Source organism: Actinomyces lilanjuaniae (genome assembly GCF_003606385.1).
Classification (GTDB): Bacteria; Actinomycetota; Actinomycetes; order Actinomycetales; family Actinomycetaceae; genus Actinomyces; species Actinomyces lilanjuaniae.
On record NZ_CP032514.1, the window covers coordinates 1,610,005 to 1,725,347 of the forward strand.

General features: G+C 67.8%; 76 protein-coding genes, 6 tRNA genes, 10 pseudogenes and 3 CRISPR repeat arrays (1 of these 95 running past the window's edge). Of the genes and pseudogenes, 31 read left to right on the plus strand and 61 right to left on the minus strand.

Annotated elements, in window-relative coordinates:
• Positions 1–69: 69 nt before the first annotated feature.
• The 3 genes from D5R93_RS06890 to D5R93_RS06900 form a co-directional block, all read right to left on the minus strand.
• Positions 70–144: transfer RNA gene (locus tag D5R93_RS06890), tRNA-Val, on the minus strand.
• Between the two features lies 1 nt (position 145).
• Positions 146–216, minus strand: a tRNA-Cys gene (locus D5R93_RS06895).
• Positions 217–253: 37 nt separating this feature from the next.
• A tRNA-Gly gene (locus D5R93_RS06900) sits at positions 254–326 on the minus strand.
• A 202-nt stretch (positions 327–528) separates the two neighbouring features.
• Between D5R93_RS06900 and D5R93_RS06905 the strand changes: the two genes are divergently transcribed.
• From D5R93_RS06905 to cas2e, 10 genes are all read left to right on the plus strand, one after another.
• Positions 529–604 (plus strand) — tRNA-Val (locus tag D5R93_RS06905).
• Between the two features lie 152 nt (positions 605–756).
• Entirely contained in the window at positions 757–2,907 is a 2,151-nt protein-coding gene (gene cas3 / locus D5R93_RS06910) for a CRISPR-associated helicase Cas3' (protein WP_162933866.1), read from the plus strand.
• A gap of 357 nt (positions 2,908–3,264) precedes the next feature.
• Positions 3,265–3,642, plus strand: coding sequence for a M23 family metallopeptidase (locus tag D5R93_RS06915; RefSeq protein WP_120204494.1), 378 nt, complete (start codon positions 3,265–3,267; stop codon positions 3,640–3,642).
• A gap of 73 nt (positions 3,643–3,715) precedes the next feature.
• Entirely contained in the window at positions 3,716–5,386 is a 1,671-nt protein-coding gene (gene casA, locus D5R93_RS06920) for a type I-E CRISPR-associated protein Cse1/CasA (RefSeq protein WP_205570014.1), read from the plus strand.
• A complete protein-coding gene (casB, locus tag D5R93_RS06925) occupies positions 5,379–6,080 on the plus strand; it encodes a type I-E CRISPR-associated protein Cse2/CasB (RefSeq protein WP_120204496.1) in 702 nt (233 codons plus the stop codon). The genes casA and casB overlap by 8 nt, the downstream gene beginning before the upstream one ends.
• A gap of 30 nt (positions 6,081–6,110) precedes the next feature.
• Positions 6,111–7,247, plus strand: coding sequence for a type I-E CRISPR-associated protein Cas7/Cse4/CasC (cas7e, locus tag D5R93_RS06930; RefSeq protein ID WP_120204498.1), 1,137 nt, complete (start codon positions 6,111–6,113; stop codon positions 7,245–7,247).
• Positions 7,244–7,957, plus strand: a complete 714-nt coding sequence (gene cas5e / locus D5R93_RS06935) for a type I-E CRISPR-associated protein Cas5/CasD (RefSeq protein WP_120204500.1) — start codon at positions 7,244–7,246, stop codon at positions 7,955–7,957. The genes cas7e and cas5e overlap by 4 nt, the downstream gene beginning before the upstream one ends.
• The gene (gene cas6e, locus D5R93_RS06940; protein WP_120204502.1) at positions 7,954–8,658 is read left to right on the plus strand and encodes a type I-E CRISPR-associated protein Cas6/Cse3/CasE; all 705 of its coding nucleotides are present in this window, start codon (positions 7,954–7,956) and stop codon (positions 8,656–8,658) included. Before cas5e ends, cas6e begins: the two co-directional genes overlap by 4 nt.
• Before the next feature lie 4 nt (positions 8,659–8,662).
• Entirely contained in the window at positions 8,663–9,610 is a 948-nt protein-coding gene (gene cas1e, locus D5R93_RS06945) for a type I-E CRISPR-associated endonuclease Cas1e (protein WP_120204504.1), read from the plus strand.
• Entirely contained in the window at positions 9,610–10,008 is a 399-nt protein-coding gene (gene cas2e, locus D5R93_RS06950; RefSeq protein ID WP_243107053.1) for a type I-E CRISPR-associated endoribonuclease Cas2e, read from the plus strand. Before cas1e ends, cas2e begins: the two co-directional genes overlap by 1 nt.
• An 18-nt stretch (positions 10,009–10,026) precedes the next feature.
• Positions 10,027–12,862: a CRISPR direct-repeat array (repeat unit 28 nt; unit sequence GTGTTCCCCGCATACGCGGGGATGAGCC).
• Positions 12,863–13,075: 213 nt separating this feature from the next.
• A CRISPR array of direct repeats spans positions 13,076–13,653; the repeat unit is 28 nt; unit sequence GTGTTCCCCGCATACGCGGGGATGAGCC.
• Positions 13,654–13,745: 92 nt separating this feature from the next.
• A CRISPR array of direct repeats spans positions 13,746–16,642; the repeat unit is 28 nt; unit sequence GTGTTCCCCGCATACGCGGGGATGAGCC.
• 197 nt (positions 16,643–16,839) lie between these two features.
• Here cas2e and D5R93_RS06955 read toward each other — a convergent pair.
• Positions 16,840–18,215, minus strand: a pseudogene (locus D5R93_RS06955) (UTP--glucose-1-phosphate uridylyltransferase).
• A gap of 102 nt (positions 18,216–18,317) precedes the next feature.
• Entirely contained in the window at positions 18,318–21,164 is a 2,847-nt protein-coding gene (gene uvrA, locus D5R93_RS06960) for an excinuclease ABC subunit UvrA (protein ID WP_120204506.1), read from the minus strand.
• A gap of 106 nt (positions 21,165–21,270) precedes the next feature.
• Here uvrA and D5R93_RS06965 point away from each other — a divergent pair, with 106 nt between their 5' ends.
• Positions 21,271–21,564: a YciI family protein gene (locus D5R93_RS06965; RefSeq protein ID WP_119835106.1), complete on the plus strand. Its 294-nt coding sequence runs from the start codon at positions 21,271–21,273 to the stop codon at positions 21,562–21,564.
• 79 nt (positions 21,565–21,643) lie between these two features.
• Here D5R93_RS06965 and D5R93_RS06970 read toward each other — a convergent pair whose 3' ends face one another.
• From D5R93_RS06970 to polA, 8 genes are all read right to left on the minus strand, one after another.
• Complete coding sequence (locus D5R93_RS06970; RefSeq protein ID WP_119835253.1) at positions 21,644–24,169, minus strand: HAD-IC family P-type ATPase; 2,526 nt, start codon at positions 24,167–24,169, stop codon at positions 21,644–21,646.
• An 89-nt stretch (positions 24,170–24,258) separates the two neighbouring features.
• The gene (locus D5R93_RS06975) at positions 24,259–25,377 is read right to left on the minus strand and encodes a TerC family protein (RefSeq protein WP_120204508.1); all 1,119 of its coding nucleotides are present in this window, start codon (positions 25,375–25,377) and stop codon (positions 24,259–24,261) included.
• Positions 25,378–25,722: 345 nt separating this feature from the next.
• Complete coding sequence (locus D5R93_RS06980; protein ID WP_119835108.1) at positions 25,723–26,976, minus strand: arginine deiminase; 1,254 nt, start codon at positions 26,974–26,976, stop codon at positions 25,723–25,725.
• 203 nt (positions 26,977–27,179) lie between these two features.
• Positions 27,180–28,637: an arginine-ornithine antiporter gene (gene arcD, locus D5R93_RS06985; protein WP_119835109.1), complete on the minus strand. Its 1,458-nt coding sequence runs from the start codon at positions 28,635–28,637 to the stop codon at positions 27,180–27,182.
• A gap of 211 nt (positions 28,638–28,848) precedes the next feature.
• Complete coding sequence (uvrB, locus tag D5R93_RS06990; protein ID WP_120204510.1) at positions 28,849–30,945, minus strand: excinuclease ABC subunit UvrB; 2,097 nt, start codon at positions 30,943–30,945, stop codon at positions 28,849–28,851.
• A gap of 34 nt (positions 30,946–30,979) precedes the next feature.
• Entirely contained in the window at positions 30,980–31,606 is a 627-nt protein-coding gene (gene coaE, locus D5R93_RS06995; protein ID WP_120204513.1) for a dephospho-CoA kinase, read from the minus strand.
• Positions 31,607–31,764: 158 nt separating this feature from the next.
• Entirely contained in the window at positions 31,765–33,216 is a 1,452-nt protein-coding gene (gene rpsA / locus D5R93_RS07000; protein WP_119835112.1) for a 30S ribosomal protein S1, read from the minus strand.
• A 328-nt stretch (positions 33,217–33,544) separates the two neighbouring features.
• The gene (gene polA, locus D5R93_RS07005) at positions 33,545–36,469 is read right to left on the minus strand and encodes a DNA polymerase I (protein WP_120204515.1); all 2,925 of its coding nucleotides are present in this window, start codon (positions 36,467–36,469) and stop codon (positions 33,545–33,547) included.
• Between the two features lie 17 nt (positions 36,470–36,486).
• Here polA and D5R93_RS07010 point away from each other — a divergent pair, with 17 nt between their 5' ends.
• Positions 36,487–37,104, plus strand: a complete 618-nt coding sequence (locus D5R93_RS07010) for a PaaI family thioesterase (RefSeq protein ID WP_119835114.1) — start codon at positions 36,487–36,489, stop codon at positions 37,102–37,104.
• A gap of 16 nt (positions 37,105–37,120) precedes the next feature.
• On the opposite strand, the gene D5R93_RS07015 is transcribed toward D5R93_RS07010, so the two are convergent.
• On the minus strand, positions 37,121–37,738 hold the full coding sequence (locus D5R93_RS07015) for an ANTAR domain-containing response regulator (protein ID WP_119835115.1): 618 nt from the start codon (positions 37,736–37,738) through the stop codon (positions 37,121–37,123).
• Positions 37,739–37,792: 54 nt separating this feature from the next.
• On the opposite strand from D5R93_RS07015, the gene D5R93_RS07020 reads away from it, so the two are divergent.
• Positions 37,793–37,866, plus strand: a tRNA-Leu gene (locus D5R93_RS07020).
• A gap of 88 nt (positions 37,867–37,954) precedes the next feature.
• Here D5R93_RS07020 and D5R93_RS07025 read toward each other — a convergent pair.
• On the minus strand, positions 37,955–39,262 hold the full coding sequence (locus D5R93_RS07025) for a hypothetical protein (RefSeq protein ID WP_120204517.1): 1,308 nt from the start codon (positions 39,260–39,262) through the stop codon (positions 37,955–37,957).
• A gap of 282 nt (positions 39,263–39,544) precedes the next feature.
• On the opposite strand from D5R93_RS07025, the gene D5R93_RS07030 reads away from it, so the two are divergent.
• Together D5R93_RS07030 and D5R93_RS13230 are read left to right on the plus strand one after the other, a co-directional pair.
• The gene (locus D5R93_RS07030) at positions 39,545–41,254 is read left to right on the plus strand and encodes an amidohydrolase (protein ID WP_120204519.1); all 1,710 of its coding nucleotides are present in this window, start codon (positions 39,545–39,547) and stop codon (positions 41,252–41,254) included.
• 30 nt (positions 41,255–41,284) lie between these two features.
• Positions 41,285–41,440, plus strand: a complete 156-nt coding sequence (locus D5R93_RS13230) for a hypothetical protein (RefSeq protein ID WP_162933867.1) — start codon at positions 41,285–41,287, stop codon at positions 41,438–41,440.
• Between the two features lie 282 nt (positions 41,441–41,722).
• Here D5R93_RS13230 and pyk read toward each other — a convergent pair whose 3' ends face one another.
• The 13 genes and pseudogenes from pyk to D5R93_RS07105 all read right to left on the minus strand — a co-directional run bounded on the left by pyk (position 41,723) and on the right by D5R93_RS07105 (position 58,810).
• Positions 41,723–43,153 (minus strand): pyruvate kinase, encoded by a 1,431-nt coding sequence (gene pyk, locus D5R93_RS07040; RefSeq protein WP_119835118.1) that lies wholly within the window; start codon positions 43,151–43,153, stop codon positions 41,723–41,725.
• 39 nt (positions 43,154–43,192) lie between these two features.
• The gene (gene lgt / locus D5R93_RS07045) at positions 43,193–44,158 is read right to left on the minus strand and encodes a prolipoprotein diacylglyceryl transferase (RefSeq protein ID WP_396027214.1); all 966 of its coding nucleotides are present in this window, start codon (positions 44,156–44,158) and stop codon (positions 43,193–43,195) included.
• Between the two features lie 9 nt (positions 44,159–44,167).
• Positions 44,168–44,995, minus strand: coding sequence for an indole-3-glycerol phosphate synthase TrpC (locus D5R93_RS07050; RefSeq protein WP_119835119.1), 828 nt, complete (start codon positions 44,993–44,995; stop codon positions 44,168–44,170).
• 298 nt (positions 44,996–45,293) lie between these two features.
• Entirely contained in the window at positions 45,294–45,716 is a 423-nt protein-coding gene (hisI, locus tag D5R93_RS07055; RefSeq protein WP_120204523.1) for a phosphoribosyl-AMP cyclohydrolase, read from the minus strand.
• 17 nt (positions 45,717–45,733) lie between these two features.
• Positions 45,734–46,291, minus strand: a complete 558-nt coding sequence (locus D5R93_RS14040) for a DUF2752 domain-containing protein (RefSeq protein ID WP_243106649.1) — start codon at positions 46,289–46,291, stop codon at positions 45,734–45,736.
• Between the two features lie 677 nt (positions 46,292–46,968).
• Positions 46,969–47,739 carry an imidazole glycerol phosphate synthase subunit HisF gene (gene hisF / locus D5R93_RS07070; protein WP_119835122.1) on the minus strand — a complete coding sequence of 257 codons (771 nt, stop codon included), beginning with the start codon at positions 47,737–47,739 and terminating at the stop codon, positions 46,969–46,971.
• A 27-nt stretch (positions 47,740–47,766) separates the two neighbouring features.
• A complete protein-coding gene (locus D5R93_RS13530; protein ID WP_205570015.1) occupies positions 47,767–49,482 on the minus strand; it encodes a hypothetical protein in 1,716 nt (571 codons plus the stop codon).
• A gap of 22 nt (positions 49,483–49,504) precedes the next feature.
• Positions 49,505–51,130 (minus strand): Pup--protein ligase, encoded by a 1,626-nt coding sequence (pafA, locus tag D5R93_RS07080; RefSeq protein WP_162933868.1) that lies wholly within the window; start codon positions 51,128–51,130, stop codon positions 49,505–49,507.
• Positions 51,127–52,986 (minus strand): proteasome accessory factor PafA2 family protein, encoded by a 1,860-nt coding sequence (locus D5R93_RS07085; RefSeq protein WP_205570126.1) that lies wholly within the window; start codon positions 52,984–52,986, stop codon positions 51,127–51,129. Before D5R93_RS07085 ends, pafA begins: the two co-directional genes overlap by 4 nt.
• A 162-nt stretch (positions 52,987–53,148) precedes the next feature.
• Positions 53,149–54,973, minus strand: a pseudogene (gene arc / locus D5R93_RS07090) (proteasome ATPase).
• Positions 54,970–56,280: a tRNA (adenine-N1)-methyltransferase gene (locus D5R93_RS07095; RefSeq protein ID WP_243106650.1), complete on the minus strand. Its 1,311-nt coding sequence runs from the start codon at positions 56,278–56,280 to the stop codon at positions 54,970–54,972. The pseudogene arc and the gene D5R93_RS07095 overlap by 4 nt, the downstream one beginning before the upstream one ends.
• 101 nt (positions 56,281–56,381) lie before the next feature.
• Positions 56,382–57,605: a multidrug effflux MFS transporter gene (locus tag D5R93_RS07100; RefSeq protein ID WP_120204527.1), complete on the minus strand. Its 1,224-nt coding sequence runs from the start codon at positions 57,603–57,605 to the stop codon at positions 56,382–56,384.
• A 53-nt stretch (positions 57,606–57,658) separates the two neighbouring features.
• Entirely contained in the window at positions 57,659–58,810 is a 1,152-nt protein-coding gene (locus D5R93_RS07105; protein ID WP_120204529.1) for a site-2 protease family protein, read from the minus strand.
• Between the two features lie 350 nt (positions 58,811–59,160).
• Between D5R93_RS07105 and D5R93_RS07110 the strand changes: the two genes are divergently transcribed.
• The 4 genes and pseudogenes from D5R93_RS07110 to D5R93_RS07125 all read left to right on the plus strand — a co-directional run bounded on the left by D5R93_RS07110 (position 59,161) and on the right by D5R93_RS07125 (position 63,241).
• On the plus strand, positions 59,161–59,931 hold the full coding sequence (locus D5R93_RS07110) for a RecB family exonuclease (RefSeq protein ID WP_243107054.1): 771 nt from the start codon (positions 59,161–59,163) through the stop codon (positions 59,929–59,931).
• Positions 59,932–60,592: 661 nt separating this feature from the next.
• Positions 60,593–61,686: pseudogene (locus D5R93_RS07115) on the plus strand (YeeE/YedE family protein).
• Between the two features lie 187 nt (positions 61,687–61,873).
• Positions 61,874–62,095, plus strand: coding sequence for a sulfurtransferase TusA family protein (locus D5R93_RS07120; RefSeq protein WP_119835129.1), 222 nt, complete (start codon positions 61,874–61,876; stop codon positions 62,093–62,095).
• A gap of 167 nt (positions 62,096–62,262) precedes the next feature.
• Positions 62,263–63,241, plus strand: a pseudogene (locus D5R93_RS07125) (aldo/keto reductase).
• 66 nt (positions 63,242–63,307) lie between these two features.
• Here D5R93_RS07125 and D5R93_RS07130 read toward each other — a convergent pair.
• The 5 genes and pseudogenes from D5R93_RS07130 to D5R93_RS07150 all read right to left on the minus strand — a co-directional run bounded on the left by D5R93_RS07130 (position 63,308) and on the right by D5R93_RS07150 (position 68,507).
• Complete coding sequence (locus D5R93_RS07130; protein ID WP_120204531.1) at positions 63,308–63,661, minus strand: DNA primase; 354 nt, start codon at positions 63,659–63,661, stop codon at positions 63,308–63,310.
• Between the two features lie 60 nt (positions 63,662–63,721).
• A pseudogene (locus D5R93_RS07135) lies at positions 63,722–64,815 on the minus strand (NAD(P)/FAD-dependent oxidoreductase).
• A gap of 219 nt (positions 64,816–65,034) precedes the next feature.
• Positions 65,035–65,568 (minus strand): TetR/AcrR family transcriptional regulator, encoded by a 534-nt coding sequence (locus D5R93_RS07140; protein WP_119835133.1) that lies wholly within the window; start codon positions 65,566–65,568, stop codon positions 65,035–65,037.
• Positions 65,569–65,606: 38 nt separating this feature from the next.
• Positions 65,607–67,164 (minus strand): annotated as a pseudogene (locus tag D5R93_RS07145) (MFS transporter).
• Between the two features lie 119 nt (positions 67,165–67,283).
• Complete coding sequence (locus tag D5R93_RS07150; RefSeq protein WP_120205901.1) at positions 67,284–68,507, minus strand: GNAT family N-acetyltransferase; 1,224 nt, start codon at positions 68,505–68,507, stop codon at positions 67,284–67,286.
• 178 nt (positions 68,508–68,685) lie between these two features.
• Between D5R93_RS07150 and D5R93_RS07155 the strand changes: the two genes are divergently transcribed.
• Complete coding sequence (locus D5R93_RS07155) at positions 68,686–69,279, plus strand: DUF805 domain-containing protein (RefSeq protein WP_120204534.1); 594 nt, start codon at positions 68,686–68,688, stop codon at positions 69,277–69,279.
• A gap of 149 nt (positions 69,280–69,428) precedes the next feature.
• Here D5R93_RS07155 and D5R93_RS07160 read toward each other — a convergent pair.
• Both D5R93_RS07160 and D5R93_RS07165 read right to left on the minus strand, forming a co-directional pair.
• Positions 69,429–69,517 (minus strand) — tRNA-Leu (locus D5R93_RS07160).
• Positions 69,518–69,655: 138 nt separating this feature from the next.
• Positions 69,656–70,669, minus strand: a complete 1,014-nt coding sequence (locus D5R93_RS07165; protein ID WP_120204535.1) for a D-hexose-6-phosphate mutarotase — start codon at positions 70,667–70,669, stop codon at positions 69,656–69,658.
• Between the two features lie 84 nt (positions 70,670–70,753).
• On the opposite strand from D5R93_RS07165, the gene D5R93_RS07170 reads away from it, so the two are divergent.
• Complete coding sequence (locus D5R93_RS07170) at positions 70,754–72,316, plus strand: AI-2E family transporter (protein WP_120204537.1); 1,563 nt, start codon at positions 70,754–70,756, stop codon at positions 72,314–72,316.
• A gap of 148 nt (positions 72,317–72,464) precedes the next feature.
• On the opposite strand, the gene dnaE is transcribed toward D5R93_RS07170, so the two are convergent.
• The 5 genes from dnaE to D5R93_RS13240 form a co-directional block, all read right to left on the minus strand.
• On the minus strand, positions 72,465–76,052 hold the full coding sequence (gene dnaE, locus D5R93_RS07175) for a DNA polymerase III subunit alpha (RefSeq protein WP_120204539.1): 3,588 nt from the start codon (positions 76,050–76,052) through the stop codon (positions 72,465–72,467).
• A 178-nt stretch (positions 76,053–76,230) separates the two neighbouring features.
• The gene (locus D5R93_RS07180; protein WP_119835139.1) at positions 76,231–76,878 is read right to left on the minus strand and encodes a thymidine kinase; all 648 of its coding nucleotides are present in this window, start codon (positions 76,876–76,878) and stop codon (positions 76,231–76,233) included.
• A 271-nt stretch (positions 76,879–77,149) separates the two neighbouring features.
• Positions 77,150–78,910 (minus strand): DNA polymerase Y family protein, encoded by a 1,761-nt coding sequence (locus tag D5R93_RS07185; RefSeq protein ID WP_119835140.1) that lies wholly within the window; start codon positions 78,908–78,910, stop codon positions 77,150–77,152.
• The gene (locus D5R93_RS13235; RefSeq protein WP_162933869.1) at positions 78,907–79,218 is read right to left on the minus strand and encodes a hypothetical protein; all 312 of its coding nucleotides are present in this window, start codon (positions 79,216–79,218) and stop codon (positions 78,907–78,909) included. The genes D5R93_RS07185 and D5R93_RS13235 overlap by 4 nt, the downstream gene beginning before the upstream one ends.
• Before the next feature lie 193 nt (positions 79,219–79,411).
• The gene (locus D5R93_RS13240; protein WP_162933870.1) at positions 79,412–79,852 is read right to left on the minus strand and encodes a hypothetical protein; all 441 of its coding nucleotides are present in this window, start codon (positions 79,850–79,852) and stop codon (positions 79,412–79,414) included.
• 259 nt (positions 79,853–80,111) lie between these two features.
• On the opposite strand from D5R93_RS13240, the gene D5R93_RS07195 reads away from it, so the two are divergent.
• From D5R93_RS07195 to D5R93_RS07210, 3 genes are all read left to right on the plus strand, one after another.
• Positions 80,112–80,699, plus strand: a complete 588-nt coding sequence (locus D5R93_RS07195) for a YbhB/YbcL family Raf kinase inhibitor-like protein (protein ID WP_120205903.1) — start codon at positions 80,112–80,114, stop codon at positions 80,697–80,699.
• Positions 80,696–81,547: an SDR family oxidoreductase gene (locus D5R93_RS07200; RefSeq protein WP_120204543.1), complete on the plus strand. Its 852-nt coding sequence runs from the start codon at positions 80,696–80,698 to the stop codon at positions 81,545–81,547. The genes D5R93_RS07195 and D5R93_RS07200 overlap by 4 nt, the downstream gene beginning before the upstream one ends.
• 1,264 nt (positions 81,548–82,811) lie before the next feature.
• Positions 82,812–83,999 (plus strand): MFS transporter, encoded by a 1,188-nt coding sequence (locus D5R93_RS07210; RefSeq protein ID WP_120204546.1) that lies wholly within the window; start codon positions 82,812–82,814, stop codon positions 83,997–83,999.
• Positions 84,000–84,146: 147 nt separating this feature from the next.
• Here the strand turns inward: D5R93_RS07210 and D5R93_RS13245 are convergent, their stop codons facing one another.
• The 6 genes and pseudogenes from D5R93_RS13245 to D5R93_RS07230 all read right to left on the minus strand — a co-directional run bounded on the left by D5R93_RS13245 (position 84,147) and on the right by D5R93_RS07230 (position 89,613).
• A complete protein-coding gene (locus D5R93_RS13245) occupies positions 84,147–84,923 on the minus strand; it encodes a DUF5944 family protein (protein ID WP_162933871.1) in 777 nt (258 codons plus the stop codon).
• Positions 84,924–84,940: 17 nt separating this feature from the next.
• Complete coding sequence (locus D5R93_RS14045; protein ID WP_120205906.1) at positions 84,941–86,098, minus strand: YcaO-like family protein; 1,158 nt, start codon at positions 86,096–86,098, stop codon at positions 84,941–84,943.
• Positions 86,099–86,257: 159 nt separating this feature from the next.
• Positions 86,258–86,773 (minus strand): annotated as a pseudogene (locus tag D5R93_RS14995) (TOMM precursor leader peptide-binding protein); the annotation flags it as partial.
• Between the two features lie 327 nt (positions 86,774–87,100).
• Complete coding sequence (locus tag D5R93_RS15000; RefSeq protein WP_120204548.1) at positions 87,101–87,502, minus strand: SagB/ThcOx family dehydrogenase; 402 nt, start codon at positions 87,500–87,502, stop codon at positions 87,101–87,103.
• Position 87,503: 1 nt separating this feature from the next.
• Positions 87,504–88,766, minus strand: coding sequence for a hypothetical protein (locus D5R93_RS13255; RefSeq protein WP_162933873.1), 1,263 nt, complete (start codon positions 88,764–88,766; stop codon positions 87,504–87,506).
• Positions 88,750–89,613 (minus strand): TOMM precursor leader peptide-binding protein, encoded by an 864-nt coding sequence (locus tag D5R93_RS07230; protein WP_162933874.1) that lies wholly within the window; start codon positions 89,611–89,613, stop codon positions 88,750–88,752. The genes D5R93_RS13255 and D5R93_RS07230 overlap by 17 nt, the downstream gene beginning before the upstream one ends.
• Positions 89,614–90,357: 744 nt before the next feature.
• Between D5R93_RS07230 and D5R93_RS15005 the strand changes: the two genes are divergently transcribed.
• A complete protein-coding gene (locus tag D5R93_RS15005) occupies positions 90,358–90,537 on the plus strand; it encodes a hypothetical protein (protein WP_423243292.1) in 180 nt (59 codons plus the stop codon).
• Positions 90,474–91,352: pseudogene (locus D5R93_RS07235) on the plus strand (transposase). The gene D5R93_RS15005 and the pseudogene D5R93_RS07235 overlap by 64 nt, the downstream one beginning before the upstream one ends.
• A 156-nt stretch (positions 91,353–91,508) precedes the next feature.
• Here the strand turns inward: D5R93_RS07235 and D5R93_RS13260 are convergent.
• The 4 genes from D5R93_RS13260 to D5R93_RS07255 form a co-directional block, all read right to left on the minus strand.
• Positions 91,509–91,661, minus strand: a complete 153-nt coding sequence (locus tag D5R93_RS13260) for a hypothetical protein (RefSeq protein WP_162933875.1) — start codon at positions 91,659–91,661, stop codon at positions 91,509–91,511.
• Between the two features lie 628 nt (positions 91,662–92,289).
• A complete protein-coding gene (locus D5R93_RS15010; RefSeq protein WP_120204554.1) occupies positions 92,290–92,529 on the minus strand; it encodes an integrase core domain-containing protein in 240 nt (79 codons plus the stop codon).
• 879 nt (positions 92,530–93,408) lie between these two features.
• Entirely contained in the window at positions 93,409–93,930 is a 522-nt protein-coding gene (locus D5R93_RS07250; RefSeq protein WP_120205909.1) for a tRNA (cytidine(34)-2'-O)-methyltransferase, read from the minus strand.
• A gap of 18 nt (positions 93,931–93,948) precedes the next feature.
• Entirely contained in the window at positions 93,949–95,493 is a 1,545-nt protein-coding gene (locus tag D5R93_RS07255) for a dihydrolipoyl dehydrogenase family protein (RefSeq protein ID WP_120204556.1), read from the minus strand.
• A 316-nt stretch (positions 95,494–95,809) separates the two neighbouring features.
• Between D5R93_RS07255 and D5R93_RS07260 the strand changes: the two genes are divergently transcribed.
• Positions 95,810–96,424 carry a YbaK/EbsC family protein gene (locus D5R93_RS07260; protein WP_120205911.1) on the plus strand — a complete coding sequence of 205 codons (615 nt, stop codon included), beginning with the start codon at positions 95,810–95,812 and terminating at the stop codon, positions 96,422–96,424.
• 654 nt (positions 96,425–97,078) lie between these two features.
• Here D5R93_RS07260 and D5R93_RS13265 read toward each other — a convergent pair.
• The 4 genes and pseudogenes from D5R93_RS13265 to D5R93_RS07280 form a co-directional block, all read right to left on the minus strand.
• A complete protein-coding gene (locus D5R93_RS13265; RefSeq protein WP_162933876.1) occupies positions 97,079–97,387 on the minus strand; it encodes a helix-turn-helix domain-containing protein in 309 nt (102 codons plus the stop codon).
• 538 nt (positions 97,388–97,925) lie between these two features.
• A pseudogene (gene acnA, locus D5R93_RS07270) lies at positions 97,926–100,596 on the minus strand (aconitate hydratase AcnA).
• A gap of 391 nt (positions 100,597–100,987) precedes the next feature.
• Positions 100,988–102,457: a class I SAM-dependent RNA methyltransferase gene (locus D5R93_RS07275; protein WP_120205914.1), complete on the minus strand. Its 1,470-nt coding sequence runs from the start codon at positions 102,455–102,457 to the stop codon at positions 100,988–100,990.
• Positions 102,458–102,620: 163 nt separating this feature from the next.
• The gene (locus D5R93_RS07280; protein ID WP_162933877.1) at positions 102,621–104,765 is read right to left on the minus strand and encodes a DNA-binding protein; all 2,145 of its coding nucleotides are present in this window, start codon (positions 104,763–104,765) and stop codon (positions 102,621–102,623) included.
• A 48-nt stretch (positions 104,766–104,813) separates the two neighbouring features.
• On the opposite strand from D5R93_RS07280, the pseudogene D5R93_RS07290 reads away from it, so the two are divergent.
• Together D5R93_RS07290 and D5R93_RS07295 are read left to right on the plus strand one after the other, a co-directional pair.
• Positions 104,814–105,463, plus strand: a pseudogene (locus D5R93_RS07290) (potassium channel family protein); the annotation flags it as partial.
• Between the two features lie 19 nt (positions 105,464–105,482).
• On the plus strand, positions 105,483–106,199 hold the full coding sequence (locus D5R93_RS07295) for a potassium channel family protein (RefSeq protein WP_119835152.1): 717 nt from the start codon (positions 105,483–105,485) through the stop codon (positions 106,197–106,199).
• Between the two features lie 32 nt (positions 106,200–106,231).
• Here the strand turns inward: D5R93_RS07295 and D5R93_RS07300 are convergent, their stop codons facing one another.
• The 5 genes from D5R93_RS07300 to D5R93_RS07320 form a co-directional block, all read right to left on the minus strand.
• On the minus strand, positions 106,232–107,005 hold the full coding sequence (locus tag D5R93_RS07300) for a DUF3159 domain-containing protein (RefSeq protein WP_120204562.1): 774 nt from the start codon (positions 107,003–107,005) through the stop codon (positions 106,232–106,234).
• A 78-nt stretch (positions 107,006–107,083) separates the two neighbouring features.
• Positions 107,084–107,512, minus strand: a complete 429-nt coding sequence (locus D5R93_RS07305) for a single stranded DNA-binding domain-containing protein (RefSeq protein WP_119835154.1) — start codon at positions 107,510–107,512, stop codon at positions 107,084–107,086.
• Positions 107,513–107,525: 13 nt separating this feature from the next.
• Positions 107,526–108,302, minus strand: a complete 777-nt coding sequence (locus D5R93_RS07310; protein ID WP_119835155.1) for a DUF3710 domain-containing protein — start codon at positions 108,300–108,302, stop codon at positions 107,526–107,528.
• 270 nt (positions 108,303–108,572) lie between these two features.
• On the minus strand, positions 108,573–109,169 hold the full coding sequence (locus D5R93_RS07315; RefSeq protein WP_162933878.1) for a hypothetical protein: 597 nt from the start codon (positions 109,167–109,169) through the stop codon (positions 108,573–108,575).
• 19 nt (positions 109,170–109,188) lie between these two features.
• Positions 109,189–109,494: a DUF4193 domain-containing protein gene (locus tag D5R93_RS07320; RefSeq protein ID WP_119835157.1), complete on the minus strand. Its 306-nt coding sequence runs from the start codon at positions 109,492–109,494 to the stop codon at positions 109,189–109,191.
• Between the two features lie 388 nt (positions 109,495–109,882).
• Between D5R93_RS07320 and sepH the strand changes: the two genes are divergently transcribed.
• Entirely contained in the window at positions 109,883–111,211 is a 1,329-nt protein-coding gene (gene sepH, locus D5R93_RS07325; protein ID WP_120204566.1) for a septation protein SepH, read from the plus strand.
• Positions 111,212–111,264: 53 nt separating this feature from the next.
• Here the strand turns inward: sepH and D5R93_RS07330 are convergent, their stop codons facing one another.
• Both D5R93_RS07330 and D5R93_RS07335 read right to left on the minus strand, forming a co-directional pair.
• Positions 111,265–112,542 carry an alkaline phosphatase family protein gene (locus tag D5R93_RS07330; protein WP_205570129.1) on the minus strand — a complete coding sequence of 426 codons (1,278 nt, stop codon included), beginning with the start codon at positions 112,540–112,542 and terminating at the stop codon, positions 111,265–111,267.
• A 92-nt stretch (positions 112,543–112,634) separates the two neighbouring features.
• Positions 112,635–113,234: a DUF5998 family protein gene (locus D5R93_RS07335; protein WP_120204568.1), complete on the minus strand. Its 600-nt coding sequence runs from the start codon at positions 113,232–113,234 to the stop codon at positions 112,635–112,637.
• A gap of 99 nt (positions 113,235–113,333) precedes the next feature.
• Here D5R93_RS07335 and D5R93_RS07340 point away from each other — a divergent pair, with 99 nt between their 5' ends.
• Positions 113,334–115,343, plus strand: the 5' portion of a protein-coding gene (locus tag D5R93_RS07340; protein ID WP_119835160.1) for a DNA gyrase/topoisomerase IV subunit A. Its footprint extends 522 nt past the window's final position; the window shows 2,010 of its 2,532 coding nt (coding positions 1–2,010); its start codon is at positions 113,334–113,336; its stop codon lies off the right edge, out of view.

The following is a 115,343-nucleotide window of genomic DNA, read 5'->3' on the forward strand; positions in this document are numbered from 1 at the left end:
CCCACCAGCGGTAGGCGCGCCGTTGAATCGGCCGACCGTTCTTGGTTGTACCTTCCGGCCCGCCGAGTCTGGTGGGCGATACTGGGTTCGAACCAGTGACCTCTTCCGTGTCAGGGAAGCGCGCTACCGCTGCGCCAATCGCCCGAGGTGGGTACCGGATTCGAACCGGTGTCAACGGCTTTGCAGGCCGGTGCCTAACCTCTCGGCCAACCCACCGTGAGAGGCAGGGTGCTGGCCGCTCCCGGCTCCTCCGAGCGGATGACGGGACTCGAACCCGCGACCCTCACCTTGGCAAGGTGATGCTCTACCAACTGAGCCACATCCGCAGTTCCACCACCAGCGCGACAGACCTCCCCACTACATCTGCTGTGGGACATCCGATGCCCGCCACACCACTGGCTGCGGTGAAACCATAGCACCCGGGGTGTGGGCCGCAGCAAACCAGCAGCCGGTGATTCACCTCACCGAGACTGTGGGGGCACCGAGCTTGCCCTGGCGCCCCCGGCTGGCTATGGTTGTCGCCGCGCAGGGCGATTGGCTCAGGGGTTAGAGCGCCTCGTTCACACCGAGGAGGTCACTGGTTCGAATCCAGTATCGCCCACCAACGGAGCAGGATCCTTCCGTCAGTAGCCTGGGTACTGACAGGCCTTATTAATGTGTCGGGGCCACGGCTCGCTGACCCGGCCAGTCAGGGAATGGCTATTCATGTCAGTGGGTCGTGGAAGACTCCTCGGTGCCATCAACCGAAGGACTTCCATGTCTACTTCCCCAGCCAGCCACCCTGGTTCCCCTGCTACCACGTCCCCTCTGAGGACGTTGTCCCCCAGCGCCCGCTCCCTGTGGGCCAAGTCCGGGGACGAGACCGGGTGGCTCTGCCTGCCCCAGCACATGCTCGACTCGGCAGGCGTGGCCACCCGCCTGTGGGACCGCTGGGTCTCCTCCGCCCTACAAGACTCCTGCGCCCGGGCCTGTGGCCTGAGCACCAGGGACGCAGGCACCCTGATCTCCTGGCTCGCTGGCGCCCACGACATCGGCAAGGCGTGCAGAAAGTTCCAGAACCAGCTGGACAGCAGCCCGGAATATGCTGCCTTCGCCCAGCGGGTCCGTGAGGCGGGTCTGGATCCGCAGCCCTCTACTCTGGAGGAGTCCTCTCCGCTACCCCACTCCGTGGCCAGCCAGGTCATCCTTGACGGGTGGCTTGCTACACGGGGGCTGAACAAGAGAGTGGCACGGTCACTGTCCGCAGTGGCGGGGTGCCACCACGGGGTACCGCCGGGCTCCCACCTGGAGAAGACGGCCAGCGCGGTGCTCGACTCCTACGGCGAGTCCTGGCGCCAGGTGTGGGACGAGCTGCTGGCCTTCATCACCGAGTACACGCAGGCGGGGCCGGTCCTGGAGCGCCTGAACCGGCCCGTACCGGTTGCGGGACAGATGCTGGCGACCGGACTGGTCATCATGAGCGACTGGATCGCCTCCGACGCGGAGAACTTCCCTATGGAGGTCATCCCTGACCAGGAGTTGCGTGTGGAGCAAGGCTGTGCGGCAGTGGACCTCACCGCACCCTGGGAGCCGGAGCCACCAGACCTGAGCGACCTGGACGCCTTCCTGCGGCACCGATTCTCCTGGCCCGAGGACGCCTCGGCCCGTCCGTGCCAGCGGGTGGTCGCTCAGGCCTGCCAGGAGGCCGAGGGTCCGACACTGCTGATCCTGGAGGCGCCCACCGGCGAGGGCAAGACGGAGGCTGCGCTACTGGCCGCAGAGGTCCTGGGGTCCTCAGGCGCCCCGACTGGCGGCGTGCTGCTGGCCGCCCCGACCATGTCCACCTCGGACTCCCTGTTCCGCCGCACCCGGGAGTGGGCAGCCAGCTCCTCAGAGGACCTGGGGGAGGTGCTGTCCATGTTCCTGGGCCACTCCAGGAACGCGCTCAACGAGGACTACCAGCGCCTGCGCGCCGCCCAGGTCTACGACGAGACCGCCGACCACCATGAGGATACCGACCGCGGCCAGGTGGTGGCATCACAGTGGATGTCGGGACGCAAGAAGGGAGTCCTGTCCACAGTGGTGGTCTCCACCGTGGACCAGGTCCTGTTCATGGCCCTGCAGGCCAAGCACGCGATGCTGCGCCACCTGGGCCTGGCAGGAAAGGTTGTGGTCATCGACGAGGTGCACGCCTACGACGCCTACATGAACGTCTACCTGGCACGGGCCATCGAGTGGCTGGCAGAGTACGGCACCTCGGTGGTCCTGCTCTCCGCGACCCTGCCGGTGCAGATCAAGCGGACCCTGATGGAGGCCTACGCGCGCGGCCTGCACGCCCAGCGGCCGCTGGGGGAGCTCTCCAGCGCCTACCCACTGGTGACGGCGCTCAGTCGGCAGGGCTCACGGGAGCTGGAAGTACCGCCACGGCCTGCGGACATCGACGCTGCCGTGTCCACCATCGCCGACGACGTAGCCACCCTGGTGAGCAGGGTCCTGGAGAGCACTGAGAAGGGCGGATGCGTCCTGGTGCTGTGCAACACGGTAGCCCGTGCGCAGGACGCCTACACAGCCCTGCGCACGGAGATGGGCGAGGACGTCAGGCTGCTGCACGCACGCTTCGTCGCCGGGGACAGAGTGAGCCTGGAGAAGGAGCTGGTGGCTGAGATGGGACCTCGCGCCCACCATGGCTCAGGCCGACCAGCCCGCCGGGTGGTGGTAGCAACCCAGGTTGCCGAGCAGTCCTTGGATATCGACGTCGACCTGCTCATCACCGATATCGCGCCGATGGACCTCATCCTTCAGCGCCTGGGGCGCCTGCACCGGCATGCACGCCCTGAGGGGACAGGCCAGAGGGGCTGCGCCACCCCGGATGATCCTGCGGGGCCTGGTGGGAGCCGACCCGCAGACCGACGCTGCCACGCCGCTTAGCGGCTCCGAGGAACTCTTCGACCCTCATCGACAGCTGTCTACGACGAGGCGCTTCTCCTGGCCACCTACGCCACTCTGCTGGAGGGCCCCTGGGCGGCGGTGTCCTGACCCGCCCTGACGACGTCCCCCACCTGGTGCAGACCACCTACTCCCCCGCTCCCCCGATCCCTGCCGCGTGGGAGAAGGTATGGCAGGAGGCCGTGGTGGCGCGGGGCGGGACCGAGACCGTTCCGAGTCCCGAGCCTCCACCTTTGTCTTCCCCCGGCAGGCAGCGCGAGGCGACTCAGTGACCTCTTTACCGCCCAGGACCGGGACATCGCGGACTCAGCCCGCTCGGAGGCCTCGGGACTGGCCCAGGTGCGCGACTCCGACCCGACGATCGAGGCCGTCGTCATCGTTGACCGCCCGGGAGGCTACACGCCCCTACCGTGGCTGGTACGCGGTGGTGCGACGCGGACCCTGGTTGACGACCAGGATCCAGGGTGGACCACGGCTCGTGTGCTGGCGCGCTCAACGGTTCGCCTGCCCAGGTCACTGTGCCTGGGGCGAACTTTTGACACCACGATCGACGCCCTGGAGCGAGCCACACCCATCGGCTGGGCTGCTAACGGTCTGCTGCGCGGGCTGGTGGCGCTGCGGCTCGACAGCGAGCTGACCTGTGAGGTCTCGGAGCGCCGCCTGCGCTATGAGCGCGAGCTCGGCCTCCAGGAGACCCAAGAGCAAAGAGGAACTTGAGCAGGGACACATGTCACTGGTGCATGTTACGCTCGACACTCAGTGACTACATCTTTCACATCCAGGAGACGCTGTGTCCTCCTCTTCCTTCTTCTCACTCCTGTCCCAGCCCTGGATCCGCTGCGACATGCCCGACGGCTCTTCCCAGGAGCTGTCCCTGCGAGAACTGTTCGACGGCGAGCACCCCGCCCTGCGCGTGCGCGGGGACTCCCCCACCCAGGACTACGCGGTCCTGCGCCTGGTCTTGGCGATCACCTGGCGCGCCCACCGCACGGACGAGGTCCTGGCCGACGTTCACGACCCCTACCGCTTCGACGACTGGTGGGAGGAGACCTTCGCCCAGGCGCGCTCGGGAGCCAGGGACGAGGTGGTGCTGGAGTACCTGGAGCAGCACGCCGAGCGCTTCGACCTGCTCCACCCGCAGACCCCTTTCCTCCAGGTGCCAGACCTGGACACGGCCAAGAGCACTCGGCTTCCAGTGCGTAGGATCGTCCCGGAGGCCGAGCAGGACTACTTCACCACGCGCGCCGGGCACGAGCTGGACAGCCTCACACTGGCTGAGGCGGCTCGCTGGTCGGTACACCTGCAGGCCTATGACTACTCGGGCATCAAGTCCGGAGCGCTGGGTGACCCGAGGGTCAAGGGAGGCAAGGGCTATCCCATTGGCCAGGGCTGGACGGGACTGACCGGCGGGGTGGTCGTCCACGGACGCAGCCTGCGTGAGACGCTCGTCCTCAACACCCCAGCACGGCTGGTGATGTCCACTGACACAGCGGCTGATCTCCCCGCGTGGGAGCGCCAGCCCGATGACGCCACCGAGCGTCCCAGCACGGCGCCCACCGGCCCTTGTGACCTGCTGACCTGGCAGTCGCGTCGGCTCCGGCTGTTCGTGGAGGATGGCCGCGTCACCTCCGTCCTGGTCAGCAACGGGGACAAGATCCCGGAGGCTGGAGCCAACATCCTGGCTGACCCCATGACGCCCTACCGGTACTCAGCCAACAAGTCCAAGAAAGGCTCCCCTGTCTTCTACCCCCGGCCCCACGACGCCGAGCAGACCGTGTGGCGCAGCCTGGAGCCCCTGCTGGTCCGTGAGGGTGTCATCGTCGACCTGCCGGGCGGCGGACGGGCCAAGGGGGCTCAGCCCCCCAAGGCCCCGGCTACCATCACCGCCCTGACCGAGCTGAGGAACGAGGGCCTCCTCACCGAGGAGCCCCTGACCGTCGAGCTCGTCTCCGTGCACTACGGGCCCCAGGCAGCCTCAGTGTCCCACGTTGTGAGCACCCTCCTGGAACTGCCCCGCTCCGTCCTGACCTCACGCAGTCCCCAGCTCACGGAGGTTCTCCTCTCCGCTGGCCGGGGGGCACGGGAGGCGTCTGTGCGCTACGGCCGTTACGTCGGCAACCTCCTGACAGCCGCAGGCGGGGACTACGTCTACCAGGCCGAGGCCGCCGCAGGCGTGCTTGATACCCTGGAACCTGCCTTCCGCTCATGGCTGGTCACTGTTGACACCCGGGATCCCGACGGCTCCCTCGCCACCTGGTTCCGGCTGGTCGAGCACCAGGTCCTGGACATGGCAGCCACGCGTCTAAGTGGCGCGGGCCCCAAGGCACTGGCAGGCCGGGTGGTGGACCAGGGTGGCTCCTCGCGCATCATCTCCGCAGGTACCGCTTTCCAGCGCCTCCAGCACGACCTGCACGCGCTTCTTCCCCAACCAGTCCTGAACAAGGAGAAGGCACATGACTGAGGCACCCGTCCTTGCTGACAGCACTACCCCACCACAGGCACCTCCTCAACGACCCAGAGGAACCAGAGGAAAGGGAGAACGGCTTGCGTCGGCCGTCGCGGCAGCAGCCTCAGGCCTCCAGGATGCCTACCTGGGCCGTCGCACCCAGCAGAAGCAGGCCGAGGCCCGGCGGATTCTGGCCACGCTCCGTCGCCGGGCAGGTATGACGGCTGACAACGACCCCTTAGCGTGGCAGGCGGCGCTGGAGGAACTCCTGCCCAACCTGGATGAGGATCTTCTCGGAGGCGATGAGGTCAGCCCTTATGAGAGTGCCGCTTTTGCGGCACTGTGCCTGTTCGCCCTGCACATGCAGTCCCAGACCGCACCCATGCATGTGACCGGTCAGAGCCTGGCCCGGGCTGTCGGGCACCTTGACACCCGTCGGGAGTCGAGCTCCATCAAGCCCCGTTTCGACGCCGTCCTGCTCTGCCGCAACCCGGTGACGCGCCTGCACCACCTGCGGAACCTGGTCACCTTGCTGCGCACCGAGCACATCGGAGCCGATTACGGGCGCCTGGCCGTGGACCTGCGCCTGCTGGAGCTTCCCGACCGCAACCGGGTGCTGCTGCGCTGGGGGCGGGACTTTTCCTCCGGCCACTACACGACACCGTCGCAGACCAGCACTGCCGACACCACCACAGCCGACAACCGCTGAGCACCCTCCCCACGAAAGGATACTTCTACCATGGCCCTGACCATCGATATCCACGCTCTGCAGTCCCTGCCGCCCAGCAACATCAACCGTGATGACACCGGCGCTCCGAAGTCCGCAGTCTTTGGCGGGGCGGTGCGGCAGCGTGTGTCCTCCCAGGCCTGGAAGCGGGCCATCCGCAAGGACTTCGACTCCTACCTCAGCAAGGCGGACCTGGGAACCCGCTCCAAGCGTGTGGTGGACCTGGTAGCCAAGCGCGTGTGCCTGCTGGATGAGAGCTACAGCCGCGAGACGGCCTTAAAGGCCGCTGAGGCCGTCTTCAAGGCCGCTGGGATCAAGACGGTGGAACCCAAGGTGCGTGAGGATGAGGAGCCTCGCGCACCAGAGACCGGCTACCTCCTGTTCCTGTCCGACAGGCAGGTGGAGCAGGCCGCCCGCTTCATCCTGGACAACGGGGGCAAGGCCCCGTCCAAGAAGCAGGCCAAGGATATCCTCGACCAGGGTCACAGCATCGACGTGGCCATGTTCGGCCGGATGGTGGCTGACGCGCCGGACTACAACGTGGATGCCGCCGTCCAGGTCGCTCACGCCATCGGCGTGCACGAGTCCGAGCCCGAGTTCGACTACTTCACCGCAGTGGACGATGAGGTACAGCGGGGTGGGGAGGAGACCGGCGCGGGGATGATCGGGACGATCCAGATGATGTCCTCCACGCTCTACCGCTTCGCCACCATTGACGTGCTGTCCCTGCGGGAGAACCTCGGGGGTGACTCGGAGGCGACGCTGACGGCCGCGAGCAGCTTCCTGCGCAGCTTTATCCGCTCCCTGCCCACAGGCAAGATCACCACCTTCGCTAACAATACCCTTCCCGAGCTGGTGTACGTCACCGTACGTGACGACCGCCCCGTGTCCCTGGTCAATGCCTTCGAGAATCCGGTACGCGGGGACGAGGGCACGAGCCGACGGCGCGCAGCAGCCCGGGCACTGGCCGAGGAGGCCCGTTCCGTCAGCGAGGTCTATGAGATGCTACCTCTGGCCTCGTTCATCGTGTCCCTGAGTGACCTGGGAGAGGAGATGGATGGCCTGGGTGAGAGGGTGAGGCTTTCAGAGCTCTTGGACCGGGTGACATCAGTTGTACGTCAGAGGCTCAGCGAGGGATCACAGGCATGACCCACTCACTGCTGCTACTGCTGCGGGGACCGCTGCAGTCCTGGGGAGATGACAGCCGCTACACGATACGGCAGACGCGCTCCTATCCGGGCAAGTCGGGGGTGCTGGGTCTGCTGGCAGCCGCTCAGGGACGCCGACGTACCGACCCGGTAGAGGATCTGGCGCGCCTGTCCTTCGGGGTGCGCGTGGACCAGCCAGGGCGCGTCCTCAAAGACTTTCAGACCTCAACGGCCTGGCAGAAAGGCGAGTCTACTCCGCTGGCGCTGGTGAGTCGCTACTACCTCACCGATGCGGTTTTTGTGGCCGCCGTGGGTGGGGAGAAGCCTCTCCTCAAGGCACTGGAGGACGCCCTGAAGCGTCCTCGGTTCCCTCTGTTCCTGGGGCGGCGCTCCTGCCCGGCGGGCACGGATCTGCCCATCGGCGTGCGTGAGGGCGACGTCGATACCGTGCTGCGGGCCGAGCCCTGGCATGCCTCACAGAACTACCGCCGCAGCGTGCCTCAGCGGATGAGTCTGTCAATCTTCCGGGACAGGTTGCCCGGTGAGCAGGAGGCGGCCTACGCGCGCCGTCGCGACGTCCCCCTGAGCTTCGACCCGGCACGCAGGGACTACGGATGGCGCGACGTCATCGCCGCAGATCCCGTTGACGTCAGTAACCCCGAGGGATCGGCAGTGCCGGACCCGTTCTTCTCCGCGGTGGTGTCCGCATGACAATATTCACGCGAGTTCTGCTCAATCCTGGTAAGAGGCGAGGACGGGAGCTCCTGCTCGACCCGCAGGCAATGCATGCAACGGTCAGAGCACTCTTCCCGCCAGATCTCCGCACTGATGAGGGCCGGGTGCTGTGGCGGCTCGACTCGTCCACGGAGCACACGCACCTGCTGTACATCGTGTCACCAGAGGCACCAGATGCCACCGACCTGGTAGAGCGTGCGGGGTGGGTCACGCGCCCAGCACAGTCAGTGGACTACCAGCCGATGCTGGACAGGCTGCGCACGGGTCAGGAGTGGGAGTTCCGGCTGCGCGCCAACCCGGTACACAGCGAGCCTCATACTCAGGGCCCGCGAGGCAAGGTGCTGCCTCATGTCACTGTTGCCCAGCAGACACGGTGGCTGGTGGGCAAGAGTGCCCAGCATGGTTTCGAGGTGCTGTCTCACAGCGAGTTCTCCCCCGAGGGGGATGATGAAGTAGTCGTGCACCAAGTAGCCGTTACGGAACGTAGGGACCTGCGCTTCCGTCGCTATGACTCGAAGCATGGCAGGCACGGCCACGTCACGCTCCGCCAGGCACAGTTCGACGGCGTGCTGCGGGTGACGGACGCGGGACTACTGCGCGCAGCACTCGTCAACGGCATCGGGCGGGGTAAGGCCTACGGCTGCGGACTACTAACCCTGGCACATTCAAAGGTGTGACCCCGTGGCTGCACCCAAGGGCGCTCCGCCCCCGGAGCGCAAAGAGCTGGTCAGGGTAGAGGATCGGTTGTCCTTCCTGTACGCGGAGCACTGCACGGTACACCGCGACGACAACGCGCTGACTCTCACGGATCAGCAGGGCGTGGTGCACGCCCCAGCGGCGACGCTCGGTGCGCTGCTGCTGGGGCCGGGCACCCGAGTCACCCACGGCGCAATACGCCTGCTCGGCGACGCCGGTGTGACAACTGTGTGGACCGGGGAGATGGGCGTGCGCTACTACGCCCACGGCAGGCCCTTAGCGAAGTCTTCCCAGATGGCGATGACTCAGGCACGACTGGTAACCAACCAGCGTTCCCGCCTAGAGGTTGCGCGCGCCATGTACCGCATGAGGTTCGAGGGCGAGGACGTCAGCAGGCTGACCATGTCCCAGCTGCGGGGCCGGGAAGGGGCGAGGATGAAAAAAGTGTACCGGGACCTGTCCCGGCGCACCGGCGTGGAGTGGGACCGTCGTAGTTACCAGGTAGAGGACTTCGAGGCCAGCAACCCGATCAATAAGGCGTTGACATCTGCTAACGCCTGCCTGTACGGGGTGACACATGCCGTCGTGGTGTCCTTGGGCTGCATCCCCTCCCTCGGTTTCGTCCACCAGGGTACGGATAGAGCCTTCGTCTACGATGTCGCCGACCTCTACAAGGCCGAGGTCGCGATTCCTGCCGCCTTCGAATCCGTTGCAGCCAGTGCAGCCGGTGGAGACGACCCGGAGACGGCTGCCCGTCGTCGGGTCCGTGACGCGGTGGTGAGCGAGCGACTCCTGCCACGGATGGTGAGAGACGTCTGCGACCTGCTGCAGGTGGATGACCTGGAGGCACCGGACATAGGTGACCTGGTGCTGTGGTCCGAGCTGGGCACGGTAAGCAGTGGCGTCAACTACGCGGAGGCCGAGCAGGAATGATGACCTTAGTCCTTAGTGCCTGCCCGGCAGGACTTCGAGGCGACTTGACCAAGTGGCTGCTGGAGATCAGTCCGGGTGTGTTCGTCGGGCAGGTGAGTGCTCGCGTGCGTGACCTGCTGTGGGAAAGGACTGTGGCGCTGTGCAAGGACGGTCGGGCTCTGCTGATCTTCAGCGCGGCCACGGAACAGGGGTTTGCCTACCGGACCCACAACCACGAGTGGGAACCGGTGGACTGCGATGGGGTGCTGTTGCTTCGCAGGCCGCTCCAGCCGAAGAGGCAGGTAAGACGCACGGGCTGGAGTACTGCCCGAGCCCAGCAGCGCTCTCGGCGCCCGCGGTGGGCAGCACCACGTCCCGACGCAACCAAGTCGTACCAGAACGAGCCGGATCCAGGGTAAACTCGCAGGTCAGGAAGTGTGTTCCCCGCATACGCGGGGATGAGCCACCAGCGCTCCTCCCGCTTCTCGCCCTGCGTACGTGTTCCCCGCATACGCGGGGATGAGCCCCGTGCCGCTGCACGCGGCCGCGCCCTCCCCCTGTGTTCCCCGCATACGCGGGGATGAGCCGCATTGTACCGGGTGCGGGCCTCAGCCTCGGGGGTGTTCCCCGCATACGCGGGGATGAGCCGCCGTCCCCATCGTGTTCACGACACTGGAGACCGTGTTCCCCGCATACGCGGGGATGAGCCGTGACCCTTCCCCGGGATCTCCATGAACGCGGGGTGTTCCCCGCATACGCGGGGATGAGCCCAACGGCATCGTCGTGCACGTCACAGTGGACTAGTGTTCCCCGCATACGCGGGGATGAGCCGATTCGCGGCAATAACCGTACCGAGACCAACCAGTGTTCCCCGCATACGCGGGGATGAGCCAGTGGGAGACCGTGGCGAGGCGGGCGCGCATGAGTGTTCCCCGCATACGCGGGGATGAGCCGATCCTGCTGGATGCTCCCGCGCTCCTGCGGTGGTGTTCCCCGCATACGCGGGGATGAGCCGGTGTACACCCCTGAGCCCGAGGTCGACACCCTGTGTTCCCCGCATACGCGGGGATGAGCCCCAGGCCGGTCCCAGCGAGGACCAGGACAGCCGGTGTTCCCCGCATACGCGGGGATGAGCCGAGCTTTTTGCCATCGCGGAAGTCCTCGGCACCGTGTTCCCCGCATACGCGGGGATGAGCCGAAGTGCGTGTACTGCGGACACAACACTTTTATGTGTTCCCCGCATACGCGGGGATGAGCCCCAACAGGGGTAGCCCATCACAACGATAAGGAAGTGTTCCCCGCATACGCGGGGATGAGCCGAAGTAGTTGGTGGACAGAGAGGCGGGGTTCCAGTGTTCCCCGCATACGCGGGGATGAGCCGCAGGATATAGTCGGCAGTGATATTCAGCGTGTGTGTTCCCCGCATACGCGGGGATGAGCCCTGAATTCGTGGCTTTGTGATGAGCAGGTTCGGGTGTTCCCCGCATACGCGGGGATGAGCCTAGGCACCATACTTCTGGGCATACCAACGGCCGGTGTTCCCCGCATACGCGGGGATGAGCCCGTGCCGCCCAGCAGATGACAGTGGACTCCCTGGTGTTCCCCGCATACGCGGGGATGAGCCTGATATTGCGGACCTGGATATCGAGGACAGGCTGTGTTCCCCGCATACGCGGGGATGAGCCCACGGCTCGCCTCTGTTCTCATACGCCCGATCAGTGTTCCCCGCATACGCGGGGATGAGCCCGAAAAGTCCGTACGCAGGATGTGGTGTCCTAGGTGTTCCCCGCATACGCGGGGATGAGCCGGCGGCTGAGCAGCAGCATGCGGACTGTGAGAAGTGTTCCCCGCATACGCGGGGATGAGCCCTTTCAAGCCGGGCCTCGTTCTCGTTAGCGATAGTGTTCCCCGCATACGCGGGGATGAGCCCGCCCGATGGGGCCTCAACGTCTGGTGCTCTTGGTGTTCCCCGCATACGCGGGGATGAGCCCCCATGCGTTGGCGGGGTCGTTGCAGTCAATCTGTGTTCCCCGCATACGCGGGGATGAGCCCGTGCGCCTCAGCCACAACAAGGCCACTGCTGGGTGTTCCCCGCATACGCGGGGATGAGCCCACTGTCCGAATCTGTGGGAGAGGGCGTGGCGGGTGTTCCCCGCATACGCGGGGATGAGCCCAACGGATGTGAATCACCAACCTTCGTCCCATAGTGTTCCCCGCATACGCGGGGATGAGCCGGAGAAGAAGCTGGAGGAGTGGTTTAAGAAGCGGTGTTCCCCGCATACGCGGGGATGAGCCCCACGTCACGGTATGCGGCATCCCACCTCACACGTGTTCCCCGCATACGCGGGGATGAGCCTTAGAGATAGGTTCCTTGAGGTCTACCGGAGGGGTGTTCCCCGCATACGCGGGGATGAGCCGCGCGGACTGTTCCAGCCTGTGTGCTCACTGTTGTGTTCCCCGCATACGCGGGGATGAGCCGCAGTATGCTGAGCTCCAGCCTGATGGTACACTGTGTTCCCCGCATACGCGGGGATGAGCCACAGCAAGCACTATGGCGCGGATCCTGACCTCGGTGTTCCCCGCATACGCGGGGATGAGCCGTCCACCCGCCACGGTACGCGTTACGCACCTCAGTGTTCCCCGCATACGCGGGGATGAGCCCTCCTCGAAGTGATGCCGCGCCTGGTGGACCGGGTGTTCCCCGCATACGCGGGGATGAGCCGGTTACTGGGCTTTATGCTGATCTCCCCTCCGAGTGTTCCCCGCATACGCGGGGATGAGCCGCATAAAAGGAGCACAAAGAATGCCTAGAACGCGTGTTCCCCGCATACGCGGGGATGAGCCCGGACCGCCGCGCACCACCGCAGCCCCGCAGGCGTGTTCCCCGCATACGCGGGGATGAGCCGACTCCGGACCTAGCTGCCTTTTCATCCGCAGGAGTGTTCCCCGCATACGCGGGGATGAGCCGTACACAGCACTACACGTGAAGAACGTTCAGAGGTGTTCCCCGCATACGCGGGGATGAGCCCGTGCCGCCCAGCAGATGACAGTGGACTCCCTGGTGTTCCCCGCATACGCGGGGATGAGCCGCACGGGTCACAGAACGCAGTCGGTCACCCCACGTGTTCCCCGCATACGCGGGGATGAGCCTCGCCTTCAGACCACTGTCGTGCCGCGCGGGACGTGTTCCCCGCATACGCGGGGATGAGCCCTCGGGGTCGACGGCGGCGGGAGGCGAGCCACGGTGTTCCCCGCATACGCGGGGATGAGCCGGAAGATCTCGTGGTGGAGGCTCAGAACGTCACGTGTTCCCCGCATACGCGGGATGAGCCGGTTCATGATCACCGCTGCTGATGACGACAGTGGTGTTCCCCGCATACGCGGGGATGAGCCGGAGATCGCGAAAGCTATCCCCGGTAAAATCATGTGTTCCCCGCATACGCGGGATGAGCCATGTCCCCAGACACACCGCAGCGACGTTCCAGTGTGTTCCCCGCATACGCGGGGATGAGCCCGCGGCCGCCGAGGAGATGGCCGCCCGCGCCGGGGTGTTCCCGCATACGCGGGGATGAGCCGGAACCGGAATGTCCGTGATTAATCAAAATGTCGTGTTCCCCGCATACGCGGGGATGAGCCCCACTATCTGAGCCCACCTGTCGCGCTGTCCCAGTGTTCCCCGCATACGCGGGGATGAGCCTCACCAGAGGGTTCGGCGACGTGTTCACCGCAGGTGTTCCCCGCATACGCGGGGATGAGCCGTCCCGCCAGCCCGACCGAAAATTCCCGTGATAGTGTTCCCCGCATACGCGGGGATGAGCCCCAGCGCCTTAACACGTTCAAGGTGTTTCTTGAGTGTTCCCCGCATACGCGGGGATGAGCCGCGCACGAGTAGGTGAGCGCGGAGTCCACAAGTGTGTTCCCCGCATACGCGGGGATGAGCCTTAGGTGACGGACCGTATATCACGGTCTACGTGGTGTTCCCCGCATACGCGGGGATGAGCCGCGCACGAGTAGGTGAGCGCGGAGTCCACAAGTGTGTTCCCCGCATACGCGGGGATGAGCCAGCCGCCGGTGGCCGATGGTGGGGACGACGTGCGTGTTCCCCGCATACGCGGGATGAGCCGCACAGGAGTAGGTGAGCGCGGAGTCCACAAGTGTGTTCCCCGCATACGCGGGGATGAGCCCGAGTCCCGACGAGACCAGGGGGTGAGTCGTGGGTGTTCCCCGCATACGCGGGGATGAGCCGCTGGGGTAGGGGCTGTCCGGGTCGGCGGCCTGGTGTTCCCCGCATACGCGGGGATGAGCCTGACGGACACCACTAACGTCGCTCCTGCCGCCGGTGTTCCCCGCATACGCGGGGATGAGCCCCGCTCCCGGTTAGCCATCTTGGTGGCCGTTTTTGTGTTCCCCGCATACGCGGGGATGAGCCCGAATCCGGACCGAGCTGCCTCTTCATGCGCAGGTGTTCCCCGCATACGCGGGGATGAGCCCACCTCCAACCATGAGGCCCAGAGCCAGGAGGAGTGTTCCCCGCATACGCGGGGATGAGCCGCCACGCAGGGCCACAGTGGCACCCGTGGCCGCGTGTTCCCCGCATACGCGGGGATGAGCCGGAGGATCTGGTGGTGGAGGCGCAGAACGTCACGTGTTCCCCGCATACGCGGGGATGAGCCGGCATTGTACCGGGTGCGGGCCTCCGCCTCGGGGTGTTCCCCGCATACGCGGGGATGAGCCGGCATTGTACCGGGTGCGGGCCTCCGCCTCGGGGTGTTCCCCGCATACGCGGGGATGAGCCGGTCGAAGACATCCGGGTGCTCGCCTCGGCACAGTGTTCCCCGCATACGCGGGGATGAGCCCCAGAGAAAAGGAGACGGCCGAAAACACGCACCGTGTTCCCCGCATACGCGGGGATGAGCCGTCGGAGGCGGAGAAGCAGGCGGAGGCTTTCGCGTGTTCCCCGCATACGCGGGGATGAGCCGGAGCGCCGCCACCCACCGGCTGGCGTCCTGCTGTGTTCCCCGCATACGCGGGGATGAGCCTGATCCATCGCGCTCGCAGCAACGGACTCGACAGTGTTCCCCGCATACGCGGGGATGAGCCGCAGTCGCTCTACCCATGAGTGGAGCACTGTGGGTGTTCCCCGCATACGCGGGGATGAGCCCTCAGTGGTTTCCCCGGTGGCGAGCAGCCATGCGTGTTCCCCGCATACGCGGGGATGAGCCCAATATGAGGATTCCCGACTCTGTGTACATTTCGTGTTCCCCGCATACGCGGGGATGAGCCGCCTTCTCACCCGGCCACCGGTCATAGTCGCCAGTGTTCCCCGCATACGCGGGGATGAGCCCAAGGCCGGTCGGGTTGACTACGTGGGCACTCTGTGTTCCCCGCATACGCGGGGATGAGCCGTGTCAGGCGGTCACAATCAGCACAAGCCAGGCGTGTTCCCCGCATACGCGGGGATGAGCCCCTCCGCACACAGCATCAGCACCAGCTCACCCAGTGTTCCCCGCATACGCGGGGATGAGCCGGGCGGACCATCCTCCCTTGACCAGTGCCGTCGGTGTTCCCCGCATACGCGGGGATGAGCCCCGGGGCGCGTGCCAGGGTGTCCCGGTGATGGGGTGTTCCCCGCATACGCGGGGATGAGCCCTCCTGGAGGTGCTGCCTCGCCTGGTGGACCGGGTGTTCCCCGCATACGCGGGGATGAGCCCGACGTTCTCGACCTCATGCAGATGGTCTGGGAGTGTTCCCCGCATACGCGGGGATGAGCCCTGCTCCTACTCGCTGTCGCAGCAGAGCTAGGCGTGTTCCCCGCATACGCGGGGATGAGCCCCGCGCCCAGGGAGGGGAGTCATAGGTCAGCCAGTGTTCCCCGCATACGCGGGGATGAGCCCCGGCATCAATGCCACCCTCGCAGCCGAGATCCGTGTTCCCCGCATACGCGGGGATGAGCCGCGCCTGTCTGTCTATATCGACCCGGCGCTGCGGTGTTCCCCGCATACGCGGGGATGAGCCGATCGTCGCAGCGCTGAACGCCCACCACGGCCCGTGTTCCCCGCATACGCGGGGATGAGCCCCACCCCGTGGCAATTCCCAGACTAACCCCCACGTGTTCCCCGCATACGCGGGGATGAGCCGTCGAACTCAGGCCGGGGAGGCTCCGGATTCTCGTGTTCCCCGCATACGCGGGGATGAGCCGCCTGCCATCCTCGCGGGCAGGTGCATTTCCGGGTGTTCCCCGCATACGCGGGGATGAGCCGATCACGTTCGCCCTGATGGCCGCTGCCACTCTGTGTTCCCCGCATACGCGGGGATGAGCCTCAGGCCCCTCGTCTTCCTCGGGGTCTGATTGTCGTGTTCCCCGCATACGCGGGGATGAGCCCAGGTCTCGTGAGTCGGGTCCGGCGGCGTCACCGTGTTCCCCGCATACGCGGGGATGAGCCGAGGTACCTGGCCAGCCTGTGCGCCTGCCAGATGTGTTCCCCGCATACGCGGGGATGAGCCAGGTCGGTTGACTGTGGTGGTGAGCTGATGCAGGTGTTCCCCGCATACGCGGGGATGAGCCTATCCTCAGCCGCCCTATCCAAGTCATCACCCAGTGTTCCCCGCATACGCGGGGATGAGCCGTCCCTGAACGCCTCCGACGGGTCCACAGGACGGTGTTCCCCGCATACGCGGGGATGAGCCGTCCCTGAACGCCTCCGACGGGTCCACAGGACGGTGTTCCCCGCATACGCGGGGATGAGCCTTCCCTGAACGCCTCCGACGGGTCCACAGGACGGTGTTCCCCGCATACGCGGGGATGAGCCGATGCCGACGGAGTCGTGGTCGGAGCCGGTGCCGTGTTCCCCGCATACGCGGGGATGAGCCCGTATCGGTGAGCCGCTCAGAAATGTGCGTGTGTGTTCCCCGCATACGCGGGGATAAGCCGGCCATCGTGATGGCCGCCCTGTCTGATGCTCTCGTGTTCCCCGCATACGCGGGGATGAGCCCGCGGCACATGGGGGATACTCTCCACGGGGCCAGTGTTCCCCGCATACGCGGGGAAATGAACCAAGCGCCCATATGGTGGGTGGGAACAACGGCCTCCGAGCATCTACGCGCACCCGTCGGCTACGAGCATCCACCCACTACCAGGCGATTGGCAGACTGCGCGGCCACATAGGCCATGCGCTGCATAACTCTCCGAAGCAGTACCCTTAACAGCAGCTCACGGGTCACGACACAGAACGCTGTAAAAAATGCCTCGCTCAGATCCGGGTGCCAGAAGGAACAATCCCCGGCGACCCCTCCTCCCTCACCACGGCGTCCCCGGTCGCTACCACGTCAGCACCGAACGTCCAGTCGCCCTCCACGGTCAGCGAACTCGCCCCGCGCACAGAGGGGACACCCTCAGGGAAGCGTGCCTCGAAGTCCCGGATGGTCTTGTAGTAACGAGGGTCCAGCACCACCGTGCAGGCCTCCTGCGGCACCTGCACCAGCAGGCCGTCCTCGTCAACCTCGTAGACGTCAGAGCGCAGCAGGAACAGGTCGTTGGTAGTCTTGACTGGGAGGAACCTGCTGCGAGACACCTCTACAGCCGTTGCCTTCTCGAAGGCCTCCACGGCCGCACCCATGGCCGTCTCCATCTGGATGACCGGGGTGGAGGCGGGGTCGGAAGGATCAACCGTCTTGGTGTTCCTGATCAGCGGCAGCCCGAGGATCCCCTGGCGCTGGCTCAGCGTGTCCCGCAGCACCTCCAGGTCGAACCAGAGGTTGTTGGTGTGAAAGAAGGGATGGCGGAACTGGTCGGTGAAGTAGTGCATCTGGTCGGCAGGCGTCTGGGCGGTGTCGCGCAGGATGATCCGCCCGTCACTGCGGCGCACCGCCAGGTGCCCCCCTTGACGTCGGCGGGCGTGCGACGGCACATCTCCGGGGCGTAGGCGGCTCCCGAGGCAGCGAACCACCCGGCGATGCGGGCCGAGGGGGCAGCCCCCAGGTTGTCCGAGTTCGAGGTCATGGCGTAGCGGTAGCCCCGCTCCAGCAGGGCGTCCAGGACTCCGGAGGCGGTTAGGGCCGTGTAGATGTCCCCGTGCCCGGGCGGGCACCACTCCAGCTCCGGGTCGGCCTCCCAGGTCACTGGGGTCAGGTCGTCGGCGCGCAGCTTGGGCTCGCGGTTCTGCAGGAAGTCCAGGGGGATCCCCTCCACCCCGATCGGCGGGCAGGACTCCAAGGCCTCGAAGGTGTCCTCACGGGTGCGGAAGGAGTTCATGAAGACCAGCGGCAAGGTCACGTCATAGCGTCTGCGGGCGGCCAGGACCTGGTCCACGATGAGCTCCAGGAAGGTCTTTCCGCCCCGGACGGGGAGCAAGGACTTCGCCCGGTCCAGCCCCATCGAGGTCCCCAGACCCCCGTTAAGCTTGATCATGACGGTACGGCTCAGGGCGTCCCTGGCCTGCTCGGGGCTGACCTCCACGTCGCTGATCGAGCTGATGTCCGTCAGAGGCTCAATGCTCTCCTCCGGTACCAGCCCGGTCGCTCCCTCCTCAAGAGTCCTGTAGTAGTAGCTGAAGACGTCGATGGCCTGCTGGGCGACGCCGGCGTCGCGCATCTTGGCCTGGGCCAGGGTGAGTCCGTTCTCGCTCATGGCAGGAGGGTATCCCGCCCTCGGCGGAGTCACGCGGCAGCCACGGCGTGCCCGCTGCTACCCGCCGTTCCACCCACTGCCACGGTCCCGTCGGCGTCTCGCCTAGGCCCGCTGCCCCTGGAGGACCTCGCTGAGGAACTGTCCCGTGTGGGATGAGGTGTTCGCGGCCACCTGCTCCGGGGTGCCGGTGGCCACCACCGTGCCACCGCCCTTGCCGCCCTCGGGTCCCATGTCGATGATCCAGTCGGCATGAGCGATGACGTCCAGGTTGTGCTCGATGACGACCACGGTGTTGCCCTTGTCCACCAGGCCCTGGAGCACACCCAGAAGCTTACGGATGTCCTCCAGGTGCAGACCGGTGGTGGGCTCGTCCAGGACGTAGACGGTCCGCCCGGTAGAGCGACGCTGGAGCTCGGTAGCCAGCTTGACGCGCTGTGCCTCGCCACCGGACAGGGTCGTGGCCGCCTGGCCCAGGCGCACGTAGCCCAGGCCCACCTCCACCAGAGTGCCCAGGTGGCGGGAGATGACGCCGGAGGCTGAGAAGAAGTCCGCCGCCTGGTGGATGGTCATATCCAGCACGTCGGCCACCGTCTTGTCCTTGTACCGGATCTCCAGGGTCTCGCGATTGTAGCGGGCACCGTGGCAGACCTCGCAGGGCACGTAGACGTCCGGCAGGAAGTTCATCTCGATCTTCAGGGTGCCGTCCCCCTTGCAGGACTCGCAGCGCCCGCCCTTGACGTTGAAGGAGAAGCGGCCAGGGCCGTAACCACGCACCTTGGACTCCGGTACCGAGGCGAAGATCTTGCGGATGTGGTCCCACACACCGGTGTAGGTCGCGGGGTTAGAGCGCGGCGTGCGCCCGATGGGCGACTGGTCGACGTGGACCACCTTGTCCAGGTTGTCCACCCCCCGCACGGTCCGGTGCCGCCCGGGCACACCCCGGGACCGGTTAAGACGGTTGGCCAGGACCTGGTAGAGAATAGAGTTAACCAGGGAAGACTTGCCCGACCCGGACACCCCGGTAACGGCAGTAAGCAGCCCCAGGGGGAAGGTGACGGTGACATCCTTAAGGTTGTTCTCCCGGGCACCGACCACAGTAACCTCCCGGCCTTTGCGACGGGGGCGACGTGACCGGGGGACCTCAATGCGGCGGCGACGTGCCAGGTAGTCACCGGTCACCGAGCCCTCCGCCTCCACCAGGGCGCTCAGCGGCCCGGAGTGGACGACCTGCCCACCGTTCTCCCCCGCCCCGGGTCCAATGTCCACGATCCAGTCCGCGGCACGGATGGTGTCCTCGTCATGCTCCACGACAATGAGCGTGTTGCCCAGGTCCCGCAGCTTCTGGAGGGTGGTGATGAGCCGGGCGTTGTCCCTCTGGTGCAGCCCGATGCTGGGCTCGTCCAGCACGTAGAGGACACCCACCAGGCCCGAGCCGATCTGGGTGGCCAGGCGGATCCTCTGTGCCTCGCCCCCGGACAGGGTGGCTGCACCCCGGGACAGGCTGAGGTAGTCCAGGCCGACGTCAACCAGGAACCCCAGGCGCGCGGCGATCTCGCTCAGCACGCTGCCCGCGATCTGACGGGCCTGGCCGGACAGGTCCAGGTGGGCCAGGAAGTCCCGGGTCTCGCTGATAGGCAGGTCGCACAGCTCGGCGATGGACAGCCCGCCCACGCGCACCGCCAGCACCTCGGCCTTGAGTCGGGTGCCGTGGCAGGCCGGACAGGGGACCTCCCGCATGTAGCCCTGGTAGCGCTCCCGGGACCAGTCGGACTCGGTCTCCTGGTGCTTGCGCATGACGTAGTCCATGACGCCCTCGAAGCCGGTGGCGTAGACCCGCTCCCGGCCCCAACGGTTGCGGTAGCGCACCTTGACCTCGTAGTCCTTGCCCCGCAGGATCGCCTCCCTGGCCCGCTGCGGCAGCGCCCGCCACGGAGTGTCGACGTCGAAGCCCAGGTCCTCCCCCAGGGCGGCCAGCTGGCGGGTGAAGTACTTCTGGTGGCTGGACCAGGGGGCGACGGCTCCCTGCGCCAGGGTCAGCTCCTCGTCGGGCACGACGAGCTCGGGGTCGACCTCCAGGTGGGTGCCGATACCCGTGCACTCCGGGCAGGCCCCGTAGGGGGCGTTGAAGGAGAAGGTCCGCGGCTCCATCTCGTCGAGCTGGAGAGGGTGCTCGTTGGGGCAGGCCCGTTTCTCAGAGTAGCGCTGCTCGCGGGCGGGGTCCTCCGCCTCGGCGTCTACCCGCTCGATAATCACCAGGCCCTCGGCCAGAGCCAGGGCGGTCTCCACCGAGTCGGTCAGGCGCTGGCGGATGCCCTCACGCACCACCAGGCGGTCCACGATGACCTCAATGTCGTGCTTGAGGCGCTTGTTGAGAGCTGGCGGGGAGTCCAGGCGCTGCGTGGCCCCATCCACCCGGACCCGGTTGAAGCCGCGCCCGCGCAGCTCCTCGAACAGCTCGGTGTACTCCCCCTTGCGCCCGCGCACCACTGGGGCCAGTACCTGGAAGCGGGTGCCCTCCGGCAGGGAGCGGACCTGGTCGACGATCTGCTGAGGGGTCTGGGAGGAGATGACGGCGTCACAGACGGGGCAGTGCTGGGTGCCTGCCCGGGCGTAGAGCAGACGCAGGTAGTCGTAGACCTCGGTGACCGTGCCCACCGTGGAGCGGGGATTGCGGGAGGTGGACTTCTGGTCGATGGACACCGCCGGGCTCAGGCCCTCAATGAGCTCGACGTCAGGCTTGTCCATCTGACCCAGGAACTGGCGGGCGTAGGAGGACAGGGACTCCACGTAGCGACGCTGCCCCTCGGCGAAGATCGTGTCGAAGGCCAGGGACGACTTACCCGACCCGGACAGCCCGGTGAAGACGATCATCTGGTCCCGAGGCAGGTCGAGGTCCACGCCCCTGAGATTGTGCGCCCGGGCTCCACGGATGATGAGAGAGTCGTTCACGGGACGGCAGTCTAGGAGGGCAGACACGGTCTTCAAACACGCGTTCGAGCACGGCGTGGGAGGTCTTGGCCACGTGCCGGCGGTACCGCTGGTCTAGCCTGGTGCCATGAGCAGGATCTTCACCGTTGAGTACCACTACGTCACCGACCAGGACGAGGCCATGGGCGAGCTGCGCCCCTCCCACCGCGCCTTCAACGCCGAGCTGGCGAGCCAGGACCGGCTCCTTGCCGCAGGCCCCTACGTGGGTACCCACGAGGCCCTCATCATTGTGCGCGCCCAGGACGAGGCGGACGCGCTGGCCCTCCTGGAGGACGACCCCTTCTACCAGGCGGGCTTTATCGCCGAGCGCGTCGCGCGCCAGTGGAACCCGGTCATCGGGGTGCTCTCCCCCACCAGCTAGCGCCTGGACCCAGTTGCCGGGACAGACGTGGCTCCCGGAGCAGGCTTCATCCTGGGGCCAGGCTGAGCGCACCAGCCGCTCACACCGCGCGAGCCACCCGCTGACGCACCAGGTACACCGCCTCGATACCGCCCACGGCAAGCGCCGCCATGGCTGCGGTCACCCACCACACGCCCGGCTGGGGCCAGCTCAGGAGGAAGAAGGCACGTACCGCAGGCAGGACCACCCCCAGGACCGCCGCCACGCCCATGAGGAGCACCAGACCCAGCCGCCACCCCAGCAGCGGGCGGGCCGTCAGCGTCAGCAGCCACAGCCCGGAGGCAACCAGCACCAGCGTGACCCCGGTGGTCACCTGCGCCTCAGGAGCACCGGTCAGCGTCAACCAGGTCCAGGTCAGCAGCGTCACGGTGCCCGCCACCAGCCCCGCCGGAACCGCCAGAGTGAGGACCCGCCCCAGGAAGCCCGGCCGGTAACGCTGGTGGCTGGGTGCCAGGGCCAGGACAAAGGCAGGGACCCCGATCGTCAGTGAGGAGACGATCGTCAGCTGGCGCGGGGCAAAGGGGTAGGAGATCGCCAGCGCTGAGACCACCACCGCTATGAGCGAGGCGTAGACGGTCTTGGCCAGGAACAAGGAGGCGATGCGCTCAGTGTTGGCCATGACGCGCCGCCCCTGGGCCACGACTCCCGGAAGCGCGGAGAACTCCCCGGACAGCAGCACCAGGCGGGCCACCGCCCTGGTCGCTGGTGCCCCGTTGCCCATGGCGATGCCCAGGTCGGCCTCCTTCAGCGCCAGGGCGTCGTTGACACCGTCACCGGTCATGGCCACGACGTGCCCGCGCGACCTCAGCGCCCGCACCAGGGAGCGCTTCTGCTCCGGAGTCACCCGTCCCAAGACGGTGACCGGCTCCACCAGCTGCGCCAGGTGACCCAGGTCCTCCGCAGAGTCCTGGCCGTCCTGGGCACCCGGGTCCTGGCCGGCACCCGTTACCTCCGGCAGGTCCCGGGCGTCCACGGCGACCAGCTCTTCTCCGCCTGGTCCCCTCACCCCGGCTCTACGGGCCACCGCAGCCACCGTGGCCGGGCTGTCACCAGAGATGACCTTGACCTCCACGCCCTGATCCCGGAAGTACTCCAAGGTCTGGGCGGCATCAGGGCGGACCTCCTCCGACAGGACGACCAGCGCGCGCGGGCACAGGCCCGCAGGCAGCGCCGGCTCCTGACCGGGCACGCCGGGCTGATCACCCCACAGGTGAGGGCTGGAGGCCAGGGCCAGCACACGGGCCCCGGTCGTCGCTGCCTGGCGGACCTGCTGACGCACCTGCTCCACCAGTGGTCCCGGGGAGTCCACCTGGGCTGCGTCCAGGAGGATCTCCGGAGCACCCAGGACCCAGGTCGTCCCCTCCTCCCGCAGAGCCGACCACTTCCGTCGTGAGGAGAAGGGCACCTGGGCCTGGGGACGGGCAGCCCGTGCGACCTCCAGACCCCGGGGTCCCAGCAGCTCGGGCCTGCTGAGGCCTTCGCTGATGGCGGTGGCGCTGGCGTTGGGGTCCTCTCCCCCGCTGAGCCGGGCCAGGACCGCCAGAACCTCGGCAGCGGGCTCGTGCACCTCAGACCTGGGGGCGCCAAGGTCGTGGAGGTCGCAGACCTGCTCCAGGCGGATCCGCCCGGTCGTGATGGTGCCAGTCTTGTCCAGGCACAGGGTGTCGACCCGGGCCAGGACCTCCACCGCTGGCAGCTCTTGAACCAGGACGCTGCGGCGGGCCAGGGCCAGGGCAGCGGTGGCAAAGTTCACCGAGGTCAGCAGCACCAGGCCCTGAGGCACCATACCGACTACTCCCGCGACCGCAGGAACCACTGCCGCGCTCCAGGATCCGGAGGAAAGGGCATGGGCGAGACCTCCCTCCTCCCCGCGCAGCTGGGACCACGCCAGCAGCAGGGCCACAGGCACGATCACCCAGGAGATCCATCCCAGTACCCGGTTGGTGCCCGCCTGGAGCTCGCTGACAGCCACGGAGTACCGGCGTGCCTCACGGGCCAGACGGTGGGCGTAGGCGTCGGCCCCCACCGCCGTGGCCCGGAACAGGCCGGTCCCGGCAGTCACCGTGGTTCCCGACATGACCCGGTCCCCGGTGGCCGGGCGCACCGCAGCGGACTCACCGGTAAGGATGGACTCGTCGATCTCCAGACCCTCGCAGGACAGCACGGTGCCGTCGGCAGGGACCTGCTCTCCCGACCGCAGCCGCACGACGTCGTCGAGGACGACCTGCGCGACGGGCACCTCCTGCTGCTCGCCATCGCGCACCACCGTGGTGTGGGGAGTCTCCAGCACGGCAAGCCGGTCCAGCGCGCGCTTGGCCCGGATCTCCGCGACGGTCCCGGTGCTCGTGTTGAGCAGGAGCACGATCCCGAACAGGGCGTCTGCCCAGTGGCCGAAGACGAGGACCAGGACCAGTGCCACCCCCAGGATCGCGTTGAAGACGGTGAAGAGGTTGGCGCGCAGGATCTGGGCCACGCTGCGGGAGGTCTTCTCCTCGTAGGCGTTGGTCAGGCCGCGACGGACCCTGTCGGAGACCTCAGCGGCGCTCAGTCCCTGTGCGCCCGTCATGGTGGAGGCGCCGGCACCCACACCGGGGCCCGCAGCCGCATTGTCGCGCGCCGTGGTGGCGGAGGGTCCTGGCCCGGCCGCCCTGGAAGTCACTGCGCGCTCCTGGCGCTCTGGGCGCGACTGGTCGCCTCCGCTGGGGCGGCTGGGTCGGCGGTGCGCGAGGCCTGCCGGTGGTCCAGGTTGTCCTGCTGGGTCGGGGAAGTCGTGGCCTGGACCTGCCTGGAGTCGGTACGAGACCGGACGGCGGAGGCGACCACGGTGACCAGGACGGCGACGACGATGACCCCCAGGGACACCTGGATGCTGGGCTCGGGCACGACGTCCACCTCCCGTCCGCCGTTGATGAAGGGCACCTCGTTTGTGTGCAGCGCGTGCACGATCAGCTTGAGGCCGATGAAGCCCAGGATGGCGGCCAGGCCGTAGTGGAGGTAGGCCAGGCGGTCCAGGAGGCCGTCGATGAGGAAGTAGAGCTGGCGCAGACCCAGGAGCGAGAAGGCGTTGGCGGCGAAGACCAGGTAGGGCTGCCTGGTCAGGGAGTAGATAGCGGGGATCGAGTCCACCGCGAACATGACGTCAGCGGTCCCGATAGCGATGATGCACAGCATCATGGGGGTGATCATGGTGCGTCCGGCGTGACGGTGGACTACCTTACCGCCCACAAAGCCGTCGGTCATGGGTACCACCCGGGCCACGGCCCGCACGAACCCGCTGGGCCGGTACTCCTCAGTGGCCGAGGAGTCCTCCGGGTCCTCCACGCCCTCGCGGGCCTGGGAGACAGCCGTCCACAGGAGCCAGGCGCCGAAGAAGTAGAAGACCCAGGAGAAGTTCTCGATGAGCGCGGCCCCGGCCAGGATGAACACCAGTCGCAGTACCAGGGCGATGACGATACCTGCCAGGAGTACCTCCTGCTGGTACCTGCGGGGGACCCGGAAGGAGGAGATCATGATGACAAAGACGAAGAGGTTGTCGATACTGAGCGCCTTCTCGGTGATGTAGCCCGCGAAGTACTCCGTGCCGTAGTCACCTCCCCATACGGCCCACACCACCAGGCCGAAGACCAGGGCCATGGCGATGTAGGCCACTGACCACCGGGCAGCCTCCCCTATCGTGGGCTCGTGAGGGGTACGCACGTGACCGACGATGTCGATCGCGATCATGACGAGAATGACGGCTCCCAGAGCCAGCCACCCAAGAGCGTGGACATCCACAGAATGCACCTCCGGTACGGATCGGGTACCAGAGGTCTCCTCCCGCCTCACTAGGGACAGCGTGCCCCCGGGGAGGCCTGCGACGCCGGGGCCGGGACCTGATCCGATCGCCCGTGGTGACGACGTCGCCGTTAGTGGGAGTACTCCCCTCCGCATGGTTTTGCCGTAGTCTAGCCGCCGTCTCCTCGATGTACCCGCCACCGTGGGGACAGGGAGTGTGGGGTGAACGACGCCGAGGTGTCCTGTGCCGCACGCGCGGGCACCTCACGCGAGGCCCACAGGCAGTGAGGCCGGGATGAGGCCGGGATGAAGCCGGGAGACCGCAGCCAGCCCCACGCATGCCGCTCAGTAGACCGGGTCGCGGTCGATAGGGCAGGTCATGCAGTGGCTGCCACCACGTCCACGACCGAGCTCGGAGGAAGGGACCTCCAGGACCTCGATACCGGCGGCTCGCAAGTTGGCGTTGACAGAGTAGTTGCGGTCATAGGCCACCACCACGCCCGGGGAGAGGGCCACGACATTGTTGCCGTCGTTCCACTGCTCGCACTCTGCGCCGTAGCGGCCTGCAGTAGAGGTGACCGGCTGCAGGTGGACGCCCAGCGCCTGGGAGACTGTACCCACGAAGTCCCCGCCGTCGTGGGTGACCCGGATGCCGCCGCGCTGGGAGTCGTCGGGACGCAGGGAGAAGACCTCCATCTCCCTGACCACGGGCTCGTAGATGTTGACCACCTCCTCCGAGCACAGCGTGAACACGGTGTCCAGGTGCATGGCGGCGCGCTCCTTGGGCATGCGGGCGGCGATGACGCGCTGCGCCGAGCCGGCCTGGAACAGCGAGCTGGCGATCCGACTGACCGCCTGGAAGGTGGAGCGCTCTCCCATTCCGACCAGGACAACCCCCTTGCCGACCGGCATGATGTCTCCGCCCTCGATAAAGGTGTAGCCCGTGTCCTCGTCCAGCGTGTTCAGCCAGGTGCGGTAGGTGTAGTCGAACAGCGGGTGGAACCTGTAGACCGCGGCCAGCAGGAGCACCTCGCGCTGGCGGGCCTCCCAGAACATGGAAGACAGCTCCACGCCGTCATAGATCCACGCCGAGTTGTCCCGCGTGAACAGGGTGTTGGGCAAGGGAGCGATCAGCAGCTCAGGGTCGTCGCTGTTGACGTGGTAGGGGTCGATGCACGTACCGAACACGTCGGAGGGAACCTGGTCGGACACCAGCCCGCCGATGAGCAGGTCGGCGAGCTGGTCGGAGGGCATCTCCTCCATCCAGGCCCGCAGGTCCTCGGCCACCCCGACCCCCATAGCAGCGTGGTTGACCCTACGGTCCAGTACGAAGGCCCGTCCCTCGGGGATGTCCAGGACGTCGGAAAGCAGGTCGTGCAGCTCCAGGACCTCCACGCCCCGCTCACGCATGAGGCTGACGAACAGGTCGTGGTCGCGCTGGGCCCTGGGCACGTCCAGGACGTCGTCGAAGAGCAGGTCGTGGCAGTTGGTCGGGGTCAGGTGCTCATGGGCACGGCCCGGCCGACACACCATGACGCGTCTGAGCGTGCCGACTTCGGACCAGACTCCGTGGCTGACGGTAGTTGCAGCAGTCGCCATGATTCTCCCTCTCGGTTCTTGTCTGTTGGCTAGCAGCGGTCAGCGTCTGTGTCTGTCTGTGTCTGTCTGTGTCTGTCTGTGGCGTCTTCGTGCACTCCCGGGACCGTGACTCGGCAACCGTGGCTCAGCGGCCCCCGCACCTGCGCGTCCTCTCCCGGTACCCCGGCACCAGGGTCGGCTCCCCCGCACAACTCACAGGCACCTCACAAGGACAGGGTCCCGCGAGCCAGGCCGTAGACCGCGTAGGCCGACGCCGCCACCAGGACGGCCACCAGGACCTGTTCCGCCCGGGTCAGGACAGGTGCCCCGCGCTCACGACGCGCCACGACGAAGAAGGGCAGGCCGACAACGTAGAAGATCGCGGTGTACAACAGGTAGACCGGGCCGGCGGCGTAGAGGAGCCACACCCCGTACAGGGTTCCGCCCAGCCCGACGAGCAGGTCCCTCCAGGCCCCGTTCCCGGCCCGCCTCGCCCGCAACGCCACCATGACCTGGTACAAGGCGGAGAGCAGGTAGGGCAGCAGGATGAGCGAGGAGGCCAGAAGAATAAGGGTGGTGTAGGTGGAGGCGTTGAAGTAGGTCCACACCAGGAAGAGCTGGACCAGCCCCATGGTCAGCCACAGGGCTGCAGCAGGCACGCCCTTGCTGCTCTCCCGGCCGAAGATCCTGGGCATGAGGCCCTCCTGGGCCGGGACTCGGACGATCTCGGCGCACATGAGGAACCAGGACAGCAGCGCCCCGACCAGGGAGACGACCAGGCCCAGGGCGATGAGCCGTGCGCCCCAGGGACCGACAGCCGCCTCCAGCACCCCGGCCAGGGAGGGATCGCCCAGGGCGGCCAGCTCAGTACGTGGCATGATCCCGTAGGACAGGATGTTGATGGCCAGCAGAAGCGCCAGCACGGAGACGAAGCCGAGGATGGTAGCCCGCCCCACGTCGGTGCGGGAGCGGGCGCGCTCAGAAAAGACAGAGGCCCCCTCCACGCCGATGAACACCCACACGGTGACCAGCATCATGCCCCGGACCTGGCTCAGCACTGAGCCCAGAGAGGGGTCGGCGGCACCCCAGAAGTCCTGGGTGAAGACGTCAAGCCGGAAGGCAAACACACCGATGACGACAAAGACGACCAGGGGCAAGACCTTGCCGACCGTCACGACCGCGTTCACGATCGATGCCTCACGTATTCCCCGCAGAATGAGCACGTGGAACAACCACATAACGACAGAGGCAATAATAATGGCCTGCGCCGTGTTTCCGTCCCCGAAACCTGGAAAAAAGACACCGAGGGACGCCATGAGCAGGACCAGATAGCCGACGTTTCCGATCCACGCCGAGACCCAGTACCCCCACGCCGAGGAGAACCCCACCAGGTTGCCGAATCCGGCCCTGGCGTACCCGTAGATCCCGGCGTCAATGTCCGGCCTGCTCAGCGCCAGGCGCTGGAAGACGAAGGCCAGCATGAGCATGCCGACCCCGGTGACGACCCAGCCCATGACAAGGGGTCCCGGGGCGGCCGCACTGGCCATCTGCTGGGGCAGGCCAAAGATCCCGCCCCCGATCATCGACCCGACGACCAGCGCCGTCAGCGCCGTCAAAGGAACCTTCTGGGCGGGGGAACGGCTCTCCGCGGCAGAAGACTCCTGCGTACTGTGTGGGCTCATGCGCGCTTCCGCTCCTCTACCAGTCTCGACCTCGACCCGGCAACCGTGTGGCAGAAATCATTGTAGGGAGAGAACCACGGAAAAGCAACGCAACACAATCATGAATATAGAACCACGACAACGAATACTATGATGAATAGTTCCGGGATACTACATTTATTTCTAGTGCTGCCGGACCGCGCCGCAATCGCCCGACGCCTTCTGGTACGCGCTACTGCGCCGCGCGCATGGATCGCAGCTCCTTCTTGAGGTCTTGCACCTCGTCGCGCAACCGTGCCGCCAGCTCAAAGTGGAGGTCCTGGGCAGCAGCGTGCATCTGCTCGGTCAGCTCAGCGATCAGGGCCTCCAGGTCCTGCTGGGCGCTGCCAGCCAGCCGCTCGCGCACAGTCGCCTCCGCCGCCTTCTTACGACGGGTACGCACCTGAGCCTCCTCGTGACCGCGGTACCCCCCGGCGAGGAGCTCGGCGGTGTCGACGTCCTCACGCGCCAGCATGTCGGTCACGTCGGCAATCCGCTTGCGCAGGGGCTGGGGGTCAATCCCGTGCTCGGTGTTGTAGGCCAGCTGCTTGGCCCGCCGCCTCTCCGTCTCCTCGATAGCCTCAGCCATAGAGGGGGTGATGTGGTCGGCGTACATGTGGACCTCACCGGAGACGTTGCGGGCAGCGCGCCCGATAGTCTGGATGAGGGAGCGGGTCGAGCGCAGGAATCCTTCCTTGTCAGCGTCCAGGATGGAGACCAGGGAGACCTCCGGCAGGTCCAGACCCTCACGCAGCAGGTTGATGCCTACTAGGACGTCAAAACTGCCCAGCCGCAGCTCGCGCAGCAGCTCGACACGGCGCAGGGTGTCCACGTCAGAGTGGAGGTACTCCACCCGCACACCCCGCTCCGCCAGGTAGGTGGTCAGGTCTTCTGCCATCCGCTTGGTCAGGGTGGTGACCAGGACCCGCTGGTCCTGCTCGGTACGCTGACGCACCTGCTCCAGCAGGTCGTCGATCTGGCCCTGGGTGGGCCTGACCACCACCTTGGGGTCCACCAGGCCAGTCGGTCGGATGATCTGCTCGACGACACCGTCGGACAGGTCCATCTCATAGTCTCCAGGAGTTGCCGACAGGTAGACGGTCTGACCGATGCGCTCACTGAACTCGTCAAAGGTGAGAGGCCTGTTGTCCAGTGCGGAGGGTAGGCGGAAGCCGTGGTCAACCAGCGTGCGCTTGCGGGAGGCATCGCCCTCGAACATGCCGCCGATCTGGGGGACGGTCACGTGGGACTCGTCGATGACGAGCAGGAAGTCCTCAGGAAAGTAGTCCAGCAGCGTGTTGGGCGGGGTACCCACCTCGCGCCCGTCGATGTGCAGGGAGTAGTTCTCCACCCCCGAGCAGGTCCCGATCTGCTGAAGCATCTCCAGGTCGTAGGTAGTGCGCATCCGCAGGCGCTGGGCCTCCAGGAGGCGCCCGTCACGCTCCAGCTCGGCCAGACGCTGGGCCAGCTCGGCCTCAATACCCTGGATCGCCTGCTCCATGCGCTCCGGCCCGGCGACGTAGTGAGAGGCGGGGAAGACGAAGACCTGGTCGGCGGTGTCGATGACATCACCGGTGACCGGGTGCAGGGTGGCCAGGGCCTCGATCTCGTCACCAAAGAGCTCGATACGGATAGCCAGTTCCTCGTACATGGGGATGATCTCCACCGTGTCGCCCCGGACCCTGAAGGTGCCACGGGTGAAGTCCGTGTCGTTGCGGGTGTACTGCATGGACACGAAGCGGCGCAGCAGGTCGTCACGGTCCACCCGGTCCCCCACGGCCAGGGGGGTCATGCGGTCCACGTACTCCTGGGGCGTACCCAGGCCGTAGATGCACGACACCGAGGAGACCACGACGACATCACGGCGGGTGAGCAGGGAGTTGGTGGCGGAGTGGCGCAGGCGCTCCACCTCGTCGTTGATGGAGGAGTCCTTTTCGATGAAGGTGTCCGTCTGGGGGACATAGGCTTCCGGCTGGTAGTAGTCGTAGTAGGAGACGAAGTACTCCACCGCGTTGCCCGGCAGCAGCTCACGGAACTCTGCGGCCATCTGGGCGGCCAGGGTCTTGTTGGGCTCCAGCACGAGCGTGGGGCGCTGGACCTTCTCCACCAGCCAGGCCGCCGTCGCGGACTTGCCAGTACCGGTGGCCCCCAGCAGCACGATGTCCTTCTCGCCGGCCTCCAGGCGCCGAGCCAGCTCAGCGATGGCGGTGGGCTGGTCGCCGCTGGGTGTGTAGGGGCTGACGACCTCGAAGGGCTTGACGGCACGGTGCAGGTCAGTGACAGGACGCATGCTCCCAAGGCTACGCGAGTGCCGCGACAGCAGGTCAGGGGGCCAGCTGCTCCTCCCACAGGGAGTCAACCTCAACGACCAGGTCCTCCAGCGTGGCGGAGTTGAGCAGGACCACGTCGGCCACGGCCCGCCGCTCAGCATCGGTCGCCTGGGAAGCGATGCGGGCCATCGCCTGCTCGGCCCCCAGTCCACGCTCGGCCAGCCGCTCCAGGCGCGTGTCCAGGTCAGCCTCCACCACGACGACGAGGTCAAACATGTCCTGCATCTGACCCTCGACAAGCAGGGGCACATCATAGACGGCCACCTGTCCCGCAGGTACCCCCTCCAGACGTGCCCAGGCCTCGGCAGCGATGAGCGGCAGCAGGATCTCCTCCAGCCTCGCACGTCGCAGCTCGTCAGCAAAGACCACCTCACCCAGCGCCGAACGGTCTAGCGTCCCGTCCGCGGTCAGTACATCTGGGCCGAACTCCGCAACCACCTCCTCCAGGCCGTGTGTTCCCGGCTCCACTACGTCACGGGCGATGTCATCGGCCCTGACCACTGTGGCACCGTGCCCGGCCAGGAGATCGGCCACCGTGGACTTACCGGTGCCGATCCCCCCGGTCAGGCCGACACGCAGCGCTCTTCCCGGCGGGTGAGGAGGACGGGTACCACGAGCCATAGACCCATGATGCCCTCCACCAGGCTCCCGGTCAGCTACGGACCAAGATAAGCCGCAACCAGGCAGTACGAAACGTGTGGGTCCCACCTGGTCGGGTGGGACCCACACGCCTTTCACCAGCGGCCGAGAACGTCGGTGAGAACCTCGCAGCGCTAGTGTCAGTTACCGGTCAGCTTCTCCCTCAGGGCAGCAAGGGCCTCGTCAGAGGCGAGAGTGCCCGAGGCCTCGGACGGTGTCGAAGAATAGGAGGTGCTGGCGGCCGCTGCGGTCGCGGCCGAGTCCTGCTCCTCCTCCATCGCCCTGGCAACCTGTGCCTTGTGAGCCTCCCAGCGAGCCAGGGCAGCGGCGTACTCCGCCTCCCAGGCCTCGCGCTGGGCCTCGTAGCCCTCAAGCCACTCGTTGGTCTCCGGGTCAAAGCCCTCTGGGTACTTGTAGTTGCCGTCCTCGTCGTACTCGGCCGCCATGCCGTACAGGGACGGGTCGAAGTCCTCCGAGACAGGGTCCACGCCCTCGTTCGCCTGCTTGAGCGACAGCGAGATGCGGCGACGCTCCAGGTCGATGTCGATGACCTTGACGAAGACCTCGTCACCGACCTTGGCGACCTGCTCCGGCACCTCAACGTGGCGCTGTGCCAGCTCAGAGATGTGGACCAGGCCCTCGATACCGTCCTCGACACGGACGAAGGCGCCAAAGGGAACCAGCTTGGTGACCTTCCCGGGCACGACCTGGCCGATAGCGTGGGTACGGGCGAAGGCCTGCCACGGGTCCTCCTGGGTGGCCTTGAGGGACAAGGAGACGCGCTCCCGGTCGAAGTCCACGTCCAGAACCTCCACGGTGACCTCGGTGCCCACCTCGACGACCTCGGAGGGGTGGTCGATGTGCTTCCAGGACAGCTCGGAGACGTGGACCAGGCCGTCCACGCCCCCCAGGTCCACGAAGGCGCCGAAGTTGACGATGGAGGACACCACGCCGGAGCGGACCTGGCCCTTCTGAAGGGTCTGGAGGAAGTTGGTGCGGACCTCCGACTGGGTCTGCTCCAGCCAGGCTCGGCGGGAGAGGACCACGTTGTTGCGGTTCTTGTCCAACTCGATGATCTTGGCCTCGAGCGAACGACCCACGTAGGGCTGGAGGTCACGGACGCGCCGCATCTCGACCAGGGAGGCAGGCAGGAATCCGCGCAGGCCGATGTCCAGGATCAGGCCGCCCTTGACGACCTCGATCACGGTACCGGTGACAACGCCGTCCTCCTCCTTGATGCGCTCGATCGTACCCCAGGCGCGCTCGTACTGAGCCCGCTTCTTGCTCAGGAGCAGACGCCCTTCCTTGTCCTCCTTCTGCAGGACCAGAGCCTCGATCTGGTCGCCGACGGCGACGATCTCGTCAGGATCGACGTCATGCTTGATGGACAGCTCGCGGGCCAGGATGACGCCCTCGGTCTTGTAGCCGATGTCGAGGAGGACCTCGTCGCGGTCGACCTTGACGACAGTGCCCTCGACGATGTCACCGTCGTCGAAGTACTTGATGGTCTCGTCGACGGCGGCGAGGATCTCCTCGGTCGCACCGATGTCGTTGACTGCGACCGGGGTGGGGCTGGGCGGAGTGGTGGTCATTGAGTGGTTGCTCCGAATACGGATAGGTGGTTCGGGTTGACAGGGACCGTGCGTCCCCCGCGCCCTGCGCCGGCCCGGACCGGCTCACGACGCGGCTGGGACCGGAGTAAAGAAGATGCCCAGGAACGCACGAAAGTACCCTATCAGCACGTGACGGAGCCGTGACTGGACTGTTCCCGTCTACGCTCCTCCGAACACGTGCAATCGCTCACATTCACGTCTACTGGCCTGCTCGGCCAGGAACAGCGCGAGGAAGACAGCAGAAGCGACACGGAGACGTAGCTGGCAGCCCGCCAGTCACGCCAGTATGTATCGGTAGAAGCACGTGTCAGTGGCTGGCAGCCCGCCAGCTGAGCCCGCTGCCGGTGGCGACGTCCAGCGGTACCGACAACTCGGCGGCCTGGCTCATCCGCTCCTGGAGCAGCTCCTTGACGGTGTCAGCCTCCCCGGCAGCCACCTCCACCACCAGCTCGTCGTGGATCTGGAGCAGCAGGCGGCTTGCGAGCCCCCCCTCAGCCAGCGCCTGGTCCACGTCGATCATGGCCTTCTTGACGATGTCGGCCGCGCTGCCCTGGATCGGGGCGTTGAGGGCCGCCCGCTCCGCCATCTCACGGCGCTGACGGCTGTCGCTGGTGAGGTCGGGCAGATAGCGGCGGCGGCCGAACATGGTCTGCGTGTAGCCGTCCCTGCGGGCCTGCTCGACCACGGACTCCAGGTAGTCGCGCACCTGTCCGAAGCGGGCGAAGTAGGCGTCCCTCAGGGCAGCGGCCTCGGCGTTGCCGATCCCGAGCTGACGGGCCAGGCCGAAGGTAGACAGCCCATAGGCCAGCCCGTAGCTCATGGCCTTGATATGGCTGCGCTGCTGGGAGGAGACCTCGGCGACCGTGGTGCCGTGCACCAGGGCAGCCACGTAGCGGTGCAGGTCCTCGCCGCTGCGGAAGGCCTCGATCAGCGCCTCGTCCCCCGACAGGTGCGCCATGATCCGCATCTCGATCTGGGAGTAGTCCGCGGTCATCAGGCACTCGTAGCCCTCCCCCACGGTGAAGGCCTCCCGGATACTCAGCCCCTCCTCGGTGCGCGCCGGGATGTTCTGCAGGTTCGGGTCCTTCGACGACAGGCGTCCGGTGGCGGCGATCGTCTGCTGGAAGGTGGTATGGATACGACCGTCAGGCTGGACCGCCTTGCGCAGACCCTCCACGGTCTGACGGAGCTTGATGGCGTCACGGTGCTCCAGGAGGTGCTCCAGGAAGGGGTGCCCCGTCCGGGCGTACAGGGCGGCCAGGGCCTCGGCATCTGTGGTGTAGCCGGTCTTGGTCCGCCTCGTACGGGGCATGTTGAGCTCGTCGAACAGCACCGTCTGGAGCTGCTTGGGACTGGAGAGGTTGAGCTCGTGGCCAGCCGCGGCGAAGGCGGCCTCGGCAGCATGGGTGACCCGGGCCTCCAGCTCGATCTCCCGGCGGGCCAAGACGGCGTCGTCCACGGCGATGCCGGTGTGCTCCATCATCGTAAGAGTTGCAGCCACAGGCATCTCCAGCCCGGTAAAGAGACCCGTGCTCTCACGCTGGGCCATCTGGGCCTCCAGGACCTCCTGGAGGCGTGGCAGGAGCCCCGCCCGGCGGGCGCTGGCCAGAGCCTCCTCAGGGAGGTGGCCGTCATCAAAGGGGCTGTCCAGGCAGCCTAGGTCCAGGGCGGTCTGGTCAGGCTGCTGCGAGCGCCCCGAGCCCGCAGGCTGGGGCAGGGGATCCGGGGAGTCCAGGGAGGAGTCCAGGTCGATGCCCAGCCAGCGCTGGGCCAGGTCCTTGACCGCGTAGGAGCGCTGCTCAGGACGGCACAGGTAGGCCGCCAGGGACGGGTCGGCCACCACACCGTCCAGACGCAGTCCGCGGGCCTCCAGCGCGTGCCAGGACCCCTTAGCGTCAGCCACGACCTTGGGTCGTGACGAATCGGCGAGCAGCCGGGCCAGGGCAGCCTCATCCTCCGGCGTGACCAGGGACGGGTCCACCACCACGGCCCTGCGGCCGTCGCTGAACGACAGCAGGGTGGTCTCCCCCAGCGTCGGCTGCAGACTGCCCACGACGTCCAGTCCCACGACCCCCGAGCCCCCCACGAGACCATCCCGGGGCTGCTCGTCACTGTCGCTACTGCCGTCACTGCTATCACTATCATCAGCACCCGCACCCAGGTGCTGACGCAGCCACTGCCCCAGCGACCCCGCAGGCAGGTCGTGGCCCAGGACCGAGACCTCCAGCGCCCTGAGCGCCTCCAACGGGTCCTGCCTCCCGGTTCCCGGGCCGACACCCTCAGCACCGTCAGCACGGTCGTGGTCGTCGTCAGCCAGCGGAAGCGTACGCAGGGCGCGCTGGTGCAGCGTGCGGAACTCGAGCGCCTCGAAGACCCGAGCGAGGTCACCACGACGACTGCCGGACAGGCGAAGGTCCCTGCTCGGGCTCACGCCCAGGTCAAGGTCGGTCAGCAGCCGGTTGAGGCGGCGGTTGCGCAGCACGTCGTCCAGGTGGTCGCGCAGCGACTGCCCCGCCTTGCCCCTGATCTGGTCGGCGCTGGCGATGACACCGTCGAGGCCGTCGTATGCGGTCAGCCACTTGGCGGCGGTCTTGGGCCCCACGCCGGGAACCCCCGGCAGGTTGTCGCTGGGCTCACCCACCAGGGCCGCCAGGTGCGGGTAGCGCTGGGGCGGTACACCGTAGCGGGCCTCGACCTCCTCAGGCGTCATCCGGCGCAGCGTGGAGACCCCCTTGACCGGGTAGAGCACGGTGCAGTGCTGCGTCACCGTCTGGAAGGAGTCCCGGTCGCCCGAGCAGATGAGGACCTCCATACCCTCCCGCTGGGCGGCGGTCGCCAGGGTGGCCAGGATGTCGTCGGCCTCGTAACCCGGCGCGGTCAAGGTGGGCACCCTCATGGCGCCCAGCAGCTCCTGGATCAGCTCGACCTGACCGGTCAGGGCCTGCGGGGTCTCCTCCCGGGTCCCCTTGTAGTCAGCGTACTCGCGGGTGCGGAAGGTTCCCCCGGGCAGGTCAAAGGCGACGGCGACATGGGAGGGCCTCTCGCTGTCAAGCAGAGACAGGAACATTGAGGTGAAGCCGTGGACGGCGTTGGTGACCTGGCCCGTCGAGGTAGTAAACCCGTCAGCCGGAAGGGCGTAAAAGGCCCGGAAGGCCATGGAGTGGCCGTCAACGAGCAGGAGGCGGCCGACATGGTCAGGACTATGGTCAGGACTGGTGGCGGTGGTGCTCACCGTGCCAGCCTAGGCCTATGACTGAGCATCATGACGACACCCCGGCCCGCGGCACGCCCCCGCGAGGCACCCAGGGCACCGCTGCGGCAGCCTCACCCGCCGTCGTCGGCCCCAGCGGACCGGTAGGCCAGGACACCGGGGCCTGCCTGGCCGAGGTGAGCGCGGCACCGGTCGCCTTCCCGACAGCCTCTCCCCGCCCCTACCCGGACCCGCGCCCGGCGGGCTCGGCAGTCTCCGCAGCCAGTGCCCAGCAGCCGCTCCCGGAGGAGTCGCAGGACGGGACGCTCATGGACACCCTGGCCATGGAGGTCCTGGTCCGCGGTGCCGAGCACACGGTGGTCCGCATGCCCGTGGACGGGGCGCGCCAGGTAGCCGGGTTCCTCCACGGAGGTGCCAGTGCCGCCCTGGTTGAGACCGCCGCCTCCGTGGCTGCGCGGGCGGGGGCGCCCCAGGGCAGGCTCCCGGTGGGAGCCGAACTGACGGTTAGCCATCTGCGCCCAGTCAAGGAGGGGTGGGTCACGGCACAGGCGGTCCCTGTCCACCGAGGGCGGCACACCGTGGTCTACGAGGTGAGCATCAGCGACGACCAGGGGCGGCAGGTGGCGCGCGGCAGCCTGCGCAGCCTGTTCACCTGAGCAGGAGCCGGGCGGATCAGGACTCCTTGGCTGAACCCACCTGCTCCACGACGGCGTCGGCCACCTCACGCATGGTGAGACGACGGTTCATCGAGGTCTTCTGCAGCCAACGGAACGCCTCCGGCTCGCTCAGGCCCATACGCTCCATGAGGAGGCCCTTGGCACGATCCACGCGCTTGCGCGTCTCGAAGCGCTCGGTGAGGTCGCTGATCTCGTTCTCCAGCGACACGATCTCCTCGTGGCGAGAGAAGGCCACCTCGATGGCTGGGACGAGGTCGGCCGGGGTAAAAGGCTTGACCACGTATGCCATGGCGCCTGCGGCACCAGCGCGCTCGACCAGGTCGGTCTGGGAGAAGGCGGTCAGCATGACAACGGCGCAGGAGTGCTTGTCAAGAATGCGCTCAGCAGCGGTGATGCCGTCCATGACGGGCATCTTGACGTCCATGACGCACAGGTCCGGCCTGTTCTCCTCCGCCAGGCGGACAGCCTCCTCCCCGTCAGAGGCCTCCGCCACGACCTCATAGCCTGCGTCAGTGAGCGTCTCGACAATGTCAAGGCGGATAATGGCCTCGTCCTCGGCGACGAGGACCCGGCGGGACCTGGAGAGTTCTGTGGGTTCTGGCTCGTTGCTCACAGCCGCAATCCTAGTATGATCCTGCTGATCACCTCGCAGCTGAGCGGACGGCGCGCCTCCGTAGCCCAATTGGCAGAGGCATCCGACTCAAAATCGGAGCAGTGTGGGTTCGAGTCCCACCGGAGGCACTGGGCACCGGCCACAGGGCGGTGACCTTTTTCGTTGGAACTACGCGCTCGCCCCTGGCAGACACAGGTGACTGCCCGTCCCAGGCGGTCAGCCCCACCCCAGCCCTCCAGGCTGGGACATGAGGTACTCCAGGCGCCTGGCGGTGGCAACCCGCCGAAACTGGGTCTCCTCCCTGGGGTCGATGTCGTAGCCGTCGTCCTCAACGGTGACCCCGCGGGAAGTGCCCCATACCCAGATGGTCTCTGCCGCCTGCAGCGCCGCCCGTAGCACCGCCCGCTCGTCCTTGGCACGCCACCTCAGGCCAGGGACACGCAACCCGCCGCCGTCCGCACCAATGACGTGAACGGTCGCCACCGTCCGCGCCTGCGCCCTTAGCGCCGTGACAAAGATGGAGGAACGATACCTCGGCCACTCCAGCCGCTTGGACCACAAGCCGTTGAAGTAGGTGAGGCCCTCACGAGAGGCCACCAGACGGGCGCGCGCCCTGCTCCAGGCCCCCACCAGGAGCCCAAGGGCAGCAAGCAGGCAGGCGGCCCCGAAGGCCTGCGTCAGCGCGCCGTGTCCCATGAAGATCCTGCCGCGGCCAAAGGACTGTTCGTAGGGGTGAGTGACCAGGTAGGCTCCGTAGCCCCCGAACAGGAGGCTGAGAAGGAGGCGCCCTGTGACATCCGCGCACTCCCTGGGCCATGCCCTGAAGACCAACGAGTCCTGTCTCAGCAGGTCGTAGTCGACAGGCACGGAGTCGCTCTGGCGGCCCTCCCGGTCGGGCTCGCCCTGAAGCTGTAAGACGGTCTCTCGGGCGTACCCGCGCGCCAGCGCCCACGCCCAGAGGTCGTCAACCTCAGCCTCACCCCGCACCAGGGCCTCCTGCACGCTGTCAGCACTCACCCGCGGGGCCACCAGCCGGATACTCCCCCTCCTACCGGGCACCTCCATGGTGGCCACCCACGAGCTGCGTCCGCTGCGCGACACGTTGACCGTGAAAGCGGCTCGCGAGTCAGGCCAGGCGGTATCAGCGTGGCTGAAGAAGGTGGAGGAGTGGATCCCGTCAGCGTCGAAGACGGTGCGTCGCCCCCAGGGCACCACGCCGAGGGCCAGGAAAGGAAGGCCTAGAGAGACGAGGATGGCCCCTCCGACCAGGTCTCGGTAGGTGATCAAGGTAAAACCACGACCCTCAAGCGCCACCCCCACGAGGAGGAGCAGGCTGGCGCCAAGGAGGGAGAGCGGGCTGGAGCGACGCACCAGGGAGGCGGGCAGGTCGGCAGACGCGCCACCCGGGACAGGCGGGACCACGCCGACGTCGGTCGGCCCAGCCGGGTCGCCACCGCCGAAGACCCTCAGATGGCCGGCAGGCTGGTCTGAGCCGTAGGGGGTGTCGTAGGAGGGTGCGGACACGTCGGCTCCTTCAGCAGGCACTTGCGTCACTAGTACTATCAGTGCAGCCTCGCTCCCGCAGCCGTTCCGGTCCACACAGCGAGCACCCTGCAGGCTCGGCAACCTCCATAGCCACTACCTCGGTGCGGGCCAGTCGGTCGGGGCGAGGAGGCCACCGCCCGGTTGTTGCGGTGCCCGCCCAGCAAAACAGGTCACGGCAGTGCACCAGGGCAGTGAAGGCGCCCAACTGTGCTACCCACCGGTCCGCTACGGCCCTTCGTGGCAGGCGAGTTACAGTGATGCATGCCCGACCTGCTGATCCGCAATGCGCGCATCGTCGCCTTCCGCTCCCGTCCCGTGCTCGCCGCCCTGCGTGCACGGGCTCCGCGCCCCTTCCACTCCCCGGCTGCGGAACCCCGACCCGGCCCTCCGCAGCCCCCAGGCGCCACTGGTGCGGCCAGCGCACAGACCCGCCCGGACAAGGGCACACCGGTCACCGACATCCGTGTCACTGCGGGGCGCGTCACCCAGGTAGGCCCCGGCCTGCCCTATCACGGCGAGCAGGTCCTGGACGTGCAGGGGGCATACGTCATCCCGGGACTGTGGGACGCCCACGTCCACCTGGACCTGGAGGCGGCCAGGAGAGCACGCATCGACACCTCCGCCACCACCTGCGCCCAGGACGCGCTCGCCCTGGTGGCCCAGGCGCTTCGGAAGCACCCCCGTGAGCACCCGCCTGCCAGCGTGCAGGGCTTCGGCCACCGACTCTCCCTGTGGCCTCGGGTACCTACCGTCGCCGAGCTCGACGCCGTGTGCGGCGACGTCCCAGTCGTTCTGGTCTCCGGCGACGCCCACTCCGGGTGGCTGAGCTCGGCGGCCCTGCGCCACCTCGGACTGCCCGGAGCCACCACCAGCGACCCGGGCTCCCCGCTGACTGAGGACGCCTGGTTCTCCGTCATGGACCGCCTGGACCTCATCCCCGCAACCCGACAGCTGCGCGAGTCCGGATACCGTCAGGTGCTGGACAACCTGCTGCGCCAGGGCGTCACCGGGGTGGTGGACATGAGCTGGGCACCCAGTCCGCAGGACTGGCCGCTGCGCCTGGCTGCCATGGCTGAGGTCGGCGCCACCACGACGCTTGGGGACGGGACGTCTGCGCTTGTACCGCGTATCCGCACCGCCGTCTACCGCGACAGGCTGGACCAGTGGATCGCCGCAGGCCTGCGTACCGGGCAGGGGCTGGAGGGCTCTCCCGTGGGTGAGGACGGAGCGCCGCTACTTACCCAGGGACCGCTCAAGGTCATCGCCGACGGCTCGATGGGCACCGCCAGCGCCCACGTGCACGACCCCTACCCCGAGTCCCTGGGGCTGAGCCACACCCACGGCGTGGTCAACATTGACCGCGAGGAGCTGAGCGCCCTGATGACCCGTGCCGCACGGGCAGGGTTCGACATGGCGGTGCACGCCATCGGGGACGCCGCCGTGGACGAGGTCGCCGCCGCCTTTGCCGCCTCCGGTGCACGGGGTCGGCTGGAACACGCCCAGCTGCTGCCGCGCGACGCTGCCCAGGCTGGGACCGGGGCACTGGCCAGCCTGGTCGCGTGCGGGGTCGAGCTCTCCGTTCAGCCCGCTCACCTCCTGGACGACTGGCAGGCCGTGGAACGGGTCTGGCCCGGACGCAGGCAGCGAGTCTACGCCTTTGCCGACATGGTGGGGGCTGGCGCCCTGCTCCACCTGGGCTCGGACGCCCCAGTGGCCCCGCTGGACCCGTGGCTGGCCATGTCGGTCGCGGTCGGTAGAAGCACCCCAGACCACCAGGTGTGGTCGCCCGACCAGCGGCTTACCACCGAGGAGGCCCTGGCGGCCTCCGTGGACGGGCAGGGGCCGGTGCGCCCTGGCTCCCGCGCGGACCTGGTCGTCCTGGAGAAGGATCCGCTGAGGCTGGGTGCCGACGCGCTGGCCGCCGTGCGACCGCTGTCCACCGTGGTCGCGGGCCGGGTGCTGGCCCTGTAGGAGTGGTCCCTGGCAGTATCCAGCAGGACCGTGGCCCACTCCGACGTCATCCCCGATGTCGAGCAGATCACCAGCATCAATCCCGACGTGGTCATCCGGTGGGCTGACCAGGGTGACGCCGCCACCTACATCGAGCCTATCGAGGCCGCGGGGTACCCCGTCATCGGCCTGACGCACGGAACCTAGGAGATGCTGGAGGAGTGGATAGTGGATCCAGATGTTTGCCACCCTGCTGAGGCAGGAGGAGCGTGGCGAGCAGACTCTGGATCGGATGTACCAGACGATCTCGTCCCTGGAGGTCTTTGCCACCGAGCAGGACGCTCCCCACGGTGCTCGTCCTGCGCTCGGCGGGAGACGAGGGCTACAACGCGGGCATGGGCTCAACCAAGGGTTACATGAACACCTGGATGACACTGTGCGGCGCAACCAACATCGGGGCCGACTCCGGTACCAGGCCTCCTGCCACCGTCAGACCGTGTAGTCCGCCTTCTCTCCCACCGTGTGGACGCGGATGGAGTTGGTGGAGCCAGGCGTGCCCGGAGGCATGCCAGCCACGATGACGACGACGTCGCCCGGGTTGGCCAGGTGCTTCTCCTGAAGGATCTCGTCTACCTGGGCGACCATCTCGTCAGTGTGGCGCACCTCAGGGACACGGTAGGTGGTCACGCCCCACGTGACCGACAGCTGGTTGCGGGTGGAGTCCAGGGGGGTAAAGGCCAGCAACGGGATCGGGGAGCGCAGCCGGGACAGGCGCCGTGCCGTGTCACCGGAGTGGGTGAAGGTCACCATGCAGGACACGTCGAGCTGCTCGCTCATCTCGGCGGCGGCACGGGTGAGAGCACCGCCACGTGTCTGCGGGTAGGAGCCGAGCTCAGCGATACGCTCCCCGCCGTTCTCCTCGACGTTCTCGATGATGCTGGCCATCGTGCGCACCGCCTCAATGGGGTAGGCGCCCACAGAGGTCTCTCCGGAGAGCATGACCGCATCGGCACCGTCGAGGATCGCGTTGGCGCAGTCAGAGGCCTCGGCCCGGGTGGGACGCGGGTTCTGGATCATGGACTCCAGCACCTGCGTCGCTACGATCACCGGCTTGGCCTGGCGCCTCGCGAGCTCGATGGCGCGCTTCTGGACCAACGGCACCGCCTCCAGGGGCATCTCCACACCCAGGTCGCCGCGGGCCACCATGATGCCGTCAAAAGCGGAGACGATCTCGAAGAGGTTCTCCACCGCCTGAGGCTTCTCGATCTTGGCGATGACGGGGATGCGCACGCCAACCTCGTCCATGATCTCGTGGACGTCCTCGATGTCGGCCGCGTTGCGCACGAAGGACAGGGCGATGAGATCGGCACCGATCCCCAGCGCCCAGCGCAGGTCGTCGCGGTCCTTCTCGCTCAGTGCGGGCACGGATACCGCCACGCCAGGCAGGTTAATGCCCTTGTTGTTGGACACGTAGCCGGGGACCTCGACCTTGGTGACCACGTCGGTGTCCGTCACGGACACGACGCGCACGGCGACGTTCCCGTCGTCTATGAGGAGTCGGTCGCCGGGGCGGCAGTCCCCGGGCAGACCCTTGAAGGTGGTGGAGCACCGCTTGACCGTACCGAGTACCTCCTCGGTGGTGATGGTGAACTCGTCCCCCTTGTTGAGCATGACCTTCTGGTCGTTGACGAACTTGCCCAGACGAATCTTGGGCCCCTGGAGGTCCACCAGGATCGCCACGGCCCGCCCCGAGGCCCGCGCGGCGTCACGCACACGGTCAATGACCTCCTCCTGGTCCTCCGCCCGACCGTGGGAGCGGTTGATACGTGCCACGTTCATGCCGGCGTCCACGAGCGCCTGCACCTGTTCGGGAGAGTCCGTGGCGGGGCCGAGGGTACATACGGTCTTGGCTCTGCGCATGGGCCAATCCTACCGGGACGCCACCGGGACGGCACCGTCTTAGGACGCGCTGCTGACGTCGCTGTCCCCTGGTGCCGGTTCTCCCTCACCCGCGGCCCGCCCGGAGTCCTCCCGGGGCACGGCCTGAGGCACGGCGTAGACCGCGTCACTCGGCGTCCTGCGCGAGGTCAGGACGAGTCCCGCTGCGCCCAGGACGAAGACCACCAGGCAGGTCCACACGTTGAGCCGCAGGCCCAGGACCGTCTGGGCCTCGTCGATACGCAGCATCTCGATCCACACCCGGCCCGAGGTGTAGACCATGAGGTAGGCCCACATGAGCCGCCCCCCAGCAGCAGTCCCACGAGCCGCCAGCCGGTGGCCCAGCCACACCAGGAGCACCGCCCCGGCAAGGTTCCACAGGGCCTCGTAGAGGAAGGTCGGGTGAAAAAGGGTACCGGAGGGGTAGCCGGGGGGAAGGTGGGCGTCGTCGATCTCCAGGCCCCACGGCAGGGTGGTGGGAGAGCCGAAGAGCTCCTGGTTGAACCAGTTGCCCAGCCGTCCGACAGCCTGGGCCACCAGCAGGGCCGGGGCGAGCGCGTCAGCGAAGGGAGCCAGGCGCAGGCCCCGTCGGCGCACCATCCAGGCAGCCGCCGCCGCACCCGCCGCGACACCGCCCCAGATGCCCAGGCCACCCTGCCAGACCTGCGGGATGAGCCGGAGGTCCCCGCCAGGGCCAAAGTAGGCCTGCGGGGAGGACACAACGTGGTACAGGCGGGCGCCCAGCACGCCTGCCGGGACAGCGAGGACAGCGACGTCCAGCACGACCTCCCCGGGGCCGCCCCGTGCCCGGTAGCGCCGGTCCCCCCACCACACAGCGATGACGACGCCGACCAGGATGCACAGAGCGTAGGCGCGCAGGGGCAGCGGTCCCAGGTGCCACACGCTGGAAGAAGGGCTGGGGATGGAGGCCGGGGCCGCTACGACAGGGTCGCGGGGCACAGGGACGTGGGCCAGGCCGGGGATCAGAAGGTGCACTCAGGGAGCCTCTCGGTGGACGGCGTGAAGGAGGGAGGGATGAGCGCCAGCGGCCACCAGCTCGGCCACCAGCTGCTGAGGATCAGTCGCCTGCATGACCGCCTCGCCGAGCACAACCACGTCCGCCCCGCTGCGAGCACAGTCCATGACGTCGTGGGGCGTACGCACGCCCCCGCAGGCGATCCGGATGACCTCGGGAGACAGGACCTCGGCGACCTGCTCGAAGCGGGTGCGGTCAGTAGCCAGGGTCTGCAGGTCGAGGGCGTCCACGGCGACCACCAGGCTCCCCAGCTCCATGGCGGTCAGTGCCTCGCGCCGGGTACGGACCTTGATGACGGCGGTCATCCCCAGCGAATGGGTACGCTCCACCAGGGCCTCCAGGACCAGGGGGCTGAGACGGGCGTCAAGCGCCACCAGGTCCGCCCCGTGGGCACGGGCCTCGTGTACCTGGTAGGGAGTGACGATGATGTCGTTGACCAGGACAGGCAGATCGACTGCGGCACGGACGTCGTCAAGGTCGCGCAGGGACCCGTAGGAGGCGGTGGGCCCGGTGACCACGCAGATGCAGGCGGCGCCACCAGCGGCATAGAACCGGGCCAGGACACCCGGGTCCCCGGTACCGGAGAGGTCGGCAAAGGTGGCCGTGGAGCGCCTGACCTCGGCAATGACCGTCACGGCGCGGCCAGCCACCCGCATCGCGGTGCGGGCGTCAATCGCCCCGGGAACGGTGCGGGAGAGCTCCTTGACGGCCTCCAGCGGGACCTGGCGCTCCCGCTCCTCCACGGCCCGGCGCGCCTCGACCGCACGCTGCTCGAAGTGACCGAACACTGCCTCCGTACACCTCCTTTACAGCACTCACGATCCAGGGCAGGACCTCACAGGACTCCTAGGTCGCCTGCATCATCGTCCCCGGGAGCGCGCCCGAGAGCAAATCCTCATCGAATCTTCCCAGGGCCTGGACACCGCTGGCCGGTGGGAGGCGGCGTCGGCACGAGTACCAGGGGCAGCATCCGGGTAGCAGCAGACACCTGGGGCTGCGTCCTGCTGAGGTGTGGACACGTCAGGACCTGCTGCCTGTCACGACGCCGCCACGACCATGTCGCAGGGTCGTCGTGGGGCCAGCACCTCAGCCCTGGTCAGCCCCAGACCGGCCCTCCCCCGGCGATCCGGGCTCCTCATGGACGCCAGGGTGCAGGGCGGCGCCGACGACCGCACCCAGGTCGCCGCCAGCCATGAAGCAGCTACGACGCCCGGTGTGGCAGGCGGCGCCCACCTGGTCCACCGTGACCAGCAGCGCGTCCCCGTCGCAGTCCAGGGCCACCGACCTCACGTACTGGACGTGGCCGGAGGTGTCCCCCTTGCGCCAGTACTCCTGGCGGGATCGTGACCAGAAGGTGACGCGCCCCTGCCTCAGGGTGCGGTCCAGGGCCTCGTCGTCCATCCAGCCGACCATGAGAACCTCCCCGGTGTCGTGCTGCTGGACTACGGCGCACACGAGCCCGGCAGGGTCTCGCCTGAGCCGGGAGGCAATGTCAGGACGCAGAGTCACTGTCGTATCCTCTCACCTCAGCCCAGCACCCCCGGCCCCAGGCTCGGTCCCAGGTAGGCCCACAGCCCGGGCAGGTTACGCACCACCGCGAACAGGACCGCAGCGAGGCTGTAGGCCAGCATCTCGCCCGAGGAGGCCAGGAGGCGGCTCCTGCCCGAGCACCTGGCCACGAGCCAACGCACGAGGGCCAGGACGACGAGGACCTCGGTGGCCACGGCGAAGGGGTTGTAGGACAGGGCTCCGGAGAGGTCTGCGGACAGCAGCTCGCGCGTGGCCCGGGTCCCCCCGCACAGGGGGCACCACAGGCCGGTGGTGCGGTGGAGCATACACAGGTCCGGCCCGTCCATCTCCTCGGCAGGCCTGCCCAACGAGGTCATGAGGACAATGACGGAGGGCAGCGCGGGCACTGCCGCCAGCACGCCCAGGACAACCAGACCGGGTCCGCGCCACGGCCCGGCCCCACGAGCCGGGGCAGCGGCGCCGGAGGCGGCCGTCTCAGCCAGAGCGGACCGCCCCCAGGCGTCTGGAGCGCCGCTACGGGCGCGGCGGCGCACAAGGACCGGCAGAGGACTCACGTCACTGCAGGCTGTCGAGCATCTCCGCATACCCTCCTGACAGGACGTAAATAGTGCTGCCGATAAGGTAGATCACCGAGATGACGAGGCCGGCGATGGACATCCCCTGTTAGTCGCCCGGCCCTGGTTGGCCGCAACGATACCGAGGATACCAAAGACGATAGACACTATGGCCGTGATCCCGCAGCAGAACGAGGCGAGCCCCAGGCCGAGCGACCAGCCCCCATCCAGTTGCTCTCCGTCGGGTTCGGCCGCGCCCCGTACGCTCCGTAGCCTGCTGGGTACGCCCCGGGCTGCTGGCCGGGGTAGCCGCCGGGCTGGGCAGGGTAGCCCCCCGGCTGCTGACCAGCAGGGTAGCCGCCGGGCTGGTTCGGGTCATAGGTGCTCACGATGACAGACTCCTCAGGTCACTCGTCACTGCTGCCGGATAGAGCCACCAGGCACTCCCAGCCAGCGCCCGCCACGTGGCAGGGCGGTGCGAGGCTACACGACCCGTAACTGCCTCGCAGCGCTTCGGTAACCGAAGCTCAGTTTGAGCTGCTTCCTCGGACCACCTCGTCAGGCTAGTTTCCTCGGGCACTTCATCAGGCCTCACCCGGCTCTGTCAGGCCTCTTCGTCGCAGCGCTCTCCTCGGATCGTCCCACCGCCCCGCAGCCGACTGTGCGACTGTGCCCCGTCAGCGCACCGGGTGCCCTGCCTCGCGCAGCGCCTCCTTGGCCTGAGCCACAGTCATGGCCCCGTAATGGAAGACAGAAGCGGCCAGGACGGCATCCGCGCCGTGGTCGGCCGCCTCGGCGAAGTCCTCGGGCTTGCCCGCGCCTCCCGAGGCGATCAGCGGAACCGTGATCTCACGGCGCACGGCGTCGATCATCTCCGTGTCGAATCCGTCAGCGACACCATCAGCATCCATCGAGTTCAGGAGGACCTCCCCCACACCTAGCCCGACTGCGCGCACCGCCCAGGCCACGGCGTCGATACCGGTGGAGCGGGTCCCTCCGTGAGTGGTCACCTCGTAGCCGGAGTCGGTAGACGCGCCCTGCGGGCAGCGGCGCGCGTCGAGAGAGAGCACCAGGACCTGGCTGCCGAAGCGCTGAGCCACCTCGGCCAGCAGCTCGCTGCGCGCCACGGCCGCCGTACTGACGCTGATCTTGTCCGCTCCTGCCCGCAGCAGCCGGTCCACGTCCTCGACACTACGCACCCCGCCCCCGACGGTGAGCGGGACAAACACCTGCTCAGCCGTGCGCGAGACTACCTCCACCATCGTGGCTCGCCCCTCCGCAGAGGCCGAGACGTCCAGGAAGGTGATCTCGTCAGCGCCCTGGAGGTCGTAGCGCGAGGCCAGCTCCACGGGGTCACCCGCATCGCGCAGGCCCTGGAAGTTGACCCCCTTGACCACGCGTCCGTCCTTGACGTCGAGACAGGGAATGACTCGAACGGCAACACACATGGCTCTCTCCTCCGTAGCCCGTCCCGCCTAGCCCTGTCGGGCCGAGGCGGAGGACGGGGAACCTGCTGTGGCAGCTGGTGCTGCGCCTGACGCCGCCGTCGGTGCGGCGGCTGGTGTGGCGGCCGGTGACGGCGTTGGCACGGCACTGGCTCCCGCCCCGCCAGGGGCCTCCTGGCCGGAGGCTGCGCTGTCCTTGATCGCCAGGACGTCAATAACGGCGACGACGGCGTCCTCCCCCCGGGCCAGCTCGGGGGGCAGTGCCATGACCACGCGCGAGCCGACCGTGACGTCGGCCAGCAGCTGGGAGATCCCCGCCATGGTGTCCGTCATATCGATCACGCGGGGGAGGACGGCGTCACCGTAGGTCGACTCCGTGACGTCCTTACCGGTGGACCAGCTCACGATGGAGTACCTGGCCACGACGCGGTCCGTCGGCCCCACCTGCCGTCCCCCGCCCCGGACCAGGGTGGAGGCTGCCGCGCTCGTAGGGGCGGGGAGGTCATCGACCGAGACGGACACGGTACCGTTGTCCTCCACCGTGACAGCGGGCATGTTATCGGCTGCCGTCTGCTCCTCCCCCGTGGCAGTGGTGGGCAGGATGTCCACGACGGTGATCTCCGTGGTCCTGGTGCCGTCCTCCTCCTGCGCGGGCGCGCGCAGGACGACGCGCGAGCCCTCTGTCCTGCCGCGGAGGGCGGCGTCCATGTCCTGGCCCACCTCCTCGGTGAGCCTGCCCGTGTACAGGTAGGTCCCTGAGTCCGTCCCGGTGGTGTTGGAGCCGTCGATCCCGGAGAAGGTGGACACCGAGAGCATGACCGGCTCGTCCTCAGCGACAGCGCGGCCCGTCCCCTCCACCAGGACGTCAGTCACCAGGGAGGAGGGAGCGGCCAGGACCCCCTTGACCGACACCACCGGCACGGTCCCCTGCCTTCCCGCGATCTCCGCCACCGTGCTCAGCTCGGCGTCGCCAGGCAGGACCGTCTCCACGGCACCGGCGGAGCTGGAGGCCCCCTGCCCGCCCAGGCCCAGGTGGGTCACCGCCAGCGGGATCAGAACCATGGCGGCCACCACCAGACCTCCCAGGGCCAGGGCAGCCAGCCCCCGGGGACGCCGCCCCAGTGCCGCACCCAGCACCCGCTGGGGGCCGGTGGCCGGGGCAGGCTCGGCCGCTACCGCGTTCTCAGAGTTCTCAGAGTCCTCTAGGTCAGCAGCGCTTCCGGGCTCGGCGCCGCGATCGCGCACGCCCGGCTCCGCAGGGTGAACAGCGGCTGCCGGAGCCAGAGGAGCAGAGTCGGCGCCGGGAGGAGTGGCGGCCGCAGGGGCAGGTGTGGACAGCGCGACCGAGGTTCCTCCCCGTCGAGGTGTCCCCGCCCTCCGACGAGCGTCCAGGGAGCGCCTGGCCCCCTGAGCGGGGGAACCCCCCTGGCTGGGAGAAGCAGACCGCTCCGGAGGGGCCGATCGAGGAGCAGCAGGGACCGACCCGGTGACGACCTGGTCAAAGGAGGTGGTCTGAGCAGCCCACCGATCCGTGGAGGCCCGGGGCGGCGACACAGGCGCTGCGGGAGCCGTCACAGAAGCAGGTCGGTTGGGAGCTGAGTCAGCTCGGTCGGGGAGGGAGCCGGTCCCGGGTGCCTGCCCCGACTGCCGCGCACGCTCCGCCTCCTGGGCGCGCTCACGCTCACGACGCTGACGGCGGGTCAGCGTCGTGCCGCCCCCAGGGCGCGGCGTGCTCGGTGTGCTCATAGGTTCTCCTGGTTATGACGGCTCAGACTCCGGCGGAGAGCCTGCCGGAACGAGACTCCATCTCCGCCATAAGGGCATCCACCCGCTCGTCAGCCGAGGCAAAGGGATCACGTAACGAGATCACCGGCAGGCTACCGTCGTCAAGTCTGAGACTGACCCAGTCTACGGTGAGATCCTGTCGTGTGTCCTCAGCCAGCGCCACCGCCCGGCCCCTTAGGTGCGCCCGCGTAGTCGCCGGAGGCGTGTCCACTGCCGCCTGGCAGGCCTCCCGGTCCACGTAGCACCGGAGTGCCCCGGAGGCCTCCAGCCGGTCACGAAGCCCCGCGGTGGCAGAGACGTCGTGGTAGGCCAGGGCCAGGCGAGCCGCACGCGGGTCACTCAGGTCGGTGCCCAGGCGCTCGGTGAGACGCGTGAGCAGCCTGAGCTTGGCAGCCCAGTCCAGCTCATCAGCCACAAGGTCAGGGTCCCCGGCGGCGACAGCCTGCAGCCCCCGTTCCCACAGGTCCAGGGCGGCTGCCTGCAGTCCGGTGAGGTCACGGTGGTACTGCACGTGGGAGCGCACACGGCGAAGGTGCTCCTCCTGCACCTCGCGCGCCGTGATGGTGCCTCCCATGTCCCGCTCCAGCAGTGCTCCCCCAGTCAGGTCCCGGCAGGTGTCGCGCACGGCCCTCACCGGGTCTGCCAGGGCCAGGTCGGACAGGTCCCCCCCGGATTCCAGGTAGTCCAGAAGGAGGTCCACGGAGGCGACCTTGAGCAGCGTGGAGCCCTGCGCGATGTTGGAGTCCCCCACGATCACGTGCACGCGACGGTAGTCCTCGGCGCGCGCCAGGGGCTCGTCCCGGGTGTTCACCATGGGGCGGGCGCGGGTGGTGGCAGACGACACCGTCTCCCACACCTGGTCAGCCCGCTGGGAGAGGACGTAGCGTGCTGGGGCACCGCCAGCAGCAGGCAGGATGTGCCCGGAGCCCACCAGCAGCTGCCGGGTCACCAGGTGCGGGACCAGGGCGCGAACCTCGTCAAGAAAGCTGGACCGACGGTGCACCAGGTAGTTCTCGTGGCAGCCGAACCCGTTGCCCTGGGTGTCACTGTTGGTCTTCAGCAGGTGGACACGCCCGTCAACGCCGGCCCGGCTCAGGCGCGAGGTGGCCTGGTCCGCCAGGTCGGCCATGACCAGCTCGCCGGCACGGTCCTGGGCCAGCAGGTCCTCCAGCCGATCGCACTCCGCGGTGGCGTACTCGGGATGGGAGCCCACGTCAAGGTAGAGACGCCCCCCGGAGCGGGTAAACACGTTGGAGGAGCGCCCGCGCTGGACCACCGGCTCAAAGAGCTCGCGGGCAGCCTGGTCGGCGTCCAGGGGAGGCGGGCCCCCGCGGGTGGAGGCGCAGGTGACGCCGAACTCGGTCTCGATCCCGAAGACGCGACGGGCCGGGGGCGGGCGCCCCTCATCCCTACTGGCCCCTTTCTGCACAAAGCCCTGGACAAAGGCGGCCGCGTTGGTCTCGATGACGGAGTCGATCTCGTCCAGGATCTCATCGACACCGATGACCTGGGCCTGGGTACCGACGGTACGCGGACCTGCCTGCGCCTGCGGGTCCCCTAGGACCTCGGCTGTCCCGACCTGCTGGTGGACGGTGTGCGACGGTGTCATGTGCCTGTCTCCTCCCCGTGACGGATGCGGCCCCTGCCTGGAGGAGGCTCCTCCTCCAGGCAGCGGGCGCCTGCCTGCTCCCAGTCTCCCCCAGGAGCCACCTCCTCTCCAACGGCCTGGAGAATGGCAAGGGTCTCACCGTCGTCGGCGCGCACGCCGCCGGGAAGGTCCAGCCGAAGAAGGTCCTCGCGTCCCGGCAGGTCCAGGACCAGGCACGTCCAGGACGCTGCCACCACCTGCGGGTAGCGGGCGACAGCCAGCCCACGGGCCTGTGCCCTGGTCCCTCGGGGCGGAGCGTCCGCCGCCGCCGCCACCTCCTCGGCGGAGGCCAGCCTGTGCACGCGGCCGGCAGCGTCCAGCCGGTCCACCACGGAGCGGCCCTGGCGCAGGTCCGCCCACTGGATGTCCAGTGCAGCCAGCCGCGGGTCCTCCCAGCCGCAGCCGTGGCGCCGACGCAGCGCCTGACACAGCTCCAGCTTGGCGACCCACTCCACCAGGGACGCCGCACTACCGCTGCGGTCGCGTGCCCACCGGCGCAGGGCCGCCAGGACCTCCGCCCACATGTCGAGCGCCTCCACGGTCTGTCGGCCGACGGACCCGGCGTCACAGCCCCCGAGATCCTCAGTCAGGGCCTGCCTGACAGCATCCAGGTAGTTTCCCTGGATGTCCAGCGCGGTCATGAGTCCACCTCGCGTGCGCAGCCTGTGGGTCAGCGAGGTGTCGTGGGAGAAGGCCCAGTGCTCCTCCACAGGGTCTCCGACCAGCTGGAGGTCGGCCAGGCGGCCCAGGCCCTGGCCGAGCCGGGTCTGTCGCTCCAGCAGCCACAGCACCAGGCTGGTGGTCGCCACCTTGAGGTAGACGGGTACGTCAAAGCGGTTGGCGTCCCCGTTGATGACGTGCAGACGGCGGAAGCGCTGCGCGTCGGCGTGGGGCTCGTCGCGGGTGTTGACGATGGGGCGGCTGAAGGTAGTCTGCAGGCCGTGGACAGACTCCACGTAGTCGGCACGCTGGCTGACCTGGAACCCCGGCACCTCGCTGCGCTGGCCGATTCCCACGCGCCCGGCGCCTGCGTAGACAGGGCGGGTGACGAGAAAGGGGACGAGGGCTGCCGCCAGGTCTGCGAACGGAACCTCACGGGAGACCAGGTAGCTCTCATGCGAGCCGTAGGAGGCGCCTTTCCCGTCCACGTTGTTCTTGTACAGGACGACCTCCCCGCCTGCCTGCCTGGTCTTTGCCGACAGCACCGTAGCCTGCCCAGGTGCCCCGGAGGGTCCGGGCGGCTCCGGACCTGTCCGGACCAGCGTCTCCATGGCACGCTGGGCGACGACCTCCCCGGCACGATCCCATACCACAGCCTGGCGGGGGGTCAGGACCTCCGGGGAAGAGTACTCGGGGTGGGCGTGGTCGACGTAGAAGCGGGCGCCGTTGGACAGGACCAGGTTCGTCGCCGCTGGCAGCGTGGCCATCTGGGCGCTGGGCCGGGGTCGGCTGCTCCAGGTTCCACGCACAGGCTGCCCCTGGCCCTCCTCTCCCCTGGTCCGAGCACCTCCGGGCTCTCCTACAGGGGCCGGGCCACGCTCTCCCGACGGCGCGGGATGAGACGGGTCGTCAGTCAGCTGGCTGGGGTACGCCCAAGCCCGGTCCAGGCGCCCTCCCCGCAGGTCGGCCAGAGGGTCCTCCCCCTCGTAGTCCCAGCGCACAGGCGGGGCGGCGGCCCCGTCAGCACCGACCAGGCCGCGACGGGACGAGGCGGCGTAGGCCTGGACCACCCTAGTTGCCACCGCGACAGGGTGGGTCCGTGGAGCGCCGGGGCACAGAGCACCGTACTCCGTCTCCAGGCCGACCGGACGCTCCACCGGCTCCGGCGCCCCGTCCTGGTCCTCCCGGTCCTGCGGCTGCGGCGCCCCAGGCGCAGGGTCAGTCGCTGACGCTGGTCTCACAACCAGCCTCCGTCCTGGTCCCCGGCACCCGGTCCTGGTAGTCCTGGAGTCTCTGGCCGTCCAGACGGCCCCCCGACGTCACGGCCGCTGCCAGTGAGCCCCTGGCCAGGCCTGTGCACGGGTCCTGACCCCCGCCCCGAGACCACCGGGGGCGGGGGCAGAGGGTATCAGCCTACGCACGTGACGGACTCCCCGTCCGTCACGGTCCACGAGGCGCTCCCACTCCTGCGGGCTGGTCGCCGCACCGGTCGTCTCCTCACTGTGACGTGCCTGCAGCGAGACAGCCTCCAACAGGCGTTGCGTGCTCAACCCCCCTTGGCCGCCAGCAAGCTCGTCCTTGACGGCTGCCGTCTTGGCGCCAGCCACGACGGCAGCCAGCATGGCCCCGCTGGCAAGGTCTGCCAGGTGGAGGGTGCGGGTGGTGGCGTCAGCGTAGGTGACTTCCAGGACCGCAGTTGCCGGGGTGCGCGCGTAGAGGGCGGCGACGGTGGCACGGCGCATCGCGGCAGCCGCCGCCTCCCTGTCACCGCCGTGCGCAGCCACCTCTGCCGGGGCCAGGGGCAGGTCACTGGTCAGGTGCCGGGCCAGGATGTCCTGAGCACCTGCGGCGTCAGGACGGTCGATACGGACCCGCACGTCAAGACGACCGGGCCGCAGCACCGCAGGGTCGATCAGGTCCTCCCGGTTGGTGGCACCGATAACCACCACGTTGCCCAGCGGCTCCACGCCGTCGATCTCCGCCAGAACCTGGGGGACGACAGTAGACTCCACGTCGCTGGACACGCCCGTGCCCCGAGTGCGCAGAAGCGCCTCCACCTCGTCAAAGAAGACCACCACGGGCCGGTCCTCGGCGGCCACACGACGGGCCTGCTCAAAGATAGCCCGGACCTGGCGCTCGGTCTCCCCACGAACTTGGTGAGCAGCTCCGGCCCCTTGACACTGAGGAAGGCGGCCCCGGCCTGCCCGCCCCTACCGGAACGGGAGCCGACCAAGGAGGTGGCGACCGCCTTGGCGAGGAGGGTCTTGCCGCACCCGGGCGGCCCGTACAGGAGCACCCCCCGGGGGCGCGCAGTCCGTAGGCGCGGTAGAGGCCGGGACTGGTGAAAGGAAGCTCCAGAGCATCGCGGACCTGCTCGATCTGGGGACCTAGACCGCCGATATCCTCCCACGAGACGTCCGGGACCTCGGACACGACGAGCTGCGCGACGCCGGTGCGCTCCACTACGGCGGTGGCCACCTCGGCACGAGGGTCGGCTGCCAGGGTGTCCCCGGTGCGCAGGCGCTCAGTATCCAGGTGGTCAGCCAGGGCCAGGACGCGGCTGGCCCCGCTGCCAGTCGTCACCAGGACCCGGGTGGCGTCAAGCACCTCGTCGAGGGTGACGGCCTCGCCGGTGGTGGGTGCTGGGAGGGTACCCACCACGAGCATCTGGTCGTTGACAGCCGCCAGGCGGCCTACCTGGAGCTCCTCAGGGGCGAGCCCGGGGTGGGCGGCCAGCCCCATGGGTCTGCCCCCCAGGTAGACCAGGACCTGCCGGGAGGGGGTCTGGGTGCCCTCATCCGCTGACGCCCCCGCCGGTGCCTGCTCGTGCGCCGCCCAGGGCACGGGGGCCGCTGGTGGGAAGACCTCGACGACAAGCCCCAGTGTCACCGCAGGGCGTGTGACCGCGTCCAGCTGGGCGCCCAGCTCGGTGATGCGCTCACGGGCTGCGGCCAGCGCCGCGACGAGCCTGTCGTTCTTGGCTGCCAGGCTCACGGCCTCGGCCCGCGCCTCGCGCAGCTGGTGGCTGGTGAAGTCGGGGACGCCAGGCTGGTCCTGGGCCTGGGGACTGTTGGAACTGACCACGGACCCTCCCTCCGCCTGCTGGGAACCCGGGCGCTCAGCAGCGGGGCCGCTCCTGCTCATGCGCCTGCTCCGTGCGGGTCCGGCACCGGCCGCGAGGACAGGCAGTGCCGCGAGGGTGGCTCAGCACCGTGCACGTCGTCGTCCCCGGCAGCGCCGGGCTGGACCGGGGTGGCGTCTAGGGGCTGCCTGGCTCGGGCGTCACGCAGGACGCGGCGGACCTTCTTGTCCGTACTCGTACGCTCCCCTATGTCCTGGGCCACCCAGTACCCGCCCTCGTCATAGGCGCCACGCGCTGGCGGCCGCTTGCGGGTGAGGGGACGGCTGCCCGCAGCCAGACGCCTCGCTGACACCAGGAAGCCGGTGTGGGCCACCATACGGTGGTCGGGCCGTACCGCCAGGCCGTCCACGTTCCAGGTACGCACCATCGACTCCCAGGAGACCGGCTCGGTGAAAAGCCCGCTGTGGCGCAGGGCCTCGACGGTGCGGGAGAGCTGGGTGACAGTGGCGACGTAGGTCACAAGGACCCCCCCTGGGACCAGGGCCGTGGCTACCGCCTCGGTGTTCTCCCAGGGAGCGAGCATGTCGAGGACCACCCGGTCGGCGGTGGCCGGGGTCACGTGGGCGGCGACGACGTCGGCGAAGTCGCCGGTGCGCAGCTCCCAGGCAGGGTGGTGCCCACCAAACCAGGAGTCGACGTTGGAGGCGGCGATAGCCGCAAAGTCCTCCCGGCGCTCGACGGACAGCACGTGCCCCTGGGGGCCGACGGCACGTAGCAGGCTCATGGTCAGCGCGCCCGAGCCCACTCCGGCCTCCAGCACGCGGGCCCCGGGGAAGATGTCGCCCAGAGCGACGACCTGGGCGGCGTCCTTGGCGTAGACCACCTGCGCCCCCCGCGGCATGGACAGGACGTAGTCGGCTAGCAGGGGCCGCAGCAGGAGCAGCTCGTGCCCGGTAGCGGTGACGATGACAGAGCCCTCCTCCAGACCGACCACCTCCCGGTGGTGAAAGGACCCGCGCACGGACTGGAAGTAGCCGCGGGGGTCCAGGACGAAGGTGTGCTGACGACCCTTGGAGTCGGTGACCTGCACCCGGTCACCGTAGTGGAAGGGTCCTCGCCGTCCGGCCTGGTCCAGCACCTCCTGGGTCGGGTGACGTGGCAGGGAGGCGCTGGCGGCGGCTGCCGGGGGCGTCAGGGGCTGCGAAGAGGGGGCCTGCGGGCCTCCCTCAGCCTGGTCGGTCCCGGGACGACGCTCGCGGGACCGATCCTTTCGGAGCCGTGGTGAGGGGGCACAGCGGCTTGCCGGGGCACCCGGAGCAGGGTCGCCCGGGGACCCGGGACCACGGAGGCTGGGGCTGCTGTCTGTCATCACCAGGAAGTCTATGACCTCCGCCCCGGTGCACCCGACGACGACGGGACGGGTGGTGGCACGTGGGGGACAACGCGTCACCGTGCTCGCGCCTACACCGCTCAGGCCTCCGGCAGATGTCTCTTCTGGGTGGTACGCCCTACGACCGTGTAGGCAGCCCAGGCTCCTGTGACACCCACAACCATGACTACCACCATCGGCACAGCCGTGTCGCTGCCGCCTGAGCTGGCAAGCGGGGCGGCGGTCGCGTTGGCCACGGCCTGCGCCAGGCCCAGCAGGGCGTTGGCAGCCCCCGCGACATGGCGCACCTCCCCCAGCGCCAGGGCGCTGGAGTTGCCGAAGACGAAGGCCTGGGCGGACATCACCATCAGAAACCCTGCGCACAACGGGACCAGTGCCACGTCAAGAAGGACGACGCTGACCGCCACGACTATGACTCCCACCGCCGAGACGGACAGCCCCAGGGCGACGAGCCGGTGGGGCCTGACCCGGGTGACAAGGTTGGCGTTGACCACCGACAGGAGCATCTGGCTGCCCGCGGTGCTGGCGAAGAAGAGGGAGAAGGCCATGGGGCTGAGCCCTGTGATCCCCTGGAGGATGAAGGACGAGGAGGAGATGTAGGCGAACATGGCAAAGCCGGAGAAGGCAGAGGTGAGCATGTACCCGACGAACCGTCGCCGGGCCACCAGCACACGCACCCCGGAGACCAGGCGCCTGGTTCCTCCGGACTGGCGCCTGTGCGGGGGCAGGGTCTCAGGCACCAGGAGCGCTGCCGTCGCGGTCATGAGCAGGCCGAAGCCCATCAGGCACCAGAAGACGGCACGCCACGTGCCCACGGTCAGTACCGCGCCCCCGGCCACGGGAGCCACCATGGGTGCCAGGGCGCTGACAGCCATGAGGATCGACATGAAGCGGGCGAGCATGTCCCCGTGGGCGACGTCGACGAGGACCGACCGTCCCACCACTGCGGCGGCACCGCCACCAAGCCCCTGGAGCAGGCGCCCCAGGACGAGCACAGTGATGTTCGGCGCCAGGGCGCACACGACGGCGCCGACGGTGCACACAAGCCCGCCAGCCACCATGGGCAGGCGACGTCCCCGCTGGTCGGACACCGGCCCGCCGATAAGCTGACCCAGGGCCATACCGACAAAGAAGGCGGTCAGCGTCAGGCCCACGCTGGTCGCCGACGTGTGCAGGTCTGCTGTGACCTCCGGGAAGGCGGGACTGTACATGTCCGTCGCGAAGGGGGGCACAGCGTTCTGGACCGCCAGGGCCAGGAGGAGACCCGTTGAGGCGGCAGCGGGTCTGGAGGACAGCGAGGTCACACCTGATCCTTCCACGTCGATGTCACCGGGCCTTCACCAGGTGTGCCGGGCTGTCACCGAGCCCCGGTCGGGACCGCGCCGCTGATGGCGTCCGACTCCACCAGCACGAGCCACCGGGACACGGATCGGGCCGCCTGCATCGCCTCGGCAGCCTGCTGACCCGTCACGGCGGTGGTGAGGCAGGCAGGCGGCAGGACCGTACACACCTGGTCGGCGACGGCCTCCGCCCCACTCCCCTCGGCCTGCAGGCCGACCTGGGCCAGCGTAGCGGTGTCGATGCCGCCCACCAGCCGCGGCCCGTCGGCGACGATTACCAGGTCCACCCGCTCCAGCAGGGACCTGACCTGCGGTACCGGGGTGTCACGGCCCGTGACGGCCACCGGGCGGGCCAGGGTCCGCAGGTCGAGGGAGGCCGCCGCACGCGAGCCACGGCCGAGCCCCAGAACCCGCCAGCTGGTGGCGCCGACGGACCAGCCCACCAGCGCCACCAGGACCAGGGTGGTAGCACCGGGACGCAGGCCGTAGACAACTAGTGGCCGCAGGACCCACCACCACGCCGCTGCCGCGACGACGAGCAGACCTCCCCAGGCGGCGGTCCTGCGCCCCAGGTCCTGGTTGCCGGTCAGCTGGGCGAGGAGGGCCGCCAGGGCGTGGCCGCCGTCCAGGGGCAGGCCCGGGAGCGCGTTGAAGACCGCCAGGGCGAGGTTGACCCACGTCAGGGCCCAGGCGGTCGCATAGACCGGGAGCGCCCACTGCCCATCCGCCTCCCAGACAAGCCGCTGGACCTGGGTCCCTCCTGCCCACAGGAGCAGGTTGGCAGCAGGACCGGACAGAGAGGTTAACGCGTCCTTCCACGGCGCCCAGGCACTGGCGGCCCGCCCGAAGCTGGTACGTCCTCCCCACAGGTAGAGCTCGTAGCGCACGGGTCTGCAGCCCAGCAGCGTCCCGGTCAGGCCGTGGGCGAGCTCATGGAGGAGGACGCTGAGGGCCACGCCTACGACGGTGGCGGCAACCACACCGACCACGACCGACGTGCCCAGGGCTCCCAGGGCACGGGAGACTGAGGGGTACCAGCCGACGGCGGCCAGGAGCCCCAGCAGCAGGGAGCTGGCAGACACAACCACCGGCGCCCCGCCGACGCGCCCCAGGACCCACTCGCCGGACCGTCCCGACCGTGCCGGGGGCAAGGTGGAGGAGAAAGGCATGCGCCAGAGCCTACGTCAGCCTGTGTCGGCTCTGCGTGGCACCACCCGCAGGGGCCGCCCACTGCAGCCGGCCGTCAGGGACACTGTCCACAGGCCCGTGCACCCAAGCGGCTATCACCCGCTGACAGCGGTAGCGTCACCCCATGACCCAGCTGCCCCAGCCGGCCCAGCCGCAACAGCCACGCAACCAGCCGGAGGGTAGGTCGCGCCCGCCACATCCCGCCACGTCACCGGGAGAGACCGTCCGCGCCCCTTCGCAGACGCAGCGGGCAGGGCAGGCCCACGGCTGGGATCGCAGACGGGCCGCTCTGTCTCCGTCCCGGGCCAAGGACTTCCTCCAGTGCCCGCTCCTGTTCCGGCTTCGTACGGTAGACCGCTTGCCTGAGCCCGGGTCGCTGGCGACCCACAAGGGAACCGTGGTGCACAGCGTGCTGGAGCGTCTCTATGACCTTCCTGCCACCGAGCGCACCGCGCAGGCGGCGGTGGCGATGCTTCCCGGCCAGTGGGAGGCCCACCGGGAGAAGAACCCGGCCGTCATGGAGCTGTTCACTGATGCCACACAGGTGGAGAAGTGGCTGGAGGAGGTCCAGGACCTGGTCCGCGCCTACTTCTCCCTGGAGGACCCCACCCGTCTAGAGCCTGCCGAGCGCGAGCTCCTGGTCCAGGTCGAGACCTCCGACGGCCTGCTCCTGCGTGGCTTCGTGGACCGTCTCGACGTCGCCCCCGACGGCGCCATGCGGGTGGTGGACTACAAGACCGGCCGCAGCCCGCACCCCCGCTACATAGAGGACGCCCTGTTCCAGATGCGCTTCTACGGGCTGGTGCTGTGGCGGCTGCGGGGCCGGGTCCCGGCCCGCCTTCAGCTCGTCTACCTCAGGGACGGGCGCACCCTTACCCACGACCCCCGCCCAGGCGAGCTAGAGTCTGCAGAGATCAGGCTCACACAGATGTGGCATGAGATCGAGGACTGCGCCCGGGCAGGAGAGTTCAGGCCGCGCCGCTCGCGTCTGTGCGACTGGTGCTCCTTTCAGCCCCAGTGCCCCCTTTTCGGGGGCACCACTCCCTCAATCCCGGACGACGGCCTGGCCCGCCTCCTTACCGCGCGCCGACCTGCCAGCTGAGGGCGGACCCCCGCCTGCCAGTCGCAGCAGCCCCGTCAGCCCCCTACGGCCGTCCCACAATCCGGACAATCTACACGTCCCCGACCCAGACCTTGCCAGAGTCTCGCCGTGACCGCTAGTGTTCCTGGCAAGCGGCCTCTTCCGGCCGCGTCCCCGTCTCGTAAAGCTAGCCAGTAGGACTAGCAGGACCGGAGCAGCCCATGAACGCCAGCCAGGCCCCCACCTGCCGTACCGCACCGCGCGGGACCCGGCTGTGTATGTCCCTGGCCTGGACGCGCTGAGGCAGGCTGCTCGCGGCAACGTTCCCTCATCTCAGCAGCCTTTCCCTTGAGGGCCACCCGTCCCGTAGCGGTACAGGTGCCCCACGTCCCGGCCAGGACACGTACAGGGCCTCGTCGCCCGTTCCCACTCCTTCCCGCCTCCATCTGCGGGCCTGGCAGTGGCGTGCCTCCATCGCCTTGGGGCGCCACTGAATAGGACTCGCCCCTCACCAACCCCGACCCGCGCACCTTTGAGCGCCATCACGGTGGTGCGGGCCGGTCTCGCCTCCCCTGCCCACGGCTGCTGCACGAGTACGGCCCACCTGCGGATCGCCCCACAGCCCGCAGCCGCACACAGACACATCGATAGACATACCAAGACATACGCTTAAGGACACTCCATGATTATCACCGGACTTGCCGTGGGCGCTGCCCTCGGCTTCATCCTCCAGCGCGGCCGGTTCTGCATCACCGGCGCGTTCAGGGACCTGTGGGTCTCCCGCTCCTGGCGCTGGTTCACTGCCTTCCTCCTGGCCGTAGCCGTCCAGTCCGTCGGCGTGGCCGCTCTGACCGGCCTGGGAGCTATCAACCCGGAGGTCCCCCGGCTCTCCGTCGTGGCCACCGTGGCCGGGTCCTTTATCTTCGGCACCGGGATCGTCCTGGCCGGGGGCTGCGCCACCGGGACCTACTACCGGGCCGGGGAGGGACTGGTCGGCTCCTGGTTCGCGCTGGTCGCCTACGCGGTGACCGCAGCCGCCTCCAAGAACGGCATCCTGGCCGGAACCACAGAGTGGGTCAAGGGCCTGTGGGTCACCGAGCTGACGACGCTGCCCGCCACCATCGGCGTCCCCGACTGGGCAGGAGTAGTCATCCTGGTTGGCCTCACTGCCGTCCTGGTGCACCGCAGGGTCGTCGCCTCTCGGGGCCTGGGACCACAGGTCGGGCTGCCCGCCCAGCGCCGGGGCCTGGCCCACCTCCTCCTGGAGAGGTCCTGGAACCCGCTGGTGACCGGGGCCCTGGTCGGTGCCGTGGCAATCCTCGCCTGGCCCCTGTCCTGGGCGTCCGGGCGTGAGGACGGGCTGGGTATCACCACACCCTCGTCGAACCTGGTGGGGCTTGTCGTCACCGGGGACACCGAGTACCTGGACTGGGGTGTGCTGCTGGTCCTGGGCATCCTCCTGGGCTCTTACCTAGCGGCCAAGGCCTCCGGCGAGTTCCGCGTGCGTGTACCCTCCGCCAGCGTCATCCAGCGCTCCATCGGGGCGGCGTCCTCATGGGCGTGGGAGCAGCCTGGGCAGGCGGGTGCTCCATCGGTAACGCCCTGGTCCAGACCTCCCTGCTGTCGTGGCAGGGCTGGATGGCACTGACCTTCCAGGTGCTCGGGGTCGGCGCCGCCGCCTGGGCCACCATCATCCGTCCCCGCCAGCGTCGCCGCGCAGCCAGGGCAGCTGGATCTAGCGCAACCACGCAGCCCGCTGCCGCCACGGTCAGGTGAGGTGGCAGCCGGGCAGGCGGCGAAGGGGCGAGGAGAAGATGCGACGAAAGGAGCAAGGAGCGGTCCCCGCCGCCGGACGGCAGCCGTAGCACCCTCACCATGAGGTCGGCACCTGCCAGGAAGACACCTGCCACAAGCACGTACCCACACAGTACAGAAAAGCACAAAGCACAGAGAGGACATCCTCATGCGTACCGTCCTGGAGACCACCGGCCAGGTGTGCCCGTTCCCCGTCCTGGAGGCAGAGGAGGCCATGGCTGAGCTCGACCCGGGGGACGAGCTGGTCATCAACTTTGACTGCACCCAGGGAACCCAGTCGCTGCCTGCCTGGGCCTCTGACAACGGCTACGAGGTCACCGAGTTCCTCAAGACCGGTGACGCTGCCTGGTCCATCACCGTGCGCCGGTAGTTCCCACCCGAGTCGTGCCCCGTCGCCAGCCTCGCCGCCCACGTGGCCACCGGGGCTGGCGACGGGTGCAGCGCTTTCGGGCCGGGATCCTCGGCCAACGCTGGTACAGGCGCCCGCAACCTGGGTGCCGGCAACCAGGGGCTCGCAGGAACTACTACGGTTGTCCCATGGAGCACAGGAAGCTTGGCCGGACCGGACTGCGGGTCTCGTCAGTGGGTCTGGGCACCCTGACCTGGGGCCGTGACACCGACGAGCTGGAGGCCAGGGAGCAGCTGGACGTGTTCCTCGACGCCGGGGGCACCGTGCTCGACACTGCGGCCTCCTACTGCGAGGGAGCCTCTGAGGAGGTGGTCGGAACCCTTCTGCGTGAGCACGTGCTCCGCCAGGACGTGGTCCTGGTCTCCAAGGCCGGAGTGCGCACGTGGCGCACCGGAGAGCGTCCTAGCGCGGCCGACGCCTCCCGCGGGACCCTCCTGGACACCCTGGACGCGTCTCTGGAGCGTCTGGGAACCGACCACCTGGACCTGTGGCTGGTCCAGGTCCCAGACCCCACTACCCCGCTGGAGGAGACCGCCCACGCCCTGCGTACCGCAGTGGCCTCGGGACGCTCACGCTACGTGGGTCTGTCCAACCACCCCGCCTGGGCTACCGTACGCGTCAGTGACCTCCTCAGCGAGGGCATCCAGGGGCCAGGGCTGGCTGCCGTAGAGGTGGAGCACTCCCTGTTCGCCCGAGGTGTGGAGCGCGAGCTCATTCCTGCTGCGGGCGCACTAGGCTTTGGCGTGATCGGGTACGCCCCGCTGGGACGGGGAGTCCTCACCGGCAAGTACCGCTCCTCCACTCCCCCAGACTCCCGGGCCGCATCCCCCACCTGCGCTCCTACGTGGCACCCTACCTGGCAGAGCACCACCGCGGAGTCGGTGAGGCGGTTGCCACCGCAGCAGCAGGCCTGGACCGCAAGCCGGTCGAGGTGGCTCTGGCCTGGGCCCGCGACGCCCCGGAGTCGCCTGCACCATCCTGGGGGCACGTACCCCTTCCCAGCTGCAGGGCGCGCTCGCGGCAGAGGACCTGCACCTGCCTGTACAGATCCGCCACGCCCTGGACGAGGTAACCGCACCGGTCCTGGGCTATCCCGAGCGGTTCTGAGACCGGGCCGGGGCTGCCTGGGGCTACTGCGAGGCTGGCTGAGGTAAGAGACGGCGGCACAAGGGCTCAGACCTCGCTCTGCGTCTCCAGGTCCTCCTCGCCGTAGTCGTCAAGATCGTCGTCATACGTACCGTTCTCCGAGTCGTCCTCCTCATAGTCCTCGTCCTCGGAGTCCTCGGAATCAAGGTCGTCGTAGTCGTCGTCATCCTGCTCGTCGTCATCACCGTCGTAGGCGTCGAAGGGCAGCTCGATCCCGAAGGCGGTGAAAAGGGCGTCGTCGTAGGTGAAGAAAGCCTCCTGGAGCGTGCTCTCGGCAGCGACCACGGCCGGCGAGAACTCGTCACCGGTAGCGGCAGCATCCAGGTGCGCCTCGAAAGCGGCAATGAGTCGGTTGAGTGCGGACCGCGGGTCGTTCGTCATGTGGCATAGACTACCTGCTCTAGGCGGCCTGGCGCACTGGGAACCGGCCCCCCGCGTCGCTCAGCCGTTAGCCCCGAGCTCCTCACGGACAAACCCCAGGAAAAGATCCTCCCCCTTCATGCGGCTAGTCTCCTCGGGTCCCACCACGACACGCACACCGTCGCGCAGGACCTGAGAGGCACCTCCGTCAGGACCCAGCGGCAGGACGGTCATCTGGGTGCCTGGGGCATAGGTGGCTGACGGCTGCCTGCCCGCGATGACGTCAGAGATGTTGCGAGCGACCACCTGGGCGTGGTCACGCGCCGCCTGGGCGCGCTTGGACTCACGCACGTCAGTGATGTCTCCGATAGCCCACACCCCGGGGTGGTCAAGCACCCGTAGGTGGCTGTCGACGCGAATGGTCCCGTCGTAGCGGCGGATGTCGTCGTAGTCCTCGCCGAGGAAGCCCGTGGCAGCCGCGGAGCCGTAGGCGCGGAACCACATGTCGGCCTCGATACGACGCCCGGCCCTGGTGTCCACCCGGAACGGGGAGAGGACCCCCACGTCAACCGGTGGCAGGTAGCCGAGGGTGTCACCGGTGACGACCTCGACACCGCGCTGGGCCAGCTGGGCGGAGATGGACTGCCGCAGCTCGGGCCTGCAGTCGTCGGAGGGGAGGATCTGGTCGGCCGCCTCCACCAGAGTGACCTTGATGTCGGGAAAGGCGGAGGTGATCTCCCCCGCCAGCTCGATACCGACCCCTCCGGCCCCAAGGATAAGCACCCGCGCTGCCTGCTCCAGGTTGGTCCGTACCCGCTCGATGCGGGCCTTGGCGATGACCGAGGAGGACTCCATGTGCTTGGCGGGGAACGGGTAGGCCGTCCCCGTAGCCAGGACGAGGTGGTCGGCCTCCAGCGGCCCCTCGCCGGAGACCTCCACCGTGGTCCCCGCACCGCCAGGGCCGTACCGTGGACGACCCGCCCATGTACCAGGAGGTTGTCGTAGGGGATGAAGATCTTGTCGGCCCACTCCCGGTCCACGGCGGCCCTCAGAGCCGCGGCGTGGTTGACGAAGGTGTCCTTCTGCTCCACGAGAGTGACCTCAGCGACGTCATCAAGCGCCTTGGCGACCGTGATGCCACCGTATCCCCCTCCGACAACAGTGACGCGAGCCATGTGTGCTCCTTCCGGTCAGGCAGGTGGTTGCTGACGGCCGTACGGCGGGCTCGTCCCCGTCACCACGGTCCGCCCGCCGTCGCCATGGACACATCCTGCCACGAGCTGGTCACCCGGTGAAGTCGTTGGGGAGAGGAGGACGCCGGAGGGACAGGCATGGCCCGGAACCCCGACCAGACGTCCGGGCGCACGACAGGACCGCTCCCCCTGGTCCCGGCCCTACAAGCCCTCACCTGCCACCATGCGGATGATGAGGCTCATGGTCTCCTCGTCCTGCAGGTCTACGCCCGGCGAGTCGTCAGCACGGCTGAGCCACCATCCGTCGACAGCGAGGAGTCCCACGCGCTGGATCGGCGTGAGGGTGCTGACGTCACCCACCCACTCGCTGTACAGGGTGTCCCAGGCCGCAGCCAGCTGGGCCGCCCTCGAGACCGGCGACATCACGAAGGACAGCTCTCCACGCTGGATCTCGCCCTCCAGAATGCTGCGAGCCAGCGCCTGGAGGCGCTCAGCCTGGCTCGCCTGCCCTAGAGGTTTCCCCAGGGCGAGGCGGGCAGCAGCCTGCCAGTGCTCCAGCAGCATCGAGGCGATCCCGGCCGCGAGGTCGTCCTTGGTGGGAAAGTGGTAGACAACCCCCCCGCGGGTAACCCCCACACGCTCGGCCAGCGCCTCGAACGTCAGGGCGTCGAAGCCCTCCTCGTGGGTGATCTCCAGGGCACGTTCCATGATGAGGGCACGTCTGGACTGCTTCATGACCTTATGATGTCACGCCCCTGTCCCACCCCACCCCGTCAGGAGACCTCGCCGCCGTCCTGCGCACCCTGGGCGGGAACACGGCGGGCGGCCATAATCCCGGCGAGGACCAGGATGGCAGCCGCGATCACGGCGGTGGTCTGCATGGCGTGGGTGAAGGCCGTCCGGGCCTGGTCCAGCAGAGCAGCCTGGTCAGGGCTGGAAGCGTCCACAATGCCTGACAGCGTCGGCAGAGACTGCCGGGCCGCCTGCGCTACCTCCGCCGGGACACCGTGCGCCACGGTACCCAGGTAGAGACGGTATCCGACGTCCTGGACCGTCCCCAGCACCGCGATCCCCAGAGCAGCACCGAGCTCCATACCCGTCTCAGAGACGGCAGAGGCTGCCCCGGCACGCTGGGCAGGCACCGTTGCCAACACGGCCCCGGTAGAGATAGTGAAGCCGAGGCCGACCCCGGCCCCCACCACCAGCATGCCCGCGCAGATAAGGACGATGCCGACGACACCACCGTAGGACTCCGCCACGGCGACCAGGGCCAGCCCGGCTGCGGCCGTCAGAAGACCTCCTCCCAGCGCCCTGCCGTAGCCCAGGTGCCGTAGCGCCCAGGCGACCACGGCCACGACGACGACTGCGGCGAGAGAGGCCGGCATCTCGGTCAGGCCGGCGTAGAGGGTGGACATGCCTCGCACCAACTGGAGGTACTGGGAGAAGAAGTACAGTAGTCCCGCCAGGGCAAAGTTGGTCATGACGGTAGCCAGGACGGCCCAGGTGAAGGCGGGCCTGCGGAACAGGGTAACGTCGATGAGCGGGGTGTCCAGGACGCGCTGCCGCCGCAGGAAAACCCAGCTCGCGCCCGCACCTGCCGCCAGGGCCAGGACCGCCAGGAGCGTCAGCCCGTCGTGGGCCAGGGACTTCACTGCGTAGACCACCGAGACGATCGCCACGACAGACAGGACAGCAGAGGGCAGGTCGACCGGGCCCCCCTGTACGTTGCGCGACTCTGGGAGCAGGAACAGGCCAGTGACCACGACCAGCACCATGACGGGCACGTTGATGAGGAAGACGCTGCCCACCAGAAGTGCTCCAGGAGGAGCCCGCCCACCACAGGCCCAGAGCCAGACCACCCGACGCGCCCGCGGACCATATCGCGATGGCCGTGGCCCGGGTGCGAGGGTCAGGGAATATGGTCCGCACCAGGGAGAGTGTGGAGGGCATGATAGTGGCACCGCTGAGGCCCAGCAGCGCCCTGGCGGCAATGAGTGTCCCGGCGCTGGGCGCCAGCGCCGCCAGGGCGCTGGAGACCCCAAAGCCCACGGTCCCGATGAGGAGAAGGCGGCGCCTGCCGACACGGTCCGCCAGGTTACCCATGGTGACGAGCAGTCCGGCCAGGACGAAGGAGTAGATGTCACCGATCCACAGCAGTTGGCTGGCCGTGGGGCCCAGGTCTGCGCTCATCAGGGGAACCGCCAGGGACAGGACCGTGGAGTCGATGGACAGCAGGGTCACCGCCAGGGCAAGGACGGCCAGGGCACACCAGTCCCGCCTTCTGGGGACGGTGCGCCCTGGGGACGCGAGGGTGCAAGGCGTGTGGGTCACGCCTGAAACTTTACTATACGTACAGTATAGATTGGTGCGGGTCCGTTGTGCTGCTACGCACAGGCAGGGCAGGAGCAGCCTCGCTCGGACCGCCCCGGGCACAGGAGGTACCCAGCAGGTCAGGACCGTGGAGACCTGCCCTCCTCGTCTCCCGCCTGGAGGCCCAGGACTCCCGCGACGTCGGGCGGGAAGTAGCCCGGCCCCTTGAGCACCTTGCCGTCCTCACGGTAGACAGGCCTGCCGTCCTCACCCAGCTTGGACATGTTGGAGCGCTGGACCTCGGCCAGGACGGCGGCCAGGTCGATCCCCGTCTCCAGGGCCATGCCGTAGATGACGTAGACCAGGTCCGCTAGGGCGTCGGCTGCGCCCACTGTGTCGCGGGTACCGTCGTCGCAGCGGACCGCCCGGGCGTAGGCGGCCTCGACCTCGGCCCGGGCGTCGGCACCGTAGACGGCACCGGTGAGCTCGGCGAACTCCTCGGCGACCAGGCTCATGCGCATGCCCAGGCTCGGACGGTCTAGGCAGGGGCCGTCGGTGCGGACCGGCAGCTCGTAGACGTGGTGGAAGCGGCGCACCAGGGCCTCAGGGTCGTCCCCCTCCCGCCTGCCCACGCCGTCGTGGGGCACCAGGGGCGTCCAGGCTGCCCCGGCACGACCAGCGCCACCGGAGCCGCTCCCCCGCCCTGGTGCTGCCACCTCTGGTCCGGAGGCTCCCGCCCGGACACTCCTGGGAGCGGGACCGTCCCAGGGGGCTCGAGGCTCACGCGGGTCACCAGGCAGGAGGGTGGCGTACCAGGCGTCGTGCAGGTCCCCCTTGTTGGGCAGCGCGGCCCGCAGATGAGCCTCCCGAGTAAAGCCGAGCCTCCAGGCCACGCGCCAGGAGGCCCAGTTGGGCACGCCGTCGTGGACCTCGCAGACCCAGCGCAGCGCGGCGGCACGTACCGGTCCGGACGCGTCAAAGGCGAGGTCGACGACGGCGCGCACAGCCCGGGTCATGACACCGCGGCCCCGCGCCTGGGCGGCCAGGCTGAACCCGAGCGTGCGGACGTCGCCGGGCTGTGCGCCCAGGCTGACCAGCCCAACCAGGTACCAGCCCCCCCGGCCGTCAGACTCGCGTATCCCCCAGGTCAGCTCCTTGCCGGTCTTCCACCCGGGGGCGGCGACGTCGTTGACGAAGTCACGGGCGTCCTCCACCGTGTAGCCGTGCGGCACAGTGAGCCACTCCTGGATGTCAGGGTCGTCGCAGATCTCGGCGATACGCTCGATATCAGCCAGCGTGGGCGCGGACAGCAGGAGCTCAGGACAGTCGCCGTCGGCAGGGACCGTAATATCGCAGGGCTGCATGGTCGTCATACTAGCGTCCCGCCAAGACCGCCATCTCTCTCGTGATGAGACAGGCACGCCCCTAGCTCACGCGGCGTCGCGGCTACCGCGTACTGTCGTCTGCTGGTGCCGCCCTAGCCTGACTCCGGGCTGGGTACGGTGTTGACAAATCTGCACCCTACGAAGTGGAGCACTCACCATGTCCTACGCAAGCAGCCCTGGCCAGGGCGCGCCCCAGCCGCAGCAGGCCTATGCCCAGCAGGCCGGAGCCTACCCCGGCCAGCAGAATGCCTACGCAACAGGCAGTGCCTACGGGGCCGGCTACGGCTACGGGGCTGGCTACGGCCAGCCCGGCTTCTCCCCCACCCTGTCTCCTGAGGTCGCGCCGCTGCCGGGAGCCGACCCCATCCAGGCGGTCAGGCGCTTCTTCCAGCGCTACGCCCAGTTCCGCGGCTACGCCTCACGCTCAGAGTTCTGGTGGGCCCTCGCTGCCCTGCTCGCGGCCCAGCTTGTCGTCACGCTGGTGGTGCTGGGCCTGACGGCCGGCAGCGCTGCGGCCTCCTCCGACGGAACGCCGAACGCGGCAGTCATAGCCGTGGGCTGGTTCCTGTACATGGTCATCGGTCTAGGCACCATTGTCCCGTACATAGCGTCGGGGGTACGTCGTCTCCACGACGGCGGGTTCTCCGGGCTGTTCTTCCTCCTCGTCCTGGTACCCGGCGGGAGCATCGCGCTCATTGTGCTGTGGTGCCTGCCCTCCCGCCCCGAACGCTACCGCCCCGAGTGGGGCTGACCCGCACCGTCCCGGTGCTGATCAGGCCCGGCGCCCGGAACGCGACAGACAGAGACAGATAGAGAAAGAGACGGATAGAGAAGCAGAGACAGACAGAGAACGAGGGGCCCCGGAAGCCAGGTACTGGCTTCCGGGACCCCTCTGCCCGGGTGTCCGAGGGGGACTTGAACCCCCACGCCCGTTTAATAAGGCACTAGCACCTCAAGCTAGCGCGTCTACCTATTCCGCCACTCGGACAGGATGACTCCTGCTGCCTCAGTAGCACCAGGCAACGCAGAGAAACTTAGCACGACCGCGGCGAAGCCGACAAAACCAGCCCACAGTGCTTCCCGTCACAACTTCCCGTCACACTGATCTGGGACAGCCTTCTTAGGGCTCAGGCAGGCTCTGTACCCACGACAGCCCGCATCGACCAGCTCTCCCCCGGCATGATGGTGGGGGCGTCCTGGCGGACCGCGCCCGCCTCCACGCAGAGCATGGAGGCGAACTCGTCATCGGCCATGTCCGGCATGGCGGCGCTGCCAGTGGACCACGGGTTCCACACGATGGTGGAGGCGGCGTTGCGCTTGCGCACCGTGATGACCCTGTGGTGACCCGGGTCCGACACCCGCAGGTCACTCTCGCTGCGGTAGATGCGGTCGACCGGCCCGCTGACCGTGACGGGTCCGCGTTGCAGCAGGTGGCGCCCTCCCGCCCCGGGAGGGGGGTTCTCGGGAAGACCGCTGAGGACACTGCCGGAGAGGTTGTCGGTGAAAGGGGCGCCGTCCAGGCCGCTGACCTCGGTCCCGGTCACGTCATGGACCGCCAGGTAGGTGTGCAGCGCCGCCTCCACGGTCCGTGGGGAGGCGGCGTCGTTGCGCAGCGACAGGCTCAGGACCAACTCGTGGCCTACCTCCACCTCGTACAGGGCTGTCAGGTGGTCCCGGGAGAGCAGGAACAGCGCCCGCACCCCGGCCTCCCTGGTGGGCGACACTGACAGCAGCCGCCAGGGGCTGGTACGCGCCCACCCGTGCCTGGGGCGGGCGTCACCGTGGATCCCGTCGCTGAAGACCGGCAGGCACAAGGGTACGCCGCCGCGGATCGCGGTCCGTCCGTCAAAGACAGCCTGGCGGGAGGTGAAGATGACCTCCTTGCTGCCTCGGGGTCTCCAGGAGGTCACGGTGGCGCCGTGGAGGTAGACCTCCCCGTACCCGGCCGGAGCATCGACCAGGAGACGGGGCTGACCGCCCCGTCCGGCGGTGAGGGCCGCAGTGGGGGGAAGAGACAGGGACGGGCCGGCCTGGCCAGTACCAGGGACAGGGTCCGCGCCAGCGCTGAGGGCGGTGCTGCCCGGGGCACCGGAGGCTCCGCTGGTGTCGTCGGGGGTGTGGCGATGTGCTGCATGTGCCATGCTTCCACGCTAGTAGGCTAGCCCCCTTCCGTCAGCCCGACCACAGTCACAGCACCCCCCACAGGTAACTTAAAGGACGAGTCCGTGGACACAGACCTGCCTCCGGAGCCGCTTACGCAGCCGCCCTCCGGCACCGCCGACGAGGCCCAGCAGGAGGTGCTCGTGCCGCAGGCCCGAACTCCCGCAGCAGCTGACCAGGCACCGGACGGCGCGAGCCCCCGCGGCGGCACCCACCGCACCGGGGTGCTCGCACACCTGCGTCGCGTCCGTGAGATCCTGGGACGCACCATCGACCGGGCCGAGGAACGACGCCAGGCGGACCGCGCCGCCCACCTGGCCTACCATCAGGAGGGCGGGGCTAGCCAGGGCGCACAGGACATCGGGCAGGACATCGGGGCCGAGCAGCCCAACCAGGTCGGCCCAGCTAGCACCACCGACTCCGACCAGGCGCTGGCCGCCCACCCGCCTGCCACGGCACCACGGAAGCCCGCGTACCCGCAGGCCATCGCGGTACCGGCTACTGACGACGTCACGACCCGCACTGTCCTGGCTTCCCTACCCCGCTGGCTGGTCCGTGGGGGCCTAGGAGCCTGGCTGCTGCTGGGCGTCATCATCATCGTCTCCCTGATGGTGTTCGTCACTGCCAGAGTCGTCCCGGTGTTCGTCGGGCTGTTCATCGCCCTGGTTCTCACCTCGATCCTCCAGCCCCTGGTCAGCCTCTTCGTCCGAGTGATGCCCCGCTACCCGGCGACCTTCCTGGCTCTGCTGACGGCACTAGCCTCCCTGGTGGGCCTGGTTGCCTACGTCGTCACCTCAGTTACCGGCCAGTGGGACTCCCTGGCGGCCCAGTTCAGTGACGGCCTGGACACCATCGTCGACTTCGTGGAGACGGGTCCGCTCCCCCTGCACGTAACCCAGCAGCAGCTGACGGAGCAGTTCCAGGAGTGGGTCTCCCAGGGCCAGGACTACCTGCAGAACAACGCCCCGTCGCTGGCCAGCGAGGTCCTGTCCAACGCCAGCGGCCTCGTCGACTTCTTCGCCGTCATGGCCCTGGCTGTCTTCTCCACGATCTTCTTCCTGGCCTCCGGGGAGAAGATGTGGCGCTGGTTCCTCAACGAGCTGCCCGCCCACCTGCGTGAGTCCGTGCACCGGGCCGCCGGAGCAGGGTGGTACACCTTCGCCGGGTACGCTCGCGGCACAGTCATTGTCGCCCTCACCGACGCGATCATGGCAGGGATCTTCCTGCAGCTGGTGGGAATCCCCCTGGCCGCCCCGCTGGCGGTGCTGGTCTTTATCGGTGCTTTCATCCCTCTGATCGGCGCCCCGGTGGCCATGGTGATCGCCATGGTGGTGGCCCTGGCCTCCCAGGGGCCTCTCACCATGGTGGTGGTAGGCCTGGGCGTGGCCGGCATCGGCCAGATCGAGGGTCACATCCTCCAGCCGCTCATCATGGGCCGACAGGTCTCGCTGCACCCGGTGGTCGTCATCATCGCGGTAGCCGTCGGGACGTACTCGGCAGGACTGCTGGGGGCGATCGTCGCCGTCCCGGTCATCAGCGTGGCCTGGTCGGTGTACTCCGAGCTGCACGTGCGCGACGCCCCGGTGCTCGGGGAGCTGCCTGCCTACACGGCCACCCGGCGGGAGTAACAGCCTCGGCAGCAGAAACGTCATAGGACAACATGGTGCCGCGTTGTGCTATGACGTTTCCGTTGCCCAACGCGCGCGACCCGACACGTCACCTCACCGTGTGCCGTCACACCGGCCACACTGACCCAACCAACCTGGCCAAGCACACCTAGCGCCAGTCCCGGCTGCCTGTGGAGACGACACCGGGCAGGGCGTCCAGGCGCTCGGCAACCAGGGACACCGCGCCGTCAGCTCGCTCCACCAGCCCCCGGACAACCAGCGCGGCAGCCCGTCGTCCTACGTCCTGGTAGCGTCGCCACACGCCTGCAGGGCACACGACGTTGAGCAGCCCGGTCTCGTCCTCCAGGCTGAGGAAGACCACACCGGTAGCGGTACGCGGGTGCTGCCGGTGGGTGACCACCCCCGCCGCCCTCACCCGCTTCCCCGGCTCCTGGCTAGCGGCCTCCGCGAGGGTCAGGACACCGGCCTGGCCCAGCCGGGACCGTACGAGCACGGTCGGGTAGCCCCGGGGTGACACCCCGCTCAGCCTGATGTCCGCCGCCTGGCGCTCAGGCTCACCCATGACCGGCAGCGCAGGTGCCTTGACAGCGACAGCGGTGCCGGGCAGGGGCGGCTGAAACCACCTGTCCCCCTCCTTCGCAGCCCGGTGCAGGCGCCCCGACGCCAGGGGGCCTGCCGCCCACAGGGCCTCGCGACGGTGTGTACCGAGACCGGACAAGGCGCCGCAGGCCGCCAGAGTCTCCAGGTGCCGACGTCCTAGGCGCACACGCTGAGCCAGGTCCTCCACGTCCCTGTAGGGACCCGCCTCCAGGCGCTGGGAGACGATCTCCTGCGCGACACCGCCTCCCAGCCCCCTGAGGGAGGCCAGCCCAAGGCGCACGCCCAGGTCCCCGTGGACGTCCAGGAAGGTCAGGGCGTGCGGCGAGGGGCTGACAGGCCCCCAGGGATCGGCTCCGTCCTCACCAGCAGGACCCCCGCCGCAGGAGCCAGGGGCACCCGGCGCAGGACGCTGCTCCACGGTGGCCAGGACAGCCGAGGCATTGACGTCGGTCGGCAGGACCCGCACCCCGTGGCGACGCGCGTCGGCCACGAGTGACTGCGGTGACCAGAACCCCATGGGCTGGGCTGCCAGGACCCCGGCGTAGAAGTCCTCGGGCCTGCGGACCTTGAGCCAGGCTGAGGCGTAGACCAGGTAGGCGAAGGAGAAGGCGTGGGACTCAGGGAACCCGAAGTCGGCGAAGGCGCGCAGCTGGTCGAAGACGGTCTCAGCCGTGGGGGTGTCGATACCGTGGGCCTCCATACCCGCGACGAAGCGGTCGTGCAGGGCCTCCATCCGCTCTGTCGACCTCTTGGAGCCCATGGCCTGACGCAGGGTGTCCGCCTCGGCAGGGGTAAAGCCGGCGGCGTCAACGGCAATCTGCATCAGCTGCTCCTGGAAGAGGGGGACGCCCAGGGTCCTGGCCAGGGCGGGTCTGAGCACCTCGTGGAGGTAGGTGACCGGCTCGTGGCCGAGCCTGCGGCGGATGTAGGGGCTGACGGCGTCACCCTGGATAGGGCCGGGGCGTATGAGGGCCACCTCCACGACGATGTCGTAGAAGGTCGAGGGTCGCAGACGCGGCAGAGTGGCCATCTGGGCACGCGACTCCACCTGGAAGACCCCGACGGTGTCTGCCGCGCTGAGCAGCCGATAGACGGCAGGGTCGTCCTCCGGCAGAGTGTGCAGACTCCACGCCTGCCCGGCCTGTGACGGGCGTGTCCTGCCCCCGGTACTGACACCACCGCTGGCTGAGGGGGCGCAGTCGGCGGAGCCCCTGGCGCCAGCCGTGACTGCGGGCACCGCACCAGCCACGGCCCCCTGGTCGGCAGGGGTCTCGGGGACGGTCTCACCCCGCTGGGACAGCGAGGTGAAGGACAGCCGCAGGGCGGTCAGCTCCCCCAGCCCCAGGAGGTCGAGCTTGACCAGGCCGGCTGCGGCACAGTCGTCCTTGTCCCACTGCAGGACACTGCGGTTCTCCTTGGCCGCCCAGCGCACCGGGCAGACCTGCGTAACCGGGCGGTCGCACAGGACCATCCCCCCGGGATGGACGCCCAGGTGCCGGGGCAGGCGCAGCAGCCGCCCCGCCACCTCCAGGACCTGGGCGGGGACCGTCTCACCAGACGACTGCACCGACGTCGGGCCGGGCTCCTTCCGTAGAGCCGCTGACCACCGCGAGGCAGCGCCGGGGGCAGCCGCCCCCAGCCAGGTACCCGCCTGGCTGGCCCAGGCGTCCTGCACCCCGGGCGGGTAGCCCAGTGCCCGGGCCGCGTCACGCACCGCCGAGCGGGGCCGGTAGGAGATGACGTTGGCGACCTGGGCAGCGTAGTCGCGCCCGTAGCGGGTGTAGACGTGCTGGATGACCTCCTCCCGGCGACAGGCCTCGATATCCAGGTCAATGTCTGGGTACCCGCTGCGCCCCGGGGACAGGAAGCGCTCGAAGAGCATGCGGTGACGCACGGCGTCGACAGCCGTGATCCCCAGCGCGTAGCAGACCGCGGAGTTCGCCGCCGAGCCCCGCCCCTGGCACAGGATCCCCTGCCGCTCACAGAAGTCGACGACCGAGCGCACGATGAGGAAGTACCCAGGGAAGCCGCGCTGCTCGATGACAGCGAGCTCGTGCTCCAGGACCTGCCAGGCTCGCGGGTCCTCCTCGGGGGTGCCGTAGCGGCTGGTCGCACCGCGGCGGGTGAGCTCACGCAGCCAGGTGGCGGGCGTGTGGCCGTGGGGGACCTCGGGAGAGGGCAGGTCCGGGGCGATCAGGGACAGGTCGAAGGCGATCTCGGCTCCGATCTGCGCCGCAGCCTCCACCGCCGCCGGAAGGCGGCGGTGGAGGCGGACCATGTCCTGCGCCCCACGCAGCCAGCGTCCAGTGGCGGGCAGGTACCCGCGAGCGCCTTCCAGGTCGGTCGCCAAGCGGGTCGCCGTCAGGACGTCAGCCACGGGGGCGTCGCCGGGGCGGGCGCAGCGTACCGCCCCCGTGGCCACGAGCGGCAGGTGGTGGGCACGGGCCAGTCGGGAGAGCACCTCGGTGAGGGCCGCGTCGCAGGGGCCACCGTCCAGGGCGATCTCGACAGCCAGGCCGGCACAGGCGCTGGCCTGGGGGGTGCCCGCTGCCGTTCCCACCATGTCCCGGTCCTGGTAGCGAGGACGGTCGGGGTCGGCAAAGAGCTCGACGAGGCGTCCCAGGCAGGAATCCGCCGCCGCTAGGTCCCAGTCCTGCGGGCGACGGGGATCGCCTAGCGCCCGTCGCAGAGGGCCGTTGGCGGTGCCGGTGAGGACCAGGCAGGCAGGAGCGGACGTCGGGGTCCCGGTGCCGAGGCTACCGCCGCCGGTACTGCAGCCGTGCAGGGCCTGGGCCAGGACGAGCAGGTCGTGGGCGGGCTCAGCGCGGTGCCCGGTACCCAGGTTGTGCCGGGATATGGCGGACACGAGGCGCCGATACCCCTCAGGGCCACGGGCTAGAACGGGAAGGTGGGAGCCGTCGGCCACAGTGAGCTCGGCGCCGTGGGCCGTCGGCAGCCCCAGGGACCGACCAGCCTGGGCGTGCCTGACGATGCCGGGGACGCCGTCGTGGTCGGTCAGGGCCAGCGCCTCCAGCCCCAGGTCCATGGCTGCCTGGACCAGGTCCTCGGGCTCGTTGGCGCCGTCAAGGAAGGAGTAGGCGGAGTGGGCGTGCAGCTCTGCGTAGCGGTGAGTCACGAGCCAGGTCCCGGAAGGCCGGTAGCGGGGACGGTGACGTAGGAAGCCACAGGATCGGTACGGTCGGCAGCGCGGGGAACGCGCCCCTCACAGCGCTCCAGGCAATCGAACATGTGTCCATACTAGTGGCGCTGACGACGCTAGCGGCACCAACGACAGGCTCGGCCCTGGCAGCCCCTCACTGCTCCGACAGAGTACCTCCGGCCGCGAGGTAGCACTTGCCGCACAGGGACTCGTAGGTGACGTCGCCAGCCTCCCCGGAGTCAATGACGACCTGGTCCCCGTCGAAGACGAACCCTCCCCCCTCGCCGCCGGGCCCACCTCCAGCCCTGCGGGCGTTGAAGACCGCCTTGCGGCCGCAGCGGCAGATCGTCTTGAGCTCCTCCAGGGAATGGGCGATCTCAAGCAGGCGACGTGACCCAGGAAAGCTGCGGGTCCGGAAGTCGGAGCGGATGCCGTAGGCCAGGACGGGGACGTCGTCGAGGAGGACGAGCTCCATGAGCTGGTCCACCTGGGAGGGCGTGAGGAACTGGGCCTCGTCCACCAGGACGCAGTCCAGGACGTGGCGCAGCGGGGTCCCGGCCTCGTGGTCAGCCAGGGCACGGCGCAGCACCAGGGCGCGCAGGTCGTCCTCGTCCTGCACCAGAAGATCCACCTCGCGGGACACACCCAGGCGGGAGACCACGGCACTCCTTCCCCTGGTGTCCACGACGGCCTTGACGACCAGGACGGTCTGCCCGCGCTCCTCGTAGTTATGGGCGGTCTGGAGCAGGCTGGTGGTCTTGCCGGAGTTCATGGCGCCGTAGCGGAAGTAGAGCTTGGCCACGCGGTTCCTCCTCCTGGTCGGCGTACCGGCCCGTGGACCTGTCGGCGTGCTGGCACCCTCCAGGTACGGCAGCCACGGCTGTCGCCTGCCCGGGACGTTCTTGCCCGGGACGTTCTTGCCCGGGACGTCCCGGTGCGGCGTGACTACGGTACACGCTGCCACGCACGCTGCTGTCAGCGTCCGGGGACTGGGAGATCGCAAGCGGCAGAAGCCGGTGGGCAGGAGCAGGGGGTCAGGGCAAGACCGCCTGAGGTGTTGCAGGAGCAGCAGGTCAGGAGTAGACGGCGTCAAGCCACCACTGCCCTGCGCGCACGAGCAGCAGGGGCGGTCCCAGCTCGGGGACCACCTGGAGGTAGGCGCGCCGTGAGGCGCCCCCAGGCCTCCACCACGCCTCGCTGACGGGCCAGGGTCCGGCCCAGGAGCGGACACGCAGCCGGTGGGGCGAGCACGCCCCGGGAACACACCCGAGGCAGGCCCGCCGGTCCCGCAGGCAGACCGCCTCCGGGCAGGAGACCTCCAGGTGGGCGGGGGTACCAAGCAGCTGCCCCTGGACGTCAACGTCCAGGTCCTCGCCTAAGGCGCTGCCAAGTCGTACGGGACAGGGCCGGGGCAGGACCACGGAGGGAGAGGGCTCTGGGAGCATCCCAGCCCACGGGACGCTTGTCCGTCCCTCCTGCGACCGAGGAAGGCCCTGGGCAGGGCCGGTACGCCCACGCTCCTGCCCCTCCTGCTCCCCCCAGGTGACGCAGCGCGCCCGCGAGCGCGGGTCCCACCCGGGGACGACCTGAGGCACCTGGACGCTACCTGCACCCAGGAGGGACTCCAGACGGCTCGCTGCGCGGTGCGCCCGCCTGGCTGACTGGTCACCGGCGCCCCGCCACAGGCCTGTCTGGGCTGCCCCGGCGGGAAAGAGCCCGAGGGCGACCAGACGCAGACGCTCCAGGGCCGAGGCGGGCGGGCGCCCAGATCGGCCTGCCAGCCAGCCCTCCAGCTGCCAGCGCACACGGTCGGTGACCTCGGCGGCCGTGGGAGTGGTCTCCAGCATCCAGCAGCGGCACAGACCGGTCCCGTCCTGGCATGACGCCTCCACCAGGAGACGGTCGGCAGCCAGGCCTAGGGAGACGAGCCTGGAGACCAGCTCCTCAGCCAGGTTCCGGGCTGCAAAGGCAGCGGTGTCGGCACGCTGCGCAGGTGGGTCCAGGACGGCCTCCACGCTCACGTCCCTGGCGGGCCGGGTGACGCGCGGCACCTCGTGCTCGGTGCCGCAGGCCAGCCGGTGGAGCCTAGCGCCCGTCGGCCCGAACCGGGCCGCGAGATCGGCGTGGGGCAGGCGCGCCAGGTCGCCCAGGGTGTACAGGCCCAGGCGTCCGAGGACCTCCACCAGCTCGCGGCCCTCGGCCCTCAGACGGGGGGTGGTCAGGCAGGCCAGGAGCGACTCCAGCGGCCAGGGCGCGAGGAAGTCAGGAGTATCCCCGGGCTCGACCAGGACCCCCTGGCGGGCGGCGAGGACCGCTCCGGCCAGGGAGCCGGCAACGCCGACCTGGCATTCGACGTCAGCCTCCTGTGCCACGGCCTCGACCAGAGCCGAGGCCAGCGGATCCTCTCCCCCGGCCCACCGTGCTGGGCCGCGGGCGGGGCACAGTGCCAGGCCCGGGCGGGCGACGATCGGGTCCGCCAGGATCGCGCTGACCGCGTCCATGACGAGCTCGAAGCCGCGGGCCTCACGCTCTGCCTGGGGCGGCAGGATGAGGAGCCCAGGACAGGTGGCCCGGGCCAGGCGCGTCCTCATGCCGACGGTGACCCCGGCAGCACGGGCTGGTGCCGAGGCGGCCAGGACCCGGGCAGCGGCGACGGCCACAGGCGACAGGGCCGGGTCCACATCAGCGCGGCTCTCCCGGAGTCGGGCGCCCCGAGGGGACGAGCCGCTTGCACGACGCTGCTCACGGGCCTCCAGGGTCAGGGCCACCACGGGCCAGTCAGGCACCCACAGGGCCAGGAGGCGTCTTTCCGGCACGGCTCCCGAGGCGCTCATCCTGCGCCCCGCAAGGGCGCGGGAGGCGCGGGAGAGGCAGAGGCGGTGGCCACCGGGTCGGGCTCACCCACGCCCAGCCCGTGCGGACCGTGGGTGAGCACCGTGCCGCCCAGGCCTCGGTCCGGGTCGCTCAGGCTCCAGCCCAGGGCTCGCAGGTATCCGCCCGGCATCTCTACCGCCCCCCGGCGGGTGGAGGGCGCGGCGGGAGGCGCGGTCGGCACCGCCTGAGGGTGCAGGGGGACGACGACGCCCCTGCCGTGCGCCTCCTCACACGGGTCATGACCCGCGCTACCGTCCACCTCACGCACGTCACTGCGCACCTCGTCAGGTAAGCCCAGGCCGGCCGCCCGGGAGCGGCCTCGTCAAGGCGGGACCGCTCGCAGACCAGGGTCCGGGCACCCTGCCAGGGCAGAGGAGTGAGGATCAGGGTGCCACGCTCCCGTGCCCGTACGAGCAGGCGCCTGCGGCTGCTGGTAGCCAGGCACCCTGCCGCCTGGGAGGTCAGGAGGAGGACATCGACCCCGTCGACCAGGACTCCCGCGGCAGCCAGGACGCCATCGTGCCCCAGGCCGTCGGCAGGGACGCTGAGGACCCGGGACAGGTCAAGGCCGAGCTCGGCAGCGGCGCACCAGCCCACCCCTCCCCTCCCAGAACCCCGCACCAGCCGTAGACGCCCTGGCGCAGCGCCGCAGCGGCCAGGAGGACCGCGGCGGACCCTCCAGGTGCAGGGCCCCGGCAGGGCAGGACCCCAGGTAGTCCAGAGCCCGGAGCGTCCCGAGGACCACCGGGTGCCGATGGCCCGTTGGAACCCGTGCGCACCGTCGTGGTGGTCGTGGTGGCGCAGCCCGGTGGTCTCCTCCGCCCGCCTGAGGGCCAGACGCGCCGCAGCCAGCCGCGCGCCCTGTCCCCGAGGGGCTCACCACTACCGCAGACTCCAGTCATGTACTCCTCCCTAGACGGACCAGACACGGCTCGAACAGATGTTCGACCGTGAGGCCCAGGGTACCTCCGGGCACCGACACGCTCAGCCTGGTCACGCTCGGCCAGTCGGCCAGCCCCGCCGGCCACTGCGGTGACGTGGCTCCCCCAGCTGCTCTACAGTGGGAACCACACGGCTGTCGTTGTCTCACCCGGACACCAACCGACCTCACCCGGATCTCAGGAACCGGACCGCAAGCCAGACATCCGCGCACCGCACCCTCTGGAGGCACACCGTGGCAACCAACCTCACCCGCCACGACCGCCCGCGCCCTACGACTTCCTGCCCCGTGTCCCCGCCTTCACCCTGGTCTCCCCGGACGTGACTGAGGGTGAACGCGTCCCCGACAGATTCACGGGCCTCCACGACAACATCTCCCCCGCGCTGAGCTGGTCGGGCTTTCCCGAGCAGACCCGCTCCTTCGTCGTGTCCTGCTTCGACCCTGACGCGCCCACCCCGGCCGGGTGGTGGCACTGGACCGTGGTGGACCTGGACGTGTCGGTGACCTCGCTGGAGCAGGGGGCGGGCACCAGCGACCTCCACCTGGACGGAGCCGCCTTCCACCTGGCCGGGGACAGCGGGGACCACGCCTGGTTCGGCCCCTACCCCCCGGCCGGGGACGGAGACCACCGCTACGTCTTTGCCGTCTCCGCCCTGGACGTAGACACCCTCGGGCTTGACGACGGGGCCTCCCCCACCGCCGCCGCCTTCACGCTGGCCACCCACTGCCTCGCCCGGGCCACGCTGACCGCTACCTACTCCGTGCCTGGGCAGCCGGGTGCCGCGCCCTTCCTGAAGGAGGCTCAGTGACGCTACCGCCCGGTTCTACCGAGCCGACCCGACCCGGGGGACGCCGCCGTCAGGGCGAGGCCGCCACCCCGGCCTTCGGGTTCTCCACGACGAGCAGCTCCGGACGCCACCAGCGGCGCCCGATAGCCCTGGTGACCGGGGCGACCTCGGGCATCGGCCTGGCTGTGGCCAGGGACCTGGCGCGGGACCACAACCTGGTCCTGGTCGCCCGTACCGCCACCGACCTGGAGGAGCTCGCGGGTGCGCTGGAGGAGGAGTCCGGGGCCGCGGTCCTGGTGTGCCCGGTCGACCTGGCCGACGACACCGCCCTGGCCTACCTGGTCAACCGGATCCAGCTCGACAGCCTCGACGTGCTGGTGCACTGCGCCGGGGTGGAGGCACCGGGAGCGGTCGAGAGGCTCACCCCGGCCCGCTGGCGCTCGGTGCTGGACCTGAACCTGGTGGCAGCCGCGCACCTGACGAGTCTGGTGCTGCCTGCCCTGCGGGCGTCCCGGGGGCTGGTGGTGTTCGTCGGCTCGGGTGCGAGCCTGCACGCCTGGCCGGGCCACTCCCTCTACTGCGCGTCCAAGGCGGGCCTCAAGGCCCTGGCCGACACGCTGCGCGAGGAGGAGCGCGGCCAGGTCCGGGTCACCTCCATCTACCCGGGTCGGGTGGACACTCCGATGCAGGAGCGGCTCCAGGCGCTCAGCGCTGCGCGCAGGCACGCGGAGGGAGGCCGCGCCCCGGCCTACCGTGCCGCTGACCACATGACGCCGCAGTCGGTGGCCTCGGCGGTGCGCCTGGCCGTGAGCACCTCCATGGATGCGGTGGTCGAGGACCTGTCGATCCGCCCCTCTGCCATGCTGTGACGTGCGACGTGCCACACGACGTTGCAGCGTAGCGCAGGAGCCTGACTTGCCGCGACAACGAAGCCCGCAACTACTGACATGGGAACGACCATCTTCGTAGTGGCGTCACTTGTGGGCACTGCACTGCCGCGCACCATATGGCTCTGCTTACTCTTCCCTGCCCTAGATGCTTGGTCAGTTGGGCTTGAAGGGCTCGCCTCAAGTCCGTCAATTTCTGTCAACTCGACCTGCCCAAAACTACGGTGCGCTCAAACGGGATCGTTCAGGCTAGCAAACCCCGCGCAGCCGCTCGACCTTGCTGCCTGTGTGCGGGCGGTAGGGACCGACGCGGCGGCGCCTTGCCCCGGCGGCCTGGAGGACCTGGTTGAAGGCCCTGTTGCCGGTCGTGGCCTCCTGCACGGTCACGCCCGGGGAGGCGAGGAAGGCGCTGGTGCGCTGTCAGGATCCTGCGGCGGTCTGCCTGGTCTCGTCGTCAAGGCCCTCGCAGTCAGACGACCCTGGGGCAGCCGTCCACGGCGTGGTGGAGCCAGCACCAGCCGCGTACGCGCGTACGGGTGCGGCGGGCCTCCTGGTGGCGCGGTCCTGGGTCGGCCCGTGCCCGTCACACGGCCAGGCTTGTTGACAGCGACGTGGACCGGCTGGCCTGGGACGGTCCTCCCCCTGCGCACCGGGGCGGGCACCTGCGTGCGGGCAGGCCGGTGGCCTGGCCTGCATCGGTGAGCCTGGGCATGCGGTAGTGCTTGAGAACCTGCCCCACGGCGAAGGGCGCCAGACCCAGGTGGCAGGGTGGTCCTGTGCGGCCCCACCGGCACGTGTACCTGACCACGATGATCCCTGCTCCCTCCTGCGCGCCAGCCGACTGGGGTCGTGGACCGGCCGGCTGGCACGGCCGGTCCACGACCGGCCCACCCGCCAGCGGCTAGCCCAGCAGGCGCTACAACGTCAAGCACTGAACCCCACAGACAGGCATATGAGATAAGTCACGTCAAAGGGTTGTACTCCGCGCACACATGTGTTACCATTCATGTATCAAGCGCGGGAGCGGTGCATCACCGAGACCTGTGCCGCTCCTTCTGGGCTGGCATGCGTATCGGGAGCGTCCCGCACATCAAAGGCACGTCGCTTCTCACTCCTTGAGGCTAGTAGTCCACAGTGACAATGGCAGTGTTGTCGTCACCCTCGCTGGACCTGCAGAAAGCTCTGCGCATACCTAAAGCCACCCAGGTTCAGACAACTGACACAGATCGATACGGAGTTCCGGTCCATGAACAACCATTCCTCCGTCCCTGAGGTACAAGATACTTCTTCCACCAGCGCACTCATCGTCGGATCAGTAGCCTTATTTACTGATATGCTCGTGGTAGGCCTCGCCGTTCCAGTACTCCCGCTGTTGCCATCAGTGCTGGACGCTGGTCCGGCGGCTACAGGGATTCTGTTCGCCTCTTATGCCATTGCAATGGTTCTGGCAACCTTCGTCGCCGGACGTACCGTTGATCGGTACGGACCAAAGACCCCTCTACTAATCGGCCTCATAGGACTCGCGATTGCTACACTACTCTTCGCCATGGGCGGCCCCTATTTCCTTCTTTTTGTGGCACGGTTCGCCCAGGGGGTAGCGGGAGGAATGTCTTGGGTTGCCTCACTGTCCCTGATTGCAGCTACCACCCCCATGGAGAAACGAGGGCAAGCCATGGGAATTGCGCTGTCAACAATCACGCTCGGCGTTCTCATCGGTCCGATAGTCGCCGGGTTCATGGTAGAGCATTTTAACACCTCCGCGCCCTTCCTACTCGCAGCTGGTGTGGCATTTGCTGACGGGCTGTTACGCATCATCCTAGTCAAAGGGACGCCCCGTGTCACCGATGACACTGGCGGGCCGCTCTCCGTCCTACGGGTTTCCGGATCTACGTCGATCGCGACCACCATCCTCGTCGGGGCAGCAGTCCTGGCAAGTTTAGAGCCAGTTCTTCCCGTCCACCTCAACACCAGCGCGCTTAACATCGGTCTGCTATTCGCCCTCGCCTCGCTTGCAGGAATTGTTGCAAACCCCGCCGTGGGCTATTATGTCGGCAAGGTTTCCTCCCGTCTGCTGACTGCTTCTGGGCTGTTATTCATTACCATCGCCCTCTTTATTGTTGGATTCGCCAATGAACTCTGGCAGACAAGCGTGGGAATGATTTTTCTGGGCCTCTCGTCAGCATTCCTCCTTGCTCCCGCCACCACATTGATTGCCGACCAGGGATACAAAGCAAAGCCATCAACACTTGGCGGATCCTTCGCCCTGTATAATCTAGCTTACGCTAGTGGTTTAGCCATAGGACCATTGCTTACTGGCCTCGGGGTGCAACAGTTGGGATTTAGTATGGCTCTCGTAGTCGCTGCGGTCGTGTTGGCTCTCCTCGGCGGCTTCTCTCTCTCCAGGCTCCCGTCCGGTGTCGCGGCAAACTCCTAGCTGTACTTGCTTGTGAGGTTGTGTACGTGTTGTGCGGGGGTCTTGGTCGCCGGTGCTGGTGTAGGGGCAAGTATATGAGTCCGGTCTCCTCCTTAACAGATATAAACTGAGTTGGCAGCCTTATGGAAGTTGTCAGCGTAACTACGTCTAGCATACACCATCATCCAGCTCAGGTAGAAGAGAAAACGACGTTTGCGCTATAAAGCGTTCTTCGTCATCAACAGCAATTACTACCCAGTCACAATTTACCGCAGCAGAACCGCCAGACAACGGAAGGTCTGCCGTAACTATCGGCGTATCAGGCGAACATAATACAGTTCTGCAAGAAGTAGTCCCTATTGTCTCCCACAATATATGTATAGGTGTCGTGCTACAAAGTTCTTCAAACGAGACACAGAAGCGGGCTACACGATTCCCATCATAATTCTTTTCTTCCCTGAGATAAGCATCCAATACCGGAATTGGTGAGACAAAATCTTGCCTGAAAGAGTAAGGACCTATTCTTCCTTCTCTATCAAAAACAAAAGCGTCGGTGGTAAGAATATAACCTTCGCGATCACACACTGAAACATTGAAATAGTCTTTATTGTAATTTTCATAAAATGGCACCAATAAAACTGTTGTTGCGCGCAAATTATCAGGACTAACGTGGTGAATAATCTCCCTGACTTCCTTGCGTTCTATGAAGAAGAACTTATGAGTAATAACTTGTTCTTCGCGAAGGCGCGAGAACTGTGACATGAACTGCAGGCAGATTCCGCCTTCGATCGTACTTGCTTCCACCTGACAACTTACTGGATAATGTTCAGAAACAATTTGACTTAGAATGTGTTTCTGAGCTGCGGAAGCAATTGAGCATGTGTGAGAAAAGTCGTTACTCGTAATAGTATCCATCGTATTGTGCAATCGAAATGATGGACTCATCGAGATCCTGGCTCCTTTCATGGAAGAGGATGTGGCCACGGGTTATCCGGAACCGTTTCGTAGCCAACTTCGCTTGGCAAGTTACGCAGGCGGTCACTTCCCAGCGGCCGTGCACGATGGGTACCAGAAAGGTGCACAAACCCGGGAACCATGACACGTACAGCACGCACACCTAGCATCTTAACGTCAACTGTAGTCAAATCCACTACGTAGACTTCATGGCCTGTCTTTAAAACTTCCGAAACCAAAAAATCTAGATCTGCATTCACATCAGAGCCAATATCAGTATGAACAGGAAGAGTTGGACGACATGGAATTGTCGACTTCTCTGGATCAATAATGTATCTCGCCTGATTACGTAACTCTGGATACATGCTGTACAGAATAGCGTGGTGATTGAAATCCTCTAAGTTATCAAAATTTTCTCCCGGACTCCAATCCACATATGACGGCATGAGACGTCTAATATATGTTACCCCTTGCGCGGCTTCTAGGAACGACTTCCTGGCGGCTTGCTCATGAGTGGATCGACACGCACATCCAAAAGACATGATAACATTTCCTTCATGATAAGTATCCATTACAGCAGCTATCACCGGAAAGGAAACATCGAGAGTAATATCATATAACTCAACTTTCCAGTCTTTTGATAATCCATGATGAAACTCAGGAAGAGTCAAACTCCCTAAAACAGATGGCAACATCTTCCTGGGAGGAAGTCGATGCATCCACGATATAGCCAACGCATCACGCTCAACAATCTCCTGAAGGCCGCTAAGCACCGCCTGCTCGTAACTAGGACCTACCGCCATTCCAGTAGATATAGACTGAGCGAAAACAGATTCTCCCTCTAGTCTTCTATACGGGAGAAAAACCTGGCACGCAGGAACCCACACGTCCACCTTATCTGACCATCGAACTGCTTTTACCCATCTGATTATAGTATCATTATCAAAGGGAACAAGAGGGAGATTCATCCTTCCAAACTGCTGGTCGGTAAAGAATTTAAATAGAGTCGGATCCACCGCCTCGTCATCAAGACTATTATAACTACTAAGGCGTAAAGAACTTCCATTATATATCCCTGCCGCGTAGCGCTCCAGCGACTCGCCTATGGCGGCAGTCCTGGCTTCCTTGGCTGAGAAACCGGCCCCTCCATTATTAACAGCACGCATGGAACTACGTATGACCCTAGAATCAGAGGATGTGCTTCCACTTAAGTACACAGACGGTCCTATGGTCGGCTCAACGGGAGTTACCGAATGAATTATACCAGTTCTCTCGTCAAGAGCATCCTCAATGTCCAGCGATTCTGTGATAGATGCCTCATGGTGAAAGTCCCTGCAAGTTTTACATGTTGGGACAGGAAGGACCACGTGGGTACTAGGCACAAGGGTGTCCGTTTTTAGGAAAACAACTTCTTGCCCCTTAGAAGAACCGGTCCATTTAGTATACTCATTCAACCTGCGTATAACCCATATCGCTATGCAGGACATAACATCGGGCAGAAGTTGATGCTTAAGAGGATGTGCTTCTGAGCGACGCAAACTTTCTATGTACTCTTGATAGAGTGAACTGTACTGCGAGTTTGCCACAGTTCTGGTACGTAAACAAGTTATGCAACCTCCGAGCGACGAAGGACGACGCAACGGGCCGATAAATGCCATACCGGTAGGTCCAAGACCAGCATATAGATAGCATGCTCTTTTCTGAAGTACAGCCCTCTGCAAATTGTCTATAGCGGGATCGATTAGAGAACGAGAAACTATGATAACAACATCCCCGGTACCAGCGCTTGCTATGTTGTAGCCATGCTCCTGGAGCCTAGTACTTAGATCCGTCACCATCATTTCATCGCCCACTAATGACACAGTGGGTATAGCATCAATTGAAACGGGGTCATCGTTTTCATATAGTAAGACGCCGATATCAAGTAGCTGTCCCAGTATTTCTCCTATCTCTTCTTCGGAAATTACTTCAATGAACTCTGCAACGATTTCGTGATAATATCGATACGAACTAAGGAATGGCCACAGCCTCCCCTCAAAGATATCGAGTCTCTGCCCTCAAGTCTATACACCATTTCTGAAGTTTCGATATAACCTGCCATACTCTCGGATGAAAGATGAACTGTTGCGTCCTTACGCAACTTTAGTCTTAACATGCCGCCACGCATCCTAATCCTTTCCCTTACTTCCTAAGGCAATCAGATGTAGAACTACATCGTCGACTCCATCGTAGCCTACAAACTCGTTCACGAGATCGTCTATGAACCCTCCTATTGGGTGAGCAACGAGCCCAACACTGCCTGCAGCTACAATTATGCTCTGTGCTAAGTGTCCGCAATCCAGTAGGACGGTACGATAGCCCCGTTCCCAATATTTCCACTGATTTCTTCTAAGGGAAGCGCCGAGCAGCACCAGTACTGCTGACGATGATATGCGCTCTGAGTACCCAGTTAACTTACATGCGTATGCCATCCTCGCATCTTCATTTACAAGTTGAAGGCAGTTCTTGTTTGGATTTAGATAATATAGGCCCCTATCTATTGTCGAAACATTCTCAACTAATACAAATATATCATTCGAGTATAGCCCCCTCCTGAGGGCGTGGCTCGTAGAGGAAACTTTGTATTGCTGCTGCTATTAAATCCGGTTCCTGTAATCCATAGGCAGCATATAGTATGTGCGAAAGTTCTCTATATCCAATAGCTTCGTTACCGAATGGAGTCCAGGATCGACGAGTTCCTATAATCTCTTTAAATGGCGCAGTTCTAACCTCTGTGGTGTCGCTAAGCACATATTCACGCTTGGTGAATCTATAGTCACGCGTTGCGTGGCGCATTGTGGAAACTATGGGAGCAGCAGTTCTCTTTGAACTAACTACTGAAAGATCTTTGAAGTCAACGTATATTTTTGACCGTTCGTGAAATATTCTGGACGCCAGTACTTCGTGTCGGCCATGAGTCATTGAAAATTCGGTAGGTCCTAACAGCCCGATATGGATTGCATCTACTTCGGATAGTATACTTTCGCACATACCTTTCGGGGTGTTGCACATTTTAGCTTCTGAGACCCATATTCCATGCTGTTTCCAAGTTCGCGTGTAGATATGCGGGGTTATGTCATATGAGATCGCATCTAATCTTTCAGTACTATCAGTATACTTCTTAACACGTTCATCATTGTAATTGATCGATGCCATGTCTATCCAGGGTGCCGATCCCGTTCTTGGCAGCCGAAAAGCATCAAACTTCGAAAGGAGCATATCCTTCGCCCGGTGCTCAGCATCGTCACCGCAGCCAACAGCAGCAAGATAATTTGGCCTCCGGTCGAAGACCGATTCTATGATACGGACAGGCACAGGTACTACATCAGTGTATGAACGAACAATAACTTTGCCTGCAATGTTCTTTAATTCTCGCACAGTTGGACTCGTCTGCTGGGCGGCTAAAGTTAGCCTGTTCTGGCTCGCCAGTAGAGTACTCACAAGTTTTTCGTAACATGATATTACTGCACGGCTCTTCGCGGAATCCTTGTCGAACGAAACACCAACAGCGGTGATATTACTATCACCTACTGCACTCACACGTCGCGCAGTAAGTTCTTTTTCGGTAAGCAGTCTTACTGCATCTTTGAAGGAAGTTGCTGATGAAGCAATTTGGCGAATTTCCACGGGGCGTGCCGAGAGCTCAATGCCAGGCTCACCGTCACTGTCGTCCACGAGCGCTGCTGTATGGTGCTCAAATCCAGGCAACACAGGGACCTGGCGCACCGCTAGACGCATTCCCGACAACAGTTCTAGAAGTGTGTTTACTTTAATCCTGTTATCCATAGTACTCACTCCATGCTGCTTGCGGGGATTTAACGTCCGCACAGTTTCTGCAGTACGGATTTTTCCACACAGATATCTTTTTCTGCTCAAACTTGAGTACGTCCGCGATGACGACCGTACCCCATGGATGATATGGCCCTATAGGTGTCACCGCCCTCAGCGCTTGTGCTGCCAAAATTCCGCCGATCCAGGTTAGTGATGACGGCTGTCGACTGAGCCACGAAGAGCAGGGCGTGCTTGGTTGTTGCTCCGTTGTATTTCGAGCAGCGTTACACGCTGGGCAAGCAGATTCTCCGGGAGATACCCAGGGGCCAATTATAATCTCCGACGTATTGAATTGCACCGGTACCCATCTTCGCTTATCATCATGAAAATTGGTGGAATCCTTCAAAATCTCACTTTCGCTTGAGTATACTTTTATGATAGCAAATGCTCTTCTTGGACTATCGGCAACCATCAAGCCTTGGTCAAGTAGCATTGCGCGCCACTTCAATGCTATACTTTCTGGAGCCTCGATGTAAAACATTTTATTCTGAGTACCTTCGTATATGCTGTCAACTTTCGCGCTTCGTCTAGCAAGGTACGTATATAACTGTCTAGTCGGCTCCGAAGTAACCTTTGCTGCTACGGGCAGCAATATCCCTGCTTCTATAAGTTGATCAACGTACGGTTCAAGGAGCAAGAATTCCTCTTTAGAAATTTGATTCGACATAGGAATAGACCTGCATATTTTCGGCACAACTTCCTTAAGAAGGACATTCATTGTCTCTTCCTCGCTCGGCGGAACCTTTATCGCCAACTTCTTTGCTCCGGTAGTTACAACTATTTCACCTCCAATCTTTGAAGAGACCTGCACATCCGACGCTGCTAACACTAGCGACCGAGAAGAAGTACTCATGCTTGTTTCAACCCACTCCTTTGCATTTATCGGTGCTGAACATTACGCAACTGCTTATATTCTAGATCACTCTGATGCCTGCATCACTACTGTTATAGGTTGTTCTGACACACTACTTTCCGTGGTACACTTAGTTTACTATTGATATACTCTGAAGTTCGCTGCCGTACTGGCATTGGTGCTGGTCAATCTTGCTTGTCGTAGTGGACCGGCCGACGGCTGCGACCGGTCAGCGGCAGCCCAACTGGTAGTGGTCGGGTCCGCCCAGCCGTGGCCGACGAGCACCGAAGCCTCTCTGCTGCCAGGCACAGACCCTGTCAGCCGCGCCTACTACGACCGCAAGACCACCCGGGCAGACGCCACAACCTGGCCCTGCTCGCCTAGACCCACCGACGCATTCTCACCCTCTACGCCATGAAACGCGACAACTCTCTACTCCCCCTTCACCACCAAGAACCTACCTACCGCTGCTTGACACGTTACCTTGTTGGTGGTTGCCGGTGAAGGAGTGCCGGTGGCTGGGCCAGCGGTGGTCGGCATGATGTCTTGCCCCTGTCGTCTGATGATCCGGGGGTGTTGTCACCGACCGTTGCGAGGCTGCTGGTGACCGCTGACTAGGGGAACGACCGCGCACTGTACGAGCTCCTTCGCAGGCGTCGGTGCGGCGCCGGGAGCCGAGGGCCGACCCGTATTGTGTTAGAGGTGAGCGTGTTTACTGCTTTGGAAGGACTGATCCTGATGGCTGTGACTGATGACAGGATGGCTGACGTGGCTGCTGGTACTTCCAGCGGGCGCGACGTGGTTAAGCGGCTGAGCGGCTGGGTGAGTCTGGTGGCCTGGACGACCTATTCGAGCGCATCGACTCCGGCCAGGTCGAGTTGACCGGTACCGACGGGCTCCTGCCAGCCTTGCTCAAGGAGTCCCTGGAACGGAGCCTCCAGGCCGAGATGACCGAGCCTTGGGCTACGATAAGGGCAAGCACACGCCCGTGGCGCGTGGCAGCACCCGTAACGGCACACGACCAAGACCGTCAGCTCCGAGGTGGGCTCTTTAGAGATCGAGGTGCCCCGGGACCGGGCCGGCAGCCTCACGCCCCGCCTGGTGCGCAGGGGCCAGCGGCGCCTGGATGAGCTGGGCTCCATGATCACCCGTCCTGTACGCTGGGTCCGCGCCTCCACGCGGTTCGTGACCTACCAGGACCGCAAGAGGGTCGCCGCAGCCCTCAGGCCCGTCTGCACCGCTCCCAGCCAGCAGGCCGCCCTGGAGGCCCTCGTCGACCAGCGGGGCCAGAAGTACCCCCAGGCCGTGGCGACCTGGCAGAGGGCCGGGAGCGGCTCGCCCCGCTCCCGGCCCTCCCTTCGGCCCTGCGCCGCGTCATCTCTCCCCCAGTACGTGGGAGGTGCCCCGCCGCCAACGCGATCGAGTCGCTGAGTTACCAGCCGCGCAAGGTGCCAAGAGACCGGGGGCGCCTTCCCTCCCACGAGGCCGCCGTCAAGCTGCTGTGGCTGGCCATCTGCAACATCGAGGACAGGCGCGCCCGCCAACGAGACAAGGAGCGCAACCAGCCACCCAGCAGGCACAGGGCCAAGGGCCGCCTCATCCAGGGGCACGCCACCACCAGCTGGAAACAGGCCCTCACCCAGCGCGCCGCAGCCTACCCCGACCGCCTGACCAACAAGCTCACACAGACAACTTGACAGGCTCTTAGAGGTCATCGCCGCCTGGTCCGCACCCGCCGACCTGCGCAAGGCCGACAGAGCGTGTACCGACGCTAGGCCCATTTCCAGCGGGTACAGACACCACACCGCCTGGACACAGGCCATCATCGACGACGTCGCCGCCCAGGTCGAAGCCTACCCGGCCCCCTGGCCACCCGCGCCTGACACCAGGGGCAGGACCGCAGCCGTCTTCCTGGCCGAGACCCTCGGCAGAACCTTCCCCACCGGCGCCACCTGGCCTGACTGCTCCAGGCTCACTCCCGTCACCCGGCGCTCCGACTCCTCCATACACGGTGCCTACGTCTCATACGCCGACAGCAAGCACCCCAAGCGGGCAATGCTCCTCCCAGCCCTCGCCTCCCTCAGACCAGACCCCGCATCCCGCGCCTACCACGACCGCAAACGCCCCAGGGAAAACATCACAACCAAGCCATACCCGCCCTCGCACACCGTCGTGTCCTCACCCTGCACGCGATGATCCGAGACAGATCCCTCCACGCCCCCCAACCAGCACACGACTTACCCGCCTCCGCTTGACACACCACACAGGGACACCCCCGCACGACACGTACACAACTGACAGGAAAGTACAGTTAGGCTTGGGTCATCGGTGACGTGAACCTTGGCGGACCAGGCGCCTCAGCAGGCCCCAGAAACGTGGTCGGCCGACTCGTCTTCGGTCGTCTTGTTCCCGGCAGCGAACGCGTGTGTACGGCAGGCCGTGGAGCCCACCAACACTTGTCGGCTGGCCTTGCCTACGGCGTTGGCCTGAGCGACCAACTCCGCCTCGACTCGCTCCCACACCCCCTCCAGTTGCCAGGCGCGACACAGGTCGTAGCCCCTCCACCACTGCCCGTAGCACATTGGAGTGCTGGGTGTTTTTCGGCCACACCTTGTTGGGTGTACTTATGCTGCTCTATCTGCTGTCAGCAACTGGGTCCCGGTCCTCGTTTGGGGCCGGTGGCCTAGTGCTTGAGTGGAGGTGTACCTGGTTGTATCTCGGATCGATCCGCGAGGCAATGTTACTGACCGCCTTCTTCCTTGTCGAGTACACCATCTGGTGGACCTTCTCGTTCTTCAGCGTGGCGTTGAAGGACTCTGCCCACGCACCCGCCCAGTCACGCCCCGGTCCGAGCCGCCGAAAGACGGATACCACAGGCCTCCAGGTGAACCGGGAACTCCTGGGAGGTGTACTGGCCCCCGGTCAGAGTAGAAGATAGTGGTTCCTCTCTCGTAGGGGCAGCGTTCTGTCGCCATGTCCACGGCCTCGCGTACCAGGCTGGTACGCATGCGGTCGGCCATCGCGTAGCCCAGTCCCAGTACCCCGACCTTGACACCCGGACCACCGGCACATCGACGACACCGGGCAGGTCCCTCCTCGCTGGGGATGAGGGACTACCTCTGTCCTGCTCCTGATCCCTCGCGAAGAAGGCTGCGACTTTTCTAGGAACTCGACCTCCATCCCGGCCTCACGCAGTTCGGCCCTAAGACGGCGTGTCTCAGCAACCTCCTCCGCCGCTCCCGCCTCGTCGCCTCTTGCCTGCTCCCTCCCTGTACCACGCGACCCAGCTGACCACCGTCTGCAGCGGGATGTCATAGGCACCTGCCACGGCGGCCACCGTGCGGTCCTTAACACGCGACCTCACGCACCACCTGGGCACTGCCCCCAGCAGCGTGCTCCTGGCATGGTCCCACCCCTCACCGCTCATAAAGAGCCGTGTTTTGATCCCAGTAGCCGAGCAAACACCACCCACCCCCACAGACACGTCTCCCCACATGCCCCGATCCTTACCCCGCCCCATCAGCCAGGAACCGTAACGGGTACTACCGAGCGCAGGGCACAGGCAACAACGGGAGAGAAGAGAGCGGCTCCCACTGAGCGTCGGTCAGGTCATAACGGACAAAGATGCCTGTACCCATCATCCGAAGCGTTTGGCGAGATCCTGTGTAATTTAGCAGCTGGCACTCCGAAAGCCTCGTCTGCCCTGTGCCACACCGACCACATCCCGACTCTCGCAACAGGCCCCATCCGTTCTCAGCAGTCTCCGGTCGGGCGGGGTGACGGCTCCTGTACAGCCTGCGGCCCCGCCCCCTCCGAGGCGTGTCCTCCGGGGAAGCCGAGGCAGCGCCAGGCCTCGTAGACGACGACGGCTGCGGAGTTGGCGAGGTTGAGCGAGCGGCTGCCAGCCACCATGGGGATGCGGATCCGGCCGGTGACCCGGGGGTGGCTCATGACCTCCTCAGGCAGTCCTGTCGGCTCCGGCCCCAGCAGCAGGGCGTCGTCGTCACGCCAGTCCACCTGGGTGTAGAGGCGGTCGCAGTGCGCGGTGAGGGCGAGGACCCGTCCGGGGACGTGCTCCAGGCACTCCTCCAGGGTCTGGTGCACCCGCGTCCTGGCCAGGTCGTGGTAGTCCAGCCCGGCACGACGCAGCCTGGGCTCGTCCATGCTGAACAGCGGGTCCACCAGGTGGAGGGCAGCACCGGTGTTGGCGCTGAGCCTGATCGCCGCACCGGTGTTGCCGGGGATCCGCGGCTCGAAGAAGATCATGTGCAGCACGGGCACATCCTGCCACCCTCAGGACGGCGGCATGGCGTCCAGGACGATGTTGAGCCCCTCGCTCATGGTGGGGTGGGTGATGACGGCGTCACGCAGCTGCTGCCAGGTCAGGCCGCCCAGCATGGCCATCTGGACGCTGGTGACCACCTCGCTGGCCTCGGCCCCGATGACGGCGGCCCCCAGGATGAGGTCGGTCTCAGCGTCCACGACCACCTTGTAGAAGCCCTCGGCGTGTCCCAGGGTCCTGGCACGCGGCACGGCTGCCGTGGGGCTCTTGGCGACCCGCACCGTGTAGCCGGCTGCGCGCGCCTCCTCCTCGCCCATGCCGACGTGCCCAAGCTCGGGCGTGGTGAACACGGCCCAGGGGATGAGCCGCCCGGCGGTGGAGGCCTCCTTACCTGCCAGCAGGTCGCGCAGGACGCGGAAGTCGTTCCAGGAGGCGTGGGTGAACTGGGGGGTCCCGGCCACGTCGCCGGCGGCGTAGACGCCCTCGGCGCTGGTGCGCAGGTGGTCGTCGACGACGACGAACCCGCACTGGTCCACCTCCACGCCAGCGGCTTCCAGGCCCAGGCCCTGTGTGACAGGGGTACGCCCCAGGGCCACGAGCAGGTGGGAGCCGCTCACCTCGCGCCCGTCCTCGGTGGTGACCACGACCCCCTGCGGGGAGGGGGTTACGCGGCAGGCGCGGGCGCCGGTGCGGACCGTGACGCCCAGGGCCTCCAGGCCTGCGGTGACCTCGGCGGCCACGTCGGCGTCCTCGCGGTCCAGGACGTGCTCACCAGCGTGCACCACGGTCACGGGCACCCCCAGCATCCCCATGAGGGAGGCCATCTCCGTGCCGATCACGCCCCCGCCCAGGACCACCAGGTGCTCGGGCAGCTCGGGCAGGGTGAGCAGGTCCTCGCTGGTCCAGTACGGCACGTCACCCAGCCCCTGGATAGCCGGGACCGACGGCGTGGTACCGGTGTTGAGAAGAACTGTCCTACCACGTACACGGCGGGTACCGCCCTCGGCCAGGAAGATATCCACGGTGCGCTCAGCGACGAACCGGGCCGTGCCCAGGCAGAAGTCCATGCCGGAGGCCGGAAACATGGTCTCGTGGGCGGCGACCATGCCGCCGACCACCGCCTCCTTGCGCGACCGCAGGGCCGCCAGGTCGACACGGGCCTGGGACAGGGGGGTGGCCGCAGCCTGGTCTGCCCCGTCTGCGTCGTCGCCACCGCTGGCTGTGCTGACCTCGGTGGAGCCCTCAGCGCCCGGGAGGGCGGAGCCGCCAGTCAGAACCACGCCGTGGGCACGGGCGCCCTGGACGTCACGGAGGACCCGGGCGGAGGAGATGAGGGTCTTAGTGGGGATGCAGGCGACGTTGATGCAGGTCCCGCCGATCTTGTCCCGCTCGACCATGACGACGCTGTCACCGGCTCTGGCCCGGGCCATCGCCAGGGACTTGCCAGCCTTGCCTCCTCCGACGACGAGGAGGTCGACCTCCTCAGTACCAGCACTCTTCCCAGTGCTGCTGGTGCGCTCAGGGCCGGGACAGGCAGGCTGGTTGTGCTGCGGCATGAGGTCTCTCCTCTGGTCGTGCGGTCGCGCTCATCGCGGTGCGTCGGTGATGCTGCCGTCACAGGCGCGAGGCGCCGGACGTGCGCTAGGCCGAACGTCCCGAGCCGCCGCCCTATTCCGGAACGAACGGCAGGAAAACCGCAGGAAGAGAACTGGAGCGACCTGGGCACCACGGGCTAGGGTACGGACCACCTCGGCAGGCCCGGCAGATCCCGTCACGGCGAGGTACCAGGAGGGGAACCGGTGGGCCCAGGTAGTGCTGGACTCGGCCAACGGGGTACCAGGAGCACAGCAGGACACGACAGGACAGGGAACTATGACCCACAGCAGTGACCCGCCCAGCAACCGGACCACTGACCGCTTGCGCGACCCCGAGGAGGTCTTTGCCGCGGACCCCGGGTGGCTCAGCGCCCTGGAGCGCACCGACCTGCTGGCGGGCCCGGTGGCGGCCGCGCTGCGCGAGCTGCCCCAGGTCGAGCTGGCCCACCAGGCCCGGGTGGTCCCGATCGACCCGGCCTTCTCCGACACTGACGCCCTCAACGCCCGGTACCACCTGGACCCGCGCGCTACCGGGAACTGCGTCCTCGTATCGGGCAAGCGGCAGGGCGAGGAGAGGTTCGCAGCCTGCGTGGTACGTGCGACCGACCTTGCCGACGTCAACCACGTGGTCAAGAGGCGTCTGGACGTGCGCAAGGCCTCCTTCCTGCCCGTGGAGAGGGCGACGGACCTGTCCGGCATGGCCTACGGCGGAATCACACCGGTGGGCCTGCCCGGGCAGTGGAGGCTGCTCATCGACGCCGCCGTCGCCGCCCGCCCCAGCGTCCTCATCGGCTCGGGCCTGCGCGGCTCCAAGCTGCTGGTCCCAGGCCAGCTGCTCGCCGCCCTGCCAGGCGCCGAGGTGGTCGAGGGCCTGGGCGTACCCACCACCTGAGCACCATCCAACCCATCCCCTGCCTACGCCGCTCCTCCCGCCGCGCAGCCACCTCCGCCGTCAACCGCACAGCCAGCCAGTTGCTCGGCTACGGCCTACGGGCGCGGAATTGCGGAGCAGGCGCCAGAAGCAGCAGGCGCTGGCAGCCTGAGGCATATACCCGTTTGCACCGTGTCAGGTAGGGTGGAACAGCACGATCCTGGCTAGTGCAGTTAACGCTTGTGTGGAGATAGTCCCGCTGGGACGGAACAGTGTGAGCTGATGTCATCTGCCCAGGTTGAGGTGGGATGGCACGGCTCCCGTCCTTGCGGACGCTTGCCAACTTGGCGTGAGTCGTACCCGTCCTCCTCGCGCAACTCTCGCCGAGGTGGAACTCCTACAACAGATACCCCGCCTCACGCAGGACAATGTGATATATCGCATAAAGCGAGCATCCCAAGGCTGGTATGGAGAGAACCTCGCCCACCGCGCGGTCGCAATCGCGCACCCACGCCAGAGGCACAACCACCCACGCTAGAAGCATGCCGCGGCAGGGTCCGCAGGACCGGGTAGACACTGGCGAGGTGCTGTCCGGCCAGCAGCTCTTGACTCATGTCGCGCACCGCCCCACTGGGACAAGCGCCGCCTCTCACCAGGAGCAGTCTCCTAGCCGTCCTACCAGGAAAGGTCTCTGCGGGCTCCCCTGGGCCTCACGAACAGGTCGGTGGCTGGGAGGTTGAGGTACCAGGCGACCTGGCCCACCTCACCGACACGCCAGTCAACCTTTCCGGTGAACCTCAGCGACACCGCCGAGCGGGACATCCCCAGGAATCGGGCCAGCTCCGCCTGAGTGACACCCACCCGGGCCGCCTCCAGGCGGATGTTCCCGGCCACCACCTGCGACAGGCCCGACTCTGTGCCCGTTCCCCTGCCCGCACGACGCCGCCTACCTCGCGCCCACGGAGCCTCGAGCGCCCGCGCCATCCCTGTCTCTTCAGCATCTTGCCCGCCCTCGACGCCTTCAGGAGGCTCAATGCCCCCGAGAGACTCAGCGCCCCCGGGAAACCTAGAGTCCCCGGGAGACTGGGTCCCCCACCTCCGGACCGCGAGCTCCGGCCCACCGGGGACATCCTGCTCCGGGGCAGGGACCATACTGTCCTCACCCCACGGTTCCGTCCCTCCCGAGTCGTCCACGTCACCGTCCGGGGTGAACCCCGTGACGGCCCACAGATCGGTCACTGCCCGCCTCCCTCGCAAACGAGACTGCCAGCGCGCCGACCACGCCGACGTGCCGCCTGCCCGCCATCGTGACGTGCCGACCCTCACGTCGCCACGAGCCTGCGGGCAGCAGGTGGACAACCGCAGACAACCCCGTCACAACTTCCACCTGTGGAGCCCGGGCTCCCACCGGCACCCAGCAGTCGCCGAACGAGCACGGTCAGCCTCTGGCAGCGTCCCGGCAGGGGGACGAGAACGCAGCGTTGCCCCTGCTACCTGGGGCGCTGCCCACCGGAGCCGCCCGCTACCTGGAGGCCAGCTGACGCAGCACGTACTGCAGGATGCCTCCGTTGCGGAAGTAGTCCGCCTCCCCAGGGGTGTCAATGCGCACGACGGCGTCAAAGACCACCTCGGTCCCGTCCGTCCTGGCCGCGGCGACGGTGACGGTACGGGGGGTGACGCCCTCGTTGAGGGCGGTCAGCCCGGTGACGGAGAAGGTCTCGGTGCCGTCCAGGCCCAGCGAGGCTGCCGACTCCCCGTCCGGCAACTGTAGCGGCACCACCCCCATGCCGATGAGGTTGGAGCGGTGGATGCGCTCGAAGGACTCGGCGATGACCGCCCTGACCCCCAGCAGAGCCGTCCCCTTGGCCGCCCAGTCACGCGAGGAGCCGGAACCGTACTCCTTGCCGCCCAGGACCACCAGCGGCACACCTGCGGCCTGGTAGGCCTGGGCGGCGTCAAAGATCGACTCCTGCTCCCCGGTGAGGAAGTTCCTGGTGTAGCCGCCCTCGACGCCGTCGAGCAGCTGGTTGCGCAGCCTGATGTTGGCGAAGGTGCCCCGGATCATGACCTCGTGGTTGCCGCGGCGCGACCCGTAGGAGTTGAAGTCTTTGCGCTCCACCCCGTGGCTGGCCAGGTAGCGGCCCGCCGGGGAGTCGGCCTTGATGGCTCCTGCCGGGGAGATGTGGTCGGTGGTGACCGAGTCGCCCAGGAGGGCCAGTACCCGGGCACCCGTGATGTCGCTGACCGGTGCCAGCTCCATGGTCATGCCCTCAAAGAAGGGTGCCTTGCGCACGTAGGTGGACTCCTCGTCCCAGGCGAAGGTCTCCCCCTCGGGAGTGTCCAGGCCCTGCCAGCGCTCGTCTCCGGCAAAGACGTCGGCGTAGTCGCGCGTGTACATCTCCCGGTCGATCGTGGCATCAATGACAGCCTGCACCTGCGCGGGGTCGGGCCAGATGTCGGACAGGTAGACCTCGTTGCCCTCAGGGTCGTGCCCCAGCGGCTGGGTGGCGAAGTCGAAGTCCATGGTCCCAGCCAGCGCATAGGCGATGACCAGCGGCGGGGAGGCCAGGTAGTTCATCTTGACGTCGGGGTTGATGCGGCCCTCGAAGTTGCGGTTGCCCGACAGCACCGAGACCACCGCCAGGTCGGCGTCATTGACCGCTGCCGAGACCTCGGCGGGCAGCGGTCCGGAGTTGCCGATGCAGGTGGCGCAGCCGTAGCCCACCAGGTTGAACCCCAGCTCGTCCAGCGCTGGCCACAGGCCCGCCTTCTCGTAGTAGTCAGTGACCACCTGGGAGCCCGGAGCCGTGGAGGTCTTGACCCACGGCTTGGAGCGCAGGCCCCGCGCAACCGCGTTACGGGCCAGGAGCCCGGCCGCCACCATGACGCTGGGGTTGGAGGTGTTGGTGCACGAGGTGATGGAGGCGATGGCCACGTGCCCGTGGTCCAGGGTGGTCTGGGTGCCGTCCGCCAGGGTGACCGGAGTGGGCCGGGAGCCCCCAGGGGCGTAGGTGGGTAGCACCGAGGCGAAGGCCTCCTTGGCAGCGCTCAGCTCGATGCGGTCCTGGGGGCGCTTGGGACCGGCGATGGAGGGCACGACGGTGGACAGGTCCAGCTCCAGGTACTCGGAGTAGACGGCCTCACGGGAGGAGTCGTGCCACATGCCCTGGGCCCTGGTGTAGGCCTCCACCAAGGCGATGTCCTCCTCGCTGCGGCCGGTCAGGCGCAGGTAGTCCAGGGTGACCTCGTCAATGGGGAAGATCGCGGCCGTGGAGCCGAACTCCGGGCTCATGTTCCCGATAGTGGCCCGGTTGGCCAGTGGGACCTCAGCCACGCCCTCCCCGTAGAACTCCACGAACTTGCCCACCACGCCGTGGGCGCGCAACATCTGGGTGATGGTCAGCACCACGTCGGTGGCAGTGGCCCCGGCCGGGATGGCGCCGGAGAGCCTGAAGCCCACCACCTTGGGGATGAGCATGGACACCGGTTGGCCAAGCATAGCGGCCTCCGCCTCGATGCCGCCCACGCCCCAGCCTAGTACCCCCATGCCGTTGACCATGGTGGTGTGGGAGTCCGTCCCCACGCAGGTGTCCGGGTAGGCGAGGGTGACCCCGCCCTCGTCGCGGGTGAAGACGGTGCGGGCCAGGTACTCGATGTTGACCTGGTGGACGATCCCCGTGCCGGGGGCACCACGCGGAAGTTCGACAGGGCGCCCTGCCCCAGCGCAGGAACTGGTAGCGCTCGGCGTTGCGCTCGTACTCGCGCTCCTTGTTGCGCTCCAGGGAGGAGGTCAGGCCGAAGGAGTCGATCTGGACGGAGTGGTCAATGACCATCTCCGCGGGCGCCAGCGGGTTGATGACCTCGGGGTCGCCGCCCAGCTCGGCCACTGCCTCCCGCATGGTGGCCAGGTCCACGATGCAGGGCACCCCGGTGAAGTCCTGCATGACCACCCGCGCCGGGGTGAACTGGATCTCCGTGTCCGGCTCGGCGGCAGGGTCCCAGGAGGCCAGCGCCCGCACGTGGTCAGCCGTGACGTTGGCTCCGTCCTCCGTACGCAGGAGGTTCTCCGCAAGGACCTTCAGGCAGTAGGGCAGGCGCTCCAGGCCAGGGACCGCGTCAAGGCGGTAGACCTCGTAGGACCGTCCGTTGACGTCGAGCGTGTCACGCGAGGCAAAGGTGTTGAGACTGGCCACGGTACTGCTCCTATCGTGAGGGTCCGCACCACCACGGACAGCCCACGGACAGTGGGACGGGCAGGTGGGAGAGACGGACAGACAAGACTGCTAGGGGCAGACGGTACCGAAGGTCGTGTCACCTGCTGTCAACGGGCACGGCCGCCACCACTGTCTCACCGTCGACGCACCGCCGTCGCACCGATATCGCAGCGAACACCGTAGCGCCGTCGCGGTGGCGTCGTTGCTGTCACAGTTCCTTCACCGCCCCGGCCCGACAGAACAGCCACCACCCATTTACGTCACGCCAGTCGTACGCAACACGAGCAAGATGAGTTTCAGGGCCAGGATCTGGCACGCGGAACAGGCACCAGGGCAGTCGTGCGACCTGCTCCCGCCAGCTCGGCCGGGCTCAGTTCCGAACCAGCACTGCCACGGCCTCAAGGTGGTGGGTGTGGGGAAACGCGTCCAGCGCACTCAGTGCCTCCAGCCGGTAGCCGGACCTGAGAAAGACCGCCAGGTCACGGGCCAGGGCTGCCGGGTCGCAGGCCACCAGCACGACGCGCCCGGCCCCCGTCCGGGCAACCGCCTGGACCACCTGGCGACCGGCGCCCTGCCGTGGAGGGTCCAGGACGACGACGTCAGGCCCGCCGCCGTCGAAGGCGCTCCCCGCCGCTGACACTGTCCGAGGCGTCACCCTGCCTGCGGCCACCTGGGTCCAGCGGCAGCCGCGCAGGTTGCGGCGCGCGTCCCTGACGGCCTGGGCGTCCCCCTCCAGGGAACGGACCTGGCCGGAGGAGCCGACAAGCATCGCCAGGGGGAGCGTGAGCAGGCCCGAGCCCGAGTAGAGCTCCAGGACCCGCTGCCCGTGGGCAGGCCCCGGGTCCAGCGGCGTGCGGGTGTGGTCCCCGGGACTCGCGCCCCCAGGAGACCCGCCCAGGGCCGCGCGCACCACCCGGTCCACCAGCACCGTGGGTGCATCTACGTGTACCTGCCAGAAGCACCCGGGGTGCAGCAGGTAGCGCAGCTCCCCCAGCCCCAGGCCGGTGGCGTCGACAACCTCCTCCACGCGTGGCCTGTCTGCAGGACGTGCCGCTGCCGTGAGCACCTGGCCGTCCAGGAGGACAATGGGCTCGCCCCGGCTCGGGGACACAGCCCTGATGCGCCCACCTGGCCGGTAGCGACTGCGCCAGCGTGGCTCCTCCAGCAGGCCCAGCTCCTGGATGCGGGCGACCGCCAGGGGCAGGGACCTGAGGGGAAGGACTCTGTGGGAGCGGAAGGCGTGCATCCCGACCTGGCCCTCCTCGCCCACCTCCAGGGTGATCCGGGTCCGGGTACCTGTGCCCTGCACGGACACCTCCCGGGACGAGTCCGCACCCTGGTACACCTGTGTCGGCAGCGCCTCCACGGCGACGCCCCCGGGAGCGGCAGCACCGGGCAGCGCAGCCACCGCCTGGGCCACCTGCGGCCCGCCGACGCGCCGCAGGCAGTCAGCCAGCACCCACTGCTTCCACACGCGCTGGGCGGGCAGGCAGACGTGGGCCAGCTCGCCCCCACCGACCCCGAAGGGACCGGCCTCGGGCCACACCGAGCTCACCCGGTCCGGTGAGGGCTCGAGGACCTCCACGACCTCGGCTCTCCAGGCCCTTGACGTCCGCTGGGTCACCCGGGCGCGAACCGTCTCCCCTGGCAAGGTGTGGCGGACAAACACCACCCGGCCCGAGGGGTCGTCCACGGGACGGGCCACGCAGTGACCCCCGTGGGCAGGGGCCGTGACCCTGAGGAGCAGGTCCTCCCCCTCCTGGTCTCCCGGCCCCGACTGTCCCGGCTTCCCGGTCCCGCTCGGCCACCCCCTCCCGGCAGGCTCAGGGAGACGGACCACCCCGGAGCCTCCAGGACGTCCACGGCGGCCACGACCCTCGGGTCGAGGGCGGCCGGACGCAGAGGATGCAGAAGGGGTACGGCGGGGGGTCACGTGGTGCTCCTGGTAGTCCTGGCAGTTCCTGACAGTCAGTAGGGTACGCAGGGCCGCCACGGTCACGGGCTCAGCCCGGCCCGCCCTGTCCCCGGCGCCTCCGGGAGGCGCGGCGGGCAGCAACGTCTGCGTCCATGACGTCCTCGACTCCCCCAGCGGCACCCTGGCCACCCGGGCCGCCCCGTCCGGGCTGGCCAGGCGTAGCCAGGCGCCAGGGGACGGAGGCCACGACCACGCCGGGGACACGCCTCATAGCCGCCCCCAGACGCGTGGTGGTCGAGCTGAGGAGCACACGCTCCCACCAGTGGCTCACCAGGTGCTCGGGCAGGAACACCACGACCAGGTCCTGGGGGGCGTCACTACGCAGGGAGCGTATGTAGGACACCACGGGCGGCACCACCTCCAGGGTCGGCGAGCCCAGGACAGTCAGCGGGACGGCGACACCGGCCTCTTCCCAGGTCTCCACGAGGCGCTCAGCCGAGCCGTCGCCCATGTCGACCGTGAGCACCTCGACGGAGGCCGGGTGGGTGGAACGGGCGTAGGTCAGGGCACGCACGGTGAGCTGGTGGAACCGGGAGGCCAGGACCACCGCGCGCACCTGGGCGGGCAGGACCTCCACGTCCTGGAGCCCGTTGAGCGACGTCTCCGCGCTGACACGACGGTAGTAGAGCGAGGTCACGCGCATGATCAGGCACACGGCAGCCAGGAGCGCCAGGACGGCCAGAACGATCCACGCGTCCCGGGTCGGCCAGGTGCTCAGGAGGCCGACCAGGACTGTTCCGGTCGCCGCTGCGCCCGCAGCATTGAGCGCGCGGGAGCGCCGCATGCGCTGACGCGCGCGGGGGTCGGTTGCCCGGGCCAGCCCGTACGACCAGTGACGCATCATGCCCACCTGGACCAGGGTCAGGTAGACCGATGTCGTCAGCACGTAGGGCGGGAGGAGGCGAGCAACCGAGCCACGGGCCACCACCAGGAGGACGACGGCTCCCAGCCAGGCCATCGCGGCGCACCAGAGGCGGACCCGCCGGTCCCCCGGCTGGCACATCCTGTGCGGCAGCAGGTGGTCCCTGCCCAGCACGGCGGCGAGCACGGGCAGGCGGGTCAGGACCGTGGCGCCGACAAGCAGCATCACCGCCACAGTGGTCACCACTACCAGGAAGGGGACCAGGGGGGCGTCGGCGAAGACGGCACGAGCCACCTGCACGCTGGCAGGCAGCTGGTGGTACCCCTCCCCCACGGGGAGATCGTCACGCAGCAGCTGCCCGGCCGGGTCCTCCACGACCCGCGCACCGACCGTCCCGGCTAGGTAGACGATCACCACCACCAGGGCGGCTCCGGTCGCCAGCAGGACAAGGCCGGAGACGGTGTCCCGCCTGGTGTCCTGAGCGGTATCTCGCCCGCCGCGCCGGGAGCCGTCAGGGCCGCTGCCAGGACGATCACCACGGAGACAACCTCCGCCGAAGACGGGCCCTACCCCGGTCAGGACAGCGGAACCGCTCACTAGCACCCCCATCACCGGGAGGAGTGCTGCCAGGGACGGCAGACCCTGCTGCCCGTGCTGCCCCCCTGTCTCAGGCAGGACCTCCAGGACAGCGGAGTCGGCCCGGCCCAGGCTGCCGGTGAGGTCCTGGGCCAGGCCAGCCACCACCACGGCACCGAGGACCACGGCATAGGCGGGCACACATACCCGGGCGAGGCGGCTCAGCCCCCTGCCGACCTGCCTGTCGGCCCCCAGGACGGCAAGCCCCAGGGCCGCTGCCCCCACCGCCGCCACCTGCACCGTGGCAGGTGCCAGACGGGGCACGGTCACCGCCAGGTAGGAGGCGGCGGTGGCCGTGCACACGGCCAGGGCCAGGGCGTGGCACGTCAGCAGGGCGGCGGCTGTCACGAGCCCCGGCCATGTCCCCAGGCTGGAGGCCACGACCCCGTAGCCGAGGTCACCGACCCCCTGCCCCTCGCGCGCGGTCTGACGGTAGGAGACGGCCACGAGCAGGAGGAGGACCACGCACACCAGGACGGCTCCCGTAGCCAGCCCGGAGGCTGCCGCACCTGCGGCGGCGGCGGCAGCGGCAAGAACGGCGTCGGGGACGTAGGCCGTGACGGACAGGGCGGCCGCACCGGCCCAGGACCGGGACCAGGACGCACCGGCCGGGGCCCACGCAGAGGGGCCGGCTCCGAGCCGTCCCCTCCTGCCACGATCTGCGGTGTCACGCACAGGGCCATTATTGCGCCAGCGCCTGGTGACTGGAGTACCGTCCTCCTCGTGCACTTCGTCATCATGGGCTGCGGACGGGTGGGGGCCACCCTGGCAGCCCGCCTGGACCGCACGGGCCACTCCGTGTCCGTCATCGACCGCTCTGCCGACGCGTTCCGGCGACTTCCCTCGGACTTCAGCGGCCGCAAGGTCAAGGGGATCGGCTTTGACCGCGACGCGCTGAACCAGGCCGGCATCGACGAGGCCTACGCCTTTGCCGCCGTGTCCAACGGGGACAACTCCAATATCGTTGCTGCCCGCGTCGCCAGGGAGACTTTCGGGGTGGAGCGGGTCGTGGCCCGCATCTACGACTCCCGACGTGCTGACGTCTACGCTCGCCTGGGCATCCCCACCGTGGCTACGGTCCGTCAGACTGCGGAGCAGATGATGCGCCGAATCCTGCCCGGGGGTACGGCACGCGAGCTGGAGGACCCGACCGGGGCGGTGGCCCTGCTCCAGCCCGACCTCTCCCCGGCGTGGGTGGGGACTCCCGTCCCGGTCCTGGAGGACAGGCTGGGCGTCAAGGTCACCTGGGTCTCCCGGGGAACACCGCCTTCGTCCCCCAGGCCACCAGCGTCGTCCAGGAGCATGATCTTCTTCACGTCGCGGTGAACAGCGACCGCGTGGCCGGGGTGCAGCGCGCGCTCTCCCGCCCCCCGTACAGGAGGACCGTCCCTGATGAGGATCACGATCGCCGGAGCCGGCTCGGTGGGACGCTCTATCGGCCGCGAGCTTCTCAGCCACCACCACCAGGTCACCCTTGTCGACCGCTCCCCGGATGCCATGCGGATCGCCTCAGCCCCTGAGGCCGACTGGCTCCTGGCCGATGCCTGTGACGTCGACGCCCTGGAGAGGGCAGGGGCCGCAGACTGTGACGTGGTCGTGGCTGCCACGGGGGACGACAAGGCCAACCTCGTCATCTCCCTGCTGGCCAGGACCGAGTTCGCCGTGCCCCGCACGGTGGCCCGGGTCAACAACCCTAAGAACGAGTGGCTCTTTGACGAGACCTGGGGGGTGGACGTGGCAGTCTCCACTCCCCGCTTCATGACGGCGCTGGTGGAGGAGGCCGTCAGCATCGGCAGCCTGGTTCCGGTCTTCCGCTTCCACCAGTCCGGCGCCCAGATGCACGAGCTAACCCTCTCCGGTGACTCGCCCGTGGTCGGCAGGCTGGTCCGCGACATCAGCCTGCCCCCGCACACCGTCCTGGCGGCAATCCTACGGGGCTACCAGCCTGTCAGCCCCGGCGGCGAGGAACGCTTCGAGGGGGGCGACGAGCTGGTCTTCCTGACCTCCCAGGAGGGACAGGACGACCTGCACCAGATTCCCCTGCTCTTTACCCGCCAGGACCCCGGGCCCGGCACCGCGCGCGACCAGACCGACCCCGAGGACCTGTAAGAACGTGACGGCAGCCCGCGGCAGGAGGTCGGCTACGAGGCCTGACGACCCGGAGCAACCAGCAGCCACACCAGCCACAGGGTCAGGGCGAACAGCGGCACCCCCAGGACGAGCCTGGCGACTCCCAGCGCCGACACCGCCGAGTCGCCCGCCAGGTACAGGGGAACCTCGACAACCAGCCGCAGGCAGAACATCGCAGCCAGGACGGCGGTCCCCAGCCGGTAGCGGTGCCGCAGCCCGCGCTGGCCCGGGTCGGACCGCCAGCCCATCACCCCCGTCGCAGGGGAGGACCTCGTAGAGGTAGACGCGGAGGAGGATACCGAGGATGAGACCGCGGACACCGCGACACCGACGAGGGGCCAGCCAGCCACGAGCGAGCCGAGGCAGGCGACCAACCACACACCGTTGATGACCAGGCCGGTGGCGTAGAAGTTCGAGGCCTCGCCGCTGCGCCAGGCCCACACCGCAGACACCAGGACCAGGACGACCCCGCCTACCGCCTGGGTCGTGCCCTGGCGCTGCAGCAGCCGCAGGACCAGGGCCAGGGCACTGACGCCCAGGGAGACGAGCAGGGCAGGTACCAGCGCCTGGGGCCGCAGTGCCAAAACCAGCACGAAGACGACCGTGGGCACCGCGGACTCGGCGATCCCCCGCAGTCCGCCCACCGCCGCCAGGGCGTCAAAGCGCTCCGCACCGACAGCGCCCAGTCCGCTGCCCCCCGAGGATGGGCGGACACCGCCGACCGGACCGACAAAGCCGGGAGAGGGCGTGCCGCCGGAGGAGGGAGTACCTGTCGTCGTTGTCATCGTGTCGTCCCAGTCTCCTGTCCTCGCGGCCTTGTTCCTCACGGTTCCTCACGGTTTCTTACGTTTCCCCATGGTTCCTCATGGCCCTGGTACGGCTCGGCAGCCACGATAGCAGTCACGGTACGGTTCAGGGGGCGTCCCGAGAAGCTCGTAGGCGGGATTGTAGATACGGGGACGAGGGCTGCCGTCAGCGACCGTGCCCTCGGCCACCAGCCACTGACCGGGGTCGATACCTACGACGCGTCGCTGCCCCAGCCACACCAGGTCCAGGCGACCCGTGCCGTCGAACAGGTGCCCTATCAGCAGCGGCCTGCCCACCGCAGGGCTGTAGGTCACGGCCTGCAGCACACCACAGACCCGTGCTCTGCGCCGCACCAGGACCTCGGCGACAGCCTGGGTGCCGGGGTAGAGCGCTGTCTCCCCCGAGGCCCCCTCCTCTGGCTGCCGCGCGCCGCCGTGGCGCCAGGCCCCGCGCACAGCCCTGAGCACCGCGCTGAAGACACCCATATGATCGACGCGCCTACCGCACCTCGGCAACCGTCGGCCCGGGAGCCAACGGGTCCAGCCCCGGCAGCTCCTCGGCCTCCGGAGCGGCAGCCGCGCCCGGGGCGTGCAGCGGCAGCACCTCACGCGGAGGCCGCGCCTGCTCGTCACGCACGACGACGGTGCGGCGCAGCACCTCACGCAGCTCCTCGGACGGGTCGGTGCTGGAGGCGGCCGGCCCCTGAAGCACCGCACGCAGGAACCAGCGGGGCCCGTCGACACCGATGAAACGCACCGTGCCCATCGAGGTGGCCCCGTCAGGGGCGCGCATGGGGATCTGGGCCAGGACCTCGGTCCCGTAGTCACCCTCGACCTCCTGGTACCTGGCCCCGGCCCCGGACAGGCTCTGGGCGATGTCGGCACGCAGTTCGTCCCACACGCCCGAACTCTTGGGCGCGGCAAAGGCACGCAGCTCCAGGGAGGAGCCTCCCAGGGCAAGGACGGCGGCGGTGAGCACGCCGCCGGGAGCCTGCTCCAGCCGGACCTGCATACCGTCCACGGCCGGGACGCGCAGGGCGCCCAGGTCCACCCGTGTGACCTCCTCCTGCTCCTTGGGCAGGTTCGCGGCGTCCCAGGGCCCCTGCGTGGATGAGGAGGCGGAATCGCCCTCGGCGGGCGCTGCGGTCCTGGCCGCAGCGGGATCCACCTGCCCGGAGGGGCGTGAGGCCTGCCGTGTCGAGGCCTTCGAGTCGTCTCCAGCGCGACGGCTGTCGTGGTCACGGCGGTCTTCACGACGACGTGAGAACAGTCCCATGCGGATCTCCTGAGCTCGACGAGTATAGGTAAGGAACGCCCGGCCCGAATGCGGACCGTGGCCCTGGACGAGGTCTGCGGACAGGCTCTGGGCGAAGTCTAGGACAAGCCCCACCAGCCGGCCCTGACGCACCTGCGAGGGTCGGCAGTCAGCACCAGAACGGCGGGCGCAGGTGACCTTCGCCGAGATGACCTGCCCACCAGGCGTGACAGCACGGCACCGTCAGCCCGGCACGTCAGCCCGGCGGGAGACCTCATGCTCACTGGATGCTCACTGGCTGCCGCCCAGGCGCACAGGAACCATGGTCAGCCCGCGCCTGTCAAACACGATCGTGTCAAGGTCCGTCCAGCCCCACGCCAGCCGTACGCAGGAGCCCTCCGGACGCTCCGGGCAGGAGACCTCGGACACCTGGGGACCGGTGGTGAGCCAGGTCAGGAGGAGGGCAGCGCCCACCACTGCGGACACCGCCATGCCCACCCCTAGCCCGGGCAGAAGGCGAACGATCCTGCCAGGCTGGGCAAGGCCCGGCCGACGGGCGGCGTGCACGGACCACACCCTCGCCACCGCCCAGGAGCTGGCGACGGCGAGGGTGACGCACAGGCCCATCAGGGTCACCCCTAGCACCAGCCAGGAGACGGAGGGAAGAAGGTAGGGCCGGACCGCGATGACGGTCTCAAGGTGCTGGTCCTGCGCGTAGGGGCCTCGAGCAGGCCTGGGCGTACCGAACCAGTAAGTCAGGGCCAGCAGGGCCGTCAGTATGCCTGTGCCCACGCTGGCCCACAGACGCGGGTCCTTGGCCGCCCGCCCCGGGAGGACCACTGCCTGCGGCAGCGGCTCCCGAGGCGCACGACCCGGCCAGTCCCTCATGCTGACGCGCTGGCTGCCGTCAGCCGGCACAGTCAGCACATACCGGCAGGCCCGTGGCGTCGTCGACGTAGGCCAGCTGGCTGCGGTGGTGGACCAGGAAGCACTCCGAGCAGGTGAACTCGTCTTCAAGCTGGGGCACCACGTGGACCTTCAGCTCCTCACGGGACAGGTCCGCCCCGGGCAGCTCGAAGCCCTCAGCGGCCTCGTTCTCGTCCTCGTCAATAGCGGCAGACGACTGGTCCTTCTGCCGCGCAGTGAGCTCCTCAATGGAATCGGCCTCGGGCTCGTCCTCGTTTTTGCGGGGGGCGTCGTAGTCAGTCGCCATGGCCTCGTCACTCTTTCTTTCGACGGCTCTCATCTAGCTCCCAGACCTCAGGTGGATCTCACCAGCGCGGGCAGCCTCGCGGCGCAGGTGTGGTGCCGCTGTGCCCCGTCCGGGAAGGGCACGCGCACCATAGCACCGAGGGACCTGCCGTCAAGTCAGAATGAAGGAGGAAACCGGAGAGTGAAACCGGGGAGAGAAAACAGGGGGAGGAGGACACCTGCCGGGCGCACGCCTCACAGCAGGCACACCGCCCAGCCTCCCGCCGTGGGCAGTCTCGAGGTGGCAGGCTGGGAACGACTGTCGTGTGGGCGTGCACAGGCGCCTCACAAGCAAGGCACGAGCCGCCGCATGAGCCACGGTACCGTCACGACGCTGAGGAGGGCTAGCCATGGTCGAGCTCGAGCTGCTGGGAGCCAACGGGGACACGGTCGTCATGACTGACGCCAACGGTGAGCGCTACAGCATCGTCATCGACGACGCCCTGCGCGCTGCCGTGCGCCGTGACCGTGCCGCCGTCCTGCCGCAGCCGACTCCCGTCCTTGCCGACGCCCCCGTTCGCCCCCGCCAGCTCCAGGCCCTCATGCGCGCCGGAGCCACTGCCACCGAGGTCGCCGTTGCCACCGGGATGGACGTGGCGCATGTGCGCCGCTACGAGGGACCGGTGGTCGCCGAGCGGCAGTGGGCGGTCACCCAGGCTCAGTCCTGCCGGATCGGCTGGGAGAAGGACTCGCCGCTGCTGGGCGACCTGGTGGTGGACCGTCTGGCGACACGAGGGGTCAACCCCTCCAGCCTGGAGTGGGACGCCTTGCGTGAGGGCCGCGACCCGTGGCTCATCATGGTGACCTTCGTCCAGTCCGCAGAGGAGAAGCACGCCCGCTGGTCACTGGACCTGGCAGCCCGATCCGTCCACGCCCTGGACGACGAGGCCCGCTGGCTCACCGAGGCCGCCTCCGCCTCGCGCCGTCCCGCCGTCTTCGACCAGGACTCTCAGGCCCCCGGGGCCTCGGCCCGCTGGGGCCAGGAGCCTGGGAGGGCTGGTGCGCCCGGGGCGGAGCATCCCGACCACGCCGCCGTGACGCCCTCGTCCCAGGACTCGGTCGGCCCTGACGAGGCTGTCCGGCACGACTTCGGCGAGGGCACCCAGCCTGCGCCAGGACCGTCCCACGTCCCTGAGCCCGCCTCCCCTGGCAACGGCTCCCCGGCCGGACCCGCCTCGGCTGCCACGACCCTGGACGCCACCGACGCCCTGCTGGCGGACCTTGCCTCCAACCGGGGACGACGCATGGAGGTCGAGGTGCCTGCAGAGGACCCGCAGGACGCGCTCCTGTTCTCCGACCAGGCCCCCGAGGCCCCACAGTCCGGGTACGCGGCGGAGGACGGGACCCAGACCTCCGGCATCCGTGCACAGGTCTACTCCATGTCCGAGCGTCGGCGTCGCGGCAGCGCAGGATCACGCCTCGCCCCGGCACCTGAGCCGAGCGACCCCACCTCGCAGACCCCCGCCGTCGGAGTGCCTGCCGACTCCGCGGACCCTGACACCGAGCCGGTACCGGAAGTCACGGCCCCCACCCGGGCGGGCAGCCGTGCCAACCTCGCCACGGACCCCCAGACCTCTGCCGCCCAGACGGCTGCCTCCCCCGCGCCCAGGTCCAGACGACGCTCCCGACGCTCCGTCCCCTCCTGGGACGAGATCGTCTTCGGCGCCAAGCCGGAGTAGCCTCCGGCTAGCCCCCGTGCACTTCTTCTGTCTACCGGCCTACCGCTGCTGGCTCAGGTGACTGTCGTCATCAGCGGGACAGTCGTCTCTGCCCTTGTCAGGGAGCCGTGGACGCCGCGCATCGCCAGCGCGGCCTGGGAATGGACACGCGAGTCCACCAGGACCCAGGTGCCCTCCATAGCAACCACGACGTCACCGGTGACGTCACGGGCCCTCGGCCCCAGGGGGCCGAGGTGGACGGCGGCCTCCTGCCGGGTGCCGACCCAGGCGGCGCGAGGCCCCAGCCGCTGGCGCCAGCGCTGGGCGACCTCCTGAGCCAGTGCCCCGTCAGCGTGCGGCAGGTGCAGGTGCGTGAACCGGGGCTCCCCGGCGACGGCCACCACGTCGCGAGCGAGGTCGGGGTGATCTGCCAGGTCCACCCTGTGCGCGGCATCGGTATCAACCATGCCGTGGTCGGCTGTCAGGAGGAGCCGGGTACCAGGCGGTACCCGGCGCTGCAGCTCTGCCAGCGCGGCGTCAAGACGCTCAAGCTGCTCCAGCCACTGGTGGCTGCGCCAGCCGTGGTGGTGCCCGGTGTGGTCAAGCTCACCGACGTAGAGGTACACCAGCGGAGTACCTGACCGCAGCGCCCTGGCCGCCTGTCCGGGGCGCTCCTCAAGACGGTCTGCCCCCAAGTGGGTCGTGCCCCGCAGCGCCGCCTCGGTGAGGCCGGAGCCGACGAAGCGGGCGGGCCCCACGCTTGCCGCTAGGCCGGTCCTGCCCGGAGCGGTCCCGGGCTCACGGCGAAGCCGCTCAAAGACTGTCGGGACGTCCTGCCAGGACCTGGGGTCCAGGGCACTTCCCTGCCAGGAGACGAGGCTGAGCAGCTGGTCCGCGCTGGGGACGGTCCCCTCGGGCAGGCGGCCGCCCAGAAGCGGGTTGAGCACGCAGTAGCCCACCATCCCGGTCGTGCCCGGCAGCGCGGTCGTGCCTAGGGTGGTCAGCGCGGCTGCCGTGGTCGTCGGCCTGCAGGTCGTCAGCCCCGCCCCGGTGCCGGAGCCGGTTAGCGCGGACCACTGGCGCAGGACCGGGGCGTGCCCGCGCCGCTGGTCCAGGAGCTCTGCACCCAGCCCGTCCACCAGCACGACGACAGTCGGCCTTGGTTCGGACAGGCCCCACGCACGAGCGCACCGGAGGGCCTGGTCGTGAGCCAGGACGGCCTCACCCAGGACCGGGTCGCCCACGTCGGCCAGCACCAGGCCCGCGCCGACAGCGGCGGCTGCCAGGACCTGGCGCAGGCCCGCATGCTGCGTGCCTGCGGGAGTCGCAGCGCCAGGCACCACGTCACCGATGGGCGCGCCGGATACCGCAGGTACTGCACCCGGTGCCGTGTCCGCCGTGTCCTGGGTACGCGGGGGGCACCGGCTCCCCCCGGGATCGCCGCTCACGAGCCTGCCGCAGCCTGAGCCGTGGCCCGGGACAGGGCTCGGGCAAAGGCCTCGGCGCGGGCCAGGGCAGCGTCCCCCTCCACACCGGCGGCGATCCGCAGGGCGATGTCGTCAGGAGCCAGGACTCCCGACATCCCGTGGTCAGCCTGGCAGTCCGGGTCACCGCAGGTCACAGGCTCCAGGTCGATGCGGCGCACCGCCCCCCAGGAGACGGCGATCGTCATCTCCGTGAGGGTCCCGCCCCCTGCTGCGGGCTCGCTGACCCCCCGGGTCAGGGCCACCGAGCGGACACGACTGACCGGGACGGCCTCAGAGGTGGCCAGGGCGCCGGGGCGGCCGTCCTCCCGCGGGGCGTCGTCGACGTGGACGACGATGAGTCGGCTGGGGGTCAGAGCCAGGACGGTGAGGTGCCGGTGGACCGCGTCGGCAAACGTGGTCTCGGCGTGGACCAGGCTGATCGTGACCTCCTCCTCGCCAGCCGCCAGGGCCAGGGTGTCCAGGACCAGCTCGGGGTAGTAGCCGGCGCGCTCCACCTCCAGCGCCAGGGCGCCGTCCGCGTGGGTGTCGTGGGAAGCCCGTCGTCGCGTGGGAGTCATGCCCGAATTGTGCCACCTGCGCCCCGTCGCCTCCGTTGGAGCGGTCACGGGTCGGGTGTCGTGGTGACAGCCTTCCCTGGCTGTGGCGACAATGCGCCTATGTCGAAGTCCGCCTCCACCCAGGCCCCTCCCCCAGACGACGGAGAGATCGTCGAGCTCGACCTGTCCACGGAGATGCGCACCAGCTTTCTGGAGTACGCCTACTCCGTCATCTACGCCCGCGCCCTGCCTGACGCCCGTGACGGCCTCAAGCCGGTCCAGCGGCGGATCCTGTTCCAGATGGACCGCATGGGGCTGCGCCCGGACCGTCCTCACGTCAAGTGCTCCCGTGTCGTCGGTGACGTCATGGGCCGCCTCCACCCCCACGGCGACGTCGCGATCTACGAGGCCCTGGTGCGCCAGGCCCAGCCCTTCACGATGCGGCTGCCCCTGGTGGACGGTCACGGCAACTTCGGCTCCCTGGACGACGGCCCCGCAGCGGCCCGCTACACCGAGGCCCGCCTGGCGGCCTCCGCGCTGGCGCTGACGGCGGACATCGACGAGGACACGGTCGACTTCTCCCCCAACTACGACTACACGCTCACCGAGCCCGGCGTCCTTCCCGCGGCCTTCCCTAACCTCCTGGTCAACGGAGCCTCGGGAATCGCCGTGGGCATGGCCACGAACATGCCTCCCCACAACCTGGTGGAGGTGGTCGCCGCCGCCCGCCACCTGCTGGAGCACCCGGAGGCCACCCTGGAGGACCTCATGGCGCTGGTGCCCGGGCCAGACCTGCCCGCCGGGGGTGTGGTCGTCGGCCTGGACGGCATCCGGGAGGCCTACCGCACAGGCCGGGGGAAGTTCCTTACCCGTGCAACCGCCCACATCGAGTCCATCGGGCCGCGCCGCAAGGGCATCGTCTTCACCGAGCTGCCCTACCTGGTGGGCCCGGAGAAGGTCATCGCCCGTATCAAGGACGCCGTGGCCTCCAAGAAGCTCCAGGGCGTCACCGACGTCAATGACCTGACCGACCGCAAGAACGGCACCCGCCTGGTCGTGGGGGTCAAGAACGGCTACAACCCGGAGGCCGTGCTCGCCCAGCTCTACAGGCACACCCCGCTGGAGGACTCCTTCGGGATCAACAACGTGTGCCTGGTTGAGGGGCAGCCGCGCACTCTGGGGCTGCGCGGGCTCCTGGAGGTGTTCCTGCGCCACCGCACCGAGGTCGTCACCCGCCGCACCCGGTTCCGACTGGAACGGCGCCGTGAGCGGGCGCACCTGGTTGACGGCCTGCTCATCGCCATCCTGGACATCGACGAGGTCATTGCCGTCATCCGCTCCTCCCAGGACGCCGAGGCCGCACGCACCAGGCTCCAGCAGGTCTTTGACCTCACCGAGGTTCAGGCGGCCTACATCCTGGAGCTCCAGCTGCGTCGGCTCACCAGGTACTCCGTTATCGAGCTGGAGAAGGAGAAGGAGGAGCTGGCCCGGGAGATCGGCAGACTGGAGGCGGTGCTGGCTGACGAGGCCCTGCTGCGCGACGTGGTCTCCCGCGAGCTGGCCGCCGTGGCCGAGGAGTTCGGCACGCCACGGCGCACCGTGCTGCTGGAGTCCTCCGGCGAGGACGTCGTGGGGGCCGCCCAGGTCTCGGACAGGGCAGAGGCGGGGGGAGGACCAGGCTCAGCCCCCCGGCACCAGGCGGTGGCACTCACGGCCGGTAGCACGCAGGTACCCCTGACTGTCCCCGACGTACCCTGTCAGGTGCTCCTGTCCGCCACAGGCCTGGTCGCGCGCACCAGCGGCCCTGAGCCGGTAGCCCGCACCGGTGCCCGTCGCCCGCACGACGCCCTGACCTCCCAGGTCCCAGCCACGACGCGCGGCACGGTCGGTGCCGTGACGGACACCGGGCGCCTCGTCCTCATGGACGTGGTCTCCGTGCCAGAGGTCGAGCGGACCGGGGAGGCACCCTCCCTGGCCGGCTGCGCACCGGTGCACCAGCTGGTAGACACCGCCTCCGGGGAGAAGGTGGTCGGGCTGGTCCCCGTAGGCCCCGCCCAGACCGACCCCGTGGTCCTCGTGACGGCCCAGGGCGTGGTCAAGCGGGTACGTCCCGGGGACGAGCCCCGCAAC

Excerpts from the sequence above, each read along its gene's own strand:
- cas3 (WP_162933866.1), top strand. The coding sequence starts at position 757 with ATGTCTACTTCCCCAGCCAGCCACCCTGGTTCCCCTGCTACCACGTCC.
- casB (WP_120204496.1), top strand. The coding sequence starts at position 5,379 with ATGACTGAGGCACCCGTCCTTGCTGACAGCACTACCCCACCACAGGCA.
- cas7e (WP_120204498.1), top strand. The coding sequence starts at position 6,111 with ATGGCCCTGACCATCGATATCCACGCTCTGCAGTCCCTGCCGCCCAGC.
- cas5e (WP_120204500.1), top strand. The coding sequence starts at position 7,244 with ATGACCCACTCACTGCTGCTACTGCTGCGGGGACCGCTGCAGTCCTGG.
- cas6e (WP_120204502.1), top strand. The coding sequence starts at position 7,954 with ATGACAATATTCACGCGAGTTCTGCTCAATCCTGGTAAGAGGCGAGGA.
- cas2e (WP_243107053.1), top strand. The coding sequence starts at position 9,610 with ATGACCTTAGTCCTTAGTGCCTGCCCGGCAGGACTTCGAGGCGACTTG.
- D5R93_RS06965 (WP_119835106.1), top strand. The coding sequence starts at position 21,271 with ATGAGCAGGATCTTCACCGTTGAGTACCACTACGTCACCGACCAGGAC.
- D5R93_RS06970 (WP_119835253.1), bottom strand. The coding sequence starts at position 24,169 with ATGACGGGCGCACAGGGACTGAGCGCCGCTGAGGTCTCCGACAGGGTC.
- D5R93_RS06980 (WP_119835108.1), bottom strand. The coding sequence starts at position 26,976 with ATGGCGACTGCTGCAACTACCGTCAGCCACGGAGTCTGGTCCGAAGTC.
- arcD (WP_119835109.1), bottom strand. The coding sequence starts at position 28,637 with ATGAGCCCACACAGTACGCAGGAGTCTTCTGCCGCGGAGAGCCGTTCC.
- uvrB (WP_120204510.1), bottom strand. The coding sequence starts at position 30,945 with ATGCGTCCTGTCACTGACCTGCACCGTGCCGTCAAGCCCTTCGAGGTC.
- coaE (WP_120204513.1), bottom strand. The coding sequence starts at position 31,606 with ATGGCTCGTGGTACCCGTCCTCCTCACCCGCCGGGAAGAGCGCTGCGT.
- rpsA (WP_119835112.1), bottom strand. The coding sequence starts at position 33,216 with ATGACCACCACTCCGCCCAGCCCCACCCCGGTCGCAGTCAACGACATC.
- D5R93_RS07010 (WP_119835114.1), top strand. The coding sequence starts at position 36,487 with ATGACTGAGCATCATGACGACACCCCGGCCCGCGGCACGCCCCCGCGA.
- D5R93_RS07030 (WP_120204519.1), top strand. The coding sequence starts at position 39,545 with ATGCCCGACCTGCTGATCCGCAATGCGCGCATCGTCGCCTTCCGCTCC.
- pyk (WP_119835118.1), bottom strand. The coding sequence starts at position 43,153 with ATGCGCAGAGCCAAGACCGTATGTACCCTCGGCCCCGCCACGGACTCT.
- hisF (WP_119835122.1), bottom strand. The coding sequence starts at position 47,739 with ATGTGTGTTGCCGTTCGAGTCATTCCCTGTCTCGACGTCAAGGACGGA.
- D5R93_RS13530 (WP_205570015.1), bottom strand. The coding sequence starts at position 49,482 with ATGAGCACACCGAGCACGCCGCGCCCTGGGGGCGGCACGACGCTGACC.
- pafA (WP_162933868.1), bottom strand. The coding sequence starts at position 51,130 with ATGACACCGTCGCACACCGTCCACCAGCAGGTCGGGACAGCCGAGGTC.
- D5R93_RS07095 (WP_243106650.1), bottom strand. The coding sequence starts at position 56,280 with ATGACAGACAGCAGCCCCAGCCTCCGTGGTCCCGGGTCCCCGGGCGAC.
- D5R93_RS07105 (WP_120204529.1), bottom strand. The coding sequence starts at position 58,810 with ATGCCTTTCTCCTCCACCTTGCCCCCGGCACGGTCGGGACGGTCCGGC.
- D5R93_RS07120 (WP_119835129.1), top strand. The coding sequence starts at position 61,874 with ATGCGTACCGTCCTGGAGACCACCGGCCAGGTGTGCCCGTTCCCCGTC.
- D5R93_RS07130 (WP_120204531.1), bottom strand. The coding sequence starts at position 63,661 with ATGACGAACGACCCGCGGTCCGCACTCAACCGACTCATTGCCGCTTTC.
- D5R93_RS07140 (WP_119835133.1), bottom strand. The coding sequence starts at position 65,568 with ATGAAGCAGTCCAGACGTGCCCTCATCATGGAACGTGCCCTGGAGATC.
- D5R93_RS07150 (WP_120205901.1), bottom strand. The coding sequence starts at position 68,507 with ATGCAGCCCTGCGATATTACGGTCCCTGCCGACGGCGACTGTCCTGAG.
- D5R93_RS07155 (WP_120204534.1), top strand. The coding sequence starts at position 68,686 with ATGTCCTACGCAAGCAGCCCTGGCCAGGGCGCGCCCCAGCCGCAGCAG.
- D5R93_RS07165 (WP_120204535.1), bottom strand. The coding sequence starts at position 70,669 with ATGGCACATGCAGCACATCGCCACACCCCCGACGACACCAGCGGAGCC.
- D5R93_RS07185 (WP_119835140.1), bottom strand. The coding sequence starts at position 78,910 with ATGAGCGCCTCGGGAGCCGTGCCGGAAAGACGCCTCCTGGCCCTGTGG.
- D5R93_RS13240 (WP_162933870.1), bottom strand. The coding sequence starts at position 79,852 with ATGACTGGAGTCTGCGGTAGTGGTGAGCCCCTCGGGGACAGGGCGCGC.
- D5R93_RS07210 (WP_120204546.1), top strand. The coding sequence starts at position 82,812 with ATGAACAACCATTCCTCCGTCCCTGAGGTACAAGATACTTCTTCCACC.
- D5R93_RS13245 (WP_162933871.1), bottom strand. The coding sequence starts at position 84,923 with ATGAGTCCATCATTTCGATTGCACAATACGATGGATACTATTACGAGT.
- D5R93_RS14045 (WP_120205906.1), bottom strand. The coding sequence starts at position 86,098 with ATGCGTGCTGTTAATAATGGAGGGGCCGGTTTCTCAGCCAAGGAAGCC.
- D5R93_RS13260 (WP_162933875.1), bottom strand. The coding sequence starts at position 91,661 with ATGGAGGAGTCGGAGCGCCGGGTGACGGGAGTGAGCCTGGAGCAGTCA.
- D5R93_RS07255 (WP_120204556.1), bottom strand. The coding sequence starts at position 95,493 with ATGCCGCAGCACAACCAGCCTGCCTGTCCCGGCCCTGAGCGCACCAGC.
- D5R93_RS07260 (WP_120205911.1), top strand. The coding sequence starts at position 95,810 with ATGACCCACAGCAGTGACCCGCCCAGCAACCGGACCACTGACCGCTTG.
- D5R93_RS13265 (WP_162933876.1), bottom strand. The coding sequence starts at position 97,387 with ATGGCGCGGGCGCTCGAGGCTCCGTGGGCGCGAGGTAGGCGGCGTCGT.
- D5R93_RS07295 (WP_119835152.1), top strand. The coding sequence starts at position 105,483 with ATGAGGATCACGATCGCCGGAGCCGGCTCGGTGGGACGCTCTATCGGC.
- D5R93_RS07300 (WP_120204562.1), bottom strand. The coding sequence starts at position 107,005 with ATGACAACGACGACAGGTACTCCCTCCTCCGGCGGCACGCCCTCTCCC.
- D5R93_RS07305 (WP_119835154.1), bottom strand. The coding sequence starts at position 107,512 with ATGGGTGTCTTCAGCGCGGTGCTCAGGGCTGTGCGCGGGGCCTGGCGC.
- D5R93_RS07310 (WP_119835155.1), bottom strand. The coding sequence starts at position 108,302 with ATGGGACTGTTCTCACGTCGTCGTGAAGACCGCCGTGACCACGACAGC.
- D5R93_RS07315 (WP_162933878.1), bottom strand. The coding sequence starts at position 109,169 with ATGAGGGACTGGCCGGGTCGTGCGCCTCGGGAGCCGCTGCCGCAGGCA.
- D5R93_RS07320 (WP_119835157.1), bottom strand. The coding sequence starts at position 109,494 with ATGGCGACTGACTACGACGCCCCCCGCAAAAACGAGGACGAGCCCGAG.
- sepH (WP_120204566.1), top strand. The coding sequence starts at position 109,883 with ATGGTCGAGCTCGAGCTGCTGGGAGCCAACGGGGACACGGTCGTCATG.
- D5R93_RS07335 (WP_120204568.1), bottom strand. The coding sequence starts at position 113,234 with ATGACTCCCACGCGACGACGGGCTTCCCACGACACCCACGCGGACGGC.